The 115,343-nt window shown below is 41.1% G+C and carries 97 protein-coding genes and 1 tRNA gene (1 of these 98 only partly in view); 65 read left to right on the top strand and 33 right to left on the bottom strand.

The window, feature by feature from the left end; genetic code table 11:
* Positions 1 to 188 precede the first annotated feature (188 nt).
* From rpe to trpS, 3 genes are read left to right on the top strand one after another with little or no spacing between them, the layout of a single operon-like run.
* Positions 189 to 875, top strand: coding sequence for a ribulose-phosphate 3-epimerase (gene rpe / locus AOG26_RS15515; protein WP_054563342.1), 687 nt, complete (start codon positions 189 to 191; stop codon positions 873 to 875).
* Entirely contained in the window at positions 872 to 1,537 is a 666-nt protein-coding gene (locus tag AOG26_RS15520) for a phosphoglycolate phosphatase (protein WP_054563343.1), read from the top strand. The genes rpe and AOG26_RS15520 overlap by 4 nt, the downstream gene beginning before the upstream one ends.
* A 50-nt stretch (positions 1,538 to 1,587) precedes the next feature.
* On the top strand, positions 1,588 to 2,592 hold the full coding sequence (gene trpS / locus AOG26_RS15525) for a tryptophan--tRNA ligase (protein WP_054552798.1): 1,005 nt from the start codon (positions 1,588 to 1,590) through the stop codon (positions 2,590 to 2,592).
* 128 nt (positions 2,593 to 2,720) lie between these two features.
* On the opposite strand, the gene AOG26_RS15530 is transcribed toward trpS, so the two are convergent.
* On the bottom strand, positions 2,721 to 3,611 hold the full coding sequence (locus AOG26_RS15530) for a TraB/GumN family protein (RefSeq protein ID WP_054563344.1): 891 nt from the start codon (positions 3,609 to 3,611) through the stop codon (positions 2,721 to 2,723).
* Between the two features lie 54 nt (positions 3,612 to 3,665).
* A complete protein-coding gene (locus AOG26_RS15535) occupies positions 3,666 to 3,857 on the bottom strand; it encodes a hypothetical protein (protein WP_054563345.1) in 192 nt (63 codons plus the stop codon).
* A gap of 276 nt (positions 3,858 to 4,133) precedes the next feature.
* On the opposite strand from AOG26_RS15535, the gene AOG26_RS15540 reads away from it, so the two are divergent.
* Positions 4,134 to 4,379, top strand: a complete 246-nt coding sequence (locus AOG26_RS15540) for a hypothetical protein (RefSeq protein WP_054563346.1) — start codon at positions 4,134 to 4,136, stop codon at positions 4,377 to 4,379.
* 14 nt (positions 4,380 to 4,393) lie between these two features.
* On the opposite strand, the gene AOG26_RS15545 is transcribed toward AOG26_RS15540, so the two are convergent.
* Positions 4,394 to 5,449: a hypothetical protein gene (locus AOG26_RS15545; protein ID WP_054563347.1), complete on the bottom strand. Its 1,056-nt coding sequence runs from the start codon at positions 5,447 to 5,449 to the stop codon at positions 4,394 to 4,396.
* 13 nt (positions 5,450 to 5,462) lie between these two features.
* Complete coding sequence (gene uvrA / locus AOG26_RS15550; protein WP_054563348.1) at positions 5,463 to 8,282, bottom strand: excinuclease ABC subunit UvrA; 2,820 nt, start codon at positions 8,280 to 8,282, stop codon at positions 5,463 to 5,465.
* A 162-nt stretch (positions 8,283 to 8,444) separates the two neighbouring features.
* Between uvrA and AOG26_RS15555 the strand changes: the two genes are divergently transcribed.
* The 4 genes from AOG26_RS15555 to AOG26_RS15570 all read left to right on the top strand — a co-directional run bounded on the left by AOG26_RS15555 (position 8,445) and on the right by AOG26_RS15570 (position 14,613).
* Positions 8,445 to 9,812, top strand: a complete 1,368-nt coding sequence (locus tag AOG26_RS15555) for an MFS transporter (protein WP_054552792.1) — start codon at positions 8,445 to 8,447, stop codon at positions 9,810 to 9,812.
* A gap of 20 nt (positions 9,813 to 9,832) precedes the next feature.
* A complete protein-coding gene (gene ssb, locus AOG26_RS15560) occupies positions 9,833 to 10,522 on the top strand; it encodes a single-stranded DNA-binding protein (RefSeq protein ID WP_054563349.1) in 690 nt (229 codons plus the stop codon).
* A gap of 169 nt (positions 10,523 to 10,691) precedes the next feature.
* Positions 10,692 to 12,671: a methyl-accepting chemotaxis protein gene (locus AOG26_RS15565; protein ID WP_054563350.1), complete on the top strand. Its 1,980-nt coding sequence runs from the start codon at positions 10,692 to 10,694 to the stop codon at positions 12,669 to 12,671.
* 217 nt (positions 12,672 to 12,888) lie between these two features.
* On the top strand, positions 12,889 to 14,613 hold the full coding sequence (locus AOG26_RS15570; protein ID WP_054563351.1) for an EAL domain-containing protein: 1,725 nt from the start codon (positions 12,889 to 12,891) through the stop codon (positions 14,611 to 14,613).
* Here the strand turns inward: AOG26_RS15570 and AOG26_RS15575 are convergent.
* Positions 14,610 to 15,509 carry a 1-aminocyclopropane-1-carboxylate deaminase/D-cysteine desulfhydrase gene (locus AOG26_RS15575; RefSeq protein WP_054563352.1) on the bottom strand — a complete coding sequence of 300 codons (900 nt, stop codon included), beginning with the start codon at positions 15,507 to 15,509 and terminating at the stop codon, positions 14,610 to 14,612. The genes AOG26_RS15570 and AOG26_RS15575 overlap by 4 nt on opposite strands.
* Before the next feature lie 238 nt (positions 15,510 to 15,747).
* On the opposite strand from AOG26_RS15575, the gene AOG26_RS15580 reads away from it, so the two are divergent.
* The 9 genes from AOG26_RS15580 (at position 15,748) to tldD (ending at position 28,421) form a co-directional block, all read left to right on the top strand.
* Positions 15,748 to 17,775, top strand: a complete 2,028-nt coding sequence (locus AOG26_RS15580; RefSeq protein WP_054563353.1) for an SUMF1/EgtB/PvdO family nonheme iron enzyme — start codon at positions 15,748 to 15,750, stop codon at positions 17,773 to 17,775.
* A 132-nt stretch (positions 17,776 to 17,907) separates the two neighbouring features.
* On the top strand, positions 17,908 to 18,951 hold the full coding sequence (locus tag AOG26_RS15585) for a rod shape-determining protein (protein ID WP_054552787.1): 1,044 nt from the start codon (positions 17,908 to 17,910) through the stop codon (positions 18,949 to 18,951).
* A complete protein-coding gene (gene mreC / locus AOG26_RS15590) occupies positions 18,951 to 19,793 on the top strand; it encodes a rod shape-determining protein MreC (protein WP_054563354.1) in 843 nt (280 codons plus the stop codon). The genes AOG26_RS15585 and mreC overlap by 1 nt, the downstream gene beginning before the upstream one ends.
* On the top strand, positions 19,786 to 20,265 hold the full coding sequence (mreD, locus tag AOG26_RS15595) for a rod shape-determining protein MreD (RefSeq protein WP_054563355.1): 480 nt from the start codon (positions 19,786 to 19,788) through the stop codon (positions 20,263 to 20,265). The genes mreC and mreD overlap by 8 nt, the downstream gene beginning before the upstream one ends.
* Positions 20,265 to 20,834: a Maf family protein gene (locus AOG26_RS15600; RefSeq protein ID WP_054563356.1), complete on the top strand. Its 570-nt coding sequence runs from the start codon at positions 20,265 to 20,267 to the stop codon at positions 20,832 to 20,834. Before mreD ends, AOG26_RS15600 begins: the two co-directional genes overlap by 1 nt.
* 1 nt (position 20,835) lies before the next feature.
* A complete protein-coding gene (rng, locus tag AOG26_RS15605; RefSeq protein WP_054563357.1) occupies positions 20,836 to 22,308 on the top strand; it encodes a ribonuclease G in 1,473 nt (490 codons plus the stop codon).
* Positions 22,308 to 26,165 carry a YhdP family protein gene (locus tag AOG26_RS15610; RefSeq protein ID WP_054563358.1) on the top strand — a complete coding sequence of 1,286 codons (3,858 nt, stop codon included), beginning with the start codon at positions 22,308 to 22,310 and terminating at the stop codon, positions 26,163 to 26,165. The genes rng and AOG26_RS15610 overlap by 1 nt, the downstream gene beginning before the upstream one ends.
* Complete coding sequence (locus AOG26_RS15615; protein WP_054563359.1) at positions 26,155 to 26,985, top strand: carbon-nitrogen hydrolase family protein; 831 nt, start codon at positions 26,155 to 26,157, stop codon at positions 26,983 to 26,985. Before AOG26_RS15610 ends, AOG26_RS15615 begins: the two co-directional genes overlap by 11 nt.
* Positions 26,982 to 28,421, top strand: coding sequence for a metalloprotease TldD (tldD, locus tag AOG26_RS15620; RefSeq protein WP_054563360.1), 1,440 nt, complete (start codon positions 26,982 to 26,984; stop codon positions 28,419 to 28,421). Before AOG26_RS15615 ends, tldD begins: the two co-directional genes overlap by 4 nt.
* Positions 28,422 to 28,475: 54 nt before the next feature.
* Here the strand turns inward: tldD and AOG26_RS15625 are convergent, their stop codons facing one another.
* The gene (locus AOG26_RS15625) at positions 28,476 to 29,207 is read right to left on the bottom strand and encodes a glutaredoxin family protein (RefSeq protein ID WP_054563361.1); all 732 of its coding nucleotides are present in this window, start codon (positions 29,205 to 29,207) and stop codon (positions 28,476 to 28,478) included.
* Between the two features lie 225 nt (positions 29,208 to 29,432).
* Entirely contained in the window at positions 29,433 to 30,794 is a 1,362-nt protein-coding gene (gorA, locus tag AOG26_RS15630) for a glutathione-disulfide reductase (RefSeq protein ID WP_054563362.1), read from the bottom strand.
* A gap of 151 nt (positions 30,795 to 30,945) precedes the next feature.
* Here gorA and prlC point away from each other — a divergent pair, with 151 nt between their 5' ends.
* From prlC to AOG26_RS15650, 4 genes are all read left to right on the top strand, one after another.
* The gene (gene prlC, locus AOG26_RS15635; RefSeq protein WP_054563363.1) at positions 30,946 to 32,997 is read left to right on the top strand and encodes an oligopeptidase A; all 2,052 of its coding nucleotides are present in this window, start codon (positions 30,946 to 30,948) and stop codon (positions 32,995 to 32,997) included.
* Between the two features lie 109 nt (positions 32,998 to 33,106).
* Complete coding sequence (locus tag AOG26_RS15640) at positions 33,107 to 34,285, top strand: response regulator (protein ID WP_054563364.1); 1,179 nt, start codon at positions 33,107 to 33,109, stop codon at positions 34,283 to 34,285.
* 43 nt (positions 34,286 to 34,328) lie between these two features.
* Positions 34,329 to 35,084: a class I SAM-dependent methyltransferase gene (locus AOG26_RS15645; RefSeq protein ID WP_054563365.1), complete on the top strand. Its 756-nt coding sequence runs from the start codon at positions 34,329 to 34,331 to the stop codon at positions 35,082 to 35,084.
* 149 nt (positions 35,085 to 35,233) lie between these two features.
* Entirely contained in the window at positions 35,234 to 37,174 is a 1,941-nt protein-coding gene (locus AOG26_RS15650; protein ID WP_054563366.1) for a methyl-accepting chemotaxis protein, read from the top strand.
* 104 nt (positions 37,175 to 37,278) lie between these two features.
* On the opposite strand, the gene AOG26_RS15655 is transcribed toward AOG26_RS15650, so the two are convergent.
* From AOG26_RS15655 to AOG26_RS15685, 7 genes are read right to left on the bottom strand one after another with little or no spacing between them, the layout of a single operon-like run.
* On the bottom strand, positions 37,279 to 38,124 hold the full coding sequence (locus AOG26_RS15655; protein WP_054563367.1) for a fumarylacetoacetate hydrolase family protein: 846 nt from the start codon (positions 38,122 to 38,124) through the stop codon (positions 37,279 to 37,281).
* Positions 38,125 to 38,141: 17 nt separating this feature from the next.
* A complete protein-coding gene (locus AOG26_RS15660) occupies positions 38,142 to 38,918 on the bottom strand; it encodes an SDR family NAD(P)-dependent oxidoreductase (RefSeq protein ID WP_054563368.1) in 777 nt (258 codons plus the stop codon).
* Between the two features lie 23 nt (positions 38,919 to 38,941).
* Entirely contained in the window at positions 38,942 to 39,805 is an 864-nt protein-coding gene (locus AOG26_RS15665; RefSeq protein ID WP_054563369.1) for an amidohydrolase family protein, read from the bottom strand.
* A 10-nt stretch (positions 39,806 to 39,815) separates the two neighbouring features.
* Entirely contained in the window at positions 39,816 to 40,847 is a 1,032-nt protein-coding gene (locus AOG26_RS15670; RefSeq protein ID WP_054563370.1) for an aldo/keto reductase, read from the bottom strand.
* 23 nt (positions 40,848 to 40,870) lie between these two features.
* Entirely contained in the window at positions 40,871 to 42,019 is a 1,149-nt protein-coding gene (locus AOG26_RS15675; protein ID WP_054563371.1) for an alpha-hydroxy acid oxidase, read from the bottom strand.
* Between the two features lie 21 nt (positions 42,020 to 42,040).
* Positions 42,041 to 43,234 carry a UxaA family hydrolase gene (locus tag AOG26_RS15680; RefSeq protein ID WP_054563372.1) on the bottom strand — a complete coding sequence of 398 codons (1,194 nt, stop codon included), beginning with the start codon at positions 43,232 to 43,234 and terminating at the stop codon, positions 42,041 to 42,043.
* Between the two features lies 1 nt (position 43,235).
* Positions 43,236 to 43,535: a UxaA family hydrolase gene (locus tag AOG26_RS15685; RefSeq protein WP_054563373.1), complete on the bottom strand. Its 300-nt coding sequence runs from the start codon at positions 43,533 to 43,535 to the stop codon at positions 43,236 to 43,238.
* 405 nt (positions 43,536 to 43,940) lie between these two features.
* Here AOG26_RS15685 and AOG26_RS15690 point away from each other — a divergent pair, with 405 nt between their 5' ends.
* The 7 genes from AOG26_RS15690 (at position 43,941) to AOG26_RS15720 (ending at position 54,913) form a co-directional block, all read left to right on the top strand.
* Positions 43,941 to 46,724, top strand: coding sequence for a TonB-dependent receptor (locus AOG26_RS15690; protein ID WP_054563374.1), 2,784 nt, complete (start codon positions 43,941 to 43,943; stop codon positions 46,722 to 46,724).
* 89 nt (positions 46,725 to 46,813) lie between these two features.
* A complete protein-coding gene (locus AOG26_RS15695) occupies positions 46,814 to 49,201 on the top strand; it encodes a PDZ domain-containing protein (protein WP_054563375.1) in 2,388 nt (795 codons plus the stop codon).
* Between the two features lie 73 nt (positions 49,202 to 49,274).
* Positions 49,275 to 51,488 (top strand): hypothetical protein, encoded by a 2,214-nt coding sequence (locus AOG26_RS15700; RefSeq protein WP_054563376.1) that lies wholly within the window; start codon positions 49,275 to 49,277, stop codon positions 51,486 to 51,488.
* Between the two features lie 135 nt (positions 51,489 to 51,623).
* A complete protein-coding gene (gene fucP, locus AOG26_RS15705; protein WP_054563377.1) occupies positions 51,624 to 53,051 on the top strand; it encodes an L-fucose:H+ symporter permease in 1,428 nt (475 codons plus the stop codon).
* The gene (locus AOG26_RS15710; protein ID WP_054563378.1) at positions 53,052 to 53,393 is read left to right on the top strand and encodes an L-rhamnose mutarotase; all 342 of its coding nucleotides are present in this window, start codon (positions 53,052 to 53,054) and stop codon (positions 53,391 to 53,393) included.
* Positions 53,394 to 53,521: 128 nt separating this feature from the next.
* Positions 53,522 to 54,313, top strand: coding sequence for an IclR family transcriptional regulator (locus AOG26_RS15715; RefSeq protein WP_082401715.1), 792 nt, complete (start codon positions 53,522 to 53,524; stop codon positions 54,311 to 54,313).
* 126 nt (positions 54,314 to 54,439) lie between these two features.
* Positions 54,440 to 54,913 (top strand): peroxiredoxin, encoded by a 474-nt coding sequence (locus tag AOG26_RS15720; protein ID WP_054563379.1) that lies wholly within the window; start codon positions 54,440 to 54,442, stop codon positions 54,911 to 54,913.
* Between the two features lie 89 nt (positions 54,914 to 55,002).
* Here AOG26_RS15720 and AOG26_RS15725 read toward each other — a convergent pair whose 3' ends face one another.
* Positions 55,003 to 57,138, bottom strand: a complete 2,136-nt coding sequence (locus tag AOG26_RS15725; protein ID WP_054563380.1) for a S8 family peptidase — start codon at positions 57,136 to 57,138, stop codon at positions 55,003 to 55,005.
* Positions 57,139 to 57,461: 323 nt separating this feature from the next.
* On the opposite strand from AOG26_RS15725, the gene AOG26_RS15730 reads away from it, so the two are divergent.
* The 8 genes from AOG26_RS15730 (at position 57,462) to AOG26_RS15765 (ending at position 71,974) form a co-directional block, all read left to right on the top strand.
* Positions 57,462 to 58,646 carry an NAD(P)/FAD-dependent oxidoreductase gene (locus AOG26_RS15730; RefSeq protein WP_054563381.1) on the top strand — a complete coding sequence of 395 codons (1,185 nt, stop codon included), beginning with the start codon at positions 57,462 to 57,464 and terminating at the stop codon, positions 58,644 to 58,646.
* A 516-nt stretch (positions 58,647 to 59,162) separates the two neighbouring features.
* Positions 59,163 to 60,263 carry a nucleoid-associated protein gene (locus AOG26_RS15735; RefSeq protein WP_054563382.1) on the top strand — a complete coding sequence of 367 codons (1,101 nt, stop codon included), beginning with the start codon at positions 59,163 to 59,165 and terminating at the stop codon, positions 60,261 to 60,263.
* A gap of 2 nt (positions 60,264 to 60,265) precedes the next feature.
* Positions 60,266 to 61,594, top strand: a complete 1,329-nt coding sequence (locus tag AOG26_RS15740) for a hypothetical protein (protein WP_054563383.1) — start codon at positions 60,266 to 60,268, stop codon at positions 61,592 to 61,594.
* Between the two features lie 8 nt (positions 61,595 to 61,602).
* Positions 61,603 to 62,619 carry a ComEC/Rec2 family competence protein gene (locus AOG26_RS15745; RefSeq protein ID WP_054563384.1) on the top strand — a complete coding sequence of 339 codons (1,017 nt, stop codon included), beginning with the start codon at positions 61,603 to 61,605 and terminating at the stop codon, positions 62,617 to 62,619.
* The gene (locus tag AOG26_RS20880; protein WP_200907873.1) at positions 62,616 to 66,698 is read left to right on the top strand and encodes a hypothetical protein; all 4,083 of its coding nucleotides are present in this window, start codon (positions 62,616 to 62,618) and stop codon (positions 66,696 to 66,698) included. Before AOG26_RS15745 ends, AOG26_RS20880 begins: the two co-directional genes overlap by 4 nt.
* A gap of 264 nt (positions 66,699 to 66,962) precedes the next feature.
* Positions 66,963 to 67,244 (top strand): Imm27 family immunity protein, encoded by a 282-nt coding sequence (locus AOG26_RS15755; protein ID WP_054563385.1) that lies wholly within the window; start codon positions 66,963 to 66,965, stop codon positions 67,242 to 67,244.
* A 404-nt stretch (positions 67,245 to 67,648) separates the two neighbouring features.
* The gene (dgt, locus tag AOG26_RS15760; RefSeq protein ID WP_054563386.1) at positions 67,649 to 70,144 is read left to right on the top strand and encodes a dGTP triphosphohydrolase; all 2,496 of its coding nucleotides are present in this window, start codon (positions 67,649 to 67,651) and stop codon (positions 70,142 to 70,144) included.
* 564 nt (positions 70,145 to 70,708) lie between these two features.
* Positions 70,709 to 71,974, top strand: a complete 1,266-nt coding sequence (locus AOG26_RS15765) for a sensor domain-containing protein (protein WP_054563387.1) — start codon at positions 70,709 to 70,711, stop codon at positions 71,972 to 71,974.
* A 174-nt stretch (positions 71,975 to 72,148) separates the two neighbouring features.
* On the opposite strand, the gene AOG26_RS15770 is transcribed toward AOG26_RS15765, so the two are convergent.
* The 5 genes from AOG26_RS15770 to coaBC form a co-directional block, all read right to left on the bottom strand.
* Positions 72,149 to 73,846, bottom strand: a complete 1,698-nt coding sequence (locus tag AOG26_RS15770) for a diguanylate cyclase (protein WP_054563388.1) — start codon at positions 73,844 to 73,846, stop codon at positions 72,149 to 72,151.
* A 136-nt stretch (positions 73,847 to 73,982) separates the two neighbouring features.
* The gene (gene katG / locus AOG26_RS15775) at positions 73,983 to 76,196 is read right to left on the bottom strand and encodes a catalase/peroxidase HPI (RefSeq protein ID WP_054563389.1); all 2,214 of its coding nucleotides are present in this window, start codon (positions 76,194 to 76,196) and stop codon (positions 73,983 to 73,985) included.
* A gap of 189 nt (positions 76,197 to 76,385) precedes the next feature.
* Positions 76,386 to 79,139, bottom strand: coding sequence for a S9 family peptidase (locus AOG26_RS15780; protein WP_054563390.1), 2,754 nt, complete (start codon positions 79,137 to 79,139; stop codon positions 76,386 to 76,388).
* Positions 79,140 to 79,462: 323 nt separating this feature from the next.
* Positions 79,463 to 80,050, bottom strand: coding sequence for a nucleoid occlusion factor SlmA (slmA, locus tag AOG26_RS15785; RefSeq protein WP_054554189.1), 588 nt, complete (start codon positions 80,048 to 80,050; stop codon positions 79,463 to 79,465).
* A 112-nt stretch (positions 80,051 to 80,162) separates the two neighbouring features.
* Positions 80,163 to 81,356 carry a bifunctional phosphopantothenoylcysteine decarboxylase/phosphopantothenate--cysteine ligase CoaBC gene (gene coaBC, locus AOG26_RS15790; RefSeq protein ID WP_054563391.1) on the bottom strand — a complete coding sequence of 398 codons (1,194 nt, stop codon included), beginning with the start codon at positions 81,354 to 81,356 and terminating at the stop codon, positions 80,163 to 80,165.
* Positions 81,357 to 81,500: 144 nt separating this feature from the next.
* On the opposite strand from coaBC, the gene radC reads away from it, so the two are divergent.
* From radC to alr, 17 genes are all read left to right on the top strand, one after another.
* Positions 81,501 to 82,175 (top strand): RadC family protein, encoded by a 675-nt coding sequence (gene radC / locus AOG26_RS15795; RefSeq protein WP_054563392.1) that lies wholly within the window; start codon positions 81,501 to 81,503, stop codon positions 82,173 to 82,175.
* A 273-nt stretch (positions 82,176 to 82,448) separates the two neighbouring features.
* Positions 82,449 to 82,685, top strand: coding sequence for a 50S ribosomal protein L28 (gene rpmB, locus AOG26_RS15800; RefSeq protein ID WP_036973115.1), 237 nt, complete (start codon positions 82,449 to 82,451; stop codon positions 82,683 to 82,685).
* A gap of 11 nt (positions 82,686 to 82,696) precedes the next feature.
* Positions 82,697 to 82,852, top strand: coding sequence for a 50S ribosomal protein L33 (gene rpmG, locus AOG26_RS15805; RefSeq protein WP_022946036.1), 156 nt, complete (start codon positions 82,697 to 82,699; stop codon positions 82,850 to 82,852).
* A gap of 228 nt (positions 82,853 to 83,080) precedes the next feature.
* Positions 83,081 to 83,422 (top strand): 30S ribosomal protein S6, encoded by a 342-nt coding sequence (rpsF, locus tag AOG26_RS15810; RefSeq protein ID WP_036973113.1) that lies wholly within the window; start codon positions 83,081 to 83,083, stop codon positions 83,420 to 83,422.
* A gap of 67 nt (positions 83,423 to 83,489) precedes the next feature.
* Positions 83,490 to 83,792, top strand: coding sequence for a primosomal replication protein N (priB, locus tag AOG26_RS15815; RefSeq protein WP_036973732.1), 303 nt, complete (start codon positions 83,490 to 83,492; stop codon positions 83,790 to 83,792).
* Between the two features lie 12 nt (positions 83,793 to 83,804).
* On the top strand, positions 83,805 to 84,032 hold the full coding sequence (rpsR, locus tag AOG26_RS15820; protein ID WP_002962753.1) for a 30S ribosomal protein S18: 228 nt from the start codon (positions 83,805 to 83,807) through the stop codon (positions 84,030 to 84,032).
* A 35-nt stretch (positions 84,033 to 84,067) separates the two neighbouring features.
* A complete protein-coding gene (gene rplI / locus AOG26_RS15825; RefSeq protein ID WP_054554192.1) occupies positions 84,068 to 84,520 on the top strand; it encodes a 50S ribosomal protein L9 in 453 nt (150 codons plus the stop codon).
* Between the two features lie 302 nt (positions 84,521 to 84,822).
* Complete coding sequence (locus tag AOG26_RS15830; RefSeq protein WP_327077777.1) at positions 84,823 to 85,254, top strand: type IV pilin protein; 432 nt, start codon at positions 84,823 to 84,825, stop codon at positions 85,252 to 85,254.
* A gap of 5 nt (positions 85,255 to 85,259) precedes the next feature.
* Positions 85,260 to 85,712, top strand: coding sequence for a GspH/FimT family pseudopilin (locus tag AOG26_RS15835; protein WP_054563394.1), 453 nt, complete (start codon positions 85,260 to 85,262; stop codon positions 85,710 to 85,712).
* Entirely contained in the window at positions 85,709 to 86,110 is a 402-nt protein-coding gene (locus tag AOG26_RS15840; RefSeq protein ID WP_054563395.1) for a type IV pilus modification PilV family protein, read from the top strand. The genes AOG26_RS15835 and AOG26_RS15840 overlap by 4 nt, the downstream gene beginning before the upstream one ends.
* Positions 86,107 to 86,631: a prepilin-type N-terminal cleavage/methylation domain-containing protein gene (locus AOG26_RS15845; protein WP_235575509.1), complete on the top strand. Its 525-nt coding sequence runs from the start codon at positions 86,107 to 86,109 to the stop codon at positions 86,629 to 86,631. The genes AOG26_RS15840 and AOG26_RS15845 overlap by 4 nt, the downstream gene beginning before the upstream one ends.
* On the top strand, positions 86,624 to 88,372 hold the full coding sequence (locus tag AOG26_RS15850) for a DUF7305 domain-containing protein (RefSeq protein ID WP_235575510.1): 1,749 nt from the start codon (positions 86,624 to 86,626) through the stop codon (positions 88,370 to 88,372). The genes AOG26_RS15845 and AOG26_RS15850 overlap by 8 nt, the downstream gene beginning before the upstream one ends.
* 142 nt (positions 88,373 to 88,514) lie before the next feature.
* Positions 88,515 to 89,066 (top strand): RNA polymerase sigma factor, encoded by a 552-nt coding sequence (locus AOG26_RS15855; protein ID WP_054554197.1) that lies wholly within the window; start codon positions 88,515 to 88,517, stop codon positions 89,064 to 89,066.
* Positions 89,053 to 89,538, top strand: coding sequence for a hypothetical protein (locus AOG26_RS15860; RefSeq protein WP_082401718.1), 486 nt, complete (start codon positions 89,053 to 89,055; stop codon positions 89,536 to 89,538). The genes AOG26_RS15855 and AOG26_RS15860 overlap by 14 nt, the downstream gene beginning before the upstream one ends.
* 11 nt (positions 89,539 to 89,549) lie before the next feature.
* Positions 89,550 to 90,491: a DUF4097 family beta strand repeat-containing protein gene (locus AOG26_RS15865; protein ID WP_054563397.1), complete on the top strand. Its 942-nt coding sequence runs from the start codon at positions 89,550 to 89,552 to the stop codon at positions 90,489 to 90,491.
* A gap of 292 nt (positions 90,492 to 90,783) precedes the next feature.
* Entirely contained in the window at positions 90,784 to 92,163 is a 1,380-nt protein-coding gene (gene dnaB, locus AOG26_RS15870; RefSeq protein ID WP_054563398.1) for a replicative DNA helicase, read from the top strand.
* Positions 92,163 to 93,242, top strand: coding sequence for an alanine racemase (gene alr, locus AOG26_RS15875; protein ID WP_054563399.1), 1,080 nt, complete (start codon positions 92,163 to 92,165; stop codon positions 93,240 to 93,242). Before dnaB ends, alr begins: the two co-directional genes overlap by 1 nt.
* Positions 93,243 to 93,247: 5 nt before the next feature.
* On the opposite strand, the gene AOG26_RS15880 is transcribed toward alr, so the two are convergent.
* The gene (locus AOG26_RS15880; protein ID WP_054563400.1) at positions 93,248 to 93,487 is read right to left on the bottom strand and encodes a DUF2960 domain-containing protein; all 240 of its coding nucleotides are present in this window, start codon (positions 93,485 to 93,487) and stop codon (positions 93,248 to 93,250) included.
* A gap of 115 nt (positions 93,488 to 93,602) precedes the next feature.
* Here AOG26_RS15880 and AOG26_RS15885 point away from each other — a divergent pair, with 115 nt between their 5' ends.
* The 3 genes from AOG26_RS15885 to AOG26_RS15895 are packed head-to-tail and all read left to right on the top strand — an operon-like array spanning position 93,603 to position 95,311.
* Positions 93,603 to 93,860, top strand: a complete 258-nt coding sequence (locus AOG26_RS15885; protein ID WP_054563401.1) for a YkoF family thiamine/hydroxymethylpyrimidine-binding protein — start codon at positions 93,603 to 93,605, stop codon at positions 93,858 to 93,860.
* Between the two features lie 20 nt (positions 93,861 to 93,880).
* Positions 93,881 to 94,504, top strand: a complete 624-nt coding sequence (pnuC, locus tag AOG26_RS15890) for a nicotinamide riboside transporter PnuC (protein WP_054563402.1) — start codon at positions 93,881 to 93,883, stop codon at positions 94,502 to 94,504.
* The gene (locus AOG26_RS15895; protein ID WP_054563403.1) at positions 94,505 to 95,311 is read left to right on the top strand and encodes a phosphotransferase family protein; all 807 of its coding nucleotides are present in this window, start codon (positions 94,505 to 94,507) and stop codon (positions 95,309 to 95,311) included.
* On the opposite strand, the gene AOG26_RS15900 is transcribed toward AOG26_RS15895, so the two are convergent.
* Entirely contained in the window at positions 95,308 to 95,490 is a 183-nt protein-coding gene (locus AOG26_RS15900) for a helix-turn-helix domain-containing protein (protein ID WP_054563404.1), read from the bottom strand. The two genes, AOG26_RS15895 and AOG26_RS15900, sit on opposite strands and share 4 nt — an antisense overlap.
* A 219-nt stretch (positions 95,491 to 95,709) precedes the next feature.
* On the opposite strand from AOG26_RS15900, the gene AOG26_RS15905 reads away from it, so the two are divergent.
* A tRNA-Arg gene (locus AOG26_RS15905) sits at positions 95,710 to 95,784 on the top strand.
* A 62-nt stretch (positions 95,785 to 95,846) separates the two neighbouring features.
* The gene (locus tag AOG26_RS15910) at positions 95,847 to 96,068 is read left to right on the top strand and encodes a Rho-binding antiterminator (RefSeq protein ID WP_054563405.1); all 222 of its coding nucleotides are present in this window, start codon (positions 95,847 to 95,849) and stop codon (positions 96,066 to 96,068) included.
* Here AOG26_RS15910 and zntB read toward each other — a convergent pair.
* The gene (gene zntB / locus AOG26_RS15915) at positions 96,063 to 97,034 is read right to left on the bottom strand and encodes a zinc transporter ZntB (RefSeq protein WP_054563406.1); all 972 of its coding nucleotides are present in this window, start codon (positions 97,032 to 97,034) and stop codon (positions 96,063 to 96,065) included. The genes AOG26_RS15910 and zntB overlap by 6 nt on opposite strands.
* 160 nt (positions 97,035 to 97,194) lie before the next feature.
* Between zntB and AOG26_RS15920 the strand changes: the two genes are divergently transcribed.
* Genes AOG26_RS15920 through AOG26_RS15930 form a run of 3 tightly spaced genes read left to right on the top strand, consistent with a single transcriptional unit; the run spans position 97,195 to position 99,687 of the window.
* Complete coding sequence (locus tag AOG26_RS15920) at positions 97,195 to 97,617, top strand: ATP-dependent zinc protease family protein (protein ID WP_054554208.1); 423 nt, start codon at positions 97,195 to 97,197, stop codon at positions 97,615 to 97,617.
* Between the two features lie 59 nt (positions 97,618 to 97,676).
* Complete coding sequence (gene rimK, locus AOG26_RS15925; RefSeq protein ID WP_054563407.1) at positions 97,677 to 98,582, top strand: 30S ribosomal protein S6--L-glutamate ligase; 906 nt, start codon at positions 97,677 to 97,679, stop codon at positions 98,580 to 98,582.
* Between the two features lie 46 nt (positions 98,583 to 98,628).
* Positions 98,629 to 99,687, top strand: a complete 1,059-nt coding sequence (locus tag AOG26_RS15930) for a succinylglutamate desuccinylase/aspartoacylase family protein (protein ID WP_054563408.1) — start codon at positions 98,629 to 98,631, stop codon at positions 99,685 to 99,687.
* A gap of 341 nt (positions 99,688 to 100,028) precedes the next feature.
* On the opposite strand, the gene AOG26_RS15935 is transcribed toward AOG26_RS15930, so the two are convergent.
* From AOG26_RS15935 to recQ, 4 genes are all read right to left on the bottom strand, one after another.
* A complete protein-coding gene (locus AOG26_RS15935) occupies positions 100,029 to 100,589 on the bottom strand; it encodes a mechanosensitive ion channel domain-containing protein (protein WP_152966982.1) in 561 nt (186 codons plus the stop codon).
* Between the two features lie 64 nt (positions 100,590 to 100,653).
* Positions 100,654 to 102,369, bottom strand: a complete 1,716-nt coding sequence (locus tag AOG26_RS15940; RefSeq protein WP_082401719.1) for a BamA/TamA family outer membrane protein — start codon at positions 102,367 to 102,369, stop codon at positions 100,654 to 100,656.
* A gap of 67 nt (positions 102,370 to 102,436) precedes the next feature.
* Positions 102,437 to 102,733: a DUF3630 family protein gene (locus tag AOG26_RS15945; RefSeq protein ID WP_054563410.1), complete on the bottom strand. Its 297-nt coding sequence runs from the start codon at positions 102,731 to 102,733 to the stop codon at positions 102,437 to 102,439.
* A gap of 7 nt (positions 102,734 to 102,740) precedes the next feature.
* Positions 102,741 to 104,564 carry a DNA helicase RecQ gene (recQ, locus tag AOG26_RS15950; RefSeq protein ID WP_054563411.1) on the bottom strand — a complete coding sequence of 608 codons (1,824 nt, stop codon included), beginning with the start codon at positions 104,562 to 104,564 and terminating at the stop codon, positions 102,741 to 102,743.
* A 126-nt stretch (positions 104,565 to 104,690) separates the two neighbouring features.
* On the opposite strand from recQ, the gene rarD reads away from it, so the two are divergent.
* Positions 104,691 to 105,614, top strand: a complete 924-nt coding sequence (gene rarD / locus AOG26_RS15955; RefSeq protein WP_054563412.1) for an EamA family transporter RarD — start codon at positions 104,691 to 104,693, stop codon at positions 105,612 to 105,614.
* Positions 105,615 to 105,616: 2 nt separating this feature from the next.
* On the opposite strand, the gene AOG26_RS15960 is transcribed toward rarD, so the two are convergent.
* Positions 105,617 to 106,852: a GGDEF domain-containing response regulator gene (locus AOG26_RS15960; protein ID WP_054563413.1), complete on the bottom strand. Its 1,236-nt coding sequence runs from the start codon at positions 106,850 to 106,852 to the stop codon at positions 105,617 to 105,619.
* Between the two features lie 78 nt (positions 106,853 to 106,930).
* Entirely contained in the window at positions 106,931 to 107,305 is a 375-nt protein-coding gene (locus tag AOG26_RS15965) for a DUF413 domain-containing protein (RefSeq protein WP_054563414.1), read from the bottom strand.
* A 90-nt stretch (positions 107,306 to 107,395) separates the two neighbouring features.
* Here AOG26_RS15965 and AOG26_RS15970 point away from each other — a divergent pair, with 90 nt between their 5' ends.
* Complete coding sequence (locus AOG26_RS15970; RefSeq protein ID WP_054563415.1) at positions 107,396 to 108,250, top strand: LysR family transcriptional regulator; 855 nt, start codon at positions 107,396 to 107,398, stop codon at positions 108,248 to 108,250.
* 196 nt (positions 108,251 to 108,446) lie between these two features.
* Positions 108,447 to 109,379: a porin gene (locus tag AOG26_RS15975; protein WP_054563416.1), complete on the top strand. Its 933-nt coding sequence runs from the start codon at positions 108,447 to 108,449 to the stop codon at positions 109,377 to 109,379.
* A gap of 84 nt (positions 109,380 to 109,463) precedes the next feature.
* On the opposite strand, the gene recG is transcribed toward AOG26_RS15975, so the two are convergent.
* From recG to asnC, 3 genes are read right to left on the bottom strand one after another with little or no spacing between them, the layout of a single operon-like run.
* Complete coding sequence (gene recG / locus AOG26_RS15980) at positions 109,464 to 111,545, bottom strand: ATP-dependent DNA helicase RecG (protein WP_054563417.1); 2,082 nt, start codon at positions 111,543 to 111,545, stop codon at positions 109,464 to 109,466.
* Between the two features lie 39 nt (positions 111,546 to 111,584).
* Positions 111,585 to 112,301: a tRNA (guanosine(18)-2'-O)-methyltransferase TrmH gene (gene trmH, locus AOG26_RS15985; protein WP_054563418.1), complete on the bottom strand. Its 717-nt coding sequence runs from the start codon at positions 112,299 to 112,301 to the stop codon at positions 111,585 to 111,587.
* Positions 112,302 to 112,345: 44 nt separating this feature from the next.
* The gene (gene asnC / locus AOG26_RS15990) at positions 112,346 to 112,804 is read right to left on the bottom strand and encodes a transcriptional regulator AsnC (RefSeq protein WP_054554220.1); all 459 of its coding nucleotides are present in this window, start codon (positions 112,802 to 112,804) and stop codon (positions 112,346 to 112,348) included.
* A gap of 197 nt (positions 112,805 to 113,001) precedes the next feature.
* Between asnC and asnA the strand changes: the two genes are divergently transcribed.
* A complete protein-coding gene (asnA, locus tag AOG26_RS15995) occupies positions 113,002 to 113,997 on the top strand; it encodes an aspartate--ammonia ligase (protein WP_054563419.1) in 996 nt (331 codons plus the stop codon).
* A 45-nt stretch (positions 113,998 to 114,042) separates the two neighbouring features.
* On the opposite strand, the gene AOG26_RS16000 is transcribed toward asnA, so the two are convergent.
* Positions 114,043 to 115,343, bottom strand: partial view of a DUF342 domain-containing protein gene (locus AOG26_RS16000; RefSeq protein WP_054563420.1) — the 3' portion only. 304 nt of this gene lie beyond the right edge of the window; only the last 1,301 of its 1,605 coding nucleotides appear in the window; the start codon falls outside the window, past its right edge; its stop codon occupies positions 114,043 to 114,045.

Below are 115,343 nucleotides of genomic sequence, written 5' to 3' on the forward strand. Positions count from 1 at the left end.
TGCATTTATGCAAGCAGTTGAATAGAACGATTGTTCAATTTTTGATTAAATTTACATTAATTCAATAAGCTAAAAGGATTGGCCTTGAGCAATAGCGTTTTAACAGTTAGCTGTGGTGTTTTAATCAGCTGTCGATTGGGTTACATTATGCGCTCTTCTTGCAGTCGCAAATTATGATGGAATCTCTCATGTTGGAAACATTACAAAAGTATTTAATAGCCCCTTCTATTTTATCAGCTGATTTTGCCCGTTTAGGTGAAGATGTTGATCGAGTACTCGCAAGTGGGGCAGATGTTGTACATTTTGATGTAATGGATAACCATTATGTGCCAAACCTAACCTTTGGCCCAATGATTTGTAAAGCACTGCGCGATTACGGTATTACAGCCCCGATTGATGTGCATCTTATGGTGAAACCTGTCGATCGCCTAATTCCCGACTTTGCTGAAGCGGGCGCTTCTATTATTAGCTTTCACCCTGAAGCAAGTGAGCATATTGACCGTACCTTACAGCTTATAAAAGACAGCGGTTGCCAAGCTGGGCTTGTATTTAATCCTGCAACCAGCCTTAGCTACCTTGAGCATGTGCTCGATAAAGTTGATGTAGTGCTATTAATGTCAGTTAACCCTGGCTTTGGCGGCCAAAGCTTTATTCCTCATACCCTCGAAAAGCTTCGCCAAGCGCGTAAAATTATTGATGACTCGGGTCGCAATATTCGTTTAGAAGTTGATGGTGGCGTTGGTGTTGATAACATTGCTGAAATTGCAGAAGCGGGCGCTGATATGTTTGTTTCAGGCTCAGCGATTTTCAATCAACCAGATTACAAGGCTGTTATCGATGCGATGCGCAGCGAGCTTGCAAAGGTTGAGTCATGAAATACGATGCGGCATTTTTCGATTTAGATGGCACCTTAGTCGACAGTGTTTATGATTTATACATTGCGATGAATCTGACTCTAACTGACCTCGCATTTCCGGTTGTTACACAAAAGCTAGTTGAGAGCTGGGTAGGTAATGGCATAGAAACACTTGTAAAGCGTGGTTTGAGTGGCGATATGCAAATCAGTGAGCATTTAGATGAAGCCCTTACTGAGCGTGCAATTAATTTGTTCTATCAGCACTATGACCAAGTTGTAGGTGACTACAGTGCGCTTTATCAACATGTAGAAACTGGGCTTGCTGCACTTGCTGGTATTCCAAAAGTGGTGATCACCAATAAGGCACGTCGTTTTACCGAAAAGTTACTTGATAAGCTTTCACTGACTAGTCATTTTCAGTTGATTGTATGTGGTGATGATATGGCAAAGAAACCATCACCTGAGCCTTTACTATTTGCTTGTCAGCAATTAGATGTCAGCCCAGCCAAAGCGGTTATGATAGGCGACTCAAAAAGTGATATTTTGGCAGCAAAAGCTGCTAAGGTTGACGTTGTCGCACTCGGTTATGGCTATAACCAAGGTGAAAACCTCGCTGATTTCAATCCAGAGTACCTCTGCGAGAATTTCTTAGATATAATACCCGTTCTTACCCAAAGGTAAGTGCATTTTAATTTCGTCTTTTTAGTTTAGTAAAAATATAAAGGAACATCATGAGTAAACCAGTAGTGTTAAGTGGCATTCAGCCAACCGGTGGTATGACAATAGGCAACTATGTTGGCGCTATTAACCAGTGGCTTAAGCTACAGGAAGACCACGAAAGTTTCTTTATGTTAGTAGATTTACACGCCATTACTGTACGCCAAGATCCTGAGCAGCTACGCTCGCGCGTGCTGGACGGTATTGCGCTTTATGCTGCATGTGGTATCGACCCAGAAAAAGCGGCGTTATTCGTACAATCTCAAGTGCCAGAACATGCACAGCTTAGTTGGGTTTTAAACTGTTACGCTCAAATGGGTGAGCTTAACCGTATGACGCAGTTTAAAGATAAGTCTTCTAAGCATGCTAATAACGTGAATGTGGGTTTGTTCTCTTACCCTGTACTGCAAGCTGCAGACATCTTGTTATACCAAGCAGATCAAGTGCCAGTGGGTGAAGATCAAAAGCAACACCTTGAATTGACACGTGATATCGCAACACGTTTTAACAACCTATACGGTGACGTGTTCAAACTACCTGAACCATACATTCCTGAGTTCGGCGCACGTGTAATGAGCTTACAAGATCCGCTCAAGAAAATGTCTAAATCAGATGAAAATCCAAACGGTTACATCATGTTATTAGATGAGCCGAAGAAGATTGAAAAGAAACTGAAAAAAGCAGTAACTGATTCAGACGAGCAAGCTCGTATCTACTTTGATCGTGAAGAAAAACCAGGTGTATCTAACCTACTTACTTTATTATCAGTTGCAACTAAGCGCTCAATTGAAGACTTAGTGCCTGAATATGAAGATAAAATGTATGGTCACCTGAAAAAAGACACTGCAGCAGCGGTCGTTAATATGATTGAGCCAATCCAAGCGCGCTTTAAAGAAATTCGCGAAGATCAGTCACTACTTGATAGCATTATGAAGTCAGGTGCTGAAAAGGCGAGTATTCGCGCTGAAAAAACATTAAAAGCAGTCTACGATGCGGTAGGTTTTATTCCTCGCCCGTAAGCTTGCACAAATTATTGAAATAAAAATACCGCCTTAGAGCGGTATTTTTTTATTAAAAGCTCAGCACAATTAAAACAGTAAATAAGCAGATAAGTGCGGCAGCGGTTTTGTCTGTTTTTTCCATTTTCTTACTCCTCATCAGCGCTCAACTGTGCAATCACGTAGCCTTTACTTTCTAACAAGGCTAATAGGCTATCTTCACCGGCCAAATGAGCAGCGCCAACAAGTACCAACTCTTTTTGCTGATCAGTAAAGTAATCCTCAATATGATTAAGCCAATTCAAATTACGTTGCTTAATGAGTATTTGGTAGGTGAGGGGATCATGTTGTTTTAATGGCATGATAGTTAGCTCATTCATTGCGTGCATATCGCCATTGCGCCATGCATCAAGCATTGCACTGTAAAGCGCTTGGTAACTTGATACTTGCGCTAACTGTGACTGAATATAGGCATCTTCGTCTTGGCTGCCTAATTGCTTAAAAAGGTGTAATTGGAATGCCAAGGTTTCGAGGTAAGCTAATTCTTTGCTGTCTTGTTGGGCTCGCTTTGCGAAATAGCTATCAACACCTTCACCGAAAAGCTGTTGTTTTTGTAGTTCTAGCGACATCATCAGCAAGCTCACCATAAAAGGGCGAAAGCTGTCGAGTTCGCTAAGTTGCATATCGTATTGAGTAAGCTGTGCTTCTAATTGTTTTTTTACTTTTGCAGAGAGCTTACTACTTAATGTTTCACCAGTTTCGTAACTCAGTGCTTTAAGCATAGTAAGTTGTGCTGAGCTATTACTTGGCGCTGGCATATCGGCTTCAAGTACTAGGGTATCGGCTTGTTTATATGCTTGATTAAATTCAGCTGGTAGCGGTAGTTCCTTGGGCGGTAAAACATGAATTGAACCCGCAATGTATATAAATTCATCACCTTTACTTACCTGCCAAACGGCACTTTTTGCTGTACAAATACTCGTTGTTAACAAGCATGATGCAGCAATTGTTGAGAGCAGTAATTGAGTTAGTTGTTTCATTCTTTTAGCCTGTTAATTGAAAAAGCTTGCCCAATGTTCTGGGCAAGCAGGGCATTACTTGTTGAGTTTTAACTCAATTTGATGGTCAACTTTTTTGTTCATTTGCTCGATAGAAACCTCGATAGATATCTCAAAATGTTGTTCTAATTTTTGAGTATCTTGGCTATCAAATAAGGGGGTTGGCAGTGTAACAACAAGCGTGCTTACTGCGAGTATCGACACTATTTTTAAAGCTGAGTTGCTCATAACTTTATTCTCTTAATTGGTTGATTAGTTTTATCAGCGAAGCAAAGTTGGTTGGTGGCCCGTTGATGGAAACTACAATAGCGAGGAATTTACATAGAGTCGCTTATCTAGTTCTAAGGGATTTATATATAAGGTTTTAAAATGTTAATTTTAATAGTTTCAATGGTTTAAGTTTAATTCTTATGAGGGGAAATAAGGTTTTAAATCATTTTATTTTTGTGTTTTTGCCTATTGATGATATTTGAATGTAGCAAATAGGAACTTGGAGGTTTTGATATGGGTTTTAAAGTAAAACATTATGCGGCTAAAACTGTACCTGCGAATAGCTCATTAGAATGGGAGCTAACCTTAACTGAGCTTATCATTGGTAGCCTTTGTGCTGCATTCGCTAAGATCGGCTATGATGCTACTATGTTACTTATTTTTATACCTAATTTAGTAATCGCCTTAGTTTGCTTTGGTTTTATTGGGCTTTCGATATTTCATTTTATAAGAGAAAAACGCAGCAAGCCAAGCGAGTAATATTGATTGCTGCGCTATTTTTCTACTGGGGTAACGCCTGGCGAGTCACAAGCAATGACTTCAAATCGATAGCCATATTCAGCATGGTGATCAGGGGTTACTTGCACTATTTCGTAATCATTCAGCTCAACGGCTTTACTGTTTTCTGCTTTTAAACAGCGTGAATAGCTATCGGCTTCAAAGCTGTAAGCAAACATCGCAATTAAACGTTTGCTACGCTCAAAGTAACCTTTGGTATCTAGAAACTGACGAAGGTTTTCGGCGGTTTCGCTGTCACCTTCTATATTGACGTCTTGGTTAGGGGCTGAGCTTTCTTCACTTTCAGGAAGTTGTTGCTCAAGCTTTTCACCGAGTTGTTCGACTGCTTTTTGCTGCTCTTCACCAGATTCTTTGGCAATGACTTTGCTATCCAAAAAGGTGCTAACCATGTTGTCGAGCACTTCTTCAGGTGGCTGATCGTCGATAAACGAAATCAGGTTAATAAATACCACTGATGCTAAAACAAAGCGCACGATGGCAGTTAATAGAGGTGAGTAGCTTTGGCTTATAAATTTAATTCGCTCAGAGCCAAATGGCTTTATTAGTAATAAAACAAAGATATAGAAAGGTAAAAAAAGTTGAAATAACAATAAAGTCCCTAGGGTTATTCCCATTGCCCAAGGGGGTAAATATAACAGGGTGGCAAAGTTATGGGTGTAATTAAAGTGACTAGCTGAGACATGAGTTACATCATTAACTATGCCGCTCGCACCGGCCAACACAAAATTAGCGATACTGGCATAGAAGATTAAAATTAGTGCTTTGCCGGCAAGCGAGTGCCAAAGTTGGTTAAACTTGGGCCAAAATTCAATAACAAGCGCAATAATGGTGATGGTGGCACTTAACCAGCCCGATTGCAGAACAATCAGGCTGCTTAATGCTAAAAGATAGAGCTTTTGTGCGGTACTTAAGTTAAACCAAATGGCTTGTAATCGTTCAACCAGCCTCGTTTTATGAGGCTGCCAGCTACGTTGCTGTTGTTGAAACTGTTTATTAGCGCGCCATTTTGCAATTTTTAAATACCTACGCACGCAATATCCTTTTTTATAGTAGTGGTTTTAAGTACCTTCCTGTGTGTGAACGCTCACACTCGGCAACGTCTTCAGGTGTACCAGAAATTAAAATTTCACCACCGCCAGAGCCACCTTCTGGGCCTAAGTCGACAATCCAGTCTGCGGTTTTGATCACATCAAGGTTATGCTCAATAACAACAATGGTATTACCGTGATCGCGTAAGCGGTGAAGTACTACTAATAATTGCTGAATATCAGCAAAGTGTAAACCCGTAGTTGGTTCATCAAGGATATATAAGGTTTTACCGGTATCGCGTTTTGAAAGTTCACGAGCCAGTTTCACACGCTGCGCTTCACCACCGGAGAGGGTAGTAGCAGCTTGACCTAAGCGAATATACGACAAGCCTACATCCATTAAGGTTTGCAGTTTACGTGCAATAGCCGGAATTTTATCAAAATAGTCACGGGCATCTTCTACGGTCATTTCGAGTACTTGGTGAATGTTTTTACCTTTGTACTGTACTTCGAGGGTTTCACGGTTGTAGCGCTGACCTTTACATACATCACAAGGTACATATACATCAGGTAAAAAGTGCATTTCTACCTTGATCACGCCATCACCTTGGCAAGCCTCACAACGACCACCTTTAACGTTAAAGCTAAAGCGACCGACCTTATAGCCACGCGAACGGGCTTCTTGAGTGCCTGCAAATAGCTCACGAATACCGGTAAAAATACCGGTATAAGTGGCAGGGTTTGAGCGCGGAGTACGGCCAATCGGGCTTTGGTCAATATCAATCACTTTATCAAAATGATCTAGGCCCTTGATTGACTTGTACGGAGCCGCTTCAGCGGTCGTTGCGCCATTTAACTCGGTATGAGCCAGCTTAAATAAAGTGTCGTTGATAAGCGTCGATTTACCTGAGCCTGATACGCCGGTGATACAGGTCATTAAGCCAAATGGAATACGTAAATCAACGTTCTTTAAGTTGTTACCTGTGGCACCAAATAGCTCAAGCCATTTGTCGTTGGTTTGATGGCGAGCCTCCGGTACTTCGATTTTCTTTTCGCCAGAGAGGTACTGACCTGTGATTGAATCTTTACTGGCTAGAATATCGTCATGGGTACCTTGTGCAATAACATGGCCGCCATGAACACCGGCACCCGGGCCGATATCGATAATATGGTCTGCAGCGCGAATAGCATCTTCGTCATGCTCAACCACAATGACGGTGTTGCCTAAATCGCGTAAGTGAATAAGGGTTTTTAGTAGGCGGTCGTTATCGCGTTGGTGCAAACCAATTGATGGTTCATCCAATACGTACATAACACCAACAAGACCTGCACCAATCTGACTTGCTAAACGAATACGCTGTGCTTCACCACCTGACAGGGTGTCGGCACTTCGCTCAAGTGATAAATAATTAAGGCCTACATTAATTAAGAAAGATAAACGGTCGCGAATTTCTTTAAGGATTTTTTCGGCAATTTGGGCGCGCTGACCGGTGAGATTCAAACCATCAAAAAATGCCATGCTTTCACCAATACTCATTGTGGTGATAGCTGGCAGGTTTGTTTGGCCAATAAATACGTGGCGAGCTTCTTCACGAAGTCGCGAGCCATGACAGCTCGGACACGCTTGGCTTGTTTGGTATTTAGCAAGCTCTTCGCGAACTGAGTTTGACTCGGTTTCACGGTAGCGGCGATTCATATTATTTAAAACGCCTTCAAACTCATGGTTACGTGTAATTAAATCACCACGGTCGTTACGGTAATTAAAGGCAATTTTAGTTTTACCTGAACCTTCAAGAATCACCTTTTGCGCATCTTTACCAAGTTCTTGGAAAGGCACTTCTAGGTCAAACTTATAATGCTCTGCGACAGCTTGCAGCATTTGGAAGTAATAAAAGCTACGTTTGTCCCAGCCTTTGATTGCACCGCCCGATAAGCTTAGTTCAGGATTTTGCACAACACGGTTTGGATCAAAATACTGGCGCACACCTAAACCATCACAGCTTTGACACGCACCCGCCGGGTTATTGAACGAGAATAAACGCGGCTCAAGTTCACTCATGGCATAGCCACACGTTGGGCAGGCAAAATTAGCAGAAAACAGCATGTCTTCGCTGAGTGAGTCGTCCATAGCCGCTACATGAGCAATACCACCTGATAGCTCAAGGGCCGTTTCGAATGATTCAGCTAAGCGCTGTTGTTGGCCATCTTTTACTTTAAAGCGGTCAACCACGACCTCGATAGTATGCTTTTTATGAAGCTCAAGAGTTGGTGGATCTGATAAGTCACATACTTCGCCATCGATACGGGCGCGAATAAAACCTTGGCTTGCGAGTTGCTCAAGCAGTTTAACGTGCTCACCTTTACGGTCTTTTACCACCGGTGCTAATAGCATTAGCTTGCTACCTTCTGGTAAGGCTAAAACCGTATCGACCATTTGGCTGATAGTTTGTGCGGCAAGTGGCAAGTCGTGAGTGGGGCAGCGAGGCTCACCTACACGGGCAAATAATAAACGAAGGTAATCGTAAATCTCGGTAATAGTACCGACCGTTGAACGCGGGTTATGTGACGTTGATTTCTGTTCGATAGAGATAGCTGGCGATAAACCTTCGATGTGATCAACATCGGGTTTTTCCATTAGCGATAAGAACTGTCTTGCATACGCTGACAGTGATTCAACATAACGACGTTGCCCTTCTGCATACAAAGTATCAAACGCTAAAGACGATTTCCCTGAACCAGATAGGCCAGTGATAACTATCAGCTTATCACGGGGAATGGTTAGGCTGATGTCTTTTAAATTGTGCGTACGGGCGCCTCGGACTTCAATGTTTTCCATGCTATCTCGTTTTATTACCTAATTATTTTTTCAGTATCTCATAATACGCGATAAGATTAATCCTTGATCAAAGAAAAAATCATCACTTACAGGTGATTATTTAGTTTTCGCTTGTGGTAGAATCCACGCTCAAATTTTAATAGACAGCAAGATCAGTAATTCATGACAGCATCTTCACTCAACTCTCGAGAAAAACGCGCAGCCGTTTCGTTGGCGAGCGTCTTTGCATTCCGTATGCTTGGCCTATTTATGCTGATGCCAGTATTGGCGATTTATGGTCAGCAATTAGAAGGGTTTTCGCCGCTTTGGATTGGCTTTGCTATTGGTGCTTATGGTTTAACGCAAGCCGTGCTGCAAATCCCTATGGGTTGGTTGTCTGATAAAATTGGTCGTAAAAAAGTGATTATTGGTGGCCTTTGTGTGTTTGCACTTGGCTCTGTTATTGCTGCAACCGCTGAGTCTGTGCAAATGGTTACGCTTGGGCGTGCACTACAAGGCATGGGGGCGATTGCCAGTGCTTTATTGGCGCTTGCTTCTGATTTAAGCCGTGATGAACAACGTCCGAAAGTTATGGCCGTTATTGGTATGTGTATTGGTATGAGCTTTGCCGTTGCTATGCTACTAGGGCCAATTGTTGCTGCATCATGGGGGGTTGCTGGGGTATTTTGGCTTACCGCAGGACTGGCCATTTTAGGTATTTTAATAGTGTTGTTTTTGGTGCCAAATGCTGTCAATAAGGCGCCAAAAGGTGACACACTTGCTACCCTTGATGATATTAAGCAACTAATTAAACATCCACAATTAGCACGCCTTGATTTTGGTGTGATGCTGCTTCATCTTACATTAACTACCGTATTTGTAGCCTTGCCAGGCCAGCTTATAAAAGATGGCTTAGTTGCAGACCACCATTGGTATTTATATATACCTGTACTGTTTTTAGCGTTTTTCTTGATGGCACCAATGATGATTGTGGCGATCCGTAAAGAAAAAGAAAAACAAGCCTTTATTGGCTCAATCGCGCTGCTTGTTTTAAGTATGCTAGCGATGTCGTTATGGGTTGATTCGGTGATTGGCATCGGTATTTGTATGTTGGTTTACTTTATTGCTTTTAACTTTTTAGAAGCAACCATGCCAGCACTTGTTTCGCGTATTGCTCCTGCAAACCAGAAAGGTTCTGCGATGGGAGTATTTTCATCTACGCAGTTTTTTGGTGCCTTTTTAGGTGGTTTATTAGGGGGTTACGTTGCTCAAGCATTAAGTGCGCAAGCAGTGTTTGCGGCGGCGGCACTTGTTGGGGTAATATGGCTTATCCTTGCTTGGAATATGCAAGTCCCACCAAGAAGTAAAATAATTAGCTTAATGACTGAATTAAGTTCAGAGCAGCAGGCACAAGCGCTTGCTTCTCGTCTTGTTGCTTTACCGGGCGTAATTGAAGCAACGGTTGTCTGTGATGAAAATCGCAGCTATTTAAAGATTAATGATAAAGAATTTGACCTAGACCAAGCACGCAAAGTGGCTGGTTTAATCTAACGTTTTATAGGAGAAGTTCCATGGCACGCGGTGTGAACAAAGTTATCTTGGTTGGTAATTTAGGCCAAGATCCAGAAGTACGTTATATGCCTAATGGCAATGGCGTAGCGAATATCAGCATTGCTACGACAGATAGCTGGAAAGATAAAAACACAGGGCAAATGCAAGAGCGTACTGAATGGCACCGTGTCGTGTTATTTGGCAAACTAGCAGAAGTTGCTGGTGAGTATCTTCGTAAAGGTTCACAAGTGTACATTGAAGGTCGTTTACAAACGCGTAAATGGACTGACCAATCAGGCCAAGAAAAGTACACTACAGAAATCGTGGTAGACATGGGCGGTCAAATGCAAATGTTAGGCGGTCGTGGTGAGCAGCAAGGTGGTGGCTATCAAGGTGGTCAATCACAAGGCGGTTACCAAGGTGGTCAACAACAAGGTGGCGGTTACGGCGGTGGTGCACAGCAATCACAAAGCAATAATAGCTATGCTCCACAGCAACAGTCTGCGCCAGCACAGCAGCAACAGCGTCCACAACAGCAATCTGCACCACAACAGCAAAGTAATAACCAATATGGTGGCGGTTATGGTCAGCAGCAAAGCAGCGCACCTCAACAAGGCGGTTTTGCTCCTAAGCCACAAAATGCACCACAAGGCGGCGCATCAAACCCAATGGAACCACCAATCGACTTTGATGACGATATCCCGTTCTAGACAAAGACAAAACTGTGTAATTAGTTTTTAAGAAGCCCTGCATTAGCAGGGCTTTTTTATGTGCGAAAGTTAATGCTTAATCTAAAAGCAAGTTGGTAGGCGGAATTGGCTATATTCAAAACCTGGTCTAAGTTTATAGAACCTTAATTCCACAACTTTATTATTAACTATGCAACTTTTAAGGAAGATAAGTTTTCAACAGGCGCTAGCAGCGGTTATCGCTTTTGCTTTGGTTGTGATGTTTGCAGCGTCTTATACTGTGATCAATGAGTCGCTTGTTAGAAAAAGCACAGTTGAGAAAGATGCCGTATATATACGTGAAGCTTTAATGATTGATGAGATAGCTCACGAAACGGCTGTTGAACGAGGCTTAACTGCGGGCCTAATTGGCTCTGGCTATAGTCAAAATAAAGAGTGTGTTGCACAGCAGCGTGTAGTGGTCGACAAAGCATTTGATAAATTTGCCCGTTACACTCAGCAGCATAAGGTTTCATCAACACTATTCAATGCGGTATTAGCAAAACATAAGAAAATCACTGAGCTGAGAGAAAGTGTCGACAAGAAGCAAGGTAAACAAGCGTTTGTGGTCTATTCTGATTCAAACAAGTTTATGCTCGATGTTGCCAACAGGCGAGTCTCACAGGTCAAGCAAAGTGAGGCAATCGCTTCTGGTCTTGCAATAGTCGAAATGTCTTTATTGAAGGAAAGGCTTGGGCAAGTGCGAGGTAAAGTGAATGGTGTCTTATCTTCAAAATCGATTTCTGAGAGTAATCAAGTCTTAGTCAGTAGCTATTTTCACAATATTGAAGAGACCTTGTTTTTGCTTTCTTTAACACTTACAGGTGATGCTGATAAAAAATGGCTAGCAGAATTGACCAACTCACAAACTTATCAAGATGTAAAAAGCATTGTTGAAAAGCTTAATCAAGAAAGTGGTGAGTTATCTTTAAGCTATCCAACACCAGCAGATTGGTTTGCTCAGTCCACTGAGTTAATAGGTAAGGTCCGTAAGCATATTCTAAATAAGCAGCAAGCTTTAGAGTCGCTGATTGAGCAAAGTCGTAGTAGTGCAAATACTAAGGTTTATGCCACTAGTGGTTTTGCCATTATTCTTATAGGTTTGTTCTTTGCTTTTGGGTTATTCGTTATTAAGTCGCTGGCGAGAAAAGTAACTAGGGTTAGAGATGTGATTAGCACTATTGCTACCAGCCATAATTTAGCGGTGAGAATTAACGATAATTCGAGTGATGAAATTGGTGCAATCTCCAGAAGCGTTGATGAGCTCGTCGATGCGCTTACCGATTTAATTAGACAAGTTCAGCAAGCAAATAACACCAGCGAATCCAGTGTTCGGTCATTAATCACATTTGCTACTGAGCTATCTGCGCGTGTTGAAAATATCAATTTAACAACAGCAACTTTGCATGATAATTTCTCTAGGCTTTATAGCCAGATTGAGCAAATAGCAGTATCTGCAGAAGAAAGCTCTAAAAACACCATAAAGGCGAATGAGCTATCAGCAAGTACTAAACAAATTATTGGTAGAAATAAAGCAAGTATTAGCTCGTTGTCAGAGTTAATACAGCAAGCCCATGAGCAATCAGATGCCCTAAGTGCTAAAACAAATAGTATTCAATCTGTACTCGATACAATTTCGAGTATTGCAGAGCAAACGAATTTACTAGCATTGAATGCGGCAATAGAAGCCGCTCGGGCAGGGGAGCAAGGCCGTGGCTTTGCCGTTGTTGCTGATGAAGTTCGTGGTTTAGCCACACGTAGCCAAGACTCTACATCTGAAATATCTTCAGTACTTGATGATATAAAACAGCAGGTTCAGCAGTTGCAGGTGTATATGGAAAATACCTCTGACTCAACGCAAATGGTCAGTGATAATAGTGAACAAGCGTTATCGAATATAGATACGTTAACAGCGAATATTGCTGATGTGAGTAGCCAAACAAATACGGTATCCGATGCGATTGAATCGCAAAGTCAGCTTGCTGAAGAAGCGAGCAAAGCAAGCCAAAATATCACTTCAAACATGCATGATGTTCAAAACGAATTAGCGTTACTTGAGAAGTTAATTGCAGATTTAGAAAATGCACAGCGAAGAACATCCGATGCCCTAAATGTGTTTAAAGTTGATTAGCAACTGCGTTGATTTTGAGGAAGCTTCAGCACTGCAAACTTTCTTACTACTCTTTAAGTAGCAGTTTGCCAGTTACAAAATAATTCTCATTAACTGTTTTTGCTAGGTGTTTAAAATTAAAAAGCTTTTGACAGCGCTGGTTCTAGGATATTTCTGATATTGCTTTAAATCGCCCTGCAGCCTTGTATTTATAGGGTTCTTGAACAACACTTTGTATATGTTTAAGCAACTAACCTGTGAAATGAAACGAGACTTAAGTTCACAAATAAAGCAACCGGTGGTCATCTATGTGGCGGCCGCTTTTTTGCTATTAGTTGTTTTTAATATTTTCTTAAGCGATGTGTTGCACGACAAAGTTCATCGCACCGGTACAGAGCTTGCCAAGCAAGTGTATGAGTTAAACCTCGACCCGATTGCCTCGCAAGATATTATTGCTACCTTAGTTAAGAGCCAGGGCTTCGCAATGAACGCCAGTGATGTACCACATAACTTTGCAAACTTTATCGACTTAGAGCAAGAAGTGTTTAGCTATAAAACGGTTAACTTGCGTTTATTTCATTGGCCTTCTTGGTTGGTCGAAAGTCACTTATTTATTTTCCTAAATTTAATATTGCTTGGCACTGGGTACTGGGGTTTCCGCTGGTGGAAAAAAATGTTCAAGCAATTAGCAATAGCAGAAAAACCGTTGAGCAAACCATTTGAACAATTAAACACTCAGGCTACGGCCAAGAAAGTTGCACCACCTAAACCTTTAGGTCATCAGGATTTAAATATTTTGTATGGTGTACCAACAAACTATAACCATCTGTTTGCGCTATTCTTTTGGAAGAACCCTTTCCCTGCTAACCTCGACGTTGATAATTATTTTAAGTTAGTTATAGCAAAAGGATTTGGTGAACTTGTAAATCGCTCTGTGAAATTATTGCCATCGGGTGGTATTGCCGTGACCTTAAACAGTGTGCCTGCCACCGAGGTTGATAAATACACTAAACGATTACATCAGGTTATATATCAAGCTTGTTTAAATTATCGTAGTGACTTGTCTCGTGCTGATATAAAAATTGGTGTGTGTAATTACCGCACAGGGGCTGATCAGGCCGTGGTTTATCAGCTTACTAAATCAGCATTAGCGCTGGCGAAACAAAGTGCTTGGCAGCACATTCATCGCTTACCCTTTGGTCATACGCAGTCAAGCATGCTTGCTGATAGTAAAGAACACCTATTTGAGTACATTAAGAAAAAACATTTTATGTTGTTTTTTCAGCCTTTGTTCGACTTACAAACAGGCGATATTTTACAGCATGAGGCGTTGATCCGTATTCGCCACAAGAGTTTAGGCTTGCTTGCGGCTCGGCATTTTATTCCTCATATGAGTAGTAAAAAAGATGTCTTGTTATTGGACCAAACTGTGATTTCTCAAGTGAAGAAAATGCTGCTGAACGAAACGGGCTCATTAACGGTGAGTATAAACTTACACGCAATGAACTGGTTTAATGACGAGTTTTGGCTGTGGTTTAAACAGCAAATGGAAGGGTTTAATAGCGCAGACAAATTGCAATTTGAATTAAGCGAAGATGATTATCTAAAACAGCATAAAAAGCTCAGTGAACAGTTTGAATGTTTAGAGAAACTGTCTGCTGGTATTGTTATTGATAACGTGCGAAGCGCAGAACATATAGCAATTTATAGAAATATCAAAAATGTATGCAGTATTAAGTTAGCATTTGAACTGATCCACAATATTGACACCAACACCCAACAGCAAAAAATTGTAAAGCAAATAATTTCTAAGGGTACAGAGCTAAACTTTCCTGTTTATGCAGTTGGAGTAGAAACACAGAACGAACTTGCGACCTTAAAAAACCTAGGGATCATTGCAGCTCAAGGCTTTTACTTTGCTGAGCCATTGCAAAAACTGGCGGATATTACACCTTACAGCTAGTCAATTAGCCCTCGGTACTTAAGGCCGTCTAAACCTTGTAGCCCACCAGTGTGCACTGCAATGATATGCGTTCCTTCACTAAAGTAACCTTGCTCTATTAATTGCCAAACGGCATAGAGCATTTTGCCGCTGTAGATTGGCTCAAGCGGGATTGCGTGTTGCTCACTAAAGGTTTGGCAAAATTGCCACAAGTCATCGCTAAACTTTCCGTAGCCTCCATCATGAAAGTCGCAAAGCAGCTGCCAGTTTTGTTGTTGATTTGCTTTAATACTTAGCTGCTTTATCTCATCAATTAAGTAGTGCGCTTGCTTCAGTACTGCGACACCTAACAGCTTTGTGTGTTGTGGTGCACCTTCGATTAAACCTGCCAGTGTGCCGCCACTACCAGTTGGGCAAACAATCACATCAGAGCTTGGTAGGCTTTGCGCTAATTCTTTACAGCCTAAAAGTGCGGCTGTGTTAGTGCCGCCTTCTGGCAATATGTAGGCATTCGGAAACTGCGCTTGTAACTGTGCTAAATACGTTTGGTCGTGCCTTAAGCGGTAAGTAATTCGATTTACTGGGTGTAAGCTCATACCGCATTGCTTTGCGTAGTTGAGTGTTGGATTTGCTTCGTCTAGCTCAGGGCCGCGAATAATACCGTGGGTTTTAAAGCCAAATAGTTTACCTGCAGTTGCCGTGGCATGAATATGATTTGAAAACGCGCCACCAAAAGTGAGTAGTTCAGATTTACCCTGTTGCTGCATAACATCTAAGTTAAACTTTAGCTTACGCCATTTGTTGCCACTAATTTGCGGATGAATAAGATCATCTCGCTTGATGCTCAGCTGAATTTTACGTGCAGCTAATAAGGGGTGATGAATTGTTTGTACTGGTGATTCAAAAGAACTATTCACGGCATTAATTTTCGTAAAAAAACACGTCTTATTGTAGCAAAGTCGTCTTACAGATAGAAATTAGTCAATTAAACTCAAATGATTTTGTTATTTACTGGCATCAACTAAGGTAATAGATGTAAACTCAGATAATAATTGAACAAAGCTTGTGTTTTGCCTTGCAAGTACATAGCATAAGAGTTTAATTATAAAAAAATAATAATGACCAAATAATTGCCGCTTTTTGGGAATGGAATATATGCGAATTGCTCCTTTATCTCTGTTAATTTCAGTTAGTTTGCTAGCAACTAGTGCATTTGCACAAGATACTGCTACGGTAACTGGCATTGAATCAGAGATCAGTAAAAAACAAGCCGAATACGATAACTCGACCTTAATCCTCGAAAAACACCTAAAAGAAGAAAGTCAGTTACAAAAACAACTCGAATTATTGCGCGCCCGCTCAACTGAGCTAGATAAAGAAAAAAACCAAGCGCTAGATGCAATGAACGAGATGTACCGCCGACTTATTGATGACCCAACTCTTGATATCAGCAATGCGCAGTCGCGCTATCAAAAAGCTGTGGTTGATCACAAACAAAACAAAGATGATATTTCGATGCAATTGGCGGCAATTGCTTCACATAGAAAAGACATTGAGCAAATTCGTGTATCAAAGCACACCCAGTTAAACACCTTAGAAAGTTTAAAAGAGCAGTTAGCAACGGCACGTGTTGAGCGTTTACGTAACGAATTCACTCGTGAAGGCACATTAGAGGTTAATCACACGATTAACTGTAAGCGCACCGAAACACTTGCTGCCTGTGAACAACGTGGCCAACAAATGGGCTTACAAAAAGCCACTAAACGTTTTGTAGACCAGATTTTTGCTAACTTAACTGAAGAGCGCTTAGTTGAGCCAAAACGTAACCTTGCCGGTGCACAAGTTAAGATTTTAAGTAGCCATGTCGTGAACAGCGCGTTCAGTGGTCAAGGTAACTACAACGTTAACTTAAGTGTGACGATGCGCGGTGATGTAAACAGCAGCCGTTTATGTAGCTTACTTAACTTAGATAATCGTTTTTGTGCTGACTATGGCACGCCACTGGCTGGTAACTTTCAGCCAAGCTACGGCACTACCTATTCAGATAGTCAGTTAACATTCAGTGACTCTCAGGATAATGGGCAGGTGGTATCGGTTTCACGTATGAGTGAGCAACCAGTAAGCGATTATTCTGTAAAAAAGCCAATAAAGGTTGAACCATTACCTGATCTAAAAAAATCTAAAATGGTTGAATTAACACTGCGTTCAAATGTTTATGACGACGAAGTGTTTATTGATGGTGTTAGCTATGGTGCAACTAGGTTAACGACATCATTACCAAAAGGTTTTCATGATATTGAAATTCGCAAACGTGGCTACAAAAGCTATAAAGCGCGAATTGATCTGCGTAAAGCACAAACCATTAATGCAAACCTAGTTAAAGTGCCAGAGCCTGTTGTTGCTGAAGTGACTGCTGCACCAGAGCAACCAGTAACAGCACCTGTTGCAAGTATTGTTAATAAAACCAGTTCTGCCAGCATTGTAGTTATTCCTGCTGGTAAATTTAAGATGGGTGACATTAACGGCAATGGTTTAGCGAATGAGCGCCCAGTGGTAGAAAAAACCATTGCTAACTCATTTGCAATGCAAAGCAAAGAAGTAAGCGTTGGTGAGTATGAGCAATTCGTTGCGAATACCGGCTATAAAACAGAAGCAGAAAAAGATCGCGGCTGTGCGTATTACTTAAATGGCGAACCAGTGTGGGAAGCAACCTTAAACTGGCGCAACCCAGGCTTTGATCAAGAAAGTGATTTTCCGGCGGTTTGTTTAACTTATAACGATGCCAAAGCATATGCAGATTGGTTGTCGGGTCAAACAGGTCAGCTATTTCGTTTACCAAACGAGGTTGAGTGGGAATACGCTGCACGTGCAGGTAAAGAAACTGAATACCCTTGGGGTAACGAAATTGGTAAGAATTTAGCGAACTGTGGCTGGTGTGGCAGCGAATGGTCAAACAAGAGCGCTGCACCAACAGGGTCGTTTTCTCCTAACGCATTTGGCCTATACGATACAGTAGGTAATGTGTGGGAATGGACAAACAAAAAGTCAGGGCAGTCTGATGTGGCTGTTCGAGGCGGTGCATGGAATTTTGCTCCTAGCCTAGCACGCGTATCAACGCGCTTAATCTTAGCGCCAGATTTTCGTGCAAACTATATCGGCTTCCGTTTAGTACGCGAACGATAAGAATTTAAAAAGGAAGCAATGGATGCTTCCTTTTTTAGCATTTTAATTAAAGCAGTTGCGCTTTTTCATGATTAGCATGATAGAGTGAGAGCAGCTAGTATAAGAACGAATTTTCAAAGGTCATCCAGCCTCATGTTTAAAAAACTCCGTGGTATTTTTTCAAACGATCTATCGATCGACTTGGGTACAGCCAATACCCTAATTTATGTAAAAGAAGAAGGTATCGTATTAAACGAACCTTCAGTTGTTGCTATTCGTCAAGAGCGTGCTGGTGGCCCTAAGAGCGTAGCATCTGTAGGTACCGAAGCTAAGCAAATGTTAGGTCGTACTCCGGGTAACATTAAAGCAATTCGTCCAATGAAAGACGGCGTTATTGCTGATTTCTACGTGACCGAAAAAATGCTGCAACACTTCATCAAGCAAGTGCATAACAACAACTTTATGCGCCCAAGCCCACGTGTACTTATTTGTGTGCCTTGTGGTGCAACGCAAGTAGAAAAACGTGCTATTCGTGAGTCTGCTATGGGTGCTGGTGCTCGTGAAGTATATCTAATTGAAGAGCCAATGGCTGCGGCTATCGGTGCTGGCTTACCAGTGTCTGAAGCAACCGGTTCAATGGTTGTTGATATCGGTGGTGGTACAACTGAAGTTGCCATTATTTCATTAAATGGTGTGGTTTACTCTTCATCTGTACGCATTGGTGGTGACAAATTTGATGAAGCTATCATCAACTATGTACGTCGTAACTTCGGTAGCTTAATTGGTGAAGCGACAGCTGAAAACATCAAGCACCAAATTGGTTCTGCTTTCAAAACAGACGAGCCTATTGAAATTGAAGTACGTGGTCGTAACCTTGCTGAAGGTGTACCGCGTTCATTCACGCTTAACTCACACGAAATCTTAGAAGCACTGCAAGAGCCATTAATGGGTATTGTGAGCGCGGTAATGGTTGCATTAGAGCAATCTCCACCAGAGCTTGCGTCTGATATCTCTGCTCACGGTATGGTATTAACCGGTGGTGGTGCATTATTAAAAGACCTAGACCGTTTATTAATGGAAGAAACCGGTATTCCAGTTGTGGTTGCTGATGATCCATTAACGTGTGTTGCACGTGGCGGCGGTAAGGCACTAGAAATGATTGATATGCACGGTGGTGACGTATTTAGCTACGACTAATGAAGTTACTTTTTGGTCGTACCATCTCTTTGCAACTGCGACTTTTTGTCGCAGTGCTTTTGAGTGTCGTGCTGATAGTGGGCGATCGCTACACTCAAGGTGGTACAACAATCCGCACCAGCCTAAACACTTTAGTTAGCCCACTTATTTACCTTGCCAACTTGCCCTATGAGTTATTTAGTATTGGCGCAAAGAACCTTCATACCCGCGAACAGCTTTTAACCGAAAATGAAGCACTTAAAAAGAAGCAGTTACTACAAAGCGAACAACTACAACAACTGTCATTTTTATCTCGTGAAAACGATAAGTTACGCGCTTTACTCGGTTCATCGGCTAAACAATCAAATCGTAAGATTATTGCACAAGTTCTCTCTGTTCATTCAAACCCGTATAGCCACCAAGTGGTTATTAACCGTGGTACAACGGATGGCTTAAGCGAAGGCCAAGCTGTGATTGACGAAATGGGGGTAGTGGGGCAAATCACTCAAGTGGGTTCAACTACCTCGCGCGTACTGCTGATGACAGATACAACCCACGCAACACCTGTGCGTATTTTACGTAACGATGTGCGTACCGTGGTTGAGGGGATTGGCAAAATCAACGTGGTAAAACTTTCGCATGTACCACATAGCCTTGATGTTCGTATTGGCGATATCTTGGTTACGTCAGGCCTTGGTGGTACCTTCCCAGAAGGTTATCCGGTTGCAGTAGTGACCGAAATTAACCGTGATGAAGGGCGTCCTTTTGCGCAGGTTTATGCTGAGCCAATTGCGCAACTTGACCGTATTCGCTTATTGGTTGTGCTGTGGCGTAATCAGCAGGAGAGCATCAGCAATGAATAGTCGTCACTTTTTGCTGATTGCTATCAGTATCTTCTTTGCATTGGTAATGGCATTAATGCCGTTGCCGATTTCGTTTGAACCATACCGCCCAGACTGGGTGTTAATGGTATTAATGTATTGGTCGTTAGCGGTGCCACACCGTTTAAATATTGGCACAGCTTGGGTCGTTGGTTTATTAATAGACCTTGCATCAGGCTCGCCACTTGGTGTGAACTCACTGACTTACTCGGTGTGTATATTTATCACTGCGAGTAATTTCCAAAAAATTAGAAACTTTTCTTTATGGCAGCAAAGCATTTTAATTGCTTTGTTTTTAACGCTTTACCACCTCATGCAATTTTGGCTGAACCACTTTTTAATGGGGGTTTATTTTAGCCCGCATTATATGTGGCCAGTGCTAACCGGCATGCTTTGTTGGTGGTGGATATTCTTAATTTTGCGTAAATATCGCCGTCATTTCAGGATTAGATAATGCAAACCGCAATTTATTTGGCGTCTGCATCACCGCGCCGAAAAGAGTTGCTCAGCCAACTTGGCGTTGAGTTTTCTCAATTTAGCGTTGATGCAGATGAAAGCCAATTCCCAAACGAAGCCCCGCGCGACTATGTAGAGCGTCTTGCCAGACTCAAGGCGCAATCGGGCGTTGCAATGGGTTACACTGACCGCCCAGTACTTGGCAGCGATACCGTGGTTGTCATTGATGATACCGCACTTGGTAAGCCGCTAGACCAAGCTGATTTTACCGCTACCATGAAGCGCTTATCTGGCCGTACCCATCAAGTGATGACGGCTGTGGCAATTGCTGATAGTGAGCAAGTAAAAAGCTGCCTTGTTGTCACCGATGTTACATTTAAACCGCTCAGCGATGCTGAAATTGATGCTTATTGGCATAGTGGAGAGCCGCAAGATAAAGCCGGTGGTTATGGCATTCAAGGCTTAGGTGGTCGCTTTGTTAGTCACCTTTCGGGTAGCTATTTTGCAGTTGTCGGCTTACCTTTATATGAGACAGAGCAGTTATTAAACGAATTTTTAAGAGGGTAACATGAGCACCGAATTACTGATCAACGTTACACCGAGCGAAAGTCGCGTTGCGCTTATCGAAAATGGCGTACTGCAAGAAATCCAACTAGAGCGTATTGGCAACCTTGGGATTGTGGGCAATATTTACTTAGGTAAAATCAGCCGTGTATTACCGGGTATGCAGGCTGCGTTTGTCGATATTGGCTTAGAGAAAGCCGCCTTTTTACATGCATCAGACATTGTAAACAGTGCCTCAATTGTAGAAGGCGTTGATGAGCAGCCAATCAAAAAAGTACAAGATATTCGTGAGCTTGTGCGCCAAGGCCAACATATCATGGTGCAAGTGGTTAAAGACCCGCTAGGAACCAAGGGCGCGCGCTTAACAACCGATATCACTATTCCTTCTCGTTATTTAGTGTTTATGCCAGATGCAACACACGTAGGTGTAAGCCAGCGCATTGAAACCGAAGAAGAACGTTCGCGTTTAAAGAAAATTGTTGCCGAATATGGTGATGATGACGGCAGCTTTATTGTTCGTACCGCAGCAGAAGGGGCATCGGAAGCTGAGCTACGTCACGATGCGGAATTCTTAAAAAAACTGTGGCAAAAAATCGTCACTAAGCGCAAAAAAACCAGTAAAGAAAGCATCTTGCATGAAGACTTAACACTGGCGTTTCGAACTCTACGTGACTACGTAGGTGAAGACATGGAGCGTATTCGTGTTGACTCAAAACTAACCTATCAAGAGCTTAAAGAGTTTACTGAAGAATTTGTGCCGCTGTTATCGGGAGCATTAGAATACTACCCAGGTGAGCGACCTATTTTCGATTTATTCGATGTTGAAACCGAGATCCAAAAAGCACTGCATCGTAAAGTTGAGCTTAAATCGGGTGGTTATTTAATTATCGACCAAACCGAAGCGATGACAACCGTTGATGTAAATACCGGTGCGTTTGTTGGCCATCGTAACCTAGAAGAAACCATTTTTAATACTAATATCGAAGCGACCTCAGCAATTGCTCGTCAGCTACGTTTACGTAATTTAGGCGGCATCATTATCATCGACTTTATCGATATGGTTAGTGATGAGCACAAACGCCGGGTCTTACACTCACTTGAGTCTGCACTTGCAAAAGATCGTGCAAAAGCCAACATAAACGGCTTATCTGCACTAGGCTTAGTAGAGATGACCCGCAAGCGTACCCGCGAAAGCTTAGAGCACATTCTTTGTGATGTGTGTCCTGCGTGTTCAGGGCGCGGCTCGCAAAAAACGGTAGAAACGGTTTGCTACGAAATCTTGCGTGAAATCGTTAGGGTAAACCGTGCTTATGCAGCTGATAAGTTTATGGTTTACGCAGCTCCTTCGGTAAGCGAAGCATTGATCAACGATGAGTATCACAACCTTGCTGAGCTGGAACTATTTATCGGTAAGCAAGTCAGTATTCAAACAGAGAGTTTATATAACCAAGAACAGTTTGATGTGGTAATGATGTAATGAAGGCAAAAACGGTCTGCTTTTATTGTTTACGTAAGTTATGGCAAGTATTTGCCATTACTCTCGTACTGCTGGCCGTTATTGTCTCTGTGGTAAAGTATTCACTGCCATACGCAAATGATTATAAAGATGACATTGAAGCGTTTTTGTATGAACGCTTTGATGTAAATTTAGCGATTGGCTCAATCTCAGCCAGTTGGCATGGCCAAGGTCCAGCCTTAGTCATCGAAGATATTTCTTTTGAAGATAACCAAACCTCACCGATTGCACTCACCATTGATAAAGCGAGCCTTGAAGTTAATTTATGGGAGTCAGTAAAAACCCGTCAGCTTAAATCGAACTATTTTGTGATCAATGGTTTTCATGCTGATGTTGATTTACCCACTATGCTTGATTTGGGGAATAACCAGCAAACCAGCAACTTTGAGCAAAAAGAACTAATCGAAGGCTTATTCCTTGGTGAAACTGGTCACTTTGCGGTGCAAGACAGTAGCCTTAATTTTACCCTCAATGATGGTAAAGAGCGCAAGCTGATCCTCGAAAATATTGTCTGGCAAAATACCCCAGAGCAACATCAAGGCTCAGGCACGTTAGCCTTACCGGGAATTTCTGTTGGTAGTTTTGACGCCCGCATGGCGCTGAATGGTTCGACCCTCGAAACCATGGCTGGCGATATCTATGTGCAAGCAGCGAACGTTGATGTATCTAAGTGGCTGGCGCAATATATTAATACTGACAAGCAGCAGCTTACTTCAGACATCAATTTACAAACCTGGTTTAGTCTTGAAAAAGGCCTGATCAGCGATGTAAAAGTGCAGTGGCTACCGAGCTTTATCAATTGGCAACAAAACCAAGAAGCACACCAAATCAGTTTAAGCGAAGGTGGTTTTCATTTATTTCCTAAACAAAATGGCTGGCGCTTAAAAAGCACCGGGCTCACCTTTGAAAGTGACTTAAAACAATGGCCAACCTTACAGTTTGAAGCTCAACTTGGCGATAAAAGCCAAATTTGGTTAAAGCAATTTGATTTTGCATTACTGGCAAAGTTATCGCAGTTAAGTAATTTTGAAGTACTTGCCCCGTTTTTAGCCCGTCAACCCAATGGTCAGTTAAGTGATGCCTATCTTGAGTTGGGTCAGCAGGATAACTGGCAACTTTGGTTTCAGGGCGAACAAATCAATTGGCTGTCCCTGCAGGGCATTCCTGGCGGTCAGGCGATTCGTGTTGATGGCTTAATTAATCAATCAGCTGGGCGAATTCAGCTATATGGCGAGAACAATCAACTGCTAACAAACGGCAGCTTTAGCCAAGATATTGCCTACAATCAATTAAATGTAGAGCTCGACCTTCACCATTACGATGATGGCTGGCGCATTAGTAGCGATAATATCTGGCTTGATAACGACGAAGTGACTGTGGCTGCTGAGATGATGCTCAGCCTGACCGATGAACCGCGGTTAGATTTATATGCTGAAGCCTATGCCCCTGATGCCAAAGTCGCTGGGCATTATTTCCCGTTACCTGTAATGAGCGAAAAGCTGGTTAATTACCTTAATGACGCAATTAAGGGCGGTGAAGTCAATAAAGCTCAAGTGCTGTTTTCAGGGCCATTTAAAGGTTTCCCGTTTAAAGAGCAGCAAGGTCAATTTGAAGTGTTAGCGAATGTTGAAAACGCTAAATATAAGTTTTCACCAAGCTGGCCAGAAGTTGAAGATGCCAACGTCATTTTACATTTCGAAAATGAACGCATGGATATCTATAGCAAGTCGGGCAAACTGGTTAACCTCTCTCTAGGGGAGAGTGTTCATGTCAGTATTGCTGATTTAATGAATGCAGAAATCCTAAAAGTTGCCATTAATAAACGTGCTCATGGCGACAAGCTTAACCCGTTCTTTACGGCGACTCCGCTTGCTAAACCTTTGGCGAGTGTTTTTGAAGTTGTGCAACCACAAGGCGAAGCGACGGCCGATATTGAGTTGTTGGTTAATTTACGTTCGGGTCATGTTGATGCGATTGGTGAAGTTGAATTAGCTAATATTCCGGTTTACCTTGCACAGCCAGGGATCACGCTTAACCATATGACCGGTATTGTTAAGTTTAATAACGATAAAATCGACTTAAAAAATGCCAAAGCAGATTGGATGGGCATGCCACTCACAGCAAACTACAACAGTGAAAATGTGGCTGACACCTATCGCGCCGAAATTGAGGTAAAGCTGGGCCTTGAAGCTGAGCCTTTAATTGAACAAGCTCATGGTTTACTGGCCGGTTACTTAAGCGGTCAAAGTGATGTTGATATTAATGTGTCGCTTAACTTTTTACCAAATGACTTTAATTACCGCGCTGATGTGAGTGGTAATTTAATCGGTGTGACCAGCAAGCTGCCTGCACCTTATAACAAAAGCGCAGAGCAGAAATGGCCATTAACCGCAGTGGTACAGGGCGACCGTATTTCTAACTTGATCACCGCTAATGTTGATGAGCAGTTATTCTTTAATGCGATCTTAGATAACGGTGAAAAGAAATTTAGTAATGCCCATTTAATTTTAGGTGCGCAAGATTTAGGGCTTAATCGTGAAGGTTTTGCGGTATCTATCGATTTACCAAAAACCGAAATAGTGCCTTGGTTTGGCTTAATTGATCAAATTATTGCGCTTACCAAAGTTAAGTCTGATGCGCCAAGTGTGATGCCTGCGTTCAATAACGTAACGGGTAAATTTAACAAACTGGCACTACACAATATCGACTTTAATGATTTTGAATTTCGCTTAGCACCAAAGCAATCAGATTTAGAGCTAAAGCTAAATGCCAAAGAATTACGTGCCGACGCGCTTATTCCAACCGGTGAAACGCGCAGACCAATTCAAATTTTTACAGACTACCTGCGTATTAATTTTAACGAAGCCACAGAGCAAACAGAGCAAGACGCTGAACCAGAAGATTTAAGCTGGTTAACCCGAGTCCCAGCCATCGAGTTTAACTGTGAAGATTGTAAAGTGGCTGAGTATCAGCTTGATAAAATTAAAAGCAGCTTAGTTGGGGAGAACGATAAACTCTTGTTTACTGAGCTGGTCATCGACAAAGGTGACCACGTATTACGTGGTAAAGGACAATTTGCTGATGGGCAAACACGCTTTAGTGGTAACTTACAAAGTGACGATATTGGCGAGTTATTTGATGAGTTTGATATCACCACCACAGTAAAAGATTCAGATGCCAATATTAAGTTTGATCTTGCATGGCAAGGCGCACCTTATAGCTTTGATGTACCAAGTTTAGCTGGTGAATTAGATTGGCGTTTAGGTGAAGGGCACCTTGCTGAAATCAGTGATGGTGGTGCGCGAGTATTCTCTTTACTGAGTTTAGATTCGTTAGTGCGTAAGCTGAAACTCGATTTTAGAGATGTATTCTCGAAAGGTTTTTTCTATAACAGTATGCAAGGCACCATGCAGCTAGAAAAGGGCATAGCTTACACTCAAGATACCAAGCTTGATGGTGTACCTGCCGATCTAACGATTAAAGGCCATACAAACTTAAACACCTTTGAAATTGATTACGACCTAGCGGTTGCGCCGCAGGTGACGTCGAGTATTCCAGTGATTGTGGCATGGATGGTAAACCCGGTAAGTGGTCTTGCAGCGCTGGCAATCGATAAAGTGATTCATTCGGCGCGGGTGATCTCAGAGATCAACTTTAAAGTAACAGGTAGTATGAACGATCCTGTCGTTGAAGAAGTAGATCGTAAGAGCCGTGAAGTGACGTTACCGCAAGCCGCGCAAAGTCAGCCGCAGTCGTCGACGCAACTAAAATTAAAAGATGCCGCATCTTCAGCGAGTTTAGATAACAATGAAGGCTAACCCTCATCCACACGTTGTTGCAGTGCAAATGTGCTCAAGCATGAATGCTGAGCAAAACCTCGCTTTTTTAGCAGAGACATTGAATCAGTTACCTGCAAGCCGGCCATTGCTAGTGTGTTTACCCGAAAGCTTTTTGATCTTTAGTAAGCAAAGCCAAGCAAGTTATGAATTAGGTCTGCAAAGTGAGTCATATAAAGCGAAGCTTGCTGATTTATGTAAGCAACATGATATTTGGTTAGCTGCTGGAACCCTGCCTGTTTCACAGCAAAATGGTAAGTATTTAGCCGCCTCGTTTTTATTTAACAACCAAGGCGATGTGGTTGCGCAGTACAATAAAATTCACTTATTTGATGTGGATGTTGCCGACACTACGCGCAGTTACCGAGAGTCTGATGCGACGCAAGCAGGCAACGATATTGTGGTGGTCGACTCGCCATTTGGTAAAATTGGCTTAGCAGTATGTTATGATCTACGTTTTAGTGGCTTATTCACCGCCATGCAGCGCCAAGGGGCTGAGCTTATTTTAGTGCCCAGTGCCTTTACCACAGTCACCGGTGCTGCTCATTGGCATATTTTATTAGCTGCGCGTGCAATCGAAACACAATGCTATGTGGTTGCCGCAGCACAGTGGGGCGAGCACGAGAATGGCCGTCACACTTATGGCCACAGCATTATTATTTCACCATGGGGAGAGACGCTCAGTGAGCTTGCCTCTGGTACTGGGTTTATCAGCCATGAGCTTGATTTAAACCGCCTGAATACAATTCGCCAAGACATGCCTGTGCAGTCTCAGCAACGATTTAGAGAGCATTTATTATGAACACGGTTGAACAGCATTTATTACATGACAGCCAACTAACGAGAGAAGAATTAGAAAAAACGCTCGCTTTTATTCATCAGCACCAAGTTGACTATGCCGACCTGTATTTTCAATCAAGCCACCACGAATCTTGGGTGCTTGAAGATGGCTTAGTGAAAGAAGGCTCATACAACGTTGAACGTGGTGTGGGTGTGCGTGCTGTTAGCGGTGAAAAAACCGGTTTTTCATACTCAGATGCGATTAACCTTGAAGCGTTAAACAAAGCAGCAACGGCAGCGCGCAGCATTGCTAATGCAGGCGAAAACAAAACGATTCAGGTGTTTAGTGATGTTGCTGCTAAAGAGCAGTATGCACCGCATCAACCAATTCAAAGCATGAGCAACGATGACAAAGTAAGCCTGCTACGCGAACTTGAAAACTATATTCGTCAATTAGCACCGGATGCTGAGCAAGTGATCAGCTCAATGTCGGCGGTTTATGAAGAAGTATTAATTGCTGCAAGTGATGGCACCTTTGCCACCGATATTCGCCCGCTTATTCGCTTAAATTGCTCAGTGTTACTTGAGAAGAACGGTCGCCGTGAGCGCGGTGGTGCAGGGGGCGGTGCGCGTTTAGATTATGGCTATTTTAAAGAATTAGTCGATGGCAAACCGCGTTGGATGGAATATGCCGAAGAAGCTGTTCGCCAAGCAAAAGTAAACCTAGAAGCAATCGATGCACCTGCGGGTAGCATGGAAGTTGTGCTAGGCGCAGGTTGGCCAGGCGTTTTACTACACGAAGCAGTTGGTCATGGCCTAGAAGGTGACTTTAACCGTAAAGGCGCATCAGCGTTTAGCGGTAAAGTAGGTGAAAAGGTGGCATCTGAGCTGTGTACAGTCGTGGATGACGGCACTATTGCTGATCGCCGTGGTTCATTGAACGTGGATGACGAAGGGACACCAGCTGCGTATAACGTGCTTATTGAAAACGGTATTCTAAAAGGCTACATGCAAGATAAGCTAAATGCCCGTTTGATGGGTGTTAACCCTACTGGTAATGCACGCCGCGAATCGTATGCTCACTTACCTATGCCGCGTATGACCAATACGTATATGTTAGGTGGCGAGCACAGCCAAGCCGATATCATCAGCTCGGTGAAAAAAGGTATCTTTGCTCCTAACTTTGGTGGTGGCCAAGTGGATATCACGTCAGGTAAGTTTGTATTTAGCGCCTCTGAAGCTTACTTAATTGAAAACGGTAAAATCACGCAACCTATTAAAGGCGCGACACTGATTGGCAATGGCCCAGAAGTGATGCAGCAAATTTCGATGGTAGGTAATGACTTAGCCCTTGATAAAGGCGTTGGCGTATGTGGTAAAGATGGCCAAAGCGTACCTGTTGGTGTGGGTCAGCCAAGCCTTAAAATTGATAACTTAACTGTGGGTGGTACGGCTTAATAATCCTCACTAATAGTTAAAATGAACGCGAGGGTAATCCCTCGCGTTTTTGTATTAGCTAAATAGCATCCATATACCTGCGGCAATCATAAATAAGTTTTCACTCAGAGAGATAAAGCCGAGCGGCACATTACTGTCGCCACCAACACAGGCGCATTTCAGCTCTCGTTTATCGATATACACAGCCTTAATAACCGATACCGCACCTATACCACCAATAAATAATGAAAATGGTGCAACAGCTAAGGCGGGTAATTTAGCCACCATACCTATCGCTACATACGCCTCGATAAATGGATAAACATAGGCGTAGGGCACGACACGCATGGCCAATAGGTCATAGGTAATAAATGAGTTAGAAAAGCTGAATAAATCTTGCAGCTTTTGTATCGCTAATACCGCCATTGATAATGCAACGAACAGCATTAGGTTCTGCATGGAAAATAAAGTCTCACCGCTGGCATAAGTAAAACCACAGCTTAGTAGCATGGCCATTGCAAAAATCGCTAAAACAGGCGTGTAACTGGTGCCTTGTTGGCCAGCCTCAGGCAGATTAAAAAAGTCGCGCAAATCATCGTAACCACCAATGCGTTTATCATTGATAAAGGTTTGTGGTGTGGTTTTTACATCATGCTGCTGTTTGAATTCGTCAGTTTGCTCACGGCTGGTTAAATGACGATCATCAACATCGTAGCCATGACGCTCTAATAAATCTTTTGATTTTAAACCGAATGGGCAAATATGCTCATCGGTCACCATGCGATATAAAATTGCAGACTTAGACACAGTGCCTCCTTGTAAAAATGCCTTGTTTACTGCGTAATAATTGCTTAATTACACAGCAAACAAGGGCAAATTCTTGCTATAACTGGTTACTTTATTAACAGTTACAAGGTTTGTGCCAGCTTTAAGCATAAAAAAACCTTGTGGCAGTACCACAAGGTTTTAAAATAGACTCGCAACTCGCAACTCGCAACTCGCAACTCGCAACTCGCAACTCGCAAAGCTAGTTTATCTCATTGTTACAAACTCTTCAGAGCCAGTCGGGTGAATTGCCACAACAGCATCAAAGTCTGCTTTGGTTGCGCCCATCTTCATTGCAACGGCAAAGCCTTGGATCATTTCATCAACGGTAAAGCCAATGCCGTGTAAGCCAACAACTTTTTCGTCTTCGCCAGCACACACTAGCATCATGTTACATGCTTGACGGTGCTGAGTAACTGCTGTGTACATTGCTGCAAAGCTTGATTTATATACTTTAACGTTATCGCTGCCGTATTGATCAATCGCTTGCTGCTCTGTTAAACCAATTGTGCCGATTGGTGGATGGCTGAATACCACTGTAGGTACTAGCTCGTAATCCATTTTTAAATCATCAGGCAATTCTTTATTGAATAAACGCTCTGATAGAGTACGACCCGCTTTAACGGCTACTGGTGTAAGTTCAATACCGTTTTCGATGATATCGCCAACTGCGTATACGTTTTCAGCTGTGGTGTTTTGGAATTCGTCTACTTTAACGTAACCACCTTCAGTTACTTCAACACCTGCCGCTGCAAGGTTGATCTTGTCAGTTGTAGGTGTACGGCCAATTGCCCAAATAACTTCATCAACGTTTTGGCTGTGACCATTTTCAAAGTGAATTGTTAAGCTACCATCGCTTTCTTTAACCACTTCTTTTGGTGTGCACTCAGTGTGAAGAGTTGGGCCTTCTTTTGCCATAATATCGACAAGCGTATCAACGATGTATGGATCAAAAGTACGTAGTGGTTTGTTTTTACGAACAAACAGGTGTGTTTCTGTACCAAGGCTATGAAGTACACCTGCGATTTCAACGGCAATGTAACCAGCACCAACCACAGCAACACGCTTAGGCTGTGCGTCTAGCTCAAAGAAGCCATTTGAATCAATACCAAGCTCAGCGCCTGGGATGTTAGGAATAGTAGGGCGACCACCAACAGCAACAAGGATATGGTCTGCTGTGTATAGCTCACCGTTTACTTCAACTGTTTTGTTATCAACAAACTTAGCAAAGCCATTGATTACAGTTACACCATTGCTAGATAAGTACTTGTTGTAACCTTGGTGAATACGGCCAATATACGCTTCGCGGCTTTCAACTAATTTAGCCCAGCTGAAGCTTTTTAATTCAACATCAAAGCCGTAGTCAGGTGCATATGCGTTAATTGCTTCAGCAATTTGTGCGCCGTGCCACATAACTTTCTTTGGAACACAACCCACGTTTACACAGGTGCCACCCATGTGTTTTGCTTCAATAAGAGCGACTTTTGCGCCACGCATTGCTGCACGGTTTGCAGAGGCAATACCGCCACTACCACCACCAATTGCAATGTAATCAAAATGCTGAGCCATAGTTTGTCCTCAAAAATAGATAATTCTTTATTAATTAATCGATTTAGTAATAAGTTGATAATAGCATAATAAAGACCAAGGTTAAGCCCCTTGTATTTCATCAATTCGCCCCAACTTCAAAATCATCTTCGCATAAAATTTGAGAACGAAAATGACAATTGCAGAAAATAACCCACTCATTGGTTTAGAAGGGCTTCCGCCGTTTTCTAAAATTAAACCAGCACACGTAGTGCCAGCATTAAAAGCAGCGATTGCTGAGTGTCGTACCAAAATAGATGAGGTACTGGCAACTAAATCATACACATGGAATGATTTGGTGCTTCCGCTTGAAGAAGCTGATGACAAGTTATCACGCTTATTTTCACCGGTATCACATATGAATTCTGTCGTTAATAACGACGAGCTACGTGAAGCCTATGAGCAATGTTTGCCGTTGTTATCTGAGTATTCAACGTTTGTTGGTCAGCATCAAGGTTTATACGATGCTTACAACGAGCTTCACAACAGTGACGAATTTAAAACACTAACGATTGCCCAGCAAAAAACCATTACTAATGCACTGCGTGATTTTGAGCTCTCAGGTATTGCTTTAAAGCCTGAGCAACAAAAGCGTTATGGCGAAATCAGTGCGCGTTTATCTGAGCTGGCCTCTAAGTTTGGTAATAATGTAATGGATGCCACACTCGCTTGGCAAAAGCATATTACTGATGAAAGCGAACTGGCTGGCTTACCAGAGTCTGCGTTAGCCCTTGGTGCAGATACAGCTAAAAGCAAAGAGCTAGATGGTTGGGTGTTTACGTTAGATTTTCCATCTTACTTACCAATCATGACTTATGCTGATAACCGCGAGTTACGTGAAGAGTTTTACACTGCGTTTGTGACCCGTGCCTCTGATCAAGGCCCTAATGCCGGTGAATTTGATAACTCTGCCATTATGAGCGAAGAGCTTGCACTGCGTCATGAGCTTGCCGAGTTACTTGGCTTTAGCAGCTACGCTGACATGTCACTGGCAACTAAAATGGCAGAAACGCCTGAGCAAGTTTTCTCATTCTTAGAAGATTTAGCGGCTAAGTCTAAACCGCAAGCTGAGCAAGAGCTTGCTGAGCTAACAGCTTATGCAAAAGACAAGCACGGTGTGACGGAACTTGCTGCATGGGACTACGCTTACTACGGCGAAAAACTTAAGCAAGAAAAGTACGCGATTTCTGATGAAGTACTGCGCCCATATTTCCCTGCCAATAAAGTTTTAAGTGGCTTATTCACTACAGTTAATCGTTTATTTGGTATTAGTGTTAAAGAAGTCACAGAGTTTGATACTTACCACCCTGATGTACGTTTTTTCGAAATTTACGATAGTAGCAATACCTTACGTGGTCGTTTTTATCTAGATTTATACGCCCGTGATCGCAAGCGTGGCGGCGCGTGGATGGATGACTGCATGGGTCGTAAAGTACGTGCTAACGGCGAATTACAAACCCCCGTTGCGTACTTAGTGTGTAACTTTAATAAAGCTGTGGGTGATAAGCCTGCTTTGTTTACGCATAACGAAGTGACTACTTTATTCCATGAGTTTGGTCATGGTATTCACCATATGTTGACACAAGTTGATGCTGCGCCAGTTGCAGGTATTAACGGTGTTGCATGGGATGCGGTTGAGTTACCAAGTCAGTTCCTTGAAAACTGGTGCTACGAAGAAGAAGCGCTGAGCTTTATTTCGGGCCATTACGAAACAGATGAGCCGTTACCAAAAGAGTTATTAGATAAACTCCTAGCTGCGAAGAACTTTCAATCAGGTATGCAAATGCTGCGTCAGCTTGAGTTCTCGCTGTTTGACTTTACTATTCACCATACTTACAAAGCGGGTGAGCCATGTAACATTCAAGCAACTCTTGATGATGTGCGCAGTAAAACGGCCGTTGTTAAAGCGCCAGCATTTAACCGCTTTCAACATGGCTTTAGCCATATTTTTGCAGGCGGTTACAGCGCAGGTTATTACTCTTACAAGTGGGCTGAAGTACTTTCGGCTGATGCGTTTTCTAAATTTGAAGAAGAAGGCATCTTTAACCCAGCAACGGGCGAAGCGTTCTTAAAGAACATTTTAGAAAAAGGTGGCAGTGAAGAGCCAATGGAGCTATTTAAAAAGTTCCGTGGACGCGAACCGCAAGTTGATGCACTACTTAGACACAGCGGCATTGCTGCATAATAAAGTTTGTTGATCTAAAGCGCCGTAAGGCGCTTTTTTTATTAATATTTCTTCGCAAAATCACGCTCTCGTACTATCCTTCTTAAAAAAGAGTTTATAGGAATTAAGCATGTCAAAACTTGTATTAGCCATTGATGATGATAAATATATCCATCATGTGATTGAGGAATCGCTATCGGGCTTTTGCACACTGATCCATGCTAAAAATGGCGACGAAGGATTAAGACAGGCGTTAAAGTACAACCCTGATATCATCTTACTTGATATCGAAATGCCGGGTAAAACGGGCTTTGAGGTATGTAACGAATTAAAAGCTAACCCGCAAACAAAAGACACGCCTGTGATGTTTTTATCGGGTAAAGCTGACCTACCAGACCGTGTAAAAGGTTATAACGCAGGTGCTGCTGACTACATTGTAAAACCATTTAATGCTGAAGAGCTGATGGCACGTATTCGCGTGTTATATCAATATCGTCAGCACTCTAAAAAGCTTAAAAGTGATGTAGAGCGAGCGCAAATCACTGCCGAAATCGCGATGACAGACTCAGGTGATATGGGTCGCATTATGCGTTACGTTGGGCAAAGCTATCATGCACACGATATCAAAGCGTTATCTGAGCATATGTTTGAGTTTTTTAATCCGATGGAGCTCGATGTCGTACTGGCGTTTTGGTATCAAGATGTTGGCGTATTTTGTAGTGCTGAGGGTGGAGTGTGTCCACTTGAGCAAGAGCTACTCGAAAAACACCGTGATGCAAATCGCTTTGTTGATTTTAGCCATCGCACTATTATTAATTACCCTAAAGTGTCGATGCTGATCAAAAACATGCCACTTGATGATGCCCAGCTTTATGGTCGTTATAAAGATCTATTCCCGCATATTCTTGAAGTGACTAACGCCAAAGTACAAGATATGGAAAACAATGAGCGGGCACTGACTCAGGCGCAGCAAATTGGTAACTCGTTTAATGAGCTATCTGATCAAATGTACCAAAACAGTGATTCGCGCGAACATGCTGTAGAGAAATTTGCCGCCCAACTTGATGAGCTAAATAAGTCTATTGAGCAAAGTGGTTTATCGGGAAGCGACGAAGTCGCATTTCACTTGCAGCAATTAAAGCAAACTCAGCTGATTTTTACCTCACTCAATGAAGACTTATCGTTTATAAAGTTTCAGCTAAAGCACATTATCGAATCGCGTAGTGAGCTTTTAGCTAGCTTACAAAAAATGGCTGAGCCGAGTGAGACCGAAGATGTGACCTCACAAACGGATATCGAGCTATTTTAAGCCATGCTATACTGGCGGCGAATAATATAGCTCGGAGTTTTGCGTGGTAATTCATTGTCCTTTTAAAGAAATGCGTCCTTATTTAGATGCGATTGAGCAACGTTTTGGTTTGGCTAAGTGGGCTGAGCAAAATGCTGGCTTTTCGCTTCATTATGACGATCAAGGCTTGAGCTTGAAAAAAAAGGACGAGCCAAAGCTTGGTGCTATCCATGTTGATTTTGTAACTGGTGCCGCAGCCCATCGACGCAAGTTCGGTGGTGGTAAAGGGCAGGCTATCGCAAAAGCGGTTGGCTTAAACAAAGGTGCCACGCCAGTGGTGCTTGATGCCACTGCAGGCCTTGGTCGCGATGGCTTTGTACTGGCATCACTAGGCTGTAAAGTGATTTTGCATGAACGCCACCCAGTAGTTGCTGCGCTATTATTTGACGGCCTAGAACGCGCCTATAACGATGCTGAAATTGGCCCTTGGATGAAAGAAAACATGAGCCTAGTGTTTGGTTCTAGTCATACGTTACTGGCGCAGTGTAGTGATACTCCTGATGTTGTGTACTTAGATCCTATGTTTCCTCATCGTGAAAAATCGGCCCTCGTTAAAAAAGAAATGCGAGTATTCCAAGAGCTTGTTGGCGGAGATAGCGATGCCGATGATCTATTAGATTTTGCTTATCCGCTTGCTAGTAAGCGAGTCGTTGTAAAGCGCCCTGACTACGCCCCATTTCTAAATGATAAAACCCCGAGTATGCAAATCAAAACCAAGAAGAACCGCTTTGATGTATACGTAAAAGCTGCAATGGTCTGATACCATCCGCAATATTAAGCGAATTGGTATTTATTTAACTCTTTTGGGTTAGTTGCTATCGCCTTTACCTGTTATTTTTTATGGTTTACATCAAATTGTCATAAAAGGTTAATATTCTACGCGCGTAACGTTACTTGGGAATATCGTTTATGCGCGTGTCATCATTTACTCGGCTATTGGCCGTTTTACTCACACTCGCCAGTATCTTACTGGCAGCCACCCTGTTCTGGGCTAGTCAAACCTTACTCGGCTTAGAGCAGCAAGATAACGCTTATAATAAGCTGAAAAACACCATCATTATTGATTTAAAAAGTTACCTTGATGATTATTTAGAGCAAGGTGACAGCCAACACTTAAATAAAGCCTCAACGCTGATAAGCGATGTTAAAAAGCAGCATTTAGCTGAGCTACCAAATGATCTAGCGGGTCAACTAAATAGCCAACTGACAGCCCTCGATAAAGACATTAACGGTAAGTATCGCGCTTTAGGTAAGCTATCGGGTAACGAAATGGCACTGCTCGATAACTCGTTAAGACAAATGGCAGGCTCTGCCTCATCATTAATTGGCTATGCAAGTAAAGCCGAGCCGCAAACAGCGCTTGCGCTTGAATATTATCAACTTGCTGCTGACTACTACAGCGAAGTGACATCACTTGCTTTATATACTTACAAGTTAGTGATCAACTTTGATCAAGACACTAAAAACAGCCTTAATCAAAGTGTTGAAAACTTAAATGCCCTTGCTACTAAAATCGACAGACTCGAAAACCTAGGTGTAATGAGTGAAGTGGATGAAGACGCTTTATTTTTTGGCGAAGAAGCAGAAGACTTAGCCGGTGATATTAAAGCTGAGTTAACAAGCTGGCCTAAACGTTTCCCTCGTGATTTAGCATCAACACTTGAGCAAGCTGAGCAACGACAAACTGGCATGCAAGCACTGCGTAAACAAATCGGCGCGCTTTCAGCAACGGTGCTTGGTGCAGAGCAAAAACTAAAAGATGAACAAAGCGAGCTTAAGCAACAAGTGTTTATCGTGTTTTGTGTAGCCATTGGCATGCTGGTGGTTTTAGCCGCGGGTGTGTATTTCGTACAGCGTAACCAAGTGCTTAACCCTTTGCGCCAATTGCGTGATGGCTTTGCCTTCTTGATTGAAAGTAATGAGCTTAAAAACATTGAGAGTAATAACCCGAAAACCGAGGTTGGTGAAATTGCTCATTACTTTAATCAATTGATTGAGCGCCAGCGTGGTGAGGCAGAAGAGCGAGCACAAATGCTTAAGGTTATTAATGACTTTATGCTAGAGATGAGCGAGCACTTACATACCATTGCTCAGCAAACGGATGCCAGCCACTTTCAGGTTGAACAAAACCAAGGTTTACTTACTGATATTCAACACATTGGTGAGCAGGTCAATAACATTAATGGTCAAGTTGCTGATAACGCCAAACAAACCTTTGGTGCGATGGAGCAAAGCTTAGGCTTTGCCGACAGCATGTTAACCGCAAGCTCTCGCACTGAAGAGCGCGTTGAGCAAGGTCTAGCTAGCTTAAAAGAGCTATTAAAAGGCGTTGATGATGTTGGCCAAGTTATTGAGGTGATCAAAAACATTGCTGAGCAAACAAATCTACTGGCATTGAATGCCGCCATTGAATCAGCGCGGGCAGGAGAGCATGGTCGCGGCTTTGCCGTTGTCGCTGACGAAGTGCGTAAATTAGCAAGACAAACTCAAGGCTCACTGGATGATATTAACAGCCAGCTTAGTCGCTTAAGTGAAAACTCAACTATGGTATCAACACAAATTAGTGCGCTTGCGAGTGATGCCGAGTTACAAACGCAAAATGCCCAAGAGTTAAAGCGCAACTCAGAAGGGGTTGCCGAAAATGCACAAGACGCCAATAAAGTCGCGTTTGATGCCATGGAGCTTGCAAAGCAGCAAAATGCTTTACTCGAAAACTTTAGTCAGTCAATGCTCAGCATGAAAGGTCAAGTAAGCGAATCAAATGTTCTTGTGAGCGATATTCAACAACGGTTACATCAACAAATGAATACCATTAAAGAAAGTTTGGGTCTCAGACTGGCGGAGTTATAAAGACCAGATAAAGTGTATATTTTTCTTAATCAACCTGATGATAGTTAATTAGGCTCTATGTCCTTAAGAGCCTAATTATAAGCGACTGGGGTAATTGCGCTTATTTACTCGAAAGACACAACCGTTTGTTGTTGTACACCTAAACCTTCGATTCCAAGTTTAATCTTATCGCCATGCTCTAAGTATAAAGGTGGCGTTTGGCCAAGACCAACTCCAGGAGGAGTACCTGTTGAAATAACATCGCCAGGTTGCAAACTCATAAATTGGCTAAGATAACTCACAATAAATGCAGGTTTAAAGATCATGGTTTTAGTATTTCCATTTTGAAATAGTGTGCCATTTACCTCAAGCCACATTGGTAAATTTTGTGGATCGTCAATTTCATCTTTAGTCACGAGCCAAGGACCAATAGGTCCAAAGGTGTCACACCCTTTACCTTTATCCCATTGGCTACCGCGTTCTAGTTGAAAGTTTCTTTCCGATACATCATTACATACACAATAACCAGCAATATAGTCTTCAGCATGTTCTTCATCTACATAAGAGGCATGCTTACCAATAACGATAGCGAGCTCGACTTCCCAATCTAATTTTTGGCTATGTTTTGGCTTTATTATATTGTCATTAGGGCCACAAATGGCGCTAGTTGCTTTGCTGAATACTTCAGGTTCGCTGGGTATTGGCATGTTAGATTCAGCAGCATGGTCGGCATAGTTTAAGCCGATACATATAAACTTGCCCACATTACCCACGCAAGCACCAAGGCGAACAGGATCACTAACAAGAGGTAAGCTGTGTAGGTCTAGTTCGTGTAGTTTCTTTAAGGTTGAAGCTTCCAGAGTTGCCCCTTTTATATCGTCAATAATGCCACTTAGGCAGCGAATTTTACCTTCACCATCTACGATACCGGGTTTTTCTTGTCCTAATGGACCATATCTTAATAGTTTCATATTTACCTCTTTTAATCCTAGTTGTTTAATGTGACAAAGCCGCCATCAATTGGAAAATTACTGCCGGTGATAAATGCAGCATCATCAGAGCATAAGTAATCAATGAGTGATGCAATCTCTTCCGGTTGTCCCATTCGTCCAATGGGCTGGCTAGCAGATAGTTTTTCGAACATTTCTGCTTTGTTGTTGGGATAATTTTTCTCTAAGAAATTATCTACGAATGGAGTATGTACTCGCCCTGGAGAGATGCAGTTACATCGGATGCCATCGTTTATGTAGTCTTTAGCGACAGAGTAGGTCATGGTCAGTACGGCCCCTTTCGTCATTGAGTAGGCGAAACGGTCAGCTATTCCAACTGAAGATGCCACAGAAGCAAGATTGATGATTACCCCTGATTGTTTTTTTTTCATTTCATTTATAGTGGCATGTATGCAGTTATAGACGCCTTTAACATTGATATTGTACAAACGATCGAGATCTTGTTCGGTGGTTTGCTCAATATTGCCAATATGTGCTATGCCAGCATTATTGATAAGAATATCAATCGGGTGCTTTTCATTTATAGATTTGAATAATGCTGAAACTTGTTGGTGGTTTGCGACATCGACTGCGTAAGAAAATGCGTTTCCACCCAGAGTTAAAATTTCATCCATTACTTTATTGGCAGCATTAATATCCAAATCTACCACAAGTATTGTGATTCCTTTATTTGCTAAACGTAAACAAATACTCTTTCCGATCCCGCTACCACCGCCAGTTACAAGAGCGGTTTTTTGTGTTTTATTGTGTATCATTATTAAAAACCTTAAACAATTAATTAACGAGATAAGCAATAAAAATGGCGAGCATTCTCAGCCCAAATTTTCTGTTTATCATCGTCGTTAAGAGGAGCGAGTAGATGAGTGCAGATCATGCACCAGGCTTGATAGTCACCTTGGTATTGGACAACAGGCCAGTCACTTCCCCACATGATTCTTTGAACACCAAACAGAGATAATAAAACGTCAAAACAAGCTTGATAATCAGCTGCTTGGGTATTAAAAGGGGTTGTTTCAGTCATTAATCCAGATAATTTGACATACACATTGTCACACTCGGCTAATTGACTTAGCTGTGCTTGCCAGTTTTCTGATAATGTTTTAGTTAAATTAGGTTTAGCAGCGTGATTAATGACAATCTTTAATCTGGGATGCTGCCTTGCGAGAGTGTTAATACTTGCCAGATGTTGCTCTTTTACAAGCGCATCAAATGAAATGTTATTTGCTGCCATAAAGTCAAAGGTGCCATGAAATTTTTCATTTAATATCCACTCTTTGTCTTTGATATCTTGCAGCATAGGACGAATACCTTTGAAGTATTCATTTTTCTTCATTTCTTTTAAACGAGATATGACATCATCACCTTCTAGATCAACCCAACCAACCACTCCCCCAACAAACTCAGTACTTTCAGCAAGACTGAGTAAAAAAAGGGTTTCAGCTTCTGTATCGGCTGCTTGTACTAAAATGGTTTTTTCTACATGCTGATCGCTCAGTACTTTTTCCAAGTCATGTGGTAAAAAGTTACGATAAATAGGCTCAAGCTTTGGTGTTAGCCAGTGGTAGTCGCCTCTGGAGAGATCCCAGAAATGCTGATGGCAATCGATTCGAGTCAAAGCAGTAGAGTTTGGCATATAGCTCATGGTTATTTCCTTAAATAGGGAGAGGAGCTAGGTTATCTAGTAGCTTTTCGTGTTGAAGCTGTTGCCAAAAAGCTGCAGGTATTTTTTCATTAAACAAATGTAATGTTTTCTCAACTCGGGCTGAACTACTTAATCCAGGGATAACAGAGGCAACAGCAGGGTGTGCTAAAGGAAACTGTAAAGCAGCAGCTGCTAAAGTTACATTGTGTTGTTGGCAAACATTTTCAATTTTGTCGACCCTGTTGATGGTATCCTTTGGTGCTGGGGCATAGTTGTAATAAGGGACTTTATTTGTTTTAACGCCTGTTGCGAGTATTCCTGAGTTATAAGGTCCACCTAAAATGATTGAAGCGCCGTGTTTAATGCAGTTAGGTAAAAAACCATGCAAAGGAGCTTGCTCCAACAATGAATAGCGGCCAGCAAGCAGAAAGCAGTCAAATTGCGAGATGTTCATCACTCTTTCACAAACATCGACTTCATTTACTCCAAGGCCTACGGCTTTTATTCTTCCGTCTTTTTTTAGCTCTTCAAGTGCTTTATAACCACTCGATGCAAACTGTTTAAAATAGTAATCATCCATGCTGCCATGTGTATCAGCCCCTAAATCATGAACGAGTAAAATATCTATGTGTGCAAGGCCAAGACGTTGCTGACTATCTTCAAATGAACGAATAATGCCATCATAGGTATAGTCGTATTCGGCTTCGAATGACATTGGAGTCAAAAAACCATGGCGTAACTCATTTACTTTAGCATTAAGGTCGGGCTTTAAAATTCGGCCAACTTTGGTAGATATAACGTATTTGTCTTTGTCTAATGGACGCAAAGCATCACCTACGCGCCTCTCACTTAACCCTGCTCCATACCTTGGCGCGGTATCAAATAAGTTAATCTTTGCATCAATGGCAGACGCTAATGTTTTTCGGGCATCGTTATCAGATACTTCATGATAGAGGTTACCCATTGAAGCAGCACCAAAACCTAATGTTGAAACGTTTAATTCAGTACTACCTAAAGGACGCGTAGTTAAGTTATTTTTCATAGTTATAATTCTTTATCTAGTTACTACTTAACAAGAAAGTTAGGTAAATCAGCAATTTTTTCACACCCTAACTGGTTCATTATTTGCGTGATTTGTAACGTTAGCGCATTGATTGTATGTACACCACCTTGTTGCCCCAATGCGCCAACGCCATAAACAAAAGGACGTCCAAGAAATGTAAATTCGGCCCCACTCGCTAAAGCACTCACAATATTGGTACCACTGCGAAGGCCGCTGTCCATAAAGATTTTAATTTTATCGCCATATTTTTTAGAAATAGAGTGAAGTGGTGAAATAGCAGATTCACTAGCATCTAGCTGACGGGCTCCATGATTTGAAATAATGACACCATCGGCACCGAGCGAAATAGCATGAGCAACGTCATCTTCATTAATCAACCCCTTGATGACTAAAGGCCCTTGCCACATATCTCTTAATGGTTTGAGACCCTCGATATCTACACGACCCATCACTGTTTTATTCATAAAAGCAGCAAGTTCATCTGTTGGCATATCTTTTGGCATGTATTTTACAAGCGTTTCCATTTGTGGTTTTCCAGCTATTGCTGTTTCCATTAACCATCGTGGGCAAGTTAACATTTGCACTATATTGCTTAACGTCATTTTTGGTGGCATTGCAAGGCCATTGCGAATATCACGTGGGCGATAGCCAAATGTGGGTACGTCAACGGTGACAACAAGTACAGGATATTGAGCAGCTTTGATACGTTTTAGTAAGTCACTTCGGATGCTTGGATCCGTAGGGTTATATAATTGAAACCATGCTTTACCTTGAGATACTTCAGCGATTCGCTCAAGGCTACTTGAAGAAACTGTGCTTAATATATATGGAATATTCTTTTCAGCCGCTGACTTAGCTAAAATCTCAGGGGCTTTGGGCCACATGAGTCCTTGTAAACCAATTGGTGCCACACCAAAGGGAGCTGAGTAAGTATGACCAAATAATGTGACATTTAGGTCACTGCCATTAAAAGGTTTTAATAGTTCACTACGAAGTTTAACGGCATTAATATCATTCCGATTGCGTTGAATACCAATTTCATCCATGCAGCCACCTTCTAAGTAATCAAAAGCAAATTTAGGGATCCGTTTTTTAGCCCGCTGCTTTAGATCTGATATGGTGGGGTAGTTGTGATTAAAATAGTCACTCATTATGTGTTCCTTTTTAGCTATTTACTTCAAGCAAACAGGGCCTAGTTGGCCTGAATTATGGAAATTTTTATAGGTTAAAAGAAACTCTCTATGACCCATTTCTTCAGATTTACTTTCAGCTCCAGAGGCAACATTAATGACATTCTCATAAATTTCTTGCCCAACTTCTTTGACTGTTTTCAATCCTTTAATAACCTCACCCGCATTGATATCCATATCATCACTTAAATTTTCATAGGTTTGGGGGTTTGCACATACTTTAATTACAGGAGATATAGCGGAACCGACAACAGAACCACGCCCTGTAGTAAATAGAATTAAGTGAGCACCAGAAGCTATCATTTCAACTATTTCTTGATTGTCAGAAATATTCGGGAATCCAAATATAGGATCGCCGTCAGGAACTACATCGAGTAAAAATAAACCTTTACTAGAAGGATGTTCTCCTGGTTTGATTATGCCATTTATTTGAGATGCACCTGATTTAGCGTACGCTCCCATTGATTTTTCTTCTTGTGTTGTGAGCCCACCTTCAGCATTGCCGGGAGCAAAACTACCATACCCCATTTTGGTGTAGTAATATTCTGCTTTTTTTACACAGGCAATAAGTTCTGCGGCAAGTTCTGGTGAGTCAGCTCTTTGAGCCATTATGTGTTCACAGCCGACTAACTCTCCCGTTTCTTCAAAAATGCAGGTTGCATTTTCGGCGATTAATAAGTCAAAACATTCACCAACAGCAGGGTTTGCACTAATTCCACTGGTACCATCAGAGCCACCACAAATTGTGCCAATGACTAACTCATCACTGTTCATTTTAACTTTTGGTGTTGCAGCTATTTTTCCAAGAAGTGATGTTGCTATTTTTAATCCTGCATCAATTGTACTTTTGGTTCCGCCGGTATTTTGAATGACTAATGTCTCAACTGGGCGATCGGTTTTTGAGATTGCTTCACTTAAATATTCACGATTAAACCCTTCGCATCCCAGAGATACTAAAAGCACACCACCTACATTGGGATGTGTGCAAAGTTGTGTCATCATCTTGAGTGCGTAGTCGTTTGGGTAGCAGCCAGGAAAACCTATAAGGTGTACGTCTTTATTGTCTATTTTTGTCACAATGCTTCTGGCAACATGATGTGCACACTCAACCAAATACGCGATTACGATTGTATTGCGTATGCCTTTTCTACCGTCGCTTCTTAAATATCCTTGCATATTACTCTCCACTTACTGATTGTCTGGTATGGCTGCTGATGTAGTTGCTTTTCATATTGTGCATGTGTACATGGTTACCTTTTGGAATATCTATAATTGCTGAACCAATAGGCACTCCATATTTTATTATTGCTTCATCTTTTTTGATGTTTTGACGTGCTACTTTATGGCCAATTGTTATGTCACTGTCTAGCTGAAACGTGTCGTTAGATATTGTGAATTGCTCACCTTGCTGTGTGGCTTGGCAGCAAACAAACACATTATCCATTTCATGAAGTAGTACAAATTTCCTATTATTCATCTTGCCCTCGTAAAGCTTATTTCACCAAATTTAATGCTTTTACCTTGATAAAGAGTTAAATTTGCCGACCCGCTTTTATACTTGAAAATGTAATTCATATATAAAAAGTATGTTTGTGATTTAAATAAGTCAACCTTTTTTGAATTAAAAGTGTGCTATTTATTAAAAGTTTCTAACTTTAAAACAGTGGTTTTTGAGTTTTTTAAATGACATTTAATTCTACCTCCTTGTTTTAAAAGATTTTTAACATTTTTTAATTTTTAAATGTAAAAAGTGGTTGCAGATATGAAATGTATGTGCAAGTCTTTATATGAATACGTATGCAAAGTGAACATTTAGATTGTTAAATGAACAGGTGAAGCTTCCGCTAAGAGAAGGTTAGCTAGGCAAAAATGAGGGGAAACCATGAGTTATTCAACACACATTAATAGATTTATGCACACAAAGGTGGCAATGCTCGTTAGTATTGCTATTAAAGGGGCTGCACTAACGGCCGTTAGTATGCCAATTGCGCTTTCTGCTATGGCTCAAGACGTTGACAAAAGTAAAGTCAATGACATAGAAGTTATTGAAGTAAGCGGTATTCGCAGCAGTATAGAGAAAGCGACAGAGGTTAAAAGAAACCTTGATGTTGTTGCCGATGTTATTTCAGCAGAAGATATTGGTAAATTTCCAGATCAAAACTTGGCTGAATCATTACAGCGTATTAGCGGAGTACAAATCTCAAGAAACCGAGGTGAAGGTGATGACGTGAGTGTACGGGGTTTAAGTCCTGCATTTACTCGCATTCAATTTAATGGACGCACACTACCTTCAGCAACCGGTGGTCGAAGTTTTGATTTCACTATCTTACCTTCTGACTTTGTAAGTGCATTAGAGGTTTACAAAACACCTTCTGCAGATATGGAGGAAGGCGCTTTATCGGCAACAGTTAACGTTATTACCCCACGTCCGTTATCAATTGGCAAGCAATCGATCATTACCAGTCTTAAAAGTGTTTATGAAGATAACTCAAGCAAAGCCACACCCGACATATCACTTTTATACACAGATGTTAATAACGATAACTCTTTTGGCGTAACTGTTGGTGCTCATTATGATAAGCGCTCTGTTGAGTCGCATATATTTGAAGCTTTTGGTCTTGAGCCAGCTACAGAGGCTGGAAAAGGGTTAGATTATAATCAAGATGGTACTATTGATGATTCATCGTACCGCTTTAATCATGCTTCAAACTTTTCTCAATTAAATGAAAAGCGAGAGCGTGTAACGCTTTTAGCAACTGCACAATGGCGTCCAAATAATGATACAGATATTTGGCTAGAATCTCTTTATTCAGAGTTTGATATTACAGGCTCATTACCTCTGAATTCTTTTCGATGGACGAATGTTATAGGTTCAGTGACAAGTAGTCAGATTACTGCTGATTCACTAGGTTCAAATGGTCTTATTGAATCATTGGGGATTGCGGGGGTTGATAACCGAAATAATGCAAGAACAACAGATTCAAACGATACATTAATTTCTCTCTCATTGGGCACAGACTATACCATTAATGAAGATTGGAAAGTGGGGGCTGAACTTTCGTATGCAAAATCTGAAAATAAACGTTCGGCGTTGTCACATGAGGTGATTGGTCGAGCGAATGCTTCTTATGATATTAGCGCTGATTATGCTGGTATTCCGAGTGTTGCTTACGCATCAAATTATGATCCGATGGATGGTAATAACTTCCGCTCAATTGGTTTTAATGGCGACCTTGAAAGGCCGACAGAAGATGAGAATATCGACTTAAAACTAGATTTAACAAACAATCTAGATTGGCAGCTATCAAACGATTTTGTATTTCATACACTAGAATTTGGTGCAAAGTATAGTTCGCGTAAAAAGTTTAATGGAGTGCGTTCGTTAAGTGTCGATGCACAGACATTGGCGGGTCTTCTAGGTGAAACTTACGATCCGAACATTGAAGGCGGTAGCTTCAATGCAAGCAAATATATGTCAGTTTATAATCCTAATGATTTCTTTGATGGTTATAGCGGCTCTACGAACTATCCCTCAAGCTGGTTATCGGCTGATGTCTCTACTTTGCTCTCTTATGTATCGTTACCAACGCTTGTTGAAAATGGCGTTATTACAGAGGGTGGGCCAAGACAAATTGATATTAAAGAAGATGTAGTTTCTGGGTATATAAAGCTTGGTTTTTCGGGAGTAGACGACAAACTAAGAGGTAACCTAGGTATAAGAGTGGTCTCTACTAATCAAGAGTCACGCGGAAACATTCCTGATTTTTCGTCTGTTCGGTTTGACCAAGGTGGAGCGCAAACTTTTGTTGATACGAAAGAAAGTTCTATGAGTCGTACTTACACTGAGGTACTGCCTAGTTTAAATATGAACTATGAGTGGTCTGATGATGTGTTAGTAAGATTTGGTGCTGCACGAGTCATGTCTCGTCCGGACCTTAGTGTGCTATCTCCTGCAACAGACATAAGCATCAATATTAAATCCATTAATTCAAGTAATCCTAATGTTGATCCTTATTTAGCTGACCAATTAGATTTATCTTTTGAATGGTATTATGAAGGCGGGGGGATGCTTTCATTTGCTCCTTTCGCTAAGTTTATTGATTCTTTCGTTGTGTCATCTACAAGCACTGAGCAAGTGACATACACCGATATGAATGGTAATAATCCTAAAACAGAGACTTTTACTCGATTCTTACCTGACAATGGTAAAGGCTCTGATCTGTATGGCTTTGAAGTGAACTGGCAGCAACCACTTGATGTCGTTATTGAAGGCTTAGGCTTTATGGCGAATTATACACAAGTAAGTGCAGATAAAGTACAAACAGCAGAAGATGGCCCTTTACTAACTTTAGATGGTCTTTCAGAAACAAGTTATAACTTTGTCGTTTACTATGAGAATGACTTGCTTGGTGCCCGCCTAGCATATAACTATCGCGATAAATTTGTTAACAACGGAACAAACTACTTTGGTGACGGTTCGTTAACTAATGCGTATGAACAGTTAGACTTTTCAGCTAGTTATAACTTAACCGATGCAGTCAGTCTCGACTTTGAAGCGTTAAATTTAACGGATGAAGTACAAATACAAACTAATTATCTAGGAATCAACAGAGGGTTAGAGGATGTTGGCCGCAGATACACTGTGGGTATACGTGCAGCCTTTTAATTCTTAGGTTCCAATTTATACGCTCAACTTAATGTCATCACTTTGTTGAGCGTATTTGTAAATTAGTTGTATTACTTCTGGAGTTTTTAATGCGTACTTTCATTTTTCTTATGTGTTCTACATTACTCGCATGTTCTAACGATGCGCATATAAGTCACACTGCGACAGAACAAAAAAAGACAGTTTTATTTGTTTCTTCCTTAGATGATCCAAAATTATCAGAGTTGGCAATAAATAAGGCTTTGCTTGATGCAAAAGCACTGTTGGCAACGGGGAAACCTGTAGAAGTTAGATTGAAGCAGGGAACTTACTATTTATCAAAAACAATTCAATTGGATCATGAGTATTCTGGTAATCAAGAGCAGCCATTTATTTTTGCAGCGGAGCAAGGTAGCCGCGTAGTTTTAAGTGGTGCTAAGCCACTGTCAGTTGTTTGGCAACGTGATGGAGAGTTACTAAAAGCGGTCATTGAAAGTGATGGTTTTGACCAGTTATTTATTAATGGTCAGAAGCAAATTAGAGCGCGTTATCCAAACTATGACCCTGAAGTTAAAGTGTTTAATGGCTATGCTGAAGATGCTATATCATCAGCGCGAGTGGCAACATGGAAAAATCCGAAAGGAGGGGTTGTCCATGCCCTACATGAAGGGCGTTGGGGTGGCATGCATTACCTAATCGAAGGTAAAGAGCAAGGTGAATTAAAATTGCTTGGTGGTTTTCAAAATAACAGGCAATCGCCAATGCATACTAAATATCGTTACGTAGAGAATATTTTTGAGGAGTTAGATGCACCTTCGGAGTGGTACTTTGATGAGCAAACCGATACGTTATATTTTTATCCCCCAGATGATTTTGATCTTAGCAATAGTGAAATTGAAATAACTTCCACTAATCATTTAATTGAATTGGTTGGGAGTGAATCGCATCCAGTAAAAAATATTCGAGTAGAAAATTTTGTATTTACTCAAACTAATCAAACCTTTATGCAAACCAAAGAACCTTTACTTAGAAGTGATTGGGCTGTTTATCGTGGTGGCGCTGTTTTAATTTCAAATGCACAGAAAGTAGAAGTTAAAAACAATGTGTTTAAAGAGTTAGGTGGTAATGCGATTTTCGTGAGTGATTATAGTCGTGATATTAAAATAGCTGGTAATGAAATATATAACATTGGCGCAAGCGCTGTGAGTTTTGTTGGTAGTGCTACGGCCGTTCGTTCTCCGAGTTTTGAATATCACCAGTATGTCAATATCGATAAGATGGATTTGGCAAAAGGTCCTAAAAATGAGCGCTATCCTAGTAATTCAGTTGTTTTTGACAACTTAATCCATGATATAGGGCAAGTAGAAAAGCAGGTGGCAGGCGTGCAACTTTCTATGAGTGCTAATGTTACAGTAAGTCATAACACAATTTATCGTGTTCCTCGTGCCGGTATAAATGTAAGTGAAGGAACATGGGGAGGACATGTTATTGAACATAATGATGTGTTTTCAACGGTATTAGAGACTGGCGACCATGGTGCATTTAATTCATGGGGAAGGGATCGTTTTTGGCACCCAGATAGAGCTAAGATGAACCAGCTAGCGAAAGAGTATCCAGGGTTGTATCGCGCAGATGTAATTAAGCCAATTATTATAAGAAATAACCGCTTTCAGTGTGACTATGGATGGGATATTGACCTAGATGATGGATCGTCAAATTACGAAATTTATAATAACGTTTTACTAAGCGGCGGTTTAAAATTACGTGAGGGCTTTCGTCGAAAAGTTGAAAATAATGTAATTTTAAATAACTCGTTCCATCCTCATGTATGGTTTGAAAACAGCGAAGATATTTTCCGAAAAAACATTGTACTAGCAAGCCATAAACCAATTCTAAATAATCACTGGGGTCAGGAAATCGACTTTAACTTATTTACGACAGAGCGTGCTTTAGTTAAAGCTCAAAACTTGGGTCTTGATAAGCACTCAACATATGGAAACCCACAATTTGTTGATCCAAGCACTGGTGATTACCGTGTTTCAGCTGGATCACCTGCATTAAGCCTAGGCTTTAAAAACTTCGCCATGGATCAATTTGGTGTGACAAGCCCTCGTCTTAAAGCTCAAGCTGAGAGCCCTTCATTTCCAAATTTATACCTTAGTAGCAACGATACCCAACAGGATGATGAGTTAACTCTTTTTGGTGCCACTTTTAAATCAGTCACAACACTTGGTGAACAGTCTGCGCTTGGTATACCTGAAATTGCAGGTGCCTTAGTCACTCATGTAAAGCATAACAGCCAGGCAGATGAGGCAGGTTTGGTTAAAGGTGATGTGATTTTAAGAGTCATTGATACTGAATTTAGTGGGGTCGATAAGATAATCAATATTAAGGATTTACTAACATCATATCGTTCTCGCAAGTGGCGTGGAGAGCTCGAAGTTGTTGTTGTTAGGAATCAAAACGAACATGTACTCGTCGTTAATCTTCTTGATTAGCGAAGAGTCTAGTGACAGTCAGAAGTAGGTGTACAAGAGATGTAATTAATAATTAATTATAAAGGCAACAATTATGAATTTGAAATTATACCGTTTATTGATAGTGATTTTTTTAACATCATTAAATTATGCGCATGCAGCTGTTATTCCCCAAGCGGGTGCTGCTCCGATTGTGTTTGATCAAAATGCAACGGAAGATAACATAACTTATTTAATGGCCAGTAGCGCTCAACGACCTGATACTACAAGTGTGCAGAGTTTTGGAAACCCTAAACATGCTTGGCTACAGAGCTTTGACTCCAGTGAGTATTTACAGTGGAATGTTGAAGTAGCTGCGCCAGCAAATTATCGCGTTACGATGTTACTAAGAACTTTTTCAGCAGCTCAAAGTTTTAAGCTAGAAGTTGTAGGTGGTTCGGCGATTAACTTTACAATCAATAAGGCTGGGTGGCAAAGAGAGCACATTGGCGTTATTAATGTACCAGCAGGACAGCATACGCTAAAGTTAACACGAACAACCAATAATGGTGATATTCACTTAAAATCATTAGAATTGATCGAAGATGCGAAGTACTCAGCTTACCAAGCAAGAGTAAATAATTTTAAATCTGATGCGACTAGTTTTAGTAATTATAAATATGGCCTGATGTTTCAATATGGCGGTTGGGGATTTCCTCAATCAGGCCAAGCAAAAACGCTTGATAAACAAGCCGCTGATTTCAATGTAAGCAACTTTGTAAATATGGTTAAAAGCACGGGGGCTGAGTATGTAATTTGGTCAGCAACTTGGTGGACTTATGAAATCAACGCTCCAATCAGTGAATTAGATGCGCTGTTGGGTCACTCAAATCGTACTTCTAGTCGAGATTTAATTGGCGATATAGCCAATGCCTTGGATGCAGAGGGAATTGGCTTTTATCTTTATTATCATACTGGTCAAGATAGCCATTTAGGGTATAACTCAACCGATTGGTGGGTATTGAATAACTGGCCTAGTTCATTTTTAAGTAGTGGCACAGGTGACCGAGATACCTTTTTTAATAATTGGAAGGTAGTTATTAAAGCAATGGGAGAGCGTTATGGTAAAAAATTAGATGGCTGGTTTTTTGATGATGGCTTAGTTTATTATCCTGCGCCATTTGAAGCACTTGGAGCGGCAGCTAAAGCTGGTAATCCAGAACGCTTAATTTCTTACAATCCTTGGATTGTTGCCCACTACACCGACTTTGAGGATTTATCATTTGGTGAAGACTGTAAGGCCGAAGGAGCACCAATGGGAGGTACTGGACTTTATACTAGCACTGGCGATAAAGGAGTATATGGTCATTGTATGCCAAGAATGGAAAATGATTGGGGTATTCGCGGAGCAAATCAAACTATTGGCAACCCTAATTTTACTGCGAAATCAGCATACAATATGGTTTCAGAAAGAGCTGAACGAAAAGTACCAACATCTTTTAATTTAATGATGTATGAAGATGGCAGTGTTTCTCAAAAATCTTTAGATGTACTAAAAGGAATGAAGTCTTTATTTGGTAATGACGATGAAGTTGGTCAAAAAACAATAAATGATGATGCAAACATTACCTATAATGGTGGTACGTGGAATAAAAGCCGAAATAGAGGTGCAGGAGATTATAATGACGATGTGTCTTATACTAGCGTTAATGGAGCATATGCTGAATATAGCTTCTTTGGCACTGGAGTAAAGCTCATTGGTCCAAGAGATCCGTCACAAGGTAATATCGAAGTATTTATTGATAATATAAGTCAAGGAGTCATTAATACTTCTGGCAGTTCTTACCAAGCAATGACTACCTACTTTGAAGCGTCTAACTTATCTGCGGCAAACCATACAGTGAAAATGGTTAAGCTTGATGGAAATTGGATGCAACTTGATGCCATTACATATACTAATCCCCCTGTATATATTAATAACACAGACAACACTATTACTTATGCTGGTACCTGGAGAACGTCTTCAAACAGAAATGTTAAAGATTACCAAGATGATGTTGCCTACACTCCTGTGAATGGTGATTATTTTGAGTATATTTTTGACGGGACAGGCATTGAAGTTATTTCAGAAATGAATAGTGACCAAGGTGAGATCGAAGTTCAGATTGATTCACAACCTGCGGTTATTTTAAATACATACAACCCTTTTCGTTTAACCCAAAAAACGATTTATAGCCAATTTAATTTAAGTCAGGGGACCCACACTCTTAAAGTCACAAAACTTAGTGGCCAATACATGCTGTTAGATGCGTTGAAAGTAACGCGTTAATGCAAAGGCGCTAAGGTAATTCCTTAGCGCCACATTTAATATGGTGATTACAATAATAAATATTTAAATAAGAAAGATTTAATCGAACTTAGCGGATTACATTGCGATAGTAATCCGCGAAAAAGAGAACACACAATGACAATAAAAAGCAATAACGAAAATAACATAGCTGTGGAAGATTCACCGCCATTAATAGCAAAAGGTATGCTACTACCTTTTATTATGATTGCAGCCCTTTTTCCACTTTGGGGATTTGCAAACGATATTACTAATCCATTAGTGAAAGCGTTTAAAGATATTTTTTTAATATCAAATGCACAAAGTAGTTTAGTACAGTTTGCATTTTATTTAGGCTATGGAGTAATGGCGATTCCTGCTGCGCTATTTATTAGAAATTATTCATATAAATCAGGAGTTTTATTAGGACTCGCACTTTATGCTGTTGGTGCATTCCTTTTCATTCCTGCAAGTATCTATATGGAGTTCAATTTCTTTCTTGCTGCATTGTGTATTTTGACGTGTGGCTTAGCCATGTTAGAAACAACTGCCAATCCATACATTCTTTCAATGGGACACAAAAAAACAGCAACAAAACGGTTGAACTTAGCGCAAGCATTCAATCCTGTAGGCTCGTTAACGGGTATGTTTGTTGCTTCAACATTAATTTTGAATAAGCTCCAAGTTGAAGAGTTCCGTGCTGCAGAAAAAGCACAAAACCCTGAATACTCAAATCTATTACCTTCTATTGTTGATGCTAAGTTAGGGGAAGCTTTAGAGACATTTTCGGTTAATGAACCACTAAAACACCAAGCTATGCAAGCAGCTGACTTGATGACGGTGCGTGGCCCTTATGTCACGATAGCGATTGTTGTCACTGTGTTATTTTTTATTTATTTACTGCTTAAGTTACCGAAAACGGTAAATCACAATAACCGATTAACAAAAAAAGAATTAAAGCAAACAGCAGTCAGGTTATTTAAAAATAAGGTTTATGTTGAAGGTGTGATCACGCAAGCTTTTTATGTAGGTGCGCAAATAATGTGCTGGACCTTTATTATCCATTACGGCATGAATGTGGTTGGTCTTAGCTCATCCGAAGCACAAAATTACAATATCATTGCAATGATTTTATTTTTAGTGAGTCGGTTTATTTGTACATTCTTACTTGGCTATTTTAAGCCGGGATATCTCCTTATGCTGTTAGCGTGCAGCGGGATAGTCCTCATGTTCAATGTAATATTCGTCGGTGGATACTTTGGCCTTTATTGCCTAATCGGTGTTTCTGCATGTATGTCGATGATGTTTCCTACAATATATGGTATTGCTCTACAAGGAATGAAGGACGATGCAAGTCTTGCATCTGCGGGACTTGTTATGGCGATAGTAGGGGGAGCACTTATGCCACCATTGCACGCATCTTTAATTGATTCGGCTCCATTATTTGAGTCTATTTCAACTGTACAAAGTTCTTTTATAGTGCCTCTATGCTGCTTTTTAGTTATTTCTATTTTTGGTTACAGAGTTGTTCATGTTCATACAGCTATACATGGGGCAGGAGAATAAATGCAATATTGTTTAACGTTAGAATTAAAAGATGATCCGAAATTAATTGCTCAATATGAGGAATATCACAAGGCGGGTTGTGTTTGGCCTGAAGTTGTAGAGAGTATTCGTCATGCTGGCATCGAAGATATGTCTATTTACCGCCATGGCACCTTGTTGATTATGATTTTGAATGTGGATGATTCATTTAGCTTCGAAAAAAAGGCGCAACAAGATTTAAGTAATGATAAGGTTCAGCAGTGGGAAAAATTAATGGAACAGTTTCAAAGGGTTGATAAAGCGACAGAAGAGCAAGATAAATGGCGTATCGTTGAACGAATATTTTCGTTGCAAGCGCAATGATTTATTTTTTATTAACTAGGAACGTGATAAAAAGAACTTTCATATACGAAAAATTAAAACATACATAATTTACACGTATAATGGTGAGTTTAAGTCGTTTTTATCTATAAAGAAATGAGGTGTATTCAATGGCTGAAGGAATTAAAGGCAAGGAGCAAAAGTCTCGAAAGAAGGTTTATTCTGCACCGGCACTTGAAAAGGGCTTAGATTTATTAGAGCTATTATCAAGTGAAGCTGATGGACTAACTATTAATGACATAACATCTCGATTAGATCGCTCTTTAGGTGAGTTGTTTAGAATGTTGGCTGTACTTGAACAGCGAGGATATATCGAGTTATCACAAGACAGGTATCGAGTAACATTAAAAATGTTTGGTTTAGCAAATCGTTTTCCCCCTATTAAAAGGTTAACCTCAATTGCAAACCCATTAATGCGTCGTCTGTCATATATTATTGAACAATCTTGTCACCTCGTCATTTACTATGAAGGTAGAGGGCATGTTGTTGTTCAACAAGATTCACCCTCAGCACGGATATTTAGTGTTAGGTTAGGGGCTGAGGCCCCTTTGATGAATACGTGTTCGGGACATCTACTACTGGCATTTTCTGATGAGGAAAAAAGGCAGTTAATGCTTAATCGTGTTCCTTCAAACCATCCTAAAACAAGTAAAAGACAATTAAAAAATATATTCGAAACAGTGTTAAATCAAGGGTATGAAAGTTTAGAAAGTGCCCAAGCTCAAGGAATTAAAGATATTGGATATCCAGTCTTTGATGATTCAGGTCAAATCGCTGCAGCACTTGTTGTTCCCTATATAGGTGTTTTAGATGGCTCTTGCTCACATGACATAGACAACGTGCATGAAAATATCAAATCAACTGCTGCAGATATGTCTTTACTGCTAGGTTATGAAGCATAACTTAAACGACTTAATTTGAGTACTTTTGTTGTGAATAAACACTAAAAGATTAGGTGCACTAACTTGTATTTTTGCATGTGTGCTTTACTCTTTGGCTCAAATATTCGTAATGAAAAAGGGTAAAAAATGATACAACAAGGCCAAACTTTACCAACAGCAAACCTAACAGAACTAACGAGCGAAGGAATGCAAACGCATTCAACAGAGGCATTATTTGCAGATAAAAAAGTGGTGCTATTTGCGGTGCCTGGTGCATTTACACCAACCTGTTCAAACGCTCATTTACCTGAGTTTATTACGCTAGCCGATAAAATTACCGCTAAAGGCGTTGATGCAATTTACTGCGTATCGGTGAACGATGCATTTGTAATGAAAGCATGGGGTGAAGCTCATAACGCTGAGCATATTCGTATGTTAGCTGATGGTGATGCAAGCTTTACTAAAGCACTTGGTCTAGATAAAGACACAGCTGGCTTTGGTGGCGTACGTTCAAAGCGTTATGCGATGATCGTTGAAAACCAAACGGTAACAGGGCTGTTTGTTGAACAAGACAAAGAGTTTGTAGTAAGTCGCGCTGAAGCTGTGCTTGAAAAGCTTTAAGAGCAATTAGTTTTATTGATAAAAGTACAAAAAAGCCGGACGTAAGTCCGGCTGAAAAGTCCCAGGGGGGATACTGGGGAGATCAACTATTAAGGTTGATACTGTGCATCCAATGTTACACCAGAGAAAGTACGGTAAGCATTTAAGCTTAAGTGCCACGTACCTGCTTGTGGATTACTGAATGTACATGTTTCTGCGTTACCGTTTTTGTACGGACGACAGTCATAGCTAGATGAAGTTGGTTGGCTACCAAACTTAACGAATAAGTCAGCATCACCTGAACCACCAGACGTTGTTACTGTGAAGCTTGCCATACCTGCTGGTACTTCTAGTGTGTAGTGTTTCCACTGACCTGCACTTGCAGAGATATCAGTCACTGTGCCGCCACCTGCTTGTGGTGAACCTGAGCCTGAACCACCGCCAGAAGTTGTTAAATCACCCACAAGGCTAACACCTGAGTATGCAGAGTAACCATTGAGCATTACATGGTAAGTGCCTGCTGTTGGGTTATCGATAGAACATACTTCGTTGTTACCGCCTTTATACGGGCGACAATCATAGGTTGACGTTGTTGGTGCGCTACCTGCACGAACGTAAAGGTCAGCATCACCTGTACCGCCACTCATTGTGAAGGTTACGTTAGTTGCACCTGTTGGCACTTCCATTGTGTAGAAAGTTTGGCTGCTAGCAGAGCCACTTAAACCTGTTAGTGCTTGGCCATCTTCTAACACATTGCCTGTTGGTGGTGGCGGTGTTGTGCCTGATGCTGCTGCCACAGCGGCTGCTGCATCAACAATACCTGTACCACAGCTTGTACATGTTGCTGGGAAAGAACGAGTTGTTGATTTTAAGATGCTTTCGATTTCATCTGGCGTTGCAGATGGTTTAGCTTGCTTGATTAACGCTGCTACACCCGCAACATGTGGTGCAGCCATCGATGTACCTTGCGAGTAGTGATATGAATCGCTGCTTGGGCTTGTAGAGCCTGAGTTGTGTGTTGATAAAACACCTTCAGAGTCATTCGCAAAGCTTTGTGCGCCACCCGGTGCTGCAACATCAATGTTGCTACCGTAGTTTGAGTAATAAGCACGACCACCGTTACGACCAACAGATGCAACGTTTACAACACCATTACAGTTACCTGGGTTGTAGTTTGCAGAGTTATCGTTATCGTTACCCGCAGCGATTACGATTACAGAGCCGTTGTTACGCGCTTGGTTGATAGCGTTTTGTGTTGTAGAGCTACATGAACCGCTACCACCTAAACTCATGTTAATAACATCAGCAGGGTTAGCATTTGTAGGTACGCCAGAAACTGAACCACCTGAAGCCCAGATAATACCGTCAGCGATATCAGAAGTTAAACCACCACATTTACCAAGTACACGTACAGGAACAACTTTTGAGTTGTAAGCAACACCGGCAACACCTTCACCGTTGTTAGTCACTGCTGCAACAGTACCCGCAACGTGCGTACCGTGCCAGCTTGAGTTTTGCGCACCATGTGTGTAACCACATTCGTTAGCGCTGATTGCATCACCTGGATCGCGTGCATCGCTATCACGACCACCCCCATCGTTAGCTACAGACACATTAGAGATCATGTCATAGCCTTGAAGGATGTTGGCATTTAAATCAACATGCGGACGGTAACCTGTATCAAGTACCGCAACAACGACACCGCTACCCGTTGCTGTATCCCAAGCCGTAGGAAGGTTAAGACCACCCGCTTGCTCGTAGTAGTGCCATTGGTCGTCATAACGTGGGTCGTTAGGCGTTGCAAATGGCTTTAACATTTGGTCGATTTCGATGTATTCAACGTTACCTGATGCAACCATCTCTTGCATGAATTCTTGTGCTTCTTGAGCTGAAAGTTTTTTATCAGCACGCATAACGTGGTGATTACTCATCGCCATTGCACGAACGTATTGCGCTTTTACTTTACCTTTTTTGGTGGTGAAGTTTTTAACAAAGCCTTTTGCTTTTTTGTTCATCATAGTCGGCGTTTGTTCTGCTGCCGACATCGTCATCATTTCATCACTGTTGTTTTTATACTTGATGATGAATTGTGTACCAAAGCCTTCTTGGCCTTGTAATTTCGCTGCAGTTTCCTGCATAGATGGTGACATTAGTTGGTTTGGAGTAGCCATTGCTGCCGTCGTCCCAAACAACGCAGTCAAGCTCAGTGCAATTGCGCACTTCTTCAAGTTGTTGTTAGTTGTCATAATGATCCCTAGATTGTTATGTAAATCTCCACGATATTTTTCGCGAAGGGGGACAAAGGTAAAATAAATGTAAATTTAGTTAAAATATCGTTTTATTATGGTTGTCTCTATTTTGGTTATAACTAAATGTATAGACGTCTAAAATAGTCTTTTTATGGTGCTTTTTAGTAGCTTTCTCATAATAAAGTTATAATTTTGTGGTTTTGAGTTTTTACTTTATTTCGTTTTTTGGTTTTATCTTTTTTGTAAAAACACCTCAGTGTTAACACAGCAGCGACAATAACTTGTTATAATCAGCTAAATTTTTTTAGTGAGTATGAGTAATGACCCAAGTAGATGTAATTGTGATTGGCGCCGGTGCCGCAGGTTTGATGTGTGCTGCACAAGCAGGCTACCGTGGTCGCAATGTTACTGTGCTTGATATGGGCAAAAAGCCGGGCCGTAAAATATTAATCAGCGGCGGTGGGCGTTGTAACTTCACCAATGAAAACGCAAGCCCAGACAACTACTTGTGTGGTAATCCTCACTTTGTAAAATCGTGTTTAAGTCGTTATACCCAGCATGACTTTATAGAGCTGGTGGACCGTCATGGCTTGGCCTATCACCATAAAACGCTGGGCCAGTTATTTTGTGATAACAGTGCACAAGATATCGTCGATATTCTTTTAACTGAGTGCGAGTGGGCGGGGGTTAACATAGCGCTGCGTAACGAAGTACTCAGCGTGACAAAAACCGATGCAGGTTATGAAGTTATTACTGAGCAAGACAGCTATCAATGTGAGTCGTTAGTTGTCGCATCGGGCGGATTAACCATGCCTAAACTTGGTGCATCACCAATTGGTTATAAAATTGCCGAGCAATTTGGGTTAACTGTGCTACCAACCATGGCGGCATTAGTGCCATTTACGTTGCACCAGCATGATAAAGATCGCTTTGATGGGTTATCGGGGATCAGTATTCCTTGTCTGGTTACCAGTGAAGATGGCACCCAGTTTAAAGAAAACATCTTGTTTACTCACCGCGGCCTTTCGGGCCCAGCGATTCTGCAAATCAGCTCTTTTTGGCGTGCAGGGCAAACTGTGTACATCAACTTGTTACCCGAGCTCGATTTAAAACAGCAGCTTGAGCAGTGGCGTCAAAGCCAAGGGCAAAAGTCACTAAAAAATACCCTTGCGACAATTTTACCAAAACGCTTTGTTGAAATGCTGCACGACACGAAAGCGATCCCTGATTGTAATGTAAACCAGCTAAGCCATGCGCAAATCGATGCGTTACATGACTACATTCACAATTGGCAAATTAAACCCAACGGCACAGAGGGTTACAGAACCGCTGAAGTTACGCTTGGCGGTGTAGACACCGACGAGTTAAGTTCAAAAACCTTCGAAGCGAAAAAGTCACCGGGCCTCTATTTCATCGGCGAAGTCACCGACGTCACTGGTTGGCTAGGCGGCTACAACTTCCAATACGCCTGGAGCTGCGGCTTTGCAGCAGGGCAGTATTGTTGATTGCAGTTGCTAGCTGCTAGTTGCTAGGGGAAAGATGTTAGTGGTCAGGTCATAGGCGCTAGGCTCTAGGAACTAGGTGCTAGGTTAGCACTTGCTCGTAGGTCGTGCTTTAGCGCGTTTTTTATGACGCCATAAATGACGACCTACAATTCAATAAATCTACTCGCGTCTTTCTCTCCTCAGAGAGCAGTATACTTGAATTTGTAAACTCGGAGTTATAACAACTATTAGTTTTCAAACATGATCTTGTTATAACTTACGCAAATAGCAAGTGGTTTAGTAAAACTATTCAGGTTAAGTTAAATCACTTTCTGAACCATGTGTGAGGTTGTGGCAAAAGCAAGACCAGCCCCCATGAGTTTCTTTCAATCTAATTTAGTGACAATAAGAGGAATAGTTACTCTATCTTAACTAAGTTGATTTACGACTAATATATTCTTTTGCATAATCGCTTGTGCTCTTAAAAGGGTAAATGTTATTAATAAAGGTATAATGATAAATTAAAAGGATGTAATTTTGTCTGTAAATCTTACTTTTGCTGTTATCCATCAACTTGTTAAAGAGCCACGAGAGCGGTTAATGCCATCTGTAATAGTTGAAGATGTTTTAGATTGCTCTTTAGATACGGTGGACACTTTAGTTAAAGATGTGATTAAGCTTTATGGTACTAGAGATAATAATGCAGTATTTGGTACGTTTGGTAGTGCGGACGAGGTGGGTGCCTTTCCGAGGCATTTTGATACCTTTCTTAACGAAAATCAAACTGCTGAAAGCTTCTTAAACCTGACTAAAAATGCAATGAGATCTCTTGAAATAAAGTCTAGAGATGTAAATTTTGCTTCCGGTGGTTATCTATTGTTTTCATTGTATGAAACTGGAGGGCAGCAATTTTTAATAGTTGCAATGATAAAACAAAAGGAAGGTTTACAGCTGGATGAAAATCTAGTTCCAATAGGAATCATTGAACTTGACCTTAATAAGCTGCACCAAGCTGCAAAGATCAACTTCTCTAGATATGCTCAATATCAAAATGCTGAAGAAGAAGAGCAGCAAGAGCTGAGCTATTTGAGCTTTGTTAGCCCTAAGTCCAACCAAAGTGCATCAGGATATTTTATTAAGGCTTTGGGTTGTAGTAAGGGGATAGCGGCTTCTACGGCTACAAGCGGTTGTATTAGCGGTATAACTAGCTTTTTCCAATCTAAAAGTGAATTAAGAGAAAGTAAAACTGAAGCAAGAAAAGATGTCATTACTTACCTTAGAGAATGTATCAGTCTGAATAGGCAGGCAACAATCGGTGACGTCGTTGGTTCAGTTAGATCGTGTTATCCCTCGAACTATGAAGAAGAAGATAAGGTAGTTCTTGATAATGAATTAAATGCTCTTTTGAATAGTGATGAATATCAAGTCCCCTCTACTTTTGTAGTACATGAATCTACTGTAAATAAAAAAGCTAGAATTAAGGTAAAGTCTGATAACTGGCAAGCCCAATTAGAAAAAAGCGCTCTCGGAGTGACAAGTGACGCAGAAATTCATTTTGATAGGGAAAATCGAAAGCTAACATTTAACCGTTTAAGTAATGAAGCTATAAATACCATCACAGACAGATTAAGAGATTAATTGTGAGTACGCAAATTACTGCTTTAGAGAAAGTAGTGTCTTTGTACCGCTTGATCGGCTGTCCGCGAGTTGATAATGGAATATTTACTGCCGAAATAGAAGTTACTTCAGAGTTGAAGTGTGCAATGAACAATTGCGAGGAACTATCAACGTCATATGGTGAGTTCGACGAACTATTAAAGAATAATAGTGTTGATATATCTTCCCCTTCTGAAATTTCGGAAGGAGATACCATAAAACTAAAATGGAAAATCGCTACAAACGGTTCTGTTTTATTTTTTAATTCTTATGCTGATCTACTTGAGAATCATAAATCTGTATTCCGAGGAGAAAGCTTAGATCAATTCTACATAGCGCAGGACAACGTTTTATCAACTGAAAACGGTGAAAATTCGCGCCTAGCAACTTTAACAAGTGTTGTTAACTTAATTTCATTACTTTCAAAAATAGCTCATTACCATGATGAGAAAACAAAAGAAGATGTCTTTAGATTGGTGTTTATACTCACTGAAAAAGATACTCATAAACCATATGTATTGAAAACATTATTTCACGAAGAAGATCTATCTTTAAATGCAATTGACTTATCGACCCTCAATGAGTTGATTGAAGCTCAAGAGTGTAACCATGCCCATGCATCTGAAAAGCTCGGAATTTTTCGTTTTGCACTTGCGAATATCATTTCGCAATGTCCTCCAAACGAGAATGTATTTAGCTATTTATTAAAACATTGGAGCATATTACTTAAAGAGTACAAAGCCAGTTTTGATATGTATATCAGTGGTTTCTCTTTTAATAAGGTTCGAACGGAATTAGCAAAAGCCGAGATTGACTTGGCAAGTTCATTGTCAAAAGTAATGAATGATATAACAGGAAAGCTATTTGGTATCCCAATATCCTTAGTTGCTCTGATTTCGATGCTTAAGATTGACTCTATAGCTGAAAATGTCGTGCTTGTAGTTGGTAATTTGCTATTTAGTCTCATCGTTAGTGGGCTTGTTAGAAATCAACTATTGTTGAGACAGAGTATAAACATTGGTGCTAACTTAACTTTTAGCACTTATAAGGTTGAAAATGGAAGTTACCCTTACGATTTGAAAAAATGTTTAACACGATCTGAGGCTACTTTTAAATCACAATCGCGTTTCCTATTATTAGGATTATGGTCTGCGAGGATTATAGCTTGGCTGGTAACTTTCATTGCTGTTTATATATTCATTGAAAAATTTGGTAATGGCAGCCACTTTTGGGTGGATTTTAAAAATTTTTTTAGTAACTTTATTGATTATATTTCAAACTGTTATGTGTTAACTTATCCTATTATTTTCTGAGAACTATTTTGGCTCTAGTTATTACAATCTTTAAAGCAAACTACGGGGATGCTTTTTTAATTAAAGAGCTTTCTTCTGGTAAGCAATTCATAGTTGACTGTGGTTTTAAGTTGACTTATAGACAACATATAAAAAAGAAAACAAATTCAGTTGATTTTATTATTTTGACTCACTCTGATGAAGATCATATTAATGGGGCTTTCCCATTATTAGAAGATTATCCAGAATACTTTTCATTAAATAAAGTTTACGTTAACTCACCTGAATCTATTTCTGTACCTAGAGTCGCCGGTGGTATATCAATAAAACAGGCCAATTCATTGTTTAAATTGTTAAATGAAAAGGCAGTACAATTTGAAGGCCTAACGCAAGGAGAAGTATTAGAGATTTCGGATGACTTCTCATTAGAAATTATTTCTCCAACTAGTGATGACTTAGAGTGTTTTCATAAAAAATTTATTGAGGAAATAACTAGCGATTTATCTGATAAAAAAGAGACTGATATATCATCGAATGTTGCCACAAAAACTATTACAGAATGGGCTGAGTTACCAGACTCGTTTCTGAAAAAGTCCGACGATATTGCTAATACAAGTTCTATTGCTTTCATCCTTAACTATAAAGATAAAAAAGTACTGTTTTTAGCTGATTCACACCCAGAAGTAATTTCAGACTATTTTCAGCAGCAAGGCTTTAGTTCCGAAAAAAAGGCTGTATTTGATTATATCAAGTTATCTCACCATGGCAGCGCAAAGAGTATTTCAAAACGTTTAATCAGTATGGTTAGCTGTAATAATTATATTATAAGCACTAATGGTGGGAAGGCTAGGAGCAAACATCCAAGTGTTGAGACAATTGCGAAGCTAGCAATTTTAGTCGATAGGAATAAGAATGATGAAATTAACTTTTATTTTAATCATTCAGTTTCAGCTATTGAAACAAGAAATGGTTCATTATTAAGTGAAAATGAACGCCTTTTATATAAAATAAATTACATAGAACAAAATGAGATTACATTGACATGAATCACTTAACATTACTGCCCTATACGACAGTTCAAATCTCTAAAGGACCTATCTATCTGGGAAGTGCTGTACTCGTAAAGGTCAGGAATGCATTTTATGTCTTAAGTTCTGCCCACGTTACTTTTGGAGAAGGGTGTGAGCAATATAATGATGAACTTTGCTCTACATTAACTTATAAAGCAGAATCTGAAAAAATAGAAAACTTAACTTTTATTAAAATGTTAGGCAATCTCGAAATATTTAAGACTTATGACATTATTGCTATTGAGGTTGACGTTGCTCTAAATAACGAAGGTTTCCCAGAGATATTTTTTACTATTGATACAGATAAGCCTGAGCTGGAGTTTATTTTTAAAGGTAGGGTGAAGTCTGAAAGTGGAAAAACTTATTCAATAAGCCCCTGTACCAAGAATAGTACTGGGGGTACTGATATACACTTAGAAATACCAGCAAAATTCTACACTGATTTTAAAGGCGAAACAGGGGCTGAAGTGCTGCAAGGACTTTCTGGTAGTGGCGTATTTATTCACGATAATAATTCAGACAAGGCTTTTCTTACTTCAATAGTAAAGTCTGTTAGTGACGATAATTTTGTGGGTGTTAATTGTACTTGTATATCTTTATACAAGGAGCATTTAATTCCTGAAATTGAGCTGATAGATTATGAGAAATATGCAATTGAAGATAATGCCAATTATCATATTAAAGAAAAATGTACATCAACAAATGTTGAAGTAGAAGAACTAACTCGCTCGATTTTACAAAGTTTGCAATCTCAATTAATGCCATCTTCTCTATCTGGTAATACAGATATTGCTTTATCACATATGTCACCTCTAAGCTTAATAGAAAGTGTTCCACTTCCTACAGCAATAGCGACGAGACAAAAACTAATTGATGGTACTGTTTATTCGCTTGAAAACAATAACACTGCTTGGTTGTTTGGAGCAGCTGGCGTTGGAAAAACGGTTGCGGCTAAGGTGGCTGCAAAAAAAATAGGAGGTAGTTGGGTAAGTGTTAATCTAAGAGGATTGAACTCTAAAGAAGTTAGTCAAATTCTAGTAAGTTCTTTAGCTGACCTGCAACACCGAGAAATTACAGGAATCCTTATTGATGACTTTGATTGTGATCATACGCCTATGATTCATGAGAGGCTGTTAAACCTCCATGGTTTTTGCATTAAAAGTAACGTTTTTATACTTTTTACATCTTCAAAATCAATAGATGTAGATTTCCTTTCTTCAGCTAATCTACTTCATGAAGTTGAGCAGAAAGTTGATGATTTCTCTGAGGAAGATATTAAAGAAATTTTATTAGCGTTGGATGTTACAGAGGATTACTGGGCTCGATATATTTATTTATCAACAGGTGGAGGTCATCCACAATTAGTTACTGCAATGATCCACAGTATGAAAACAAGTAATTGGAGCATTGAAGAGTTTTGGACCCTAAATTCTTTGCTACAAAAAAATGATTCTGTAGAAAAAGTTAAAAAGAAAACAAGGGAGCGATTACTTCATGAGCTTTCACCAAGTGCGAGAGGGCTTGTCGAGCGAATATCACTAATTACAGGAAAGTTTGATAGGAATTTGGTACTTGATCTAGCTTTAGTCTCTCCTAAAGTTACGGATGCAGGAATTACTTTTGATCAACTTATAGGTGCTTGGGTCGATCAACATGAGGGGAACCGTTTTTCCTTATCTCCTTTGTTGTCTAATTTTGCAGCTGCAACTTTGACTAAACAACAACAGAAAAAATTTCAATGTGAAATAGCAGACTCAATTCTCCGAGCAAGAGTAATAGACCCTATCACCATGAATAGTGCTTTTTTTGCTGCATTTGCAGGTGAAAATGCTAGAGCACTTACGTTATTGAGCTGTTTAATCATTACATCTGAGCTAAGTGACCTACAAATTATTGCACCACACTTAATAATGTTCACTTTTTTTAATTCAGAACAATTGATATTTGAGCAAGACTTAAACGTAAATATTATGCTACGAGGCTCTCAACTTTTACTTTTAGCATGCCTTGAAGACAAAAAAGAGAGTTACTTAGAAGCCTTTGAAAGATTTGAAATAGAAGCTGATATGGCTGATGTTCAAAAGTCTGGTAGTGCGGTTTTGGTTCGTATATTAATTTATTCAAAACTCTTAATGTCTCGGCCGAAGTTTGGAAACTTACCAAACTGGGAATTAACAGTAACCAAGTTAGATTCTCTATTTAAAAATAAAGCTGATTTACTTCCTTCTTCAATACCCCATAAAGAAATACCGATAGAAGTAGATGGAAATCCATCGATAAGTATTTTTATTATGAATCAGATTAGTCAGATAAAAAAAATAGAAGAATTAGTCACACTATTTAAATTTATTGATTCATGTGACGTTGAAACCAGAGATGATTTATTTAGAACTATAACAAAAATCGATTCTGATATTGATGCACTCGTTAGAGGGGCATGGTTAAGCGAGTATGATAACTGTACTATCGATTGCGAAAAACATTCAGCTATTTTTGCTGAACTTGAGTGTTTTGCGAATAGCTGGGGAAATGATGATTTAGCTACTACTTGTGTGAAATTCTCAGCTGTTATTTGGGATGAAACAGGCAATAATTATGATAAAGCTCTTGAGTTAATTGAAGCTGGCCTCAGGAAATATGGGAGTTTAAATAATTGCTTACTTAGAGCAAAAGCATTAGTTCTTTATCATAAAAAGGATTACGGAGTAAGTCTGGAAATTTCCAAGAAATTACTAGATGGTAAACAATCTAACCTTCAAAAAGGCGATGAGGTTTTTTTCTTGAGAAGAGCGGCAATTTGTGCAGAGTATGAAGGCGATTATACTTTGGCTTATCAATACTTTCAGCAGGGAGTTGATTTTTTAGATAAAGTTAATCAGTCAGAAAGCTTACCTATGAAAATAGGACTTCAAGCAGATTCTGCGATAGTATTTTGGCATGCTGGAAAGCGAAAGGAAAGCCTTCAGAAACTAGCTGCATTATTTGAATTACTGGAAAGTATTGATCCAAAAAGTTCATTAAATGCCGCTCATTGTCATGCAGTGTCTCGACATATTTTATTATGGCTACTACAGGAGGCTAAAGAGCAAAAGCAGTTTTTAAATGATGGTGGAGATGTAGTTATATTCCCCGGAATTGTTAGTAATCCAGATCCTAGCAAAGATATAACTAAATACGTGTTAGCACCAATTGAATTAGCTTGGTATATGTTAGCCTCTATAGAGAATTATTGTTTAATAGATGCAGGTATATCTTTAAAACTGGATGAACACTTACCTAATGGAACAATCGTTGACGGCGATTGGATTTTGAGCTCCTCTAAATTAGATAAGTCAATTATAGAGCCTAGCGGAAAATCATTAGTAAATGCACTTAAACACTTCGTCCCTCACTTAAGTCTTGTTATTGATGAAGGAAATAGAGAAAAATCCGTAGACATCAACTTCACATATCAAACGTTACCAGAAGCAACAAATGATGACTTCATAAAACATAGCGGTATTATAGAAAACTACATACTTGCATTTGTTACAAGCTGTGCATTACAAACCAAATGGGATGAAGTTGATAGGTTTGTTAAGTACCTTTCTATGGAGTCTGTAATGTATATTCGAGATGAATTAATAAGCATACTTAAAGGTCGCAATATAGAAGCAACTGATCCCCTTATAAATAATACTAAATTGATAATGTCTTTTAAGTATCAGCATCAAAGAACACCTATTGATTTTATCCGTGGAACTTTTTATTGCACACTAATATCTGTACAAGTAGGTATGGAGTTGAAACAATCCGATTTGATATCGAAATTAGCATTTGAATCACTAAAGAACAAATGGTTAGCTTTTGTGAGAGTCTTTGGGGGGTCGCTAGAAAAGTTAGCACTACATTTTTCAAATATAGATAAGGCTTTGTCAGTAAACGACTACTTCTGGACTAAGAATGTATTGTATTTATTGAAAGCAATATTACCTACACTATCCTTTGCTAATGAGGATGAATTTAAATCCAAATTGGACTTATTGATTTGGAAGCAAATGAATAGGAATAATTAGTTCGACTTTTGGATATTCCTAGACCTGAGTTGTTAGTGTGTTACTACGGGTAAACTTTATTGTAAAAAATGTTCCTGCGGGCAAGCTTTATTGTCACTACACAGTTGTTAGTTGCTAGGGGAAAGATGTTAGTGGTTAGTGGTCAGGTCACAGGCGCTAAGTGCTAGGTTAGCACTTGCTTGTAGGTCGTGCTTTAGCGCGCTGGAGGGATTTGTAATCCGAAACTGAAAAGTACCAGAAGAACAGTATTTAGGTTGATAAGACATGAATCTAAGGAAAGATGAAAACAAATTAATCGGTAAGCATGTTTTTTTAAACGGTAAGGTTGTGGCAGATGAAACGGCACAGCGAATTGATTATTTAAAGAATAACGTATTGTTAGTCGTTGCATATTCCGATGATGGATGGTCAACGTTACTACGAGATCCTACTGATGGGCGTCTTTGGGAGCTAGTCTACGACGACTCAGGCTCTCATGGCGGAGGAGCACCGAGTTTGATTCACTTAACGCTGGATAATGCGAAAAACAAATACAAATTCAAGTAAGAGAATTAATGAACAGCTAACGCTGTCGAATTAAAGCCTCGCACTCGCGGGGCTTTGTTCTTAATAAACAGAGACTCAAAGAAGAAACTCGATATCTTATATTTGCGCCTAGACCCAAAACTAGCACCAAGCACCTAAACTAGACAATCATGAGGTTACCCATTTATTTTTTCATGCATATGATTGGTGATAAGTAGTTAAATAAAACCATTAGAGTTAAGCTAAATTATTTTCTGACGCCATGGGCGAGGTAGTGGCAAAAGAAAGACCTGATCCTATGAGTTTTATTGTTAATTTTCGTGAAAATTGCACACTTAGGTAAGGTTGTTTGATATGAGCTTACTCGATAATACAATTTAATGTATGATTCCATTGAAATTTAATTATGAATCATGGAGAGTAGTATGGTCTGGGAAAAGCAATTAAGACTCAGAATTCAATACTTAAGAAATCAAGGGTTTAAAACCTTAGAGGAAATTGTTCCTTATTGCGAAGGTGCTTCTCCTAGTGATGTAGAAATGCAAATGAAGGAGATGGGAGATAATGGTAAAAGTGAAAATATTGCTTCTTTGGATTACAGGAATAAGTTTTTCTTTAATTTACCTGCACCTAACCCTCTCTATTATCAATGGTGGTATACGCTAGGTTCACAAGAAGAGTTTGTTGGTAAAGTTTTAAGCTCACATGATAATGCTAAGGTTTTATGTATTGGAACCCCAACCATTGCTTCCGCACTCAACTCTTATGGAGTAGATGCCACACTTCTAGACATTGATCTTGATATAATCAATTTATTTAAAAAAACTTACGGGGACAAAAACGAAAGTCAGCACTATGATATTTTTGATGAACTTCCTCAAGAACTTCATAATAAATTTGATTTAACTATCATTGATCCTCCATGGTACAAAGAATATTTTGAAGCTTTCTTATCTCGGTCTATTAAGGCAACTAAAGATGGAGGTTTAATTTATTGTTCTATTCCTCAAGTTCTTACCCGGGCAAGTATTTCTGACGAACGAAAAGAGTTAATAGAATGGTTGAAAGGTAGTGGTCATGAAGTACTTTGTATTGAAAAGTCATCCTTTAAATATATTGTACCTGAGTTTGAAGGTATTTCATTTAAAGAGAAAAAACTAGATATGTCCAGCCAGCCTTGGAGAGCTTCTGACCTTCTTGTTATTCAGGTAAAGGGTAATAAAGAATTAGCATTTTCAGGGGGGAGAAATAATTTAATACGTAGTTTCTCAAGAGAAGGCAGTCAGTCAATCTTTCGAGTTTTTTTAGAAGAAAAAAATATAGTAACCGGTGTGGGCCCTCGACGTTCTGAGGGGTTTAAAGAAAGTATTAGTCGGAGAGAACATAAAGAGGAAGTGAATGTTTGGACTTCTAAAAAAGATGGTTTTCAATTTGAAGACTTGAATGTGGTAGAAAATGTGCTTTCATGTTGGTCTGATGGGAAATCGAAGGCAGAAACTATAGAGGCTCTTCAACCTGAATATCAAGAAATAAAGAATATAGTTGAAAAACATGATGAATTGCTGGAGTTATGGAGTCGACATGCGGATGGTGATGTCCGTCGAACAGCCAGAAAAATAAAAGAAATAAATGATTCTTCTCATAGCCAGTGGGCTTCTCAACCAAGTGCTAGAGAGTATGGAAGTAAAACTGATGGGTTTCGAATTGAGTTTCAACGTGATCGAGATCGAGTAATTTGGTCAAGTGGTTTTAGAAAGTTAGCAGATAAAACCCAGCTATTCCCATTAGATCAAGATGAGAATTTAAGGCAGCGCTTAGCTCATAGTATTGAAGTGATGCAGCTTGCTACAACAATATCAAACAGTTTTGGTTTGAATAATGATTTAGTGGAGGCTGGTGCCTTGGCACATGATGTTGGTCATACACCTTTCGGCCACGCTGGAGAAAATGCTATTGATCGCTTGTTTGTTGCTCTTGGGGTTGCGTGTGGTTTTAATCATTATGAACATGGGGTTGATGTAGTTAGGTATTTAGAAGGATCCTATCAAAATAGTGCTTTTGAAATTCATAACGGGCTAAATCTTACACCAGAGGTTTGTGACTGTATTTTAAAGCATACCTATTGTCATTCTGGCGGTGTGGGGAGCCATAAAGATGTTTGGGATAAATCTAAACATAAAGAATATTTGAAATGTTCGGGTTTTAGTCACCTTGAGGGACAAGCTGTAAGAGCTGCGGATAAAATATCGTATTTACTGTCTGATATTGAGGATGGAATTCGTTTAGGAGCAATATCTCATCAAGACCTTATGTACTGCAGATTATTTCACCGCTCTCCAATCGATTTCAGAATGAAAAGCGATGATATTCTTTATCTGAAATTTATTGAGCAGCGGGGAGCTATAATTAAATTATTGATGGAAGATATCATTCTTGAGTCATCTAAGCGAATTAGTTCATTAACTTCTATAAATGAAGTTCGGAATGCTGATGATTATTGTATTTATCATAGTCGAGAGATTATGGCTGATATGAGTGAAATTTGGGAAAAGATACAAGTAAGAAGGTTGCATCGCGATCCTAGGGTCATAACGGCTAACTTGAAGGCTTCAAAAGTTGTAACAGAGCTTGTAATTCTTTTCACCTTATTCCCAGAATACATTGATGAAAGATTTCGTAAAGAGCATGAACGGCTGAGGACTTCTGGCTATATGAAACATTATGAGTCAGACTGCCCTAAAGTAAATATCCCTGCAAACTTTACTTCATTTCTGCCTTTGAACTTCATGATAGACTTTAGTACGGCAAAGCTAAATGGGATACCAATATACGACTTAGTAATTGCAAAAGACTACGTTGCTAGTTTTTCCGACAATAAATGCAATCAATTGCACCGAGAGTTACTAACTAGTAAATTTTGATTTTGTATAAATGTGATTGTTGATAATGTAAGCTTCATTTTGAAGTTTATATTATCAATTTTAGTGAGTAACTGGGATTGTTATTTATTCCGTGCTTTCGTATAACTGCTTACTATGAACTTAAGTTATAAAATAAAAAGCAGCTTTTCCTTCCAGTGAAGTTCTCACTTATTTAGTTAATTGCTTAGAGTCATATATTTTCTTATTATTCAGGGGAGTGCTTTACCTCTGTGTGATCGTCGTCAATTTGCAACTATCAAGTGAGCTGTCAAATTCATTTAAGCTTATGTAGCTGTATACTGCAGGTAACAAAGGTTTTTCAGAGAAACATATTGTTTTGCTTACATGTAATTTAATTTCTGCACATACATTTATTAGTGTTATATGGAATAAAGATGGAGTCGTACTGGATAAGTTGGTTACTAGACACTAGCATCACAAATGACGCCCTACATAATTTTGATAGCTGATAGCTGATAGCTGATAGCTGATAGCTGATAGCTGATTTATAGTCTATTATTTCATTTTACTGAGTAGTAATAATGTATTGGACTCGAGTTGCCCATGAAACTTAATGACGTACAGATGTTTGTTAATCCTATTTATCGGTTAATAGAAATTACACCTATCCCTGTCATTGTTTCCTCGCCTAGCGGCAAACTCGAATATGCAAACCCGGCACTAAAACAACTATTAGGTTACGAAGGCGATGAGGTGTACGCTGATGATGTTGTTATAACTCATGCTGATGACAGAGAGTTAAATAAAGCTATTCGTGCAAAGCTTAATCAGTTTCCTGAGCAGCCATTACAAATCGAAAAGCGTTACATGCATAAGTTGGGTCATGCTATTTATTGTCAGCTGAATATTGTTGCCGAGATGGATAATGACGGTAATGTTGTGCGTTATATTTCGCAAATTATTGACTTAACAACAGTCAATAAAGAGGCGGCCGCGGATATTTTGCTGACCCATTTGGTTGATAAATCGAATGATGCCATCTTTGTTGCAAACCCTCAGTTTGGTCAAATCCTTAATTGTAATCAATTTGCTTATAGGTGCTTAGGTTATGAAAAGGAGGAGCTTTTAAAACTAACCATTCCAGACATAAACCCAGACTACGATACCAAGGCTAAATGGCAAGAAAGGGTGGCGCGTGTAAAAGCTCAAGAAACCACTATTTTTGAGTCGAGCTTAAAACAAAAGGATGGCCAGGTTTTTCCAACTGAAGTGAGTGTGTGTCATATCGACCATCAAGGGAAAAGCTATCTTCTTGCGATTGTGCGTGACATTTCAGCTCGAAAAAATAAAGAGCAGGCTTTGATTGAGCTTGCGAATCTTGACCCGCTTACTCAATTACCGAACCGTCGTTATCTAGAGCAATTATTAAATGATGTATTTAGTGAAAATGGTGATGTGGCTGAGGGAATGGGCTTTATTTATATCGACTTAGATGATTTTAAACAAATCAACGATCAGCATGGTCATGCACTAGGCGATGAAGTTTTGGTATGGGTTGCAAAGCAACTTAAAGCTGCCGTCAGAAGTACCGATTATGTGATAAGAATGGGGGGAGATGAGTTTTTAGTGACTATTTCAGGCGTAACTAACACGACGATTCTGAATCGCTTGGCACATAAAATTGCGGATCAATTTTCAGCCCCTTTTAGTTGTAAAGGTAAGTCAATTGAAGTCACAGCAAGTATCGGTGTGACAGCGCATTTTCTCGGCGATGGTGTGTATGCAGCAAACCAGCTAATTGAAGAAGCGGATGCGGCTATGTACCAAGCTAAAAAGCAACCCGGAACAACCATCATTCATTTCAGCTAATGGTTTTAACGCCTAAAGTTGCTCTGAAATTTGAAACTCGAAACTTGCACCTAAAACCTAGCGCTAAAAATTGTCGCCATAAATGGCGACCTACATAATACCGCTTACCGCTTACCGCTTACCGCTTACCGCTTACCGCTTACCGCTTACCGCTTACCGCTTACCGCTTTTTCTCTAAGCAGCCACTTCAACACAATTACGGCCGTTATTTTTTGCTTTATACAATGCTTTATCGGCAATGGTAAGAGTTTCTTTCACGGTTGTTGAAGCATGGCCAACGCTATGTACACCAATACTCACGGTAAATTGCACGGTTTGCACTTCATCAATGGTGATGTAGGTTTCTTGGGCTTTTTGGCGAATTCGCTCGGCAACTTGCTTGGCATCAAGTAGGTTACAATTAAGTAGTAACACAAACTCTTCGCCGCCGTAACGACAGGCTATATCAGCAAGGCCTTGCTCTGAGGTGAGTATGTTGGCAAATGCGATAATGACTTTATCGCCAACATCGTGGCCGTATGTGTCGTTAATGTTTTTGAAGTGGTCGAGATCAGCAATTAGTAGGGTTAACTCTTGCTGATTGCTTGCCATAGCAGCAATGAGTTCTTCACTTTTTCTGTCAAAGTAACGGCGGTTGTAAAGGCCAGTCATAGGATCTGTATCGACCAAGCGGTTGAGCTCAGTTTGCTGCGCTTTAATTTTTTCGAGGCTCTTAATTCGATAAGAAAGAATAAACGCCATCATTAACGCTTCGAGCAAAATACCTATGCCAACACCGTGGCTATTAATCACATTTGCGTCGCTGATCCCTTTGTAATAGAGCACCGCCAGCATATTGAAAATAACGAACATAGAGTGGCCGAGCAAAAAGTATTTTGCCAGCGTATTACCTTTGCGCCACAGCGAAATAGACACTCCAAATGTCACCGTCATCATTAAAGCAGCCAAGCTGCTAGCAGGTTTTAAGGCACCTACAATATCGAACAAGCTATAGATAAAGTCAGCTACCAGTAAGAACAAAATAATCGACAGCGCGATATGTTCTTTAGGGTAATGCTTTTTGGTTTCGAAAATGAGCATTACAAAAATTACTAAAAAGCTTGGCATGCTCAGTAAGTTAGAATTGAGCTGTAATAGCTCAGCACTAAAAATACCAAAGAAGTTAGCAGCAACACCATAAGATAGCGCCACCCAAACCGTGCCAGAGATAAGATATAGGGCGTAAACAATGTTCTCGATTTTACGTGCCGATAAATACAAGAAGAAGTTATAAATCATTAGCGCTAACATCATCCCAACAAGTAGCGCAATGTAATTGCCATTCCCGACAAGGGCTCGCTTTGAATGCTCTTCATCAAAAATAGCTAATGCAAACCACTGATGTGAAAAGGTCACGCTTTTTATATAAATTGTTTTTTGCTGGTTAGGAGCAATATAAAACGAAAACACGGCACTGCCACCAAACATGTTGGCTTTAGGCCCTGTTTTATCAAGTTGAATAACCGATTGGTTTATCAGTTGTCCTGATTGTGTTTCGTAAAAGCTGACTTCTTCTAAATGATAGGCGTCAGGGTTATGCACAAATAAGCGTAGGGTATCGCTGTAGCTATTTTTTATTACTATTTTTGACCACGTCGTTTTAGCGTTGGTGCCTAAAGTAAGCTCGTTTTGACTGTTGATAAAATTTTGCTGCTGAACTTGTGAAAGTGGCATAGTGCCTGTGCTATCAATAAAATAGCTCATAGCAAATTGAGTGATGTCAACGCTACGTTGATCGATATTAACAATCGGGGAGTTTTCGGCACGGCTTTGGCTAGTCATGCTTAGGCATAATGAGTAGAAAACAAAAAGCAGTAAAAAGCGCGCAATCATCCCTAATGCCTGTGTCCAAATAAATATAATGATAAAGTTTTATTTTTAACGTAATCCGCTGCCTTGTCGAGTAAAATATCAACGAAAATAAAAAAAGCCGCTAATTTAGCGGCTTTGTTGGTTGCGAAAATAAGAATTAACGTAGGTCGAAACGATCTAGCGTCATCACTTTAGTCCATGCTGCTACGAAGTCATCAACGAACTTTTGTTTAGCATCGTCAGAGGCATACACTTCAGCAATTGAACGTAGCTCTGAGTTTGAACCGAAGATTAAATCTACTGGTGTTGCTGTCCACTTAAGTTTGCCTGACTTACGGTCACGGCCTTCGTAAACACCTTCCTCAGAAGACTTAGACCACTTCGTTGACATATCTAATAGGTTAACGAAGAAATCGTTGCTTAATGTGCCAGGTTTTTTCGTGAATACACCGTGTTTAGTTTGGTCAGTATTCGCGTTAAGGGCACGCATACCACCTAGTAGTGCTGTCATTTCAGGTACTGATAAGCTTAGTAAATCAGCGCGTTCAACTAACATTTCAGCCGGTGATTTCCATGCTGAGCTGTAGTAGTTACGGAACGCATCTGCCGTAGGCTCAAGTACTTCGAATGATTCAACGTCAGTCATTTCTAATGACGCGTCCATACGGCCAGGCTTGAATGGTACTGCGATAGAGAAACCCGCGTCGCTTGCTGCTTTTTCGATTGCAGCCGCACCACCAAGAACAATCATATCTGCTAGTGAAATTTCTTTACCGCCAGATGCTTTTTTGTTGAACTTAGTTTGGATTTTCTCAAGTTTGCTAAGTACTTTAGCCACTTCTTTAGGGTTGTTTACCGGCCAATCTTTTTGCGGAGCAAAGCGAATACGTGCACCGTTTGCACCACCACGCATATCTGTGTCGCGGTAGCTTGCTGCTGATGCCCAAGCAACACGCACTAGTTCAGATACAGATAAACCTGAATCTAAGATGCTAGCTTTAAGTGACGCGATATCTTTGCTATCAACTAGTTTGTGGTCAACCGCAGGGATGTAGTCTTGCCAAATTAATACTTCTTCTGGCACTAAGTCACCTAAGTAACGAGCACGTGGGCCCATATCACGGTGGTTTAGTTTGAACCATGCTTTAGCAAATGCCAGTTCGAACTCTTTCGGGTCGTTTAAGAAACGCTCTGAAATCTTACGGAACTCAGGATCTGCTTTTAACGCGATATCAGTTGTGAACATGATAGGCGCATGACGCTTACCTTTAATGTGCGCATCTGGCACGAGGTTAGACGCTTGACCATTTTCAGGGATCCACTGAGTCGCACCTGCAGGGCTCTTAGTTTTAACCCACTCAAAGCTGAATAAGTTTTGTAGGTAGTTGATTGACCAACGTGTTGGTGTCACTGTCCATGCACCTTCAAGACCTGACGTGATGGTATCTTCTGAGTGACCTTTACCACATTTGTTTTTCCAACCTAAGCCTTGCTCTTCGATACCTGCTGCTGCTGGCTCTTTGTCTAAACACGTTGCTTTTTTCGCACCGTGTGCTTTACCAAAGCTGTGACCACCGGCGATTAGCGCAACGATTTCTTCATCGTTCATTGCCATGCGGCCGAATGATAAACGAATGTCTTCTGCTGCTAGAAGTGGATCAGGGTTACCGTGCGGGCCTTCTGGGTTTACATAAATCAAGCCCATCTCAACTGCCGCTAATGGACCTTTAAGTTTGCCCTTTTTGTCACGACGTTCGTCAGTTAACATTTTGCCTTCAGGACCCCAGTATACGTAATCTGGTTCCCAATCGTCTTCACGACCACCTGCATAACCGAAGGTTTTGAAGCCCATTGATTCAAGTGCAACGTTACCTGTTAACGCCATTAAGTCAGCCCAAGAAATGCTGCGACCGTATTTTTGTTTAATAGGCCAAAGTAAACGACGCGCCTTATCAAGGTTCGCGTTATCAGGCCAGCTGTTTAATGGGTCGAAACGTTGTTGACCACCGCCTGCGCCACCACGACCATCAAAAGTACGGTACGTACCTGATGCGTGCCACGCCATACGGATGAAGAACGGACCATAGTGACCGTAGTCAGCAGGCCACCAATCTTGAGAATCAGTCAATACTTTCTCAATATCAGCTTTCACTGCGTTTAGGTCTAACTTTAAGAATTCTTTTTTGTAATCAAAGTAAGGACCCATAGGATCAGACTCTGCGCCATGGGCACGAAGTTGGCTAAGATCTAATTGCTCTGGCCACCAGAATTGGTTTGATTTGATGTCGTTTGTAGCTTGTACGCCTGTTGCCACCAACAGTGATACCGCAACAGCTACTTTAGACAAAGCTGACGTTGATTTCTTAAACATTGTGTTGTCTCCAGTTAGAAGTTGGGTGAAATATAGATTTGTTCTGATTAACTTTCCACTTACAAACTGGGGTTTAAATCGATTGATAAAATCGAAAAAATAGATGGTGTGATTGATTTTATAGAACAAAGCCAGCAAAAATGCTGGCTCTGGGGGAGGTGTGCAGTAAGCTTAAATTTAGCTTATTGCTTATTCTTCAATAAAGGGTACACCGTTTTTGATCCACTCAGCGGCTGGTTTGCCTTTTAAGTAGTGATCAAAATATTCCATCATGCGTACTGAGAAATCCACTTGGTTAGGGAATTTCTTCAGGTGATGTGGTTCACCTTCGTATTGTAAGAAGGTGGCATCTTTACCCGCACGACGAAGCGCGAGGTAGTATTGAACCCCTTCGTGCCACGGCACAGCATCATCTTTGTCGCCAAACATAATCAGAATTGGGGTATTCACTTTATCGGCGAAGAACACCGGTGAGTTTTCGATGTATAGCTCTGGGGCTTCGAATAACGTTTTACCAATGCGGCTTTGCCCTGTTTCGTATTGGAACTGACGCGCAAGGCCTGATTTTAAGCGAATACCGCTGTATGCACTGGTCATGTTAGATACTGGCGCACCCGATACAACCGCCTTAAACATATCTGTTTGAGTGATCATAAAGGCACTTTGGTAGCCTGCCCATGAGTGACCTTGTAAACCAATTTTATCTGGATCAGCAATGCCTAAATCAATCAACTTTTGAGTGGCGTTGATCATCGTTTGGGTTGACGACTTACCTGGGTGGCCAATTTCAAAACGTATATCAGGTAAGAAAATCGCATAACCATTTGAGGTAAACATTGGGAAGTTAGGGCGATGATTTAACTCCATTTTCGGGAAGTCATACATGCGTTGGCTCATATAGCGGTAGAAGTACACAACCACCGGAACCTTATCGCCTTTTTTGTAGCCCGCAGGTTTGATCAATACGCCTTGTAAATCTTCCCCATCAAACCCTTTGTAGCTAATAAGCTCAGGTTTTTCACCCCATGCAAAGTTGCTAATTTGTGGGTTAAGGTTGGTAACACGTTGTGGCTTTTTGAAGCTAAAGTCAGTTTGGTAGTAATCAGGGAATTGCTGATATGTTTGCGCAGTAAATAGGTATTTGTCGGCATTTTTCGCCTTTTTCACCACATCATAGCGCTTTTTACCTGAAAGTACTTTGCTCACTTTATTGCTTGATAAGTCAAGTTTGGCAATTTCAGTTTGCTTATCTTGCAGGTTCTTTGCACTTAGTAATAATGTTTCGTCTTTGGCAAAGCCCACTTGGTCTTTATCAAGTTTAATAACACGATATTGGGTATTGGTTTCTTTACCTTGAGTTAAACGGGTTGCTTTTTTAGTTGCGACATCAAAAGCCCAAATATCAAATTTACTGTAAACCAGTACTTGGCTGCTGTCGTTTAACCAGCCTGCAAAACCATAACCCGGCTGAGGTGATGGGTAGTCATGTTTATCATCAGCAAAAATAGCGTTAATTGCTTTAGATAAGGTCGAAACCTTGTTGTTACCTAAATCTTTAAGCTGTACTTGGCTGTCTTGGAAAAATGCCGCAAATTGACCATTAGGCGCAAGGCTTGGTCTAAACGGATAGTCGCTGACAATAGCGGTTTGTTTACCGGTTTTAACATCAACACTAAAGTAATCTGCGTAAAAGCCGCCATACATAATACGTTCTAGGTACGGTCGGTCTGAATAGCCTAATAGCGCTTCGCGGTGAGTATTAAGCGAAACCTCAGGCATGTTCGGCGTGCTTAACTGCACAACTTGCTGACCATTTACATGATATACCGCTTGGTAGTGGCGAAGCTTATTCGCTTTGTTCCATTGCTGCTCTTCGCGAGGCTTAATTTCAGCGTCTTTGTTATGCCAAACGTTAAGGCCTTTTTGGTCGCGAATGGTATCGAAATCATATAAAGAGGCTTCACCTTTGTATTCTTTTGCGATAACTTTTGCAGCGAGTTTAGGGTGGTTTTCAAAGTATAAACGAGCACCATCTTCAGACCATTTTAGCGATGCTGTTTTGCCAATAGTCCAGCTACTATCTGCAGAGTGAATGGTTGAAAGCGCCCCGTTTTGTAAAAGCTGTAAGCTGTGATCACGACGGCGTGTATCATCATTAACGTAATTACCAATTAATAGCGCTGCGGTATTGCTGTTTGGTTGCCAAGCTATTTTATTTGCCACAACGCCCGGCTCATCAATCAGTACACTCGTTGCGAAGTCATTATTAAGCGCAACTAATACAACTTGGTTGTCGGCACCATCACTGTAGCTTTGGCTTGCTAATAATTGCTCACCGGTGCTGCTAATCGCATAGCTGAATACGTTGTTTAGAGTGTGAGTGGTTTTGTCCTGAAGGTTAACAAGCACTAAATCAAAGCTTTTATCTTTTTTGTCTGGCTTGATTTCGCTGCTGTTTTCGTCTTTTTCTTCGCTGTCTTTTTTATCAGCTTTCTTATCTAGTCGATAAGCAAGCCATACACCATCATCCGATAGTGCATAGTCTTTTACATCGTTAAAGGTTTGTTGCTCACCATTTTTAGTATTCACTAAAACAAGGTTGTTTTTTAGCTGGTCTTTTTTCTTGGTGGTTTCTTTTTCAAGTAGGGTCGGTACCTGAGTAAAAGCTACCCAGTTTGCTGCTTTATTAATAGTTGGGCGAGTACCGCGCTCAACGCTAGTTAGCAGGGTGTTGTTGTTTAATGTATAAACCTGACCTTGTGCATTACCGCGATAAGGGTCGGCACTAAAGCTAAGAATTTGGCCATCTTCAGAAAGTTGGGTGCCTTTTGCGTATTTAAAATCAAACACGTCTTTAAATTGCAGAGCTTCTTTCGCACTAACCTGTGCACTACCAAGGCTTGTCACCAAGGCTAAGCTCAAAAGTGATAATTGCGCTTTCATTCATCTTTCTCGTTGTTTTTAAATTGATGCACCCAGTGTAGCGTTTTTAATAAACAATTCGAGTAGATACGATAAGTGGCGTGTTTGGGAAGGTGGAAGGGGAAGTTACGAGGGGAAAGTTAGCGAGATTAAAGCTTGTAGGCGTGAAATTTATTTCACGCGAAAAAATTGCACAAAGAGAAGTGAATGAGAAAAGAATGAGGAAAGTTAGAAAGCAGCTTGCTAACTTTACTCTTTCCCCTAGAAGCTCGCTAACTGTTCGGAATTCAATCTGATAGCTGAAGGCTGACAGCTCGAACTTTACTCTTTTCCCTAGCAACTCACTACAACCAAATCTTCTGTAGCTCTGGCCATTGTTTTTCAAATTGTGCACTTGGTTTTGCTTTAAAGTCGCTGCGCACGAATTGATTCATCTTACCTTCTACATAGGCGAGTAGGAAGTTGGCTAGGGTGCTTTCGTCTGACTGGAATGCTTTACCTTCGCGAAGTTTGCGTTCGCGTAGCACTTGCTTGAACTGAGTTTCTAGCTTTTCAAATAAGCCTTGTACACGCTCACGTAAACGCTCTTGCTCACCTTGTAAGGCATCACCGGTCAAAATGCGGGTAATGCCCGGGTTTTTCTCGGCGAAGGCTAACAATAACAGCAAAATATTGTACACACGTGTTTGGCTTTCTTTCTCATTTTCTAAAATGAGGTTAATGCGTGATAACAGGGTATCTTCAATAAACTCGATTAGGCCCTCAAACATCCGTGCTTTACTCGGAAAATGACGATATAACGCAGCTTCAGACACACCTACCTCAGCCGCGAGCTTTGCGGTGGTGATACGTTGACCTGGGCTGGTTTCTAACATTTGTGCGAGTGCTTGCAGAATCTGCTCTTTGCGATTACTTCTTTTTGTCGCAGGCATGACCATTCCTTTCTTATAATTTATTACTTGCGCTGTTGGGAGTCAGACAAGCCATTTTTTGTGCAAATGAGTGGCTTATGTTAATGTTTTATTCAGTTTCTTTCCAGCATTTTTACAAACGCTTGGCAAGCTCAGTCATTACGCTCATGGCTAAATCTTTTTTACTTCCCATTGCTAAATCTAGCTGCTCATTGTGCCAGAAGAGTGTTAAAGCATTATGATCAGAATTAAAGCCAAGGCCTTCTTTTGATACGTCATTTGCGCAGATCATATCGAGATTTTTGTTCTTTAACTTACCTTGCGCATAGCTTGCAACATCTTGAGTTTCTGCCGCAAAGCCAACGGTATAAGGGCGGTTTTCGCTAAGTGCTGCGACATTAGCGATAACATCTGGGTTCTTAACTAAAGTAAGGGTTAGTTCATCGTCTTGCTTTTTCATCTTTTGCTCATGAATTGCTGCTGCACGGTAATCAGCCACTGCTGCACAGCCGATAAAAGCATCCGATTGTGCGGCCAGTTCCATTGAGGCGGTAAGTAATTGCTCAGCACTTTCTATATTAGTAAGCAGGGCATTAGCAGGTGCTTTAATTGTTACGGGGCCTGAAATCAGATTTACCTTTGCACCTAGCGCAAGTGCAGCTTCTGCAAGGGCATAACCCATTTTGCCTGAGCTGTGGTTAGAGATATAACGAACTGGGTCAAGGGCTTCTCGGGTTGGTCCTGCAGTAATCGTGATGGTTTTGCCTGCAAGTAATGGCTCAACTTCAGGTTGTGTACAAAGTGCGACTAACTCATGAGGCTCTAACATACGGCCTGCGCCTACATCACCACAAGCTTGCTCGCCTTTACCTGGGCCCCAAATAGCCACGCCGCGCTCACTTAGTGTGGCAAGATTTGCTTGTGTAGCAGGGTGGGCATACATTTGTTGGTTCATTGCAGGCGCAACCGCTACCTTTGCAGGGGTAGCCAGTAGTAGGGTTGTTAGTAAGTCATCTGCAATACCCATGGCCATTTTGGCTAAAATATTACTGGTTGCAGGGGCGACTAAAATAAGGTCTGCCCATTTGGCAAATTCGATATGACCCATTGCGGCTTCTGCTGCGGGGTCGAGTAATGAATCAGAAACAATCTCACCGCTTACCGCTTGCATAGTTAAAGGAGTAATAAAGTGTTTGGCTGAGTCGGTCATGACGACTTTTACTTCACAGTCTTGATCTTTTAAACGGCGAACAAGTTCTGCACATTTATAGGCTGCAATACCACCACTCATACCTAGCAGGATTTTTTTATTAACTGATTTTGTCATTACGTGAAATTTAACCTTTGTCGATATGGGCTAACGATAGCAAATCTTTACCGATAGCATGAAGTTTTCTTTTATACAGACAGGAAAAAATTGGATTTTATAGTACAGTTTAATAAGTGGAATAGTTGTTTTAAGGATGAAGCAATGCCATTAACCGATTTACCTTTATCAGCAAGGCCGCGGGAGAAGTTACTTGCCCAAGGCGCCAAAGCACTCTCAGATGCAGAGTTATTAGCAATCTTCTTACGTACCGGTGTACCGGGTATGAATGCCATTGAGCTGGCTGAGCACCTGCTCGATATAAACAGCACTTTGCACGACTTATTTAATGCATCTGAACAAGAGTTCTGTGCCCAAAAGGGTTTAGGAGCTGCTAAGTATGTGCAGCTTCAAGCGGTACTTGAGCTAAGCCGGCGCTATATGCTTGAGCAATGTAAGCGCGAGGCACTATTTAATTCGCCGCAAGCTGTGTATGACTATTTAACTATTCAATTACGTGGCTTACAGCAAGAAGTATTTATGGTGCTGTACTTAGATAGTCAAAACCAGCTAATTAAAGACGAAGTACTTTTTTACGGCACTATTAATGCCGCTTCTGTGTACCCACGCGAAGTTGTTAAAGCTGCACTGCGTAATAATGCGGCGGCTCTAATACTTGCTCATAACCACCCAAGTGGGGTTGCTGAACCTAGTCAGGCCGATAAATTAATCACCACAAAATTACAGCAAGCCTTAGCCTTAATTGACATAAATGTGCTGGATCACATCATAGTGGGTGGTGAAAATTGTGTTTCGTTTGCTGAAAGAGGGCTTATATAGAGCCAACTGTATTAGAGAGTGTGTTAAAAATGAGCAGTTTAGGGCGATTTTAGAAATTAGTTTAATTTAAATGCAGTTTTTACTTTCCCTAAGGGCATTCGATCTTTATAATTAGCCGCTATCAAATTTACACATGAGCTGATTGGATAAGATCTGTTACTTGATCTTTGCCTGTATAAGCTGTATAAAGAGCGCCCTTCGATTTATCCCGGGGCACAAATACTGGCCTAAGGGAAAATTAAGCTCGAGCGAAGTTATTGGAGATATATAGACATGTCTAAAGTATGTCAAGTTACAGGTAAGCGTCCAGCGGTTGGTAACCACCGTTCACACGCGAGAAACGCGACTAAACGTCGTTTCCTACCTAACCTACAAACTCACCGTTTTTGGGTTGAAAGTGAAAAACGTTTTGTAACACTACGCACTACTACTAAAGGTATGCGTATTATCGATAAAAAAGGCATCGACGCGGTTCTTACAGAAATCCGTGCTCGTGGCGAAAAAGTTTAAGGAACTGAATCATGCGCGATAAGATCCGTTTAGTTTCAACTGCTGGTACTGGTTTTTTCTACACTACCGACAAGAACAAGCGTAACATGCCTGAAAAAATGGAAATCAAAAAATACGATCCTAAAGCTCGTAAACACGTGATTTTCAAAGAAGCTAAAATCAAGTAATTTTAGTTTTCAGAATATCAAAAACCCAGCCTCGGCTGGGTTTTTTGTTTTTAGCGTTTAGAAAATCTTAATAGAGCACAATAATCTAGCTTGGCTTGCTGTTTTATCTTGCTTAATTATCAATCTAAGCGTAAAATGCGCGCTCATTTCGGCTTATTAAATTTAATTCCTTGCCTTAAACCGACTGGCCGAAACGGTAGAAGGCTCTATTAACCGTAAGGAATATCCATGCGTCATTACGAAATCGTATTCATGGTTCACCCTGATCAGAGTGAGCAAGTACCTGGTATGATCGAACGTTATACTGGTTCTATCACTGAAGCTGGTGGTACTATCCACCGTCTTGAAGACTGGGGCCGTCGTCAATTGGCTTACCCAATCGACAAGCTTCACAAAGCTCATTATGTTCTTATGAACGTTGAAGCACCTACTGAAGTAATCAGCGAGCTAGAAACTACTTTCCGCTACAACGATGCAGTGCTTCGTAACTTAGTTATGCGTACTAAAGACGCTGTAACTGAAGCATCTCCTCTTGCGAAAGAAGAGAAGAAAGAAGCACCAGCTGCTTAATCGTTTTGAGTTCAAGCATGGCGCTTGCAGTTGAGACAAAAAGATGAGCCAACCGCTTAATCCTTATATGAATCAGCTGACACTATCTGGGGTTGTTTGTAAAACACCTAAATATAGTCAAAGCCCTGCTGGTATACCGCATTGTATTTTTGTTCTTGAACATAAATCGATGCAAGTTGAAGCAGACCTTAACCGTAATAGTTATGTCAGGCTTCAAGTTGTTGCCAGCGGCACGCCAATGCAACAACAAACTCAACAATTGCACGTTGGGCAACAAGTGCAAGTGACGGGGTTTTTAAACCGTCACGAAGGCCGAAACGGCTTAAGCCAATTGGTCTTGCATGCTCAACATATAGAAAGAATTTTTTGAGGAATTTTACTCATGGCACGTTATTTCAGACGTCGTAAGTTCTGCCGCTTCAAAGCGGAAGGCGTACAACAAATCGATTATAAAGATCTAGCTACTCTTAGAAACTATGTTACAGAAAGTGGCAAAATCGTACCTAGCCGTATCACAGGTACTAGCGCTAAATATCAGCGTCAGCTAGCAACTGCTATCAAGCGTGCTCGCTACTTAGCCCTTCTTCCATACACTGACTTACATAAGTAAGCAGCGGATTAACAGTTTTTAAAAGGTGTAGAGACATGCAAGTTATTCTACTAGACAAGATCGCAAACCTAGGTGGCCTAGGTGACCAGGTTGTAGTTAAATCTGGCTTCGCACGTAACTTCCTTTTCCCACAAGGTAAGGCAGTTCCTGCAACTAAAGCTAACATCGAAACTTTCGAAGCACGTCGTGCTGATTTAGAAGCTAAGATCGCTGAAGATCTAGCTGCTGCTCAAGCTCGCGCTGACAAGTTAGAAGCATTAGCTGAAGTTACACTAGTTTCTAAAGCTGGTGACGAAGGCAAGTTATTCGGTTCTATCGGTACTCGCGACATCGCTGAAGCTATTTCAGCTGTTGGCGTTGAAGTTGCTAAATCAGAAGTTCGTTTACCTCTAGGTACTATCCGTGAGACTGGCGAATTTGACGTAGCAATCGCAGTACACTCAGACGTATCGGCTACTATCAAAGTAATCGTTATCGCTGAAGCTTAATAGCAATATTAAGTAAAAAAAGCCGCACTTAGGTGCGGCTTTTTTGTGCCTGAAATTTATAAATTGTAGCATTTTGTACCGCTATTGCTTCTTCGTTGATCATCCAATAGTATTGGTTTCTATATTTTAAACATATAAATGCCATCCTATAATCTTACCTATTTTACAAACATACGTTCTTTTTTCTTAATTTTCTTGTTCTTATCAGTATAATCGAATGAGTAAAAGTAAATTGGTTAAAATTGACACTGACAACGCTGTCATTTATATTGTGCTGGTTAAAAAGTATTAAGGGGTTGAGGTTGAAAAGTGCATTAGTACCACATGGAATGGGTAAACAAACAGGCTTTACATTAGTAGAAATTCTTATCGTGATCGCTATTTTAGGGATTTTATATAGCGTAGCATTGCCTGCTTACACTGAGCACATGCAACGTAGTCGCCGTGCTGATATTCAACAAGAGTTACTGCAATACAGCGCCAGTCTCGAACGTATTTATTCACGAAATGGCGGCTATCCTAATGCATTCGTAACCCAAAATACCGACTATTACACCTTTACCTACACAGCGACAGATAAAGTATCAGGTGCTGTAAGCGATTTTAAAAATCGTGGCTACAGTTTAAAAGCAGCTCCTAAATCGGGTTCGGCGCAAGCAAGTGATCGCTGTGGTGAATTAACCGTTAAACATGATGGAAGTTATAGCGCTTCATTTAGTGATTGCTGGGAGTAACACAATTGCGTCGAATTGCAGGGTTTACCTTAATTGAGTTAATGGTTGTGCTGAGTGTTATTGGCATTATGGCAGCCCTTGCTTTTCCGTCTTTTAGCCAACAAATTTTGCAAGATCGCGTGGTAACTACTGCAAATCAATTAAATAGCGCCTATAAATTTGCACGCAGTGAAGCGGTCAAACGCGACAAACCTATTAACCTAGTTGTCAGTAATAATAGCTGGCAAGTGACCCTCAACGAGGGCGGGGTAGACACAGTTTTAAAAGAATTTTCGGTCACAAAAAGCGGAGTTACCGTCAACTTAGTCGCATTGGCCATTAGTGCCAGTGGCGAAGTTGATAAACAAGCTGAAATTATAGTGAAAGATGAGCACACAAATACCACAGATTACGTGATGTGTGTGCTTAAAAGTGGCCAAAACTGGTTAGTAGAAAATTCACAGCGAGGATGTGCATGAATAAGCAGGCAGGCTTTTCATTATTAGAAGTGATGATTTCAGTGGTGATCGCTGGCATCGCATTATTAGGCTTGGCGGCAGCGCAGCTAAAATCGCTACAATATGCAACCAATAGCTTTAATTACACCGTGTCACTTATTCAAGGACAAAACACCATAGAGCGTTTGTGGCCGCGCATTTGTGAAATTCAAAAAACCAATACCGCACTTTTTCAAGACGCGACATTTAGAGCTTCGCTCGCGCCACAAGTGAGTGATTATCAACTGACGATCCCAGCTACTTACAGTGATGATATGCAAGTTAATGTGGCTTGGGTCGATAAGCGCATGACAGACAATGCAGAAAATCAAATTAGTCTAAATGCCAGTTTCCCTGATTTAACGGCGGTATGCTCATGAATAAAGGCGCTCAGGGTTTTACCTTAGTTGAACTGATGGTGGCACTGGCAGCAGGCGCTTTTTTATTAGCTGGGGTGAGCTTGTCTTACTCGGCGATAAAAAGCACGATTGAAGTGAGTAAAGAGCTTGAAAACGCTCAAGAAGTGATTCGCTATACCAGTAAAGTATTCAACCGCAGCATAAAGCAAACACAACTAACACCCACCATCAGTGCAGATAAAAGCACGATTACTATTACTCAGCCAAGTGGTGTCATTGCCTGTGATGGCTCTGCAACAACTGCGCAGGTGGTTGAAGTATATAGCTTAAATGGTAGCAACTTAATGTGTTCACTCGATGGTGCTGCCTCAGAGCGATTACTGACAGGAATCGAAGCTTTGTCATTTGATATCGCCGGGGAGCTTGTAACCGTTACTGTAAAGCCAAATGATTTACCTGCTCAGTTCGGTAATGGTATTAACATTGATATTGCGTTAACTAATGCAATATTAGTCAAAGCATACGGAGCTGGCAGTGTATAACAAGCAAAATGGTTTCACCTTAATTACAGTGTTGATCTTAACCAGTATGGCCAGCATCGTGGTGCTTAGCTCGCTACGTGAAAACGTTGTTCAAGAACGCTTAAGTGGTAACTTTCAAAAGAAATTAAACAGTCGTTTAATGGCTGAAAAAGGTGTGTTTGAACAAGCTAAGTTATTGCAACAAACCTTGAATGATGAAGGTGTATTGGCGGTTGAAGATTTGATCAGTAAAACCAGTAATGCATCGGGCTCTGGTGTTATCGCTGATGATGCCATTTTTAATGCCAGTTTAAGTCAAAATGCTGCCGGTGAGCTTGAAATTGCAAGCTTAGGGCAACGATTTGATGGTGACGCACAAAGTAACTTAGTCGCCCGTTTTGCAGTACAAGGCGCGAAAGGCAGCTCTATTTTCACTAATGCGATGGTGGGCTGTAAAGGGGTTAACTTGTCGGGTAGTGGTAGTATCGACAGCTATGATTCGAGCAAAGGCACCTACGAAGAAACCAAGTCGAATGATGGTGATGTTTCAACGATTGCTGGTGATTCAGATGTGGTGCTATCGGGTCATTCACCGATAAAGGGCGATGTAAAAGCGACCGGGGTTATCTACTTAAATGGTTCATCACCAATTATTGGTAATATCCATTCAAATACCGGTGTTTATATTTCTCCTGGCAGTGGTTTACGTGTTGACGGTAATGTTTATACCCGAGGTTATTATACCCATCGTGGCGGAACTGTTTCGGGGGTTGTGCGAGCGAATGGTGATGCAAAAATGCAGTGGTCAACATTCATCACTAATAACCAAGACGAAGCTCTGGATATTATGTATGGCGGCTCAGGCGATTTTAAAGACACCTACAATAATCAACAAGATGGTGTGCACTACAGTGATAGCAAGTTTAATGTAAACCCGCATGTTGAGCCGATAACTGTTGCTGACCCAACAGCCCCTGATTATGACCCAACTAATCCAGACACCAGCTGCGACCCGTTAATTTTGCCAGAGAAAATGACAGACATCACAGACCAAGTGAGCAGTTATAGTTCTGTTTCGATTGGTCCTACGCAACAATTTAAACTTAATACTGAAAAGGGCTTTTTTAGTAGCGGTGGTAGCCAAGTTATTTTGCCAAGCCTTGCCGATGTTTTCTTGTTTAACTCTAAAGCGCAAAACCAAGCTAATGGCAGTAACAGTAAAGAGTATATCTTTGCACTTGATAGGCTCAAAATGACCAGTGACGGCAAAATGGAAGTTTCTGGTGGTGATGTTATTTTACTGATTGATGGCGACTTTTCGATGGAAGGGGATACCAGCTTAACAATCAAAAAAGACAGTAGCTTAACAGTGTTATTAACCGGAAAAGTAAATATTGGTGCAGGCGCAAAAGTCATTACTGAGCAGGAAGGATTAACCACCAGTGGCCATCCGTCGTTATCATTTTATTCATCATTTAATGGTGTAAATGGCGTGCAATTTAGTGGTGCTGCGAATTTATATGCGGCTATTTATGCACCTTTGACAACAGTGAAGCTATCGGGCAGTGGCGAGCTGTTTGGTAGTGTACGTGGCTCAACAATTACTGCATCAGGGGGCAGTGGTGCTCACTATGATGCGGGTTTATTACAAGTACAAAATGGTGGCTCGCCTGCTTCTTCGGCACGCATCGTATTTTTAGGTTGGAGCTACAAAACCACAGAAACAACTGAAGAAGAAAGCGAAGCACCCCCTGCCGAATAACGCAAAGCCCCAAATAAAATTGTGTAAGCTCAATTGTTTGTAGCTTACACAAAAAAATTTAATTTCATTTAAACCTTTTGAATCCCTCCCTACGTCTAATACACTAAATTCACAACAATAATCATAAAGGACAACATCCAGGATGTTGATAGATGCAGAACAAGCGTTTGCCCAGCAAAGTGAGCATGCCTTGATAGAGCGCGTAAAAAGCGGTGATCAAGCTGCCTATGCAACACTTTATGAGTTGCATGTGAAGCGGGTTTATAGCCTTTGTTTAAGATTGCTTGCAGACAAAGAGCACGCCGAAGATGCAACACAAGAAGTGTTTGTACAGTTGTGGCACAAAATCGCGAACTTTGATGGACGCTCACAATTTTCGACTTGGTTACATAGTGTTACCAGCAATATTGCGATTAGCTACATTCGCAAACATAAAAGTTGGTTTCAAAAAGTAGTGAGTTTTGAACAAAGCGGTATGGATGAGCAAAGCGCAGCAGATTGCGACGGCTTTAACGGCCTCGACAAATTAGTACTGAGACTACCTGAGCGAGCACGTATGGTGTTTGTACTTCATGCAATTGAAGGTTATCGCCATGAAGAGATAGCAAGCATGCTTGATATGGCGGTCGGTTCAAGTAAATCGCAATTTCACCGTGCAAGGCAGTTATTAAAAGAGTGGTATGAAAATGAGTAAGCCAGAATTTGAACAATTTTTAAATGACTCGCTTAACCATAAGCAAGATATTAGCCCAGACAAAGATCTCTGGCCCGGTGTTGAGCGAGCAATTGCAACAGGGCAATCAGAGCAAACTGATAAGCCAACCCATGGCTGGAATAAACTCGCTGCAGTTGCCGCTTGTTGTATTGCCGCACTATTGACCGTACAGCTTTTTGTTGGCCAAGGTGAGCCAAATAGCATGATGGCAATGAGCGATTATTTTACCAAGCAAAAGCAAGGTTTGTTGGTGCAGTATCAAAATCAACCTGCATTAACCGATAACTGGCAGCAACAACTAAAAGAGTTAGAAGAAGCCGAAAGTGCCATTAAGCAAGCACTTGAGAATGAACCTGAAAACCCAGCTTTATTACAAATGCTGTCGCAGGTTTATCAGCAACAACTGGACTTAATTAACAAGGTGCATGCACCGAAGTGGCAAACGATTTAGGAGTGACAATTATGAAATTACTAGCCTTAACTTTAGGATTACTGCCACTGATGGCAATGGCAGGACAAACCATTAATGAACAAATTGATGTACCTGCCAATAAACGCATTTTTATTGAAAACCAACGTGGTGATGTACGCATTGAAGGGTGGGATAAACCACAACTTAAAATCGAAGGTGAGCTTGACGATAAAGCCCAAGGTTATCGTTTAGAGGTTGAAGGCAGCCGTGTTGAATTTATCGTAAAAATGCCGCGAAATTTAGGTGGCTGGAATAGCGGTGACGGCTCTCGTTTAACCATTTACATGCCAAAAAGCAGTGAGCTTGAATTTGCTGGGGTGAATGTCACAGTTAGTGCTAAAGAGCTTGAAGCAGGCGCAGAGATTGATACCGTCAATGGTGATATCACAGTGCAAGATATTCGCGGCAACATGAGCTTTGAAACGGTTAATGGTGATGTGAATGCTCATGATTTAAACGGTGATATTCGCTTTGAAACAGTTAATGGTGAAATTAACGATAAAAACTCGCAAGGTGCTTTACGCTTTACCGCGGTGAATGGCGACATTAAGTCAAAAACCAAAGCACAAGATGTGCGTCTTGAAAACGTAAACGGTGATATCGACTTTGCATTTGATGCAATTAAAAAGCTGCGCATCAATACCGTAAATGGTGAAGCAGAAGTTCACATCAACAAGTTACTAGCAGATGCCAATATTCGTTTTGAATCAGTCAGTGGTGATGCAGAGTTTTACTTCCCAGCTGATGTATCGGCAAAGTTTGAAATTGAAGCTCACGCTAACGGTAAAATCGTTAATGAGCTTAGTGATGACAGAGCAACGAAGGCGAAATACGGCCCATCTAGCGACTTAGAATTTAGTATTAACGGTGGGGATGCTGATATAGAAATGGATACGATTAGCGGACGTATTGAACTTCGTAAACAGAAATAACGATTAGAGTTCACTCAATTACAATATTTCACTCAATTACAATAAAGCGGGAGGACTTCCCGCTTATACCAATCGTGTTAAGTTGTTGGTCTTAAATAGCGACAGATAAATGAAGTGATAACAAGGCAGAAATTTTGACATGTAGTTACTCTACTTTAGACATTTCTAACGCAGTTAGCGCTTTATTTAGCACGCTAGAATGACCAAATATTTAAGTCGATTGGTATTAACTATTTGCACAGCCTTAGCAAGTAGATAGAATAGAGCCATTCAATTTTAGTTTTGTGATGTTATGGCCAAACCAGATAAGCAAGTCGATACGTTAAAAGTCCCTCCCCATTCAATAGAAGCTGAGCAATCTGTTTTAGGTGGTTTAATGCTTGATAATCAAGCGTTTGACCGAGTTGCTGAGTTAGTGGTTGCGCAGGATTTTTATACCCGAACTCATAAGCTGATTTTTGAGGCTATGGTTAGTCTTGCTGAAGGCGGTGATCCAATCGATTTGATCACTATTTCTGAGAGCTTAGAGAAAAACAATCAGTTAAGTAGTGTTGGTGGTTTCGCCTATCTAGCTGAAATTGCTAAGAACACGCCAAGTGCGGCGAACATTGATGCCTACGCGAATATCGTGCGAGAGCGTGCTGTTATTCGTGAAATGATCGGTGTTGCGAACGAAATTGCAGAAGCTGGTTTTAGCCCAGAAGGGCGTACCAGTCATGACCTGCTCGATTTTGCTGAAAGTAAAGTATTCAAAATTGCTGAGCAGCGTAGTAAAAGCACCGAAGGCCCACAAAACTTACACAGTATCTTAGAAAAAACTGTTGATAAGATTGAAGAGCTTTATCAGTCGCCACAAGATGGTGTGACGGGTGTAAGTACCGGCTATGCTGACCTAGATAAAATGACGGCGGGTATGCAGCCTTCTGACCTTATCATTGTGGCAGCACGTCCATCGATGGGTAAAACAACCTTTGCGATGAACTTAGCCGAACACGCAGCCATGACACAAGATAAGCCTGTACTTATTTACTCACTAGAGATGCCTTCAGAGCAAATCATGATGAGGATGCTGGCATCGCTAGGTCGTATTAACCAAACTAAAGTTCGTACCGGTCAGCTAGATGATGACGATTGGGCGCGTCTGTCGTCAACCATGGGCTTGTTGATGGAAAAAGGTAAGATGTATGTTGATGATGCATCGGGCCTAACACCAACAGATGTGCGTTCACGTGCACGTCGTATTGCCCGCGACCATGGCGGTATTAGTATGATCATGGTCGACTACTTGCAGTTAATGCGTGTGCCAAGCTTGTCGGACAACCGTACCTTAGAGATTGCTGAAATCTCTCGTTCATTAAAAGCACTGGCAAAAGAACTGCAATGTCCGGTCATTGCACTATCGCAGCTTAACCGTACCCTAGAGCAACGTGCCGATAAACGCCCAATCAACTCCGACTTACGTGAATCAGGCTCAATCGAGCAGGATGCCGACTTAATCATGTTTATTTACCGTGATGAAGTCTATAACGAAGACAGTACAGAAAAAGGCGTGGCCGAAATCATCATAGGTAAACAACGTAACGGCCCAATCGGTAAAGTACGTTTAACCTTCCAAGGTCAATTCTCGCGTTTTGATAACTACGCGGGTCCAGCCATGGACGACGAATACTAATGCGCTTAGCCATTGCCGAAATCAACCTACAAGCACTTGCTCATAATTTAGCGCAAGTGAAGCGCTTTGCGCCTGGTTGCAAAGTAATGGCGGTGCTTAAAGCCAATGCTTATGGCCATGGCTTAGTTAAAATTGCTCAATACTTAAATGATGCGGATGCATTTGCGGTTGCGCGAATAGACGAAGCGTTAGCGCTACGAGCAGGTGGGCTGACAAAACCGATTGTATTACTTGAAGGTTTTTTTCATAAAGATGATTTACCTATCTTGCTTGCCAATAACTTTCAAACCATTATTCACGATGAAAATCAGCTCGCAACGCTTGAAAATACAAGCCTTGATGCACCAATTGCGTGTTGGTTAAAGGTGAATACGGGTATGCATCGATTGGGTATTGCGCCATCACAATTTGAGTCTTTCTACAGTCGGTTAAAAGCAAGCCCAAATGCCCGTGATGACATTAAATTAATGACGCACTTTTCGTGCGCCGACGACATCAATGATGAAAAGACTGCTCAGCAAATTGCCTTATTTGACTCACTGGCAGATGGCAAAAGTGAACAGCATTGCCTTGCAAATTCTGCTGGCATTATTGCTTGGCCAAAAGGCCATGGTGAGTGGGTGCGCCCTGGCTTGATGCTGTATGGCGTATCGCCAATGCTTAATGGTGTAGGGCAACAGCACGGACTAGAGCCTGTTATGCGTTTAACAACGCGAGTTATCGCTATACGCGATGTCGATGCCGATCAGTGTGTTGGCTATGGTGGACGCTGGCACAGCGATAAACCGACTAAGCTTGCGGTGGTTGCGATGGGCTATGGGGATGGTTATCCACGCCATGCCGAGCAGGGCACACCTGTGGTTATCAAATCACAACGCTATGGTATTGTTGGCAGTGTCGCGATGGATATGATCACGGTGGATATTGGTGATAACCGCGACAACATCAAAGTTGGTGATGAGGTGATTATGTGGGGGCCTGAGCTACCCGTTGAAGAGATTGCCCAATGCGCAACAACCATTCCTTACGAGTTACTGTGTAATATCACCCCACGTGTAAGCTACGAGTATCAAGAGTAACTTTGTTACTCTTTAATAAAATACACGTCACTGAATCCCATTCGTGCAAACTCTTGGTCACGAAAGTTACGTACTGCTGCAGAGCCTTTTGAAGTCATTTCGACTTGCTGTTCCATCTTTAAATAATTGGTTAAATCAATGCCTTCAGCCGCAGCAATAGCATGATACATATCGCGGTATTTATCTTTTGCAAACTTGATTTCGCGAGGCTGGTTTTTAAATTTGTAAGTGATGCGGCGTGCCATAATGAATCCTCAATGTTTATCGGGGCTGATTTTACACTAAAAAATAACCATAGCCATGACTTGTTAGTATAAGCGGGTTACAATGCAATACTTTTCAAAGACTCGGTAAATCATAATGAAACTTTCAGTAGAGATCAGTAAGTACCCACTACATCAAGACTACATTCCGTTTATCAAAGGTTTTATTGACCGTGTAAACAGTTATGAAGGGCTTAAAGTGATCACCAACACCTTATCTACTCAGATTTTTGGCGACTATGATTTAGTGATGTCTGTACTTAATACTGAAATCAAACGTTCTTATGAAGAGTTTGGTAAAGCTATTTTCGTCTGTAAATTCTTACATGGTGACTTGTCGCCTAGCGAAGACTAAACCCTAAAGTAGCGCGTGTTATGGAATTTTTGAGCGAAACCTTCTCAGGCTTTACTGCCATGTCGCATTGGGAATATATTGCCGTTGCCTTATCGATGGCGTATTTACTGTTAGCGATCAAAGAAAGCTTATGGTGTTGGCCAGCCGCGTTTGTGAGCACCTTTATTTATACCGTAATGTACTGGAATGGCGCACTGTTGATGGAGTCGCTACTTAATTTTTACTACATGTATATGGCGGTATATGGTTGGGTGGTTTGGCGCAGGGGCGTGAATAATAAAGATCATCTGCCCATTATTTCATGGTCGTTAAAGCGTCATGCGGTGATTTTGCTTGCCACCTCACTGGCTTCAGTTGCCATTGGTTTTGTGATGACCAATTACACCCACGCTGATTTTGCTTATTTAGACAGCTTTACCACCTGTTTTGCGGTGGTGACAACCTACCTTGTTGCCAAGAAAGTACTGGAAAACTGGTTGTACTGGATTGTAATTGATGCAGCATCTATGTACCTATACTTTGAAAAAGGGTATTACCCAACCTTAGTACTTTTCGTGTTTTACACCATTATGGCCGCATGGGGCTTTAAAACCTGGTATGAAGAATACGAGCAGCATCAGGCTAAGCCGCTTGCACAGCTATAGATGAAAACTGAGCAACAAATTCACGCGCTTTTTACGCGCTTCAACTCACGTTTAGTTATCACCTCAATCAGTCCGCTGGTTGAGGGGCTAAGCAATGATAACTACCTAGTTAAAACAGCAAGCAAAGATTTTTTGGTTAAGCACTATCGCGACCACTGGCCGGCGATTGGCCTTGCGGCGCAAGCGCATTTTGCAAAGCAAAGCTGCTGTCCATCCCCACTTTGGTTAGAACAAGCAACCGATACGGCTATTTTCGAATACGTGGCAGGCAGCATTGCCAGCGGTGAGTTTTGTAGTAGCTTATTGCCCGACTTAGTTAATTTACATCGTTACCCTGTGCTAACCGAGCCGATGGATATTGCCTACGAAATTAACTACTACCAGCAAACAGCGCGTTATCAGCAACATGCTGAGCTAATTAAACAGTCACTGGCTTATATTGCTTCAGCGCCTAAAGACATGGGTTTTTGTCATAATGATTTAGTAAAAGAAAATATCATTGTGAATGAGTCGGGTATGTTTTTAATCGACTTTGAATATGCCAAAAGCAACGATGTTTATTTTGACTTAGCTGCGCTGGTGGTGAGCTTTGCGTTAAATGACGAGCAGCAATTAGTGTTACTTAAACGTTACCAAGCGTTAGTGTGCGAACATCATGAGTTTTACTTATCAATTGAAAAGCTCGAGGCATTTCATGCGCTGTTTTTGCTTTTATGTATTTGTTGGTACGAACAACGTGGTGCGATGGATAAAGTGGCGCCCCTGCTAACACAGCTTAACCACTTCATAGAAAAAGCTAAAAATTAAAGACCGCCAATTCGCTCGGCAAGTTCTTTATATTTTTTTACGTCTTCTGGATCAAACAAAGGTTCACCTTTGTCATCTTGTGATTTCGAGATCAGTAAATGCTCGCGAGCAAGACGTTTTACGCGTTCGACTTTTACACCTAAAAACTCCGCGACTTGCTCTGTAGACATTAAACTCATGATCAAATTCCCCTTACATGGCAATACTGCCACCTTGTTATTAATTTTATTAAGTATACGTTAATACCTTGGTTCTGCACGAAAGTGAAGTGTTTTAATGCAAATTGCTGAATTTATGTGCATATAAAGGCCTCGATGCTAGCATTTAGCACAAGATGCCATTATCATTGCCGGGTTGTCATGCTGATATCGCGAGTCAGTATTGACGACGACAAATGTGCTCTCGTGGTGAAATGGATATCACGTGGCCCTCCGGAGGCTAAGTTGCAGGTTCGATCCCTGCCGAGAGCGCCATTTGCTCTTCACTTTAATATCTTCTAAGCTCGATTTATTCCTTCAGCAATCTCAAAAAGCCAATGACTTATCAACCTATCGCATGTGGCGACTACGATAAATATGAATTATGGTGCATGCATAAATCCTTATTACGTATTACCTTAGTATCTGGTGAGCAGTTAGAAGGAAAAGCAGAGACCCTTAAAATACTCAACTCCGATGGTGAGCACCTGATTTTGGCAACAAAAAAAGGCGAACATGCCGCCCGCCTTGATTTAATTAAAAAGGTTGTTGCGTTATAACCACTTCTTATTTTTAAAGTAAATACCAATCCCAACGGTTAGCACCACTAAGAAAATAATAAATAAGCTAAATGCGTAAGGGCTTTCAGTGCCTGGAATACCGCCTACGTTTACACCTAGTAAGCCAGTTAAAAAGCCAAGTGGTAAAAACAGTGCTGCAACTACCGACATCACATACATGCGTTGGTTTAGTTGCTCAGACACTTGGCTAGTAATTGCTTGTTGAATAATTTGCGCGCGTTCAATTGAGCTATCTAGCTCTTCTAAATAACGGATCAACATATTGGTTGTTTCGTTTAAGCGTGCTTTATCGTCTTCATCTAACCACTTATATTTGTTGTTTAACAAAGTAATGAGCGCTTCTTTTTGTGGTCTTAAATAACGTTTTAACGCGATTGTTTGGCGGCGTATTTGTGCTAATGATTGATGATCAAAGCCTTTGTTTGGTTCATCAATTTCATCTTCAAAGCCATCGAGTGTGTCATCTAAACTGTCGATAACAGCTTGCATACGCGATGTTAAGTTTTGCGCTAATTGGCAAACTAACTCAGAGATTGAGCAAGGACCATTGCTGCCATCGAACGATTCAACAACATCCTGCACCGATAATAAACGGCGCTTACGGGTTGTGATCACAATATTTTCGTTAATAAATAAGCGTAACGAGACCATGTCTTCTGGGCTTTGCGCAGGGTTTAAGTTAACCCCACGTAAAAACAGCATATTACCATTAGTGACTTTGCTTAAACGCGGACGTGTTTCATCGGCAATCAGGGACTCAAGCTCGTAATCAGTTAATAAATTACTTTGCTCAAGCCAGTCAACGGCTTCAGCTTGGCTGTAGTCCATGTGCACCCAAAGTTTTCCGTGTTCGGGTTGCCAATTTTGCAGCTCAGTACTATTTTCAATAGCACGTGCACCGCCTTGTTCGTCTAAAATTAAGACATGAAGTAACCCATTGATCATATTGAACTCTCGTTTTACAAATAGTGCTATATGGTTGAGTAAATACATTAATATAGTCAAGACTACATTAATGAAATCGACTTATCGAGTGGATAAATATATTTCGTTGGTGTTTCTAGCTCTGTAGCGTATAAGACACTTTTTTATAGAGGGCACATTAATGAGCGCAAAAATTATTGTTGGCTGGCGAGAATGGCTTGGCCTGCCTGAACTGGGAATAGAAAAAATCAAAGCAAAAGTTGATACCGGAGCGAGAACTTCATGTATTCATGCTTTTGACATTGAGGAATTTTCAGAAAATGGCGAAGCATGGGTGAAATTTACTACCCATCCTCTACAAGACGATGTAGAAACAACGGTAGAGTGTCGTGCCAAAGTAGTTGAGCGTAAGTATGTGACCAGTTCAAGCGGTCAGCGTGAGCTACGCTACTTTATTGAAACAAAATTAGTCGCAGGAACCCAAAGCTGGCCTGTAAGGGTGACTTTAAGTAACCGTTCAACAATGAAGTTTAGAATGTTGTTAGGGCGTACAGCAATGGAAAATCGCATAGTCGTTGATCCGGCTTTATCTCATTTATTATAGGAAAAGGACTTATCACACGTTGCTACGTGTATGAGTTTATCAGTTAAGGTTTTTAACTTATGAAACTTGGTATTTTATCTCGCAACCAAAATTTGTATTCAACACGTCGCTTAATTGAAGCCGCAGAGCAGCGTGGCCACGAAGTGAAAGTGATTGATGCACTTCGTTGTTATATGAACATCAATTCAGAGCAGCCAGAAATCCATTACCGTGGTGAAAATTTAAAGGATTTTGACGCTATCGTGCCGCGTATTGGTTCGTCAGTAACTTTCTATGGCTGTGCGGTATTACGTCAGTTTGAAATGATGGGTGTATACCCTGTCAATGAATCTGTGGCGATCACTCGCTCACGCGACAAGTTACGTTCACTACAGCTACTTTCGCGTAAAGGTGTAGGTATGCCAGTGACAGGCTTTGCAAGTAAACCAGATGATGTAAAAGACTTATTAAGCATGGTGGGTGGCACGCCAGTCGTTATTAAGCTACTTGAAGGTACCCAAGGTATCGGTGTGGTATTAGCTGAAACACGCAAAGCTGCAGAAAGTGTAATCGAAGCATTTATGGGCTTAAAAGCCAACATCATGGTGCAAGAGTATATCAAAGAAGCGGGCGGTGCTGATATTCGCTGCTTTGTATTAGGCGATAAAGTAATTGCCGCGATGAAGCGTCAAGCGCAAGAAGGTGAATTCCGCTCTAACTTACACCGTGGTGGTAGTGCGACTTTGGTTCGTATTACTCCAGAAGAAAGAAAAACAGCTGTTGCTGCAGCTAAAGCGATGGGCTTAAACGTAGCGGGTGTTGATTTACTTCGCTCTGCACGTGGTCCATTGGTGATGGAGGTTAACTCATCACCTGGTCTTGAAGGTATTGAAGTTGCAACCGGTAAAGACATTGCAGGCATGATTGTCGAGTTTATTGAAAAAACAGCGGCATCAAAGAAAACTGCAACTCGTGGTAAAGGTTAAACCTTTACCCATAGGAAAATAAGCGCTCTATTAAAAGGAAAAGTGCGTGGCTAAGGTTAAGAAAAATACACCGTTTTCAATTTTAGGCGATACGGTGGGTGTTGGCGAACGTAAAACATTTGCAATTGAAGCTGCCAAGCTTTACACCCACTCGCCGTTAAATATTCCAATTGAAGTCGTCAATGGTGTGCAGCAAGGACCTGTATTAATGGTGTGTGCTGCAATTCACGGTGATGAGCTCAATGGTGTTGAGGTTGTTAGGCAGTTGCTTGCTAAAATCGATCCTGAGCAATTGCGCGGTACTATTATTGCGGTACCGATTGTGAATGTGTTTGGTTTTATTCATAAGTCACGCTACTTACCAGACCGTCGTGACATGAACCGCAGTTTTCCGGGCTCAACGCGTGGCTCGTTAGCTGGGCGCATGGCGAATGCGTTTTTTACTCAAGTGGCGATGCATTGTACGCATATTATTGATTTACACACAGGGGCAATTCACCGAACTAACTTGCCGCAAATTCGCGCTAATTTGAGCGACCCTGCAACAGCAGCCATGGCAAAAGCGTTTGGTACTCCTGCGGTGATCGATGCGTCACTTCGCAATGGCTCATTACGCAGTGAAGCTGCCAATTTAGGAATACCCGTTATTACCTACGAAGCCGGCGAAGCGCTGCGCTTTGACCCAATTGCCATTGCAGCAGGTGTGCAAGGTGTTGACTATGTGATGCGCCATTTAAAAATGGTGCGCGGCAAACGTGCTAAAAAGCTACCAGAGCCGATTATTGCAAGCTCGACGAGTTGGATACGTGCTGAAGTTGACGGTATTGTTCGTGCACAAGTATCACTGGGTGAGCGAGTAATGAAAGGGCAGGTCCTCGCTTATATAAGTAGCCCTCTTGGTGATGCTGAACTTGAACTACTCGCGCCGCGAAGTGGTATTGTCATTGGTCAGCAGACTATGCCGCTGGTAAACGAGGGGGATGCCGTATTTCATCTTGCTTACTTTGCTCATGCAAACAGCCTAGTTGAACAACAGCTCGAAAACTTTATTGATGAAATAAGTGATATTGAAGACGAGTTAAAAACCGCAGATTTAAATAACTAATACCCTATTCTGTAATTCAAAAAGCCAAACTATATGTTTGGCTTTTTTGTATCTGCTTGTCCCCATCTATTACTTGACCTTAGAGCAAGTGCAAGATTTATAGTTTTTTACTTACTTAATTGTCGTAAGAATGACTAAAGGATCAAAGATGAAAATATTGCTATTTTATACAGGCTTATTCACGCTTGCTATTTCACTTACGCACGGCTTTTTTACAGAGCTAAGTGTTGCTCATATCGTGTTATTTCACCCTTTAGTCATTTTATTTAGTTTTATATTAATCGCCTATGGAAGCAGAAAAAGAACACCTTTTTAGCAAGCATCTCGTTAACTTTAAGCCGTTACTTTTTTGGGCCTAAAATACGTTTTATGGTTGGCGCTTTAGTCGCTGTTGGCGGGTTCTTTAACACCATTACAGGGCGGGTGACAAAGATGTTGTTTGGGTAAATCACTTTGTGACCATCAATATGCTCGAGTACAACATTCATTAAGCCCATTTCGATAATGCGGCCTTCTAAGAAGTTTGCACCGTCAATTACTCTTACCCAAAAGCCAACACGGCAGTCGTTTTGAATAAACATCAACAAGAAAGCTGTTAGGTTACTTAGTAAAGACCAGGCGGCAAAAAGCGCGACACCTAGCATGGCAAAAATTGATGAGCCAAGTACTAATAAGCCCCGTAGCTCTATACCCCAAAAAACTAACACTAAGCACAGCATAACAATGGCAAGAATGATATTGAGCAACAGCTCAGCACGGTATTCGCGATGCGGATCAGCCTTGCCTTTAATTGCTTTTAACAGCAGCTTTTTGGTGGTTTTACGCAGTAGCGGATAGAGCAAAACCGCGATAACAGTCACGATTAAATGATATTGCTCGTTAAAGAATTCGACGAAGTCCAAAAGGGTTCCTAAGTTAATATTTTACGTTTTGATTTTAGCTTTTTAGCTTAACAATACCACTACTTTAAAAGGTATTTTTAACCGTTACTAGCCATTGCACTGAGTCAATATCGTCATCTTGTTTGTTAATTGGTGCGGCAATATCTAGGTGGATAACCGTACCTGCATTGGCACGGCTTGGCGCTAAACGCAGGCCCACACCCACATTTTGTAGAACGTTACCATTGGCACCATTATCTTTGTCGTTATACCAAGCTCTACCAATATCATAAAACGCGGCACCACCCACTTTAAACAATTGCAGTAAGTCATATTCCCAGTAGTAGCGTTTTTCTAGAGTCACTAAAAAGCTGCGGTCGCCTACTTGGTAGTCAAGCGGGTAACCACGTAGGCCATTTTCACCACCAATAGTGAGTTGTTTATCAGCAGTGAGGTTTTCAGCATATTGTAAGCGTACTTTGGCGTACCAGCTTTGTCTTAGTGTGGTATTGAGATAATACTGTAGCTGCGTGCTGGCAAACAGGTTTTCAACGTCATCGGTTTCTTCATTCCAGTAGCCATCAAGGTCTGCTTTAAAGCGCCATAACTGGTTGTCCCCATAGTAATGTGCTTTTGATAAAGATAACGAATAAATAGTACGGCTGGCATCGTCGCTAAAATCATCACTCGAATAACCGAGTAAGGCGTGGATATTCCAACCAAGGTTTAAATCTTCAGTACGGTAGATGCTATCGAAGTTTCTAACCTTAACGTAGTGATCTTCAAACCATTGGCCACTAACATAAGGGTAACTCAGCGTTCTATCTTCAGCGATAGGAAAGCGCGTAAATGGCGTTTCTCTAAAGGTTTCTTCTCGGTTTTCGATGCCAAGCTTAATGCGCTGGGTCCAACTATTACCAAGTTGTGATGAATGACCAAAGTAAGCGCGGTTTAATAAGGTTTTTTGCTCAAATTCGCTAACTACATCGCCGCGATAGTAAAGTGACTCTCGGCGCTGATCTGAGTAACTTGTAACACCGTAGCTGTAGGGCGTATCAATCGAGAAAAAAGGATAGCTTACATCGAGGTAATGACGTTTACCGTCATCGTTATCTGAATATTCTAAGCGGCCTTGATAGCGGCTAGAGAATATATGCGGATCATCATACACAAACAGGTAACCAGTACGGTCAGCATCACGGGTGCGACTAAACGACACTCGCTTACCCCAGCCTAAAAAGTTAGATTCGCGAAAGCCAATGCTCGACTCATTCTTACCACCACTGCGGCTAAAGCTTATTTCAGGTAATAAGGTCCACAGATCGCGCGTAATTACTTTTACATGTACGTTGCCATCACAATCGAGCTTTGCGTTGATACGCGCGTCATACAAGTAGCCTTGTTTACGCAGTAATCGCTCTGACTCTAGCAGTTTACGTGGATTGTAAACATCACCTTCTTCAAACAATAAAACACTGTGTATTACCTCTGGCTCTGTAGTCATGTGAGCGCGATTGGCAAAGCGAAATAAAAAGTTATTTTCTTCTTCAAGCTCAGTGTTAAATACGTTCAGCTGTTCAAGTTCAATAGAGACTATTTTACGGTTATTAGCGGCATCGGGTAGTGGATTATCGGCATCGAGCTGGCGGCGTAAGTTATTATCTTGTGATTTAAGCGTACGTTGGTTTTGACAATAATTATTATCGTCAGTAAATAACTGCTCTGCATGAACATTGGCTGCTATGCAGATTGGTAATAGTGTTATTAACCTAGCAACAAAGTGCGACTGCTTAAATCCCATTTACACCCTTAGTTGAGTATCTCCTGTGCAACTACTACATACTAAGCGTGGGAAAATGTCTAGCTTATTATTGTAATTGCGCTACTAAATACTGATGAAGTTGTGGTAATGCAGCACTGGCTTCTATGCCCTCAGCATTGATCCAAATACTTTCACTGTAATGTTCAAAGTTTAGATTAAAACTATGATCTGTAAAGTGAAAGCGTAATTGGTGACGATCAGCACCGGCATCAAAGTCGGCAGTTGTTATAGCTGGCGCGTGTAAGAAAAGGGTTGCCCAAAGCTCAAAGTCTTCATCGTTTGGAAGCTCACTCGACGTTACAAGAATAATCTCATGCTCGGCATCATAGGTTAGTTCAGTCATAGCAGTCCTAATTGGTGGCAAGATAGTCGCGAATAGTATTTAAAAACGGTGCGCCGTACTTGTTGAGTTTAGTGAAACCAACACCTGACACCTTCAAAAACTCACTGTCGTTGGTTGGCATTAACTGCGCCATTTCAGCGAGGGTTTTATCATTGAATACCACATAAGGTGGAACATCATCGGCATCTGCCAACTCTTTACGTAAAGCGCGTAATTTCGCAAATAGCTTTTTATCGTAATTAAACTGAGCGAGTTTATCTTGGTAAACGTGCTTAGCTTGTAAGCGAGGTTCAGCAAGTTGCAGTGCATATTCACTTTTAAGAACTGCACGGGCGGCTTCGGTTAAGCGTAATGACGAACCTTGGGTAATATCTTGGCTTAATAACCCTTGATGGATAAGCTGCCTTAAAATACTTAGCCAAAACTCCACACTGTGCTCTTTACCGATGCCATAGGTGCTTAATTGGTGGTGATTGTTATCTCGAATGCGGCTAGTGTTTGCACCGCGAAGTAACTCAACGATATAGCCAATACCAAAACGTTGCTCAGCACGATACACACACGATAAGGCTTGTTGCGCGACAAGTGTGCCATCAAAGCTAGTAGGTGGGTTTAAGCAAATATCACAGTTACCACAGGTTTCGCGTTTATATTCACTAAAATAATTGAGCAAGATTTGTCTGCGGCATGTTTGTGCTTCGGCGAAGCTTGCCATAGCATTAAAACGCTGCTCTTCAACACGACGACGTTGCTCGTCTTCAATATCTTCAAAAAAGCGGCGTACGCGGCCTATGTCTGCCGGGTCAAAATACATAATCGCTTCTGCAGCCAGGCCATCTCGACCTGCACGACCGGTTTCTTGGTAGTAAGCCTCGATGCTTTTTGGAATATCGTAATGCACTACAAAACGTACGTTTGGTTTATTAATCCCCATGCCAAAGGCAACAGTCGCAACCACAATTTGAATATCGTCACGGGCAAAGCCAGATTGCACAAATTGGCGTTGCTCGTTACTCATTCCCGCATGGTAGGCGGCGGCATTAAATCCAGCGTCAGCAAGTTTTTCGGCTACATCATCAACCCGTTTGCGGCTGGTGCAGTAAATAATGCCACTCTGGTTTTGCTGCTCTTTTAAATATCGAAGCAGTTGCACCATAGGTTTGAATTTTTCTTCTATGGTGTAACGAATGTTAGGTCTATCGAAGCTACCAGTGTGCACGTAAGGGTGGTTAAGCTGAAGCTGTTCAATAATATCGTAACGAGTTGCTTTATCTGCCGTTGCTGTAAGCGCCATCATGGGCACATGCATAAAGCGTTGCTTTAACTCGTTGAGCCGACAGTAATGCGGCCTAAAGTCATGACCCCAATGCGACACACAGTGAGCTTCATCAATTGCAAAAAGTGCGAGTTTTAGATGACTCAAACGCTCTAAAAATTCGTGTTGCAGTACTTTTTCTGGTGCAACATATAACAGCTTAATTTGCCCATAGTGCAATTGCTGATAAACAGCTTGCTGCTCTTCAAAAGGCAGGCTGTTGTTGATGTAGGCCGCTTGCACGCCGAGCGCTCTTAGTTGGGCAACTTGGTCTTGCATCAAGGAAATAAGCGGTGAGATAACCACAGTCACACCATCAAGGATTAAAGCGGGTACTTGATAGCATAATGATTTGCCTCCACCCGTTGGTAGGAGTACAAGCGAGTCTTGTCCGTCTAGCGCTGCGGCTATAATCGCTTCTTGGCCATCACGAAAGTCCTTGTAACCAAACACTTGTTTGAGTACGGCTTGTGGTGATCGAACGGGTGTGTTGGAAGTTGCGGTATTGGTATTCATCGCCGAGCATTTTAGTGGTTTTTTATAGCGATGTCTGTAACTTTGAGTTGGTTTATTTAGCGCGTTTAGGTTGCGTCACTGCTTAGGGGGCGTAAAATAGCGTTTTTAAACTATAAAGCCAAACTTATGCCTACCAACATTGAGCAGCGAAAAGGCGTTATTTTCGCTTGTTTAGCCTTTTTTATGTGGGGTCTTGCGCCCATTTACTTTAAGTTTTTACAGCAAATTTCTGCGTTTGAAATCTTAATGCACCGTGTTATTTGGTCGGTGTTATTTTTACTTCTTATTATTGCAGCTCGTCATCAATGGCAGCGTATTCGTGTGGTGCTTGGACAACCTAAATTACTTTTGATGTTGGTAATAACAGCAAGTTTACTTGGCTTTAACTGGGGGTTATTTATTTGGGCAGTGAACAATAATCACATGCTCGATGCCAGTTTAGGTTATTACATCAACCCACTACTAAACGTGTTGCTTGGTATGTTGTTTTTAGGTGAGCGATTACGCAAGTGGCAAGGCGTTGCGGTAGGTCTAGCGCTTTGTGGTGTGATGCTACAGCTTGTGAGTTTTGGTTCATTCCCTGTGGTTGCTTTCTCATTAGCAGGATCGTTTGCTATTTATGGTCTACTACGTAAAAAGCTGCCGATTGAATCATTGCCAGGGTTATTGCTCGAAGCACTTATTTTATTGCCTGTTGCACTTATTTACTGGTGGTTGATGGCGCCATCAGCAAGCTCTGATTTAACTGCAAACGATTGGCACATTAACTTGTTACTCATTAGTGCTGGTGTGGTGACAACCTTACCGCTGTTATGTTTTACTGGTGCAGCAAAGCGTCTGCAATACAGTACCCTTGGCTTTTTTCAGTACATTGGTCCAAGCTTAATGTTTATGCTTGCCGTGGCATTTTACGGTGAGATATTTGATGCTGAGCGTGTGGTGACATTTGCATGTATTTGGAGCGCTTTGGCATTATTTAGCTGGGATTCGTATCGTCAGAGCCGTAAGCAACGCAAAGCGCAATTAGAGGCTGTGACTAAGCCTGTGTAGGCTTAGCTTACTAGCTTGTTGCGGCCAGTGTCTTTAGCTTGATAAAGCTTTAAATCGGCCTGTTTTATTAGTTCATCCAAACTATAAACAGGCCCATTATGAAAACCAATCGACAGCGTAAACTTGATTCGGTCTTTACTGAACTCAGGGCTGTGCTTTTCAACAAACAAGCGGAATTTCTCTAAACGTTGCAACGATTCTTGTGGGTATTGATCAGCAAAATAGACTGCAAACTCTTCACCACCAAAGCGGCCTACTAAGTTATCTTCAAAATACTTTGCCATACATTGCGATAGGCCCTTTAATACGTCATCGCCGGCATCATGACCGTAGTTATCGTTAATTGACTTAAAGTGGTCAATATCAATCATGGCTAAAGAGACTGAGGTATCTGACACTTTTGCAGCTTTCAGATGGCTGTTTGCTTCACCAAAGAAATAGCGGCGATTAGGGAGTTTTGTGAGGTAATCAGTGTTTGCTTGTAAACGAATCGTTTTAATGTTTTCAAGCATGTCGACGTTTTGGCTAAGTCGACAATAAAACTCTTCATTGTTAAATGGCTTGCGTAGGTAATCGTCTGCGCCAGATTTCAAAAAGCGCGTCGAAAGGTGCAAAGTATCGAGTGCAGATATGCCAATCACGGCTTTTTCATCGTTAGAATATAAACGGCGAATTTCGACACAGAGCTCATCCCCATTCATATTCGGCATTTCATTATCGGTAATGATCACCGATATTTTTGGGTTTTCAGCCAGTACTTTTAAAGCATCAACACCATCAACAGCTTCGAGTGTTTGGTATTTATGACGGGTTAATAAGTTGCAAATATGGTGGCGCGTTGCTGCTGAATCATCGACTACTAGTACTAATATTTGCTCATTACGAGGCAAGCGAGCCAGTTGTTTTTCTAGATATTGATAGGCTTGTTTATTTTCTTTGGTGATGTAATCAATGATGGGGTGTTTTTCAACGATATTACGTGTTGTTTCGTCAAGATTACCTGTCATTACAATGGTAGGAATGTCGGCTTCGATGGTGCAAGGAACTGCTTCACCGGTTGGCGCATCAGGCAGAATAAAATCTACTACGGCACAAAAGTAATTGTGCTTGCTAATAAGCTCTTTTGCCTCAGCTAAGCTACCGGCTATGTCGGCTTCATAGCCCACTTTTTGCGCGATGTGCTTTTGCACCCGCGCAATGGTTGGCGTATCTTCAATTATTAATATTCTTCGAGTCACAGCTTGCCTTGTAATAACTTATTGGCGAAACAAAAGTTATTACAAGTTTTAACCCTAAAAGGGTAAAAAAGCAAATTGTTATAGGCTGTCTGACTCAGAATAATATTCAACACTTTGTGGTGTTGAGGTCGCAATGCGAGAGCGCCCAAATAATGTGTGAAACTTGGTTTTACAGGTTGTTTGCTTAAGGTATTTGATCCAAGCGCGCTCAATCGGATTAGTCGCTTCAAGGTTACCGGTAACAACTTGTACAAATTGAGTTTGAAATTCATTTTGTGGTTCTAGGGTTTTGTTGTATAAACCCTTTAGAACAACACCATGCTGCTCGAGAATGTCGGCTTCTAGCAAAGTGAAGTGACCACTACGACCAAAACCGCGTGGGAAATTTTGATCATCATAGAATTGACGTTGGCTTGCAAATGCCTGACGAAGTGATGAAATGTCATTGCTCATGGCTTTATCCTCATGCCCTAATTTCTTGCTGGAGTATGGATCAAGTTGTCGATTTTATTAAACAAATTATTTTTATCGTAAGGGTAAAAAATGGATATCGATTTATTGAAGACTTTTGTTGAAGTGGTTCGTACGCGCCATTTCGGTAAAGCAGCTGAAAATTTATATATTACACAGTCTGCAGTGAGTTTTCGGATCCGACAATTAGAGCAAGGTTTAGGTGTTAACTTATTTATTCGTCAACGAAACAACATACAGTTAACGGCGCCAGGTGAGCGACTACTGCCACACGCACAAATGATCATTACAGGTATGCAGCGCGCAAAAGTTGATGTGGCACTTGCAGATAATATGCACAAGCAAATTAGCTTAGCGGGAACACCTAATATTTGGGATGCATTTTTACAGTTTGGTATTACTAATATTGTTTCTGCTATGCCGGGTGTGTCGTTAGTTGCTGAAGTTAAAGCACAGCAAGAGAGTACTCGCTTATTATTGGAACGTACATTAGATTTGGCGGTGTTGTTCGATCCCCCTAAAGTAGATGAACTGGTTGTACAGCGAATTTGTGAGCTACCCATTATTCCAGTGAGCGCCTTTGAAACTGCAAATAGTGAAAACTTTTTCGATAACCAATATGTTTATGTCGACTGGGGTACCACCTTTTCTTTATGGCATGCTCGTGAGTTTAACGGTCACGCTCCTCCTTATTTCAGAACCAGTACAGGTCGTATTGCGCTTGATTTAATTTTGAAATGCGGCGGTAGCGCGTTTATTCCTCAGTTATTAGTTGAAGAGCAGCTTGAATCTGGTGAGCTTTATCATGTTGAAGATGTTGCGCATACTTCGCGTGATGTGTTTGTTGCTTATCACAGAGATAATGAGCAAACCCCTTTATTAGAGAAGTTAGTGACCTTATTAACTGAACTACAAATAAAAGCTTAAAATTAATTTAATTTAGCTTTCATAAAAAATTAATGCTGTAACAGCAGGTTACGTTTTTATTTCAAAAATAATTACATTTTATGAAGCTAAATTGACGCTTTTGTTTCAATTGTCATCTTTCTGTCATTTTTCGCTGTCACACTGCGCGCATTGAAACACAACATGTGTTTTTTGTTGCGATTATTGAGGAAACGACATGAAATTTGCAAAGTCTAGCTTATTCCTAGCTTTATTTGGTGGTTTATCTTTTTCTGCATTAGCTGATGTAGATGTATATGGTAAAGCAAACGTGACTGTTCAATCATCAGATGATGGCGAAGGGTCTTTCACTGAAATTAAAAGCAATAACTCACGTTTTGGCTTAAAAGGTTCAGAAAAAATTTCTGAAGGCTTAGAAGCGGTTTATAAATTTGAGTTTGGTGTAGACGTATCAGACGCTGATTCAAAAGGCGACAATGACGATAACATCACTGCACGTAACCAATACGTAGGTGTTAAAGGTAGCTTTGGTCAAGTTGTTATCGGTCGTAACGATACAGCAATGAAGCAGTCTCAAGGTAAAGTTGATTTATTCAATGACCTTGAAGGTGATATCAAGAACGCATTTAAAGGTGAAAACCGTTTAGGCGACACAATTTCTTATGCTTCTAAAGACTTCAGTGGCTTCAAAGTATTAGCAACTTATGTAGCTGAAGATGACGTAGATGCTGATAATGGTTACTCAGTAGCGTTAACTTACGGCGATGCAAAACTTAAAGAAAGCAAACTTTATGCATCAGTAGCAGCTGACAGCGAAGTTAAAGGCTACGACATTGTTCGTGCAACAGTACAGGGTAAACTAGGTGACTTCAAACTAGGTGCTATGTACCAAACACAAGAAAAAGTGGATGGTAGTGCAGAAGCTGATGGTTACTTAGTAAATGCTGCTTACCAAATGAATAGCAACACTTTCAAAGTACAGTACCAAGTAATTGACTTTGACGAAGGCGACAAGAAAACAGCTATTTCTGCAGGTGTTGATCACAAGCTTAGCAAAAACACCAAAGTATTTGGTTTCTACTCAACGTTTGATACAGACAATCAAGTTGACCAAGACTACCTAGGTGTTGGTATTGAATACAAGTTCTAATCCAACCTTTGGATAACTCCCTAACTTGTCAGCCCAGCTAATTAGCTGGGCTTTTTTGTTCTAGCAGAAAAGTTAGACTTGCGATTAAGCTTGTGCGTAGTTTGATTTGCCTGCAAGCCAACGTTGAATCAATTTATCGGTAAGCTCTGGATAGTCGTTCAAAATTTTGAAGGCAATGGGTCTTACATGGTCGAGTGTTTGTTTATCGCGGTTTAAGTCGGCGATTTTAAATTCGGCTAGGCCTGTTTGTTTGGTACCAAGTACTTCACCAGGGCCACGGATTTCGAGATCTCGCTCAGCAATAACAAAGCCATCATTACTTTCACGCAGCACACCTAAGCGTTTTTGCGCTGTAGCTGATAATGGCGCGTGATAGAGTAAAACACAGTGTGATGCCGTAGCCCCACGACCAACACGGCCGCGCAGCTGGTGGAGTTGTGCAAGCCCTAACCGCTCAGGGTTTTCAATAATGATAAGGCTGGCATTTGGCACATCAACACCTACTTCAATCACCGTTGTGGCAACAAGTACATGAATATTGCCCGCTTTAAACTCACTCATAATGGCTTGCTTTTCAGCGGCTTTCATCCGGCCATGCACTAAGCCAACGTTTAATTCTGGCAATGCTGCTTTCAATTGCTCAGCGCTATCTTCCGCGGCTTGGCATTGCAGTACTTCAGATTCATCAATCAGAGTGCAAACCCAATACACTTGACGACCTTGCTCTGTGCACGCTGTTCTCACACGTTGAATGATTTCGTCTCGGCGTGCATCAGGAATAGCCACCGTTGTGATAGGCGTTCTACCGGGTGGTAACTCATCAATCACTGAGGTTTCTAAGTCAGCGTAGGCTGTCATTGCTAGCGTTCGCGGGATAGGTGTTGCTGTCATCACTAATTGATGCGGGTAACAGTCACCAAAGCGGCCTTTTTCACGCAGTGATAAGCGCTGATGAACACCAAAGCGGTGTTGCTCATCAATAATAATTAAAACGAGATTGTTAAACTCAACCTGTTCTTGAAATAACGCATGGGTGCCAACAATCATTTGCGCTTCCCCAGAGGCTATTTTTTCGAGAGTAACAGCGCGCTCTTTACCTTTACTTTTGCCACCTAACCAAGCGACTTCAACACCGAGTTGATTAAACCATTGGCTAAAGTTGATGCCATGTTGCTCTGATAAAATCTCTGTTGGTGCCATTAAAGCGACTTGGTAGCCTTCGCTGATAGCGGTGAGCGCACTGAGTGCTGCGACGAGTGTTTTACCTGAGCCAACATCGCCTTGTACTAGGCGCATCATCGGAAACGGGTGTTGTAAGTCACCTTTGATTTCTGCCACCACACGACTTTGCGCGTTAGTTGGGCTAAAGGCTAAATTAGCTAAAAACTGTTGCTCAAGTTGGTTATGAGGCTTTAAAGCAACCGCTTTTACCGTTTGCCCTTTTTGGCGCAGCTTTAAAAGGCTTAAGTTTTGCGCAAGCAACTCTTCAAAAACTAGCCGTTGCTGGGCAGGGTGCATACCTTGTTCAAGGGCAGTTAAATCAACATCGTTTTGTGGGCGATGTAAGGTCATAAGTGCATCGGCTAAACGCATTCCGGTTGGCTGAAACTGTTCTGGCAGTAACTCTTCGACAGGGTATTTAGTTAGTAGTGCAAGTGCTTGATCGCTTAGTGCACGAATAGATAACTGTTTTAGCCCTTCGGTAACAGGATAAACCGGCGTAAGCGTGGTATTAGTTGGTTGCTCAGAAGGGGTATCCGATAAGCTGTATTCCGGATGTGTCATTTCAAAGCCAACTCTGCCACGGCGGATCTCACCAAAGCAACGAATGATTTTACCTGTACTTAAGGCATTTTTTTGAGCCGCGCTAAAGTTAAAAAACCTCAGCGTCAATCGGCCCGTTCCATCATTTACTTGGCAAACCAGCATGCGTCTTTTTCCAAAGGTAATTTGGCTGGTTTCAATGGTGGCTTCAACACTAACATGGCTATGCGGTTGGAGTTCACAGATTGGGTGAATGCGGGTCCGGTCTTCATAGCGGTGAGGCAAATGAAACAGCATGTCTTGCACCGTATGAATATTTAGCTTAGCAAGGCGCTCGGCCATTTTCGGGCCGACGCCTTTTAATTCAGTAATTGGGTATAACGCTAAGCTAGGATGACTCAAAGGTGACTCAAATTATTAATTAGTAGACTGTTTTTCAGTTTACTTGCACTCGTTAGTGGCTTCAAGCGGTTGCGTGTGTTTTAAAATGTTCCAGAACGTTTCATCAGCAACAATTTCACCATTTTCATCAAGCTCAGGGTAGGGTAGCTCTTTTTCGCGGCATTGTTCGGCAATGATAGGGTGGCAGCCCTCAAACAAGATGCGGTGTTTAACTTTCGCATCAAGCATATCGCGGTTGTAAAGTCCGGCTTCTTCACGTTGGCGCTGAGCTTCAAATAGAATAAGTGCCGCAGCAACAGATACATTAAGAGATTGCACCATTCCTTGCATTGGGATAATGATATTTTTATCAGCATGAGCGAGGGCGCGTGGTGAAATACCATCACGTTCTTGGCCAACAATAACAGCCGTCGGTTTGGTGTAATCTATTTCACGAAAGTCGACTGCATCGTCGCTGAGGTGAGTTGCTAAAATTTGTACTTCCGGATTTTGTGCACGCATCATAGCAACGGCTTCATCGATATTGCGATGCAAGTGAGTTTCTAGCCAGTTTTTACTACCACCTGAGGTATTGTTAGTTAACCATTTTTGATTCTCTGGCCATACAGCATGAACATGATGGCAGCCTGTCGCGTCAGCTGTGCGGGCAATGGCTGATAAATTATGATGCTTATGTACTTCTTCTAAACAAACCGTTAGGTCCGTTTGGCGGCGGTCTAACACGCGCTTAACACGCTCAAAGCGAGTTGTATCCATAGTTGTGTGCTCGTTGACGGATTCTAATTGGCGCTGATTATACCCTAGGGAACAACAGCACGGCTAATAGGGTTTTGTAATGAGATCAGCGTTTCTGTTGATTGAATAGCTTCGATGGCTTGTATTTTGTTAATTAACACATCTTGTAGATGATCAATTGAGCGTGCCATCACTTTGATAAATATACTGTAATTACCTGTGGTGTAATAGGCTTCTACGACTTCTTCTAGCTCTTTTAAATGCAGTAAAGTTTGTGGGTAATCACGGGCATTGTTGAGGTTAATACCAATAAAACAGCAAACATCGTAACCAAGCTGTTTGGCATCAATACTGACTTGGGTGCCTGTAATAATTCCCGCTTGTTTCATCTTTTCGACCCGTACATGAATAGTCCCGGCACTTACTGCAAAGCGTTTAGCGAGTTCTGCATACGCTGTTCGCGCATTTTCCATTAAAGCATTAAGGATGTTTTTATCGAGATTATCGATTTGATAATTTTCCATGGTATTTATTAGTGTTAATTATTGAATCAATAAATTTTATAGCATTATTTTTATGAAAATTTCAATGTTAAGTTCTTTTTATTGCGGGTTATTGAAAATTACCTTTGTTTAGTTGAGGATTGTTTTAACAGGAGGGGCCAAGCAGCGGGTTTCTCTAATTAAGCAAGTAACAATAACTGGGAATGAGGCCAATTATTATGAGTTCACACTACCTGCAGCAACAGCAGCAAATTAGTAAAGTAAAACAGTTTTTTTCAAGCCAATTAGAACAACAATTAGGGTTAGTTGAAGTACAAGCGCCGATCTTGGCTAAAGTAGGCGATGGTATTCAAGATAACTTAAGCGGTACTGAAAATGCTGTATCGGTAGCAGTGAAAACAATTCCGGGTAGCCAATTTGAAGTAGTCCACTCATTAGCTAAGTGGAAACGCAAAACCTTGGCTGATTACGATTTTTCGGTAGGTGAAGGGCTCTATACGCACATGAAGGCGCTTCGTCCTGATGAAGAATCTTTAAGCCCAATTCACTCGGTGTATGTTGACCAATGGGACTGGGAAAAAGTGATTTGCGAGAGCACTGAACGTACCTTAGACAAGCTAAAAGAAACCGTGACATCACTTTATCAGGCGATTAAAGCAACCGAACGCTTTGTCGCAAGCGAGTTTGATTTAACGCCGTTTTTGCCCGAGCAAATCACTTTTGTACACAGTGAACAGCTACGTCAGATGTATCCTGACTTTACAGCGAAACAGCGTGAAAAAGCGGTAGCACAAGAATACGGTGCGGTATTTTTAATTGGTATAGGCGGCACACTTGCCGATGGTAAAATTCATGACGTACGAGCGCCAGATTATGACGATTGGTCAACACAAACCTGTAGTAAATTTGCAGGCTTAAACGGTGATATTTTAGTTTGGAACCCTGTGCTTGAAGATGCATTTGAAATCTCTTCAATGGGCATTCGTGTAAGCCCTGATGCATTAGCTACGCAATTAGCGATTACAGGCGACCAAGCTCGTTTAGAGTTTGATTGGCATAAACAGCTACTCGCGAAAAAGTTTCCGCAAACAATAGGTGGCGGAATTGGTCAATCACGACTCGCTATGTTGCTGTTACAAAAACAGCATATCGGGCAAGTACAAGTTGGTGTTTGGCCTGAACAGCTAAAACAGCAAGTGGAAGGAATTCTTTAAAGAGTAATGACCCTGGTAAAAAGAGGCTTTAAGCCTCTTTTTTTATTAACTGGTTTTAAACTCTACCTCAACCTTGTTTTCTTCAAGCTTTACCTTACACGGTGGGTATTGGCGGTTAGTGAGTAGAACTTTTTCGAAAATGTGAATTTCGACCCCTGAATGCAGTTTTTTATTAACGACCAATTGCGCATCTTCCAGCAAATCATGAAGGTGATGCTCTAAGCTTGATAGCTTTTTCTCCAGTATTTCAGCTTGTTCACAATAGTGCATTTGTGTGGCACCAATCTTTGCGAGTAATTGTTTTTTCTTTTCGGCGTCTTTTACTTGATCTGCTTTTTCGATAGCTGATTGTAATGTATCAAGTTGCGCATCTGTTTGTGCTAAATCTTTTAAACACTGATCTGTTTGCGCGGTGACATCAGCACCCGAAGCAGCTAAGTGAATAACCATTTTAGCGCCTGATTCATTGCCAATTTCGCCGGCAATTAACATTTGTGCGTCTAAGATCTCTCCGCCGAATAGCTTGCCTTGCGGGTTATCTTCTTGGCCTATTTGCAATAGCTTAGTGGCTTTCATCGTACAATGGCTGGCTTGACGTTCAATAAGAATATTATTGGCTTCAAGGTAGCAGTATTGACCATGTGATAAGTGAATGTCACCTTGGCTGATAATATTACAAGACAGCTTTTTATCTTCGAGCTGGTGACCAATTACACCTTGTTTTATAGTGATATCGCCAGCCGCTGATAAATGGCCTGATTCCACAGTACCCATAACTGTGATATCGCCTTTGGCATTAATACGCATGCCTGGTTCAACGTTATGAGTCACAATAACGCTACCTTCAAAATCTACGTGACCACTTTTTACGTTTACATCGGCAATAGTAAAAATATCATCGACACGCATACCGTTGGCAATATCCACTGGTACACCAGCGATCACAGAAATTAGCTCAAGCGGGTTGTTTTTTGATATTTCGGTGCCTTCACCTGCGACTAGTTTGGTGTTTTCCCCCGGTTTTGCAGGAAGTACATCACCAGTAACAGTAAAGCCTTCTTTGCCAGGAGTAGCAGGAATTTGTTTTATAAGTAATACACCAGGTTCGACACTGGCGAGCTTGCCAAAGTCACGCATATCGGCTGTGCCGTCTTCACGTAGCTTAGGTGTTTTTAAGCGGTCTTTTAAGGTCTCAACCTGTGGTACAAACTTAGATGGTTGGCCATCAATCGGTAAACGGCCTTTTGCGAGCACTCCTTTAGCAACTTCACCTGCAGGTAGCTCAAACTGTTGTTGTAATAACTTTTCTAAGAAAGCTTGCTTATAACCGCGGGCAACACCTGCTT

This window comes from Pseudoalteromonas sp. UCD-33C, from assembly GCF_001306895.1.
In the GTDB taxonomy this organism is placed as follows: Bacteria; Pseudomonadota; Gammaproteobacteria; order Enterobacterales; family Alteromonadaceae; genus Pseudoalteromonas.

Bases quoted from the DNA above. Each gene is read 5' to 3' on its own strand.
- rpe (WP_054563342.1), top strand. From the start codon at position 189: ATGTTGGAAACATTACAAAAGTATTTAATAGCCCCTTCTATTTTATCA.
- AOG26_RS15520 (WP_054563343.1), top strand. From the start codon at position 872: ATGAAATACGATGCGGCATTTTTCGATTTAGATGGCACCTTAGTCGAC.
- trpS (WP_054552798.1), top strand. From the start codon at position 1,588: ATGAGTAAACCAGTAGTGTTAAGTGGCATTCAGCCAACCGGTGGTATG.
- AOG26_RS15530 (WP_054563344.1), bottom strand. From the start codon at position 3,611: ATGAAACAACTAACTCAATTACTGCTCTCAACAATTGCTGCATCATGC.
- AOG26_RS15535 (WP_054563345.1), bottom strand. From the start codon at position 3,857: ATGAGCAACTCAGCTTTAAAAATAGTGTCGATACTCGCAGTAAGCACG.
- AOG26_RS15540 (WP_054563346.1), top strand. From the start codon at position 4,134: ATGGGTTTTAAAGTAAAACATTATGCGGCTAAAACTGTACCTGCGAAT.
- uvrA (WP_054563348.1), bottom strand. From the start codon at position 8,282: ATGGAAAACATTGAAGTCCGAGGCGCCCGTACGCACAATTTAAAAGAC.
- AOG26_RS15555 (WP_054552792.1), top strand. From the start codon at position 8,445: ATGACAGCATCTTCACTCAACTCTCGAGAAAAACGCGCAGCCGTTTCG.
- ssb (WP_054563349.1), top strand. From the start codon at position 9,833: ATGGCACGCGGTGTGAACAAAGTTATCTTGGTTGGTAATTTAGGCCAA.
- AOG26_RS15565 (WP_054563350.1), top strand. From the start codon at position 10,692: ATGCAACTTTTAAGGAAGATAAGTTTTCAACAGGCGCTAGCAGCGGTT.
- AOG26_RS15570 (WP_054563351.1), top strand. From the start codon at position 12,889: ATGTTTAAGCAACTAACCTGTGAAATGAAACGAGACTTAAGTTCACAA.
- AOG26_RS15580 (WP_054563353.1), top strand. From the start codon at position 15,748: ATGCGAATTGCTCCTTTATCTCTGTTAATTTCAGTTAGTTTGCTAGCA.
- AOG26_RS15585 (WP_054552787.1), top strand. From the start codon at position 17,908: ATGTTTAAAAAACTCCGTGGTATTTTTTCAAACGATCTATCGATCGAC.
- mreC (WP_054563354.1), top strand. From the start codon at position 18,951: ATGAAGTTACTTTTTGGTCGTACCATCTCTTTGCAACTGCGACTTTTT.
- mreD (WP_054563355.1), top strand. From the start codon at position 19,786: ATGAATAGTCGTCACTTTTTGCTGATTGCTATCAGTATCTTCTTTGCA.
- AOG26_RS15600 (WP_054563356.1), top strand. From the start codon at position 20,265: ATGCAAACCGCAATTTATTTGGCGTCTGCATCACCGCGCCGAAAAGAG.
- rng (WP_054563357.1), top strand. From the start codon at position 20,836: ATGAGCACCGAATTACTGATCAACGTTACACCGAGCGAAAGTCGCGTT.
- AOG26_RS15610 (WP_054563358.1), top strand. From the start codon at position 22,308: ATGAAGGCAAAAACGGTCTGCTTTTATTGTTTACGTAAGTTATGGCAA.
- AOG26_RS15615 (WP_054563359.1), top strand. From the start codon at position 26,155: ATGAAGGCTAACCCTCATCCACACGTTGTTGCAGTGCAAATGTGCTCA.
- tldD (WP_054563360.1), top strand. From the start codon at position 26,982: ATGAACACGGTTGAACAGCATTTATTACATGACAGCCAACTAACGAGA.
- gorA (WP_054563362.1), bottom strand. From the start codon at position 30,794: ATGGCTCAGCATTTTGATTACATTGCAATTGGTGGTGGTAGTGGCGGT.
- prlC (WP_054563363.1), top strand. From the start codon at position 30,946: ATGACAATTGCAGAAAATAACCCACTCATTGGTTTAGAAGGGCTTCCG.
- AOG26_RS15640 (WP_054563364.1), top strand. From the start codon at position 33,107: ATGTCAAAACTTGTATTAGCCATTGATGATGATAAATATATCCATCAT.
- AOG26_RS15650 (WP_054563366.1), top strand. From the start codon at position 35,234: ATGCGCGTGTCATCATTTACTCGGCTATTGGCCGTTTTACTCACACTC.
- AOG26_RS15655 (WP_054563367.1), bottom strand. From the start codon at position 38,124: ATGAAACTATTAAGATATGGTCCATTAGGACAAGAAAAACCCGGTATC.
- AOG26_RS15660 (WP_054563368.1), bottom strand. From the start codon at position 38,918: ATGATACACAATAAAACACAAAAAACCGCTCTTGTAACTGGCGGTGGT.
- AOG26_RS15665 (WP_054563369.1), bottom strand. From the start codon at position 39,805: ATGAGCTATATGCCAAACTCTACTGCTTTGACTCGAATCGATTGCCAT.
- AOG26_RS15670 (WP_054563370.1), bottom strand. From the start codon at position 40,847: ATGAAAAATAACTTAACTACGCGTCCTTTAGGTAGTACTGAATTAAAC.
- AOG26_RS15675 (WP_054563371.1), bottom strand. From the start codon at position 42,019: ATGAGTGACTATTTTAATCACAACTACCCCACCATATCAGATCTAAAG.
- AOG26_RS15680 (WP_054563372.1), bottom strand. From the start codon at position 43,234: ATGCAAGGATATTTAAGAAGCGACGGTAGAAAAGGCATACGCAATACA.
- AOG26_RS15685 (WP_054563373.1), bottom strand. From the start codon at position 43,535: ATGAATAATAGGAAATTTGTACTACTTCATGAAATGGATAATGTGTTT.
- AOG26_RS15690 (WP_054563374.1), top strand. From the start codon at position 43,941: ATGAGTTATTCAACACACATTAATAGATTTATGCACACAAAGGTGGCA.
- AOG26_RS15695 (WP_054563375.1), top strand. From the start codon at position 46,814: ATGCGTACTTTCATTTTTCTTATGTGTTCTACATTACTCGCATGTTCT.
- AOG26_RS15700 (WP_054563376.1), top strand. From the start codon at position 49,275: ATGAATTTGAAATTATACCGTTTATTGATAGTGATTTTTTTAACATCA.
- fucP (WP_054563377.1), top strand. From the start codon at position 51,624: ATGACAATAAAAAGCAATAACGAAAATAACATAGCTGTGGAAGATTCA.
- AOG26_RS15710 (WP_054563378.1), top strand. From the start codon at position 53,052: ATGCAATATTGTTTAACGTTAGAATTAAAAGATGATCCGAAATTAATT.
- AOG26_RS15715 (WP_082401715.1), top strand. From the start codon at position 53,522: ATGGCTGAAGGAATTAAAGGCAAGGAGCAAAAGTCTCGAAAGAAGGTT.
- AOG26_RS15720 (WP_054563379.1), top strand. From the start codon at position 54,440: ATGATACAACAAGGCCAAACTTTACCAACAGCAAACCTAACAGAACTA.
- AOG26_RS15725 (WP_054563380.1), bottom strand. From the start codon at position 57,138: ATGACAACTAACAACAACTTGAAGAAGTGCGCAATTGCACTGAGCTTG.
- AOG26_RS15730 (WP_054563381.1), top strand. From the start codon at position 57,462: ATGACCCAAGTAGATGTAATTGTGATTGGCGCCGGTGCCGCAGGTTTG.
- AOG26_RS20880 (WP_200907873.1), top strand. From the start codon at position 62,616: ATGAATCACTTAACATTACTGCCCTATACGACAGTTCAAATCTCTAAA.
- AOG26_RS15755 (WP_054563385.1), top strand. From the start codon at position 66,963: ATGAATCTAAGGAAAGATGAAAACAAATTAATCGGTAAGCATGTTTTT.
- dgt (WP_054563386.1), top strand. From the start codon at position 67,649: ATGGTCTGGGAAAAGCAATTAAGACTCAGAATTCAATACTTAAGAAAT.
- AOG26_RS15765 (WP_054563387.1), top strand. From the start codon at position 70,709: ATGAAACTTAATGACGTACAGATGTTTGTTAATCCTATTTATCGGTTA.
- AOG26_RS15770 (WP_054563388.1), bottom strand. From the start codon at position 73,846: ATGATTGCGCGCTTTTTACTGCTTTTTGTTTTCTACTCATTATGCCTA.
- katG (WP_054563389.1), bottom strand. From the start codon at position 76,196: ATGTTTAAGAAATCAACGTCAGCTTTGTCTAAAGTAGCTGTTGCGGTA.
- AOG26_RS15780 (WP_054563390.1), bottom strand. From the start codon at position 79,139: ATGAAAGCGCAATTATCACTTTTGAGCTTAGCCTTGGTGACAAGCCTT.
- slmA (WP_054554189.1), bottom strand. From the start codon at position 80,050: ATGCCTGCGACAAAAAGAAGTAATCGCAAAGAGCAGATTCTGCAAGCA.
- coaBC (WP_054563391.1), bottom strand. From the start codon at position 81,356: ATGACAAAATCAGTTAATAAAAAAATCCTGCTAGGTATGAGTGGTGGT.
- radC (WP_054563392.1), top strand. From the start codon at position 81,501: ATGCCATTAACCGATTTACCTTTATCAGCAAGGCCGCGGGAGAAGTTA.
- rpmB (WP_036973115.1), top strand. From the start codon at position 82,449: ATGTCTAAAGTATGTCAAGTTACAGGTAAGCGTCCAGCGGTTGGTAAC.
- rpmG (WP_022946036.1), top strand. From the start codon at position 82,697: ATGCGCGATAAGATCCGTTTAGTTTCAACTGCTGGTACTGGTTTTTTC.
- rpsF (WP_036973113.1), top strand. From the start codon at position 83,081: ATGCGTCATTACGAAATCGTATTCATGGTTCACCCTGATCAGAGTGAG.
- priB (WP_036973732.1), top strand. From the start codon at position 83,490: ATGAATCAGCTGACACTATCTGGGGTTGTTTGTAAAACACCTAAATAT.
- rpsR (WP_002962753.1), top strand. From the start codon at position 83,805: ATGGCACGTTATTTCAGACGTCGTAAGTTCTGCCGCTTCAAAGCGGAA.
- rplI (WP_054554192.1), top strand. From the start codon at position 84,068: ATGCAAGTTATTCTACTAGACAAGATCGCAAACCTAGGTGGCCTAGGT.
- AOG26_RS15840 (WP_054563395.1), top strand. From the start codon at position 85,709: ATGAATAAGCAGGCAGGCTTTTCATTATTAGAAGTGATGATTTCAGTG.
- AOG26_RS15845 (WP_235575509.1), top strand. From the start codon at position 86,107: ATGAATAAAGGCGCTCAGGGTTTTACCTTAGTTGAACTGATGGTGGCA.
- AOG26_RS15855 (WP_054554197.1), top strand. From the start codon at position 88,515: ATGTTGATAGATGCAGAACAAGCGTTTGCCCAGCAAAGTGAGCATGCC.
- AOG26_RS15860 (WP_082401718.1), top strand. From the start codon at position 89,053: ATGAAAATGAGTAAGCCAGAATTTGAACAATTTTTAAATGACTCGCTT.
- AOG26_RS15865 (WP_054563397.1), top strand. From the start codon at position 89,550: ATGAAATTACTAGCCTTAACTTTAGGATTACTGCCACTGATGGCAATG.
- dnaB (WP_054563398.1), top strand. From the start codon at position 90,784: ATGGCCAAACCAGATAAGCAAGTCGATACGTTAAAAGTCCCTCCCCAT.
- alr (WP_054563399.1), top strand. From the start codon at position 92,163: ATGCGCTTAGCCATTGCCGAAATCAACCTACAAGCACTTGCTCATAAT.
- AOG26_RS15880 (WP_054563400.1), bottom strand. From the start codon at position 93,487: ATGGCACGCCGCATCACTTACAAATTTAAAAACCAGCCTCGCGAAATC.
- AOG26_RS15885 (WP_054563401.1), top strand. From the start codon at position 93,603: ATGAAACTTTCAGTAGAGATCAGTAAGTACCCACTACATCAAGACTAC.
- pnuC (WP_054563402.1), top strand. From the start codon at position 93,881: ATGGAATTTTTGAGCGAAACCTTCTCAGGCTTTACTGCCATGTCGCAT.
- AOG26_RS15895 (WP_054563403.1), top strand. From the start codon at position 94,505: ATGAAAACTGAGCAACAAATTCACGCGCTTTTTACGCGCTTCAACTCA.
- AOG26_RS15900 (WP_054563404.1), bottom strand. From the start codon at position 95,490: ATGAGTTTAATGTCTACAGAGCAAGTCGCGGAGTTTTTAGGTGTAAAA.
- AOG26_RS15910 (WP_054563405.1), top strand. From the start codon at position 95,847: ATGACTTATCAACCTATCGCATGTGGCGACTACGATAAATATGAATTA.
- zntB (WP_054563406.1), bottom strand. From the start codon at position 97,034: ATGATCAATGGGTTACTTCATGTCTTAATTTTAGACGAACAAGGCGGT.
- AOG26_RS15920 (WP_054554208.1), top strand. From the start codon at position 97,195: ATGAGCGCAAAAATTATTGTTGGCTGGCGAGAATGGCTTGGCCTGCCT.
- rimK (WP_054563407.1), top strand. From the start codon at position 97,677: ATGAAACTTGGTATTTTATCTCGCAACCAAAATTTGTATTCAACACGT.
- AOG26_RS15940 (WP_082401719.1), bottom strand. From the start codon at position 102,369: ATGGGATTTAAGCAGTCGCACTTTGTTGCTAGGTTAATAACACTATTA.
- AOG26_RS15945 (WP_054563410.1), bottom strand. From the start codon at position 102,733: ATGACTGAACTAACCTATGATGCCGAGCATGAGATTATTCTTGTAACG.
- recQ (WP_054563411.1), bottom strand. From the start codon at position 104,564: ATGAATACCAATACCGCAACTTCCAACACACCCGTTCGATCACCACAA.
- rarD (WP_054563412.1), top strand. From the start codon at position 104,691: ATGCCTACCAACATTGAGCAGCGAAAAGGCGTTATTTTCGCTTGTTTA.
- AOG26_RS15965 (WP_054563414.1), bottom strand. From the start codon at position 107,305: ATGAGCAATGACATTTCATCACTTCGTCAGGCATTTGCAAGCCAACGT.
- AOG26_RS15970 (WP_054563415.1), top strand. From the start codon at position 107,396: ATGGATATCGATTTATTGAAGACTTTTGTTGAAGTGGTTCGTACGCGC.
- AOG26_RS15975 (WP_054563416.1), top strand. From the start codon at position 108,447: ATGAAATTTGCAAAGTCTAGCTTATTCCTAGCTTTATTTGGTGGTTTA.
- trmH (WP_054563418.1), bottom strand. From the start codon at position 112,301: ATGGATACAACTCGCTTTGAGCGTGTTAAGCGCGTGTTAGACCGCCGC.
- asnC (WP_054554220.1), bottom strand. From the start codon at position 112,804: ATGGAAAATTATCAAATCGATAATCTCGATAAAAACATCCTTAATGCT.
- asnA (WP_054563419.1), top strand. From the start codon at position 113,002: ATGAGTTCACACTACCTGCAGCAACAGCAGCAAATTAGTAAAGTAAAA.